Origin of the sequence: Dankookia sp. GCM10030260 (genome assembly GCF_042666655.1) — a bacterium.
GTDB lineage: Bacteria > Pseudomonadota > Alphaproteobacteria > Acetobacterales > Acetobacteraceae > Paracraurococcus.
In genome coordinates, this window is sequence record NZ_JBHTDE010000002.1 from 712,110 (window position 1) to 824,346 (window position 112,237).

At 70.5% G+C, this 112,237-nt stretch carries 95 protein-coding genes and 1 tRNA gene (1 of these 96 running past the window's edge); 40 read left to right on the forward strand and 56 right to left on the reverse strand.

What is annotated here, in order from left to right; all coding sequences use genetic code 11:
- The 3 genes from ACFQS7_RS09875 to ACFQS7_RS09885 form a co-directional block, all read right to left on the reverse strand.
- Positions 1 to 681, reverse strand: the 5' portion of a protein-coding gene (locus ACFQS7_RS09875) for a Bug family tripartite tricarboxylate transporter substrate binding protein (protein ID WP_380066874.1). 288 nt of this gene lie to the left of the window's left edge; 681 of the gene's 969 nt are visible here — the first part of the coding sequence; it begins with the start codon at positions 679 to 681; the stop codon falls past the left edge of the window.
- Positions 682 to 751: 70 nt separating this feature from the next.
- Positions 752 to 1,735: a tripartite tricarboxylate transporter substrate binding protein gene (locus tag ACFQS7_RS09880; RefSeq protein WP_380066875.1), complete on the reverse strand. Its 984-nt coding sequence runs from the start codon at positions 1,733 to 1,735 to the stop codon at positions 752 to 754.
- Positions 1,736 to 1,861: 126 nt separating this feature from the next.
- Positions 1,862 to 2,821: a Bug family tripartite tricarboxylate transporter substrate binding protein gene (locus tag ACFQS7_RS09885; RefSeq protein ID WP_380066876.1), complete on the reverse strand. Its 960-nt coding sequence runs from the start codon at positions 2,819 to 2,821 to the stop codon at positions 1,862 to 1,864.
- 263 nt (positions 2,822 to 3,084) lie between these two features.
- Between ACFQS7_RS09885 and ACFQS7_RS09890 the strand changes: the two genes are divergently transcribed.
- Entirely contained in the window at positions 3,085 to 4,485 is a 1,401-nt protein-coding gene (locus ACFQS7_RS09890) for a TIGR03013 family XrtA/PEP-CTERM system glycosyltransferase (protein WP_380066877.1), read from the forward strand.
- A gap of 3 nt (positions 4,486 to 4,488) precedes the next feature.
- On the opposite strand, the gene ACFQS7_RS09895 is transcribed toward ACFQS7_RS09890, so the two are convergent.
- The 8 genes from ACFQS7_RS09895 to ACFQS7_RS09930 form a co-directional block, all read right to left on the reverse strand.
- Complete coding sequence (locus ACFQS7_RS09895; RefSeq protein ID WP_380066878.1) at positions 4,489 to 5,133, reverse strand: trimeric intracellular cation channel family protein; 645 nt, start codon at positions 5,131 to 5,133, stop codon at positions 4,489 to 4,491.
- 1 nt (position 5,134) lies between these two features.
- A complete protein-coding gene (locus ACFQS7_RS09900; RefSeq protein ID WP_380066879.1) occupies positions 5,135 to 6,184 on the reverse strand; it encodes a PepSY-associated TM helix domain-containing protein in 1,050 nt (349 codons plus the stop codon).
- A 7-nt stretch (positions 6,185 to 6,191) separates the two neighbouring features.
- The gene (locus ACFQS7_RS09905; RefSeq protein ID WP_380066880.1) at positions 6,192 to 7,412 is read right to left on the reverse strand and encodes an MFS transporter; all 1,221 of its coding nucleotides are present in this window, start codon (positions 7,410 to 7,412) and stop codon (positions 6,192 to 6,194) included.
- Positions 7,413 to 7,507: 95 nt separating this feature from the next.
- On the reverse strand, positions 7,508 to 8,041 hold the full coding sequence (locus ACFQS7_RS09910; protein ID WP_380067240.1) for a DUF29 domain-containing protein: 534 nt from the start codon (positions 8,039 to 8,041) through the stop codon (positions 7,508 to 7,510).
- Positions 8,042 to 8,043: 2 nt separating this feature from the next.
- Positions 8,044 to 8,931 carry a LysR family transcriptional regulator gene (locus ACFQS7_RS09915; RefSeq protein ID WP_380066881.1) on the reverse strand — a complete coding sequence of 296 codons (888 nt, stop codon included), beginning with the start codon at positions 8,929 to 8,931 and terminating at the stop codon, positions 8,044 to 8,046.
- 34 nt (positions 8,932 to 8,965) lie between these two features.
- On the reverse strand, positions 8,966 to 9,739 hold the full coding sequence (locus ACFQS7_RS09920; protein ID WP_380066882.1) for a DUF2076 domain-containing protein: 774 nt from the start codon (positions 9,737 to 9,739) through the stop codon (positions 8,966 to 8,968).
- 126 nt (positions 9,740 to 9,865) lie between these two features.
- Positions 9,866 to 10,285, reverse strand: coding sequence for a CoA-binding protein (locus tag ACFQS7_RS09925; RefSeq protein ID WP_380066883.1), 420 nt, complete (start codon positions 10,283 to 10,285; stop codon positions 9,866 to 9,868).
- A gap of 42 nt (positions 10,286 to 10,327) precedes the next feature.
- Positions 10,328 to 11,074 (reverse strand): arylmalonate decarboxylase, encoded by a 747-nt coding sequence (locus ACFQS7_RS09930; RefSeq protein ID WP_380066884.1) that lies wholly within the window; start codon positions 11,072 to 11,074, stop codon positions 10,328 to 10,330.
- 651 nt (positions 11,075 to 11,725) lie between these two features.
- Here ACFQS7_RS09930 and ACFQS7_RS09935 point away from each other — a divergent pair.
- Positions 11,726 to 13,600 carry a reverse transcriptase domain-containing protein gene (locus tag ACFQS7_RS09935; RefSeq protein WP_380066885.1) on the forward strand — a complete coding sequence of 625 codons (1,875 nt, stop codon included), beginning with the start codon at positions 11,726 to 11,728 and terminating at the stop codon, positions 13,598 to 13,600.
- Between the two features lie 3 nt (positions 13,601 to 13,603).
- Positions 13,604 to 13,676 (forward strand) — tRNA-Ile (locus ACFQS7_RS09940).
- A 154-nt stretch (positions 13,677 to 13,830) separates the two neighbouring features.
- Here ACFQS7_RS09940 and ACFQS7_RS09945 read toward each other — a convergent pair.
- On the reverse strand, positions 13,831 to 14,571 hold the full coding sequence (locus ACFQS7_RS09945; protein ID WP_380066886.1) for an SDR family NAD(P)-dependent oxidoreductase: 741 nt from the start codon (positions 14,569 to 14,571) through the stop codon (positions 13,831 to 13,833).
- 4 nt (positions 14,572 to 14,575) lie between these two features.
- On the reverse strand, positions 14,576 to 15,727 hold the full coding sequence (locus tag ACFQS7_RS09950; RefSeq protein WP_380066887.1) for a CaiB/BaiF CoA transferase family protein: 1,152 nt from the start codon (positions 15,725 to 15,727) through the stop codon (positions 14,576 to 14,578).
- Between the two features lie 146 nt (positions 15,728 to 15,873).
- Here ACFQS7_RS09950 and ACFQS7_RS09955 point away from each other — a divergent pair, with 146 nt between their 5' ends.
- From ACFQS7_RS09955 to ACFQS7_RS09975, 5 genes are all read left to right on the forward strand, one after another.
- Complete coding sequence (locus ACFQS7_RS09955; RefSeq protein ID WP_380066888.1) at positions 15,874 to 17,121, forward strand: aminopeptidase; 1,248 nt, start codon at positions 15,874 to 15,876, stop codon at positions 17,119 to 17,121.
- Positions 17,122 to 17,173: 52 nt separating this feature from the next.
- Positions 17,174 to 17,872, forward strand: coding sequence for a hypothetical protein (locus ACFQS7_RS09960; RefSeq protein ID WP_380066889.1), 699 nt, complete (start codon positions 17,174 to 17,176; stop codon positions 17,870 to 17,872).
- 109 nt (positions 17,873 to 17,981) lie between these two features.
- Entirely contained in the window at positions 17,982 to 18,818 is an 837-nt protein-coding gene (locus ACFQS7_RS09965; RefSeq protein ID WP_380066890.1) for an IclR family transcriptional regulator, read from the forward strand.
- Positions 18,819 to 19,021: 203 nt separating this feature from the next.
- Positions 19,022 to 20,179, forward strand: coding sequence for a thiolase C-terminal domain-containing protein (locus ACFQS7_RS09970; protein WP_380066891.1), 1,158 nt, complete (start codon positions 19,022 to 19,024; stop codon positions 20,177 to 20,179).
- A complete protein-coding gene (locus ACFQS7_RS09975) occupies positions 20,179 to 20,604 on the forward strand; it encodes a Zn-ribbon domain-containing OB-fold protein (protein WP_380066892.1) in 426 nt (141 codons plus the stop codon). Before ACFQS7_RS09970 ends, ACFQS7_RS09975 begins: the two co-directional genes overlap by 1 nt.
- Positions 20,605 to 20,763: 159 nt before the next feature.
- Here the strand turns inward: ACFQS7_RS09975 and ACFQS7_RS09980 are convergent, their stop codons facing one another.
- Positions 20,764 to 21,858 (reverse strand): LLM class flavin-dependent oxidoreductase, encoded by a 1,095-nt coding sequence (locus ACFQS7_RS09980; protein ID WP_380066893.1) that lies wholly within the window; start codon positions 21,856 to 21,858, stop codon positions 20,764 to 20,766.
- Between the two features lie 199 nt (positions 21,859 to 22,057).
- Here ACFQS7_RS09980 and ACFQS7_RS09985 point away from each other — a divergent pair, with 199 nt between their 5' ends.
- The 4 genes from ACFQS7_RS09985 (at position 22,058) to ACFQS7_RS10000 (ending at position 27,588) form a co-directional block, all read left to right on the forward strand.
- Positions 22,058 to 22,921, forward strand: a complete 864-nt coding sequence (locus ACFQS7_RS09985; RefSeq protein WP_380066894.1) for an oxaloacetate decarboxylase — start codon at positions 22,058 to 22,060, stop codon at positions 22,919 to 22,921.
- Between the two features lie 380 nt (positions 22,922 to 23,301).
- Positions 23,302 to 24,966 carry a response regulator gene (locus ACFQS7_RS09990; RefSeq protein ID WP_380066895.1) on the forward strand — a complete coding sequence of 555 codons (1,665 nt, stop codon included), beginning with the start codon at positions 23,302 to 23,304 and terminating at the stop codon, positions 24,964 to 24,966.
- 139 nt (positions 24,967 to 25,105) lie between these two features.
- Positions 25,106 to 26,230 (forward strand): FIST signal transduction protein, encoded by a 1,125-nt coding sequence (locus ACFQS7_RS09995; RefSeq protein ID WP_380066896.1) that lies wholly within the window; start codon positions 25,106 to 25,108, stop codon positions 26,228 to 26,230.
- The gene (locus ACFQS7_RS10000) at positions 26,230 to 27,588 is read left to right on the forward strand and encodes a sensor histidine kinase (protein WP_380066897.1); all 1,359 of its coding nucleotides are present in this window, start codon (positions 26,230 to 26,232) and stop codon (positions 27,586 to 27,588) included. The genes ACFQS7_RS09995 and ACFQS7_RS10000 overlap by 1 nt, the downstream gene beginning before the upstream one ends.
- A gap of 86 nt (positions 27,589 to 27,674) precedes the next feature.
- Here ACFQS7_RS10000 and ACFQS7_RS10005 read toward each other — a convergent pair whose 3' ends face one another.
- The 9 genes from ACFQS7_RS10005 to ACFQS7_RS10045 all read right to left on the reverse strand — a co-directional run bounded on the left by ACFQS7_RS10005 (position 27,675) and on the right by ACFQS7_RS10045 (position 41,970).
- Positions 27,675 to 28,862, reverse strand: coding sequence for a fatty acid desaturase (locus ACFQS7_RS10005; protein WP_380066898.1), 1,188 nt, complete (start codon positions 28,860 to 28,862; stop codon positions 27,675 to 27,677).
- A 340-nt stretch (positions 28,863 to 29,202) separates the two neighbouring features.
- Complete coding sequence (locus tag ACFQS7_RS10010) at positions 29,203 to 30,462, reverse strand: ABC transporter ATP-binding protein (protein WP_380066899.1); 1,260 nt, start codon at positions 30,460 to 30,462, stop codon at positions 29,203 to 29,205.
- Positions 30,452 to 31,246: an ABC transporter permease gene (locus tag ACFQS7_RS10015; protein WP_380066900.1), complete on the reverse strand. Its 795-nt coding sequence runs from the start codon at positions 31,244 to 31,246 to the stop codon at positions 30,452 to 30,454. Before ACFQS7_RS10015 ends, ACFQS7_RS10010 begins: the two co-directional genes overlap by 11 nt.
- Before the next feature lie 9 nt (positions 31,247 to 31,255).
- Positions 31,256 to 32,488, reverse strand: a complete 1,233-nt coding sequence (locus tag ACFQS7_RS10020) for a hypothetical protein (protein WP_380066901.1) — start codon at positions 32,486 to 32,488, stop codon at positions 31,256 to 31,258.
- Positions 32,485 to 33,735 (reverse strand): glycosyltransferase, encoded by a 1,251-nt coding sequence (locus ACFQS7_RS10025; RefSeq protein WP_380066902.1) that lies wholly within the window; start codon positions 33,733 to 33,735, stop codon positions 32,485 to 32,487. Before ACFQS7_RS10025 ends, ACFQS7_RS10020 begins: the two co-directional genes overlap by 4 nt.
- Positions 33,732 to 35,846, reverse strand: coding sequence for an HAD family hydrolase (locus ACFQS7_RS10030; RefSeq protein WP_380066903.1), 2,115 nt, complete (start codon positions 35,844 to 35,846; stop codon positions 33,732 to 33,734). Before ACFQS7_RS10030 ends, ACFQS7_RS10025 begins: the two co-directional genes overlap by 4 nt.
- A gap of 8 nt (positions 35,847 to 35,854) precedes the next feature.
- Positions 35,855 to 39,193 carry a glycosyltransferase gene (locus ACFQS7_RS10035; protein WP_380066904.1) on the reverse strand — a complete coding sequence of 1,113 codons (3,339 nt, stop codon included), beginning with the start codon at positions 39,191 to 39,193 and terminating at the stop codon, positions 35,855 to 35,857.
- A gap of 20 nt (positions 39,194 to 39,213) precedes the next feature.
- Entirely contained in the window at positions 39,214 to 40,617 is a 1,404-nt protein-coding gene (locus ACFQS7_RS10040; RefSeq protein ID WP_380066905.1) for a class I SAM-dependent methyltransferase, read from the reverse strand.
- A 120-nt stretch (positions 40,618 to 40,737) separates the two neighbouring features.
- Complete coding sequence (locus ACFQS7_RS10045) at positions 40,738 to 41,970, reverse strand: glycosyltransferase (protein WP_380066906.1); 1,233 nt, start codon at positions 41,968 to 41,970, stop codon at positions 40,738 to 40,740.
- Between the two features lie 297 nt (positions 41,971 to 42,267).
- On the opposite strand from ACFQS7_RS10045, the gene ACFQS7_RS10050 reads away from it, so the two are divergent.
- The 3 genes from ACFQS7_RS10050 to ACFQS7_RS10060 all read left to right on the forward strand — a co-directional run bounded on the left by ACFQS7_RS10050 (position 42,268) and on the right by ACFQS7_RS10060 (position 44,890).
- Positions 42,268 to 43,245 (forward strand): Bug family tripartite tricarboxylate transporter substrate binding protein, encoded by a 978-nt coding sequence (locus ACFQS7_RS10050; RefSeq protein WP_380066907.1) that lies wholly within the window; start codon positions 42,268 to 42,270, stop codon positions 43,243 to 43,245.
- Positions 43,246 to 43,325: 80 nt separating this feature from the next.
- Positions 43,326 to 44,492 (forward strand): thiolase domain-containing protein, encoded by a 1,167-nt coding sequence (locus ACFQS7_RS10055; RefSeq protein ID WP_380066908.1) that lies wholly within the window; start codon positions 43,326 to 43,328, stop codon positions 44,490 to 44,492.
- 5 nt (positions 44,493 to 44,497) lie between these two features.
- Positions 44,498 to 44,890, forward strand: a complete 393-nt coding sequence (locus ACFQS7_RS10060) for a Zn-ribbon domain-containing OB-fold protein (protein WP_380066909.1) — start codon at positions 44,498 to 44,500, stop codon at positions 44,888 to 44,890.
- Positions 44,891 to 45,027: 137 nt separating this feature from the next.
- Here ACFQS7_RS10060 and ACFQS7_RS10065 read toward each other — a convergent pair whose 3' ends face one another.
- The 4 genes from ACFQS7_RS10065 to ACFQS7_RS10080 all read right to left on the reverse strand — a co-directional run bounded on the left by ACFQS7_RS10065 (position 45,028) and on the right by ACFQS7_RS10080 (position 49,272).
- Positions 45,028 to 46,674 (reverse strand): flavin-containing monooxygenase, encoded by a 1,647-nt coding sequence (locus ACFQS7_RS10065; RefSeq protein ID WP_380066910.1) that lies wholly within the window; start codon positions 46,672 to 46,674, stop codon positions 45,028 to 45,030.
- 90 nt (positions 46,675 to 46,764) lie between these two features.
- On the reverse strand, positions 46,765 to 47,511 hold the full coding sequence (locus ACFQS7_RS10070; RefSeq protein WP_380066911.1) for an SDR family NAD(P)-dependent oxidoreductase: 747 nt from the start codon (positions 47,509 to 47,511) through the stop codon (positions 46,765 to 46,767).
- Positions 47,508 to 48,491, reverse strand: a complete 984-nt coding sequence (locus ACFQS7_RS10075) for a Bug family tripartite tricarboxylate transporter substrate binding protein (RefSeq protein ID WP_380066912.1) — start codon at positions 48,489 to 48,491, stop codon at positions 47,508 to 47,510. The genes ACFQS7_RS10070 and ACFQS7_RS10075 overlap by 4 nt, the downstream gene beginning before the upstream one ends.
- Positions 48,484 to 49,272 carry an alpha/beta fold hydrolase gene (locus ACFQS7_RS10080; protein ID WP_380066913.1) on the reverse strand — a complete coding sequence of 263 codons (789 nt, stop codon included), beginning with the start codon at positions 49,270 to 49,272 and terminating at the stop codon, positions 48,484 to 48,486. Before ACFQS7_RS10080 ends, ACFQS7_RS10075 begins: the two co-directional genes overlap by 8 nt.
- 239 nt (positions 49,273 to 49,511) lie before the next feature.
- On the opposite strand from ACFQS7_RS10080, the gene ACFQS7_RS10085 reads away from it, so the two are divergent.
- Positions 49,512 to 50,501: an LLM class flavin-dependent oxidoreductase gene (locus ACFQS7_RS10085; RefSeq protein ID WP_380066914.1), complete on the forward strand. Its 990-nt coding sequence runs from the start codon at positions 49,512 to 49,514 to the stop codon at positions 50,499 to 50,501.
- 71 nt (positions 50,502 to 50,572) lie between these two features.
- Entirely contained in the window at positions 50,573 to 51,124 is a 552-nt protein-coding gene (locus ACFQS7_RS10090; protein WP_380066915.1) for a carboxymuconolactone decarboxylase family protein, read from the forward strand.
- 131 nt (positions 51,125 to 51,255) lie between these two features.
- On the opposite strand, the gene ACFQS7_RS10095 is transcribed toward ACFQS7_RS10090, so the two are convergent.
- Positions 51,256 to 52,137, reverse strand: coding sequence for a LysR family transcriptional regulator (locus ACFQS7_RS10095; protein WP_380066916.1), 882 nt, complete (start codon positions 52,135 to 52,137; stop codon positions 51,256 to 51,258).
- A gap of 1 nt (position 52,138) precedes the next feature.
- On the reverse strand, positions 52,139 to 53,476 hold the full coding sequence (locus ACFQS7_RS10100; protein WP_380066917.1) for an MmgE/PrpD family protein: 1,338 nt from the start codon (positions 53,474 to 53,476) through the stop codon (positions 52,139 to 52,141).
- Positions 53,477 to 53,597: 121 nt separating this feature from the next.
- Between ACFQS7_RS10100 and ACFQS7_RS10105 the strand changes: the two genes are divergently transcribed.
- Complete coding sequence (locus tag ACFQS7_RS10105; RefSeq protein ID WP_380066918.1) at positions 53,598 to 54,551, forward strand: Bug family tripartite tricarboxylate transporter substrate binding protein; 954 nt, start codon at positions 53,598 to 53,600, stop codon at positions 54,549 to 54,551.
- Between the two features lie 5 nt (positions 54,552 to 54,556).
- Positions 54,557 to 55,306 carry an SDR family oxidoreductase gene (locus ACFQS7_RS10110; RefSeq protein ID WP_380066919.1) on the forward strand — a complete coding sequence of 250 codons (750 nt, stop codon included), beginning with the start codon at positions 54,557 to 54,559 and terminating at the stop codon, positions 55,304 to 55,306.
- On the opposite strand, the gene ACFQS7_RS10115 is transcribed toward ACFQS7_RS10110, so the two are convergent.
- The 6 genes from ACFQS7_RS10115 to ACFQS7_RS10140 are packed head-to-tail and all read right to left on the reverse strand — an operon-like array spanning position 55,303 to position 62,292.
- Entirely contained in the window at positions 55,303 to 56,607 is a 1,305-nt protein-coding gene (locus ACFQS7_RS10115; RefSeq protein ID WP_380066920.1) for an LLM class flavin-dependent oxidoreductase, read from the reverse strand. The two genes, ACFQS7_RS10110 and ACFQS7_RS10115, sit on opposite strands and share 4 nt — an antisense overlap.
- A 46-nt stretch (positions 56,608 to 56,653) precedes the next feature.
- Positions 56,654 to 57,877 carry a Coenzyme F420 hydrogenase/dehydrogenase, beta subunit C-terminal domain gene (locus ACFQS7_RS10120; protein WP_380066921.1) on the reverse strand — a complete coding sequence of 408 codons (1,224 nt, stop codon included), beginning with the start codon at positions 57,875 to 57,877 and terminating at the stop codon, positions 56,654 to 56,656.
- 39 nt (positions 57,878 to 57,916) lie between these two features.
- On the reverse strand, positions 57,917 to 59,458 hold the full coding sequence (locus ACFQS7_RS10125) for an amidohydrolase family protein (RefSeq protein ID WP_380066922.1): 1,542 nt from the start codon (positions 59,456 to 59,458) through the stop codon (positions 57,917 to 57,919).
- Between the two features lie 32 nt (positions 59,459 to 59,490).
- The gene (locus tag ACFQS7_RS10130) at positions 59,491 to 60,297 is read right to left on the reverse strand and encodes an ABC transporter ATP-binding protein (protein ID WP_380066923.1); all 807 of its coding nucleotides are present in this window, start codon (positions 60,295 to 60,297) and stop codon (positions 59,491 to 59,493) included.
- A gap of 4 nt (positions 60,298 to 60,301) precedes the next feature.
- A complete protein-coding gene (locus ACFQS7_RS10135; RefSeq protein ID WP_380066924.1) occupies positions 60,302 to 61,216 on the reverse strand; it encodes an ABC transporter permease in 915 nt (304 codons plus the stop codon).
- Positions 61,217 to 61,224: 8 nt separating this feature from the next.
- Positions 61,225 to 62,292: an ABC transporter substrate-binding protein gene (locus ACFQS7_RS10140; RefSeq protein ID WP_380066925.1), complete on the reverse strand. Its 1,068-nt coding sequence runs from the start codon at positions 62,290 to 62,292 to the stop codon at positions 61,225 to 61,227.
- Positions 62,293 to 62,985: 693 nt separating this feature from the next.
- Between ACFQS7_RS10140 and ACFQS7_RS10145 the strand changes: the two genes are divergently transcribed.
- Positions 62,986 to 63,825 carry a hypothetical protein gene (locus ACFQS7_RS10145; protein WP_380066926.1) on the forward strand — a complete coding sequence of 280 codons (840 nt, stop codon included), beginning with the start codon at positions 62,986 to 62,988 and terminating at the stop codon, positions 63,823 to 63,825.
- A gap of 10 nt (positions 63,826 to 63,835) precedes the next feature.
- Here the strand turns inward: ACFQS7_RS10145 and ACFQS7_RS10150 are convergent, their stop codons facing one another.
- On the reverse strand, positions 63,836 to 65,401 hold the full coding sequence (locus ACFQS7_RS10150) for a hypothetical protein (protein WP_380066927.1): 1,566 nt from the start codon (positions 65,399 to 65,401) through the stop codon (positions 63,836 to 63,838).
- Positions 65,402 to 65,651: 250 nt separating this feature from the next.
- Positions 65,652 to 66,002 carry a hypothetical protein gene (locus ACFQS7_RS10155; protein WP_380066928.1) on the reverse strand — a complete coding sequence of 117 codons (351 nt, stop codon included), beginning with the start codon at positions 66,000 to 66,002 and terminating at the stop codon, positions 65,652 to 65,654.
- Between the two features lie 641 nt (positions 66,003 to 66,643).
- On the opposite strand from ACFQS7_RS10155, the gene ACFQS7_RS10160 reads away from it, so the two are divergent.
- The 7 genes from ACFQS7_RS10160 (at position 66,644) to ACFQS7_RS10190 (ending at position 75,952) form a co-directional block, all read left to right on the forward strand.
- Complete coding sequence (locus tag ACFQS7_RS10160) at positions 66,644 to 67,342, forward strand: sugar transferase (RefSeq protein WP_380066929.1); 699 nt, start codon at positions 66,644 to 66,646, stop codon at positions 67,340 to 67,342.
- A gap of 20 nt (positions 67,343 to 67,362) precedes the next feature.
- Positions 67,363 to 67,839: a helix-turn-helix domain-containing protein gene (locus ACFQS7_RS10165; RefSeq protein ID WP_380066930.1), complete on the forward strand. Its 477-nt coding sequence runs from the start codon at positions 67,363 to 67,365 to the stop codon at positions 67,837 to 67,839.
- A gap of 163 nt (positions 67,840 to 68,002) precedes the next feature.
- Positions 68,003 to 69,187 carry a glycosyltransferase family 2 protein gene (locus ACFQS7_RS10170; protein ID WP_380066931.1) on the forward strand — a complete coding sequence of 395 codons (1,185 nt, stop codon included), beginning with the start codon at positions 68,003 to 68,005 and terminating at the stop codon, positions 69,185 to 69,187.
- A 304-nt stretch (positions 69,188 to 69,491) separates the two neighbouring features.
- Positions 69,492 to 70,718 carry a polysaccharide biosynthesis/export family protein gene (locus tag ACFQS7_RS10175; protein WP_380066932.1) on the forward strand — a complete coding sequence of 409 codons (1,227 nt, stop codon included), beginning with the start codon at positions 69,492 to 69,494 and terminating at the stop codon, positions 70,716 to 70,718.
- Between the two features lie 231 nt (positions 70,719 to 70,949).
- Positions 70,950 to 72,635: a sensor histidine kinase gene (locus tag ACFQS7_RS10180; RefSeq protein WP_380066933.1), complete on the forward strand. Its 1,686-nt coding sequence runs from the start codon at positions 70,950 to 70,952 to the stop codon at positions 72,633 to 72,635.
- Between the two features lie 9 nt (positions 72,636 to 72,644).
- The gene (locus ACFQS7_RS10185) at positions 72,645 to 73,481 is read left to right on the forward strand and encodes a response regulator (RefSeq protein ID WP_380066934.1); all 837 of its coding nucleotides are present in this window, start codon (positions 72,645 to 72,647) and stop codon (positions 73,479 to 73,481) included.
- Entirely contained in the window at positions 73,478 to 75,952 is a 2,475-nt protein-coding gene (locus tag ACFQS7_RS10190) for a response regulator (protein ID WP_380066935.1), read from the forward strand. Before ACFQS7_RS10185 ends, ACFQS7_RS10190 begins: the two co-directional genes overlap by 4 nt.
- Here ACFQS7_RS10190 and ACFQS7_RS10195 read toward each other — a convergent pair whose 3' ends face one another.
- Together ACFQS7_RS10195 and ACFQS7_RS10200 are read right to left on the reverse strand one after the other, a co-directional pair.
- Positions 75,953 to 76,864 carry a crotonase/enoyl-CoA hydratase family protein gene (locus tag ACFQS7_RS10195; RefSeq protein ID WP_380066936.1) on the reverse strand — a complete coding sequence of 304 codons (912 nt, stop codon included), beginning with the start codon at positions 76,862 to 76,864 and terminating at the stop codon, positions 75,953 to 75,955.
- A 189-nt stretch (positions 76,865 to 77,053) separates the two neighbouring features.
- A complete protein-coding gene (locus ACFQS7_RS10200) occupies positions 77,054 to 77,383 on the reverse strand; it encodes an SCP2 sterol-binding domain-containing protein (protein WP_380066937.1) in 330 nt (109 codons plus the stop codon).
- Positions 77,384 to 77,523: 140 nt separating this feature from the next.
- Here ACFQS7_RS10200 and ACFQS7_RS10205 point away from each other — a divergent pair, with 140 nt between their 5' ends.
- Genes ACFQS7_RS10205 through ACFQS7_RS10230 form a run of 6 tightly spaced genes read left to right on the forward strand, consistent with a single transcriptional unit; the run spans position 77,524 to position 86,320 of the window.
- Entirely contained in the window at positions 77,524 to 78,858 is a 1,335-nt protein-coding gene (locus ACFQS7_RS10205; protein WP_380066938.1) for an OmpP1/FadL family transporter, read from the forward strand.
- A 26-nt stretch (positions 78,859 to 78,884) separates the two neighbouring features.
- On the forward strand, positions 78,885 to 80,585 hold the full coding sequence (locus ACFQS7_RS10210) for a long-chain fatty acid--CoA ligase (RefSeq protein ID WP_380066939.1): 1,701 nt from the start codon (positions 78,885 to 78,887) through the stop codon (positions 80,583 to 80,585).
- On the forward strand, positions 80,582 to 81,001 hold the full coding sequence (locus ACFQS7_RS10215; RefSeq protein WP_380066940.1) for a MerR family DNA-binding transcriptional regulator: 420 nt from the start codon (positions 80,582 to 80,584) through the stop codon (positions 80,999 to 81,001). The genes ACFQS7_RS10210 and ACFQS7_RS10215 overlap by 4 nt, the downstream gene beginning before the upstream one ends.
- 15 nt (positions 81,002 to 81,016) lie before the next feature.
- Positions 81,017 to 82,153 carry a thiolase family protein gene (locus ACFQS7_RS10220; protein WP_380066941.1) on the forward strand — a complete coding sequence of 379 codons (1,137 nt, stop codon included), beginning with the start codon at positions 81,017 to 81,019 and terminating at the stop codon, positions 82,151 to 82,153.
- Positions 82,153 to 84,537, forward strand: a complete 2,385-nt coding sequence (locus ACFQS7_RS10225; RefSeq protein ID WP_380066942.1) for a 3-hydroxyacyl-CoA dehydrogenase NAD-binding domain-containing protein — start codon at positions 82,153 to 82,155, stop codon at positions 84,535 to 84,537. Before ACFQS7_RS10220 ends, ACFQS7_RS10225 begins: the two co-directional genes overlap by 1 nt.
- A 10-nt stretch (positions 84,538 to 84,547) precedes the next feature.
- Positions 84,548 to 86,320, forward strand: a complete 1,773-nt coding sequence (locus ACFQS7_RS10230; RefSeq protein WP_380066943.1) for an acyl-CoA dehydrogenase C-terminal domain-containing protein — start codon at positions 84,548 to 84,550, stop codon at positions 86,318 to 86,320.
- An 18-nt stretch (positions 86,321 to 86,338) separates the two neighbouring features.
- Here the strand turns inward: ACFQS7_RS10230 and ACFQS7_RS10235 are convergent, their stop codons facing one another.
- The 6 genes from ACFQS7_RS10235 to ACFQS7_RS10260 form a co-directional block, all read right to left on the reverse strand.
- Complete coding sequence (locus ACFQS7_RS10235; RefSeq protein ID WP_380066944.1) at positions 86,339 to 87,304, reverse strand: MBL fold metallo-hydrolase; 966 nt, start codon at positions 87,302 to 87,304, stop codon at positions 86,339 to 86,341.
- Positions 87,305 to 87,315: 11 nt separating this feature from the next.
- On the reverse strand, positions 87,316 to 88,305 hold the full coding sequence (locus tag ACFQS7_RS10240; protein WP_380066945.1) for an MBL fold metallo-hydrolase: 990 nt from the start codon (positions 88,303 to 88,305) through the stop codon (positions 87,316 to 87,318).
- 73 nt (positions 88,306 to 88,378) lie between these two features.
- Positions 88,379 to 89,659 (reverse strand): class I SAM-dependent RNA methyltransferase, encoded by a 1,281-nt coding sequence (locus ACFQS7_RS10245; protein ID WP_380066946.1) that lies wholly within the window; start codon positions 89,657 to 89,659, stop codon positions 88,379 to 88,381.
- Positions 89,652 to 90,083 carry a DUF2721 domain-containing protein gene (locus ACFQS7_RS10250; protein WP_380066947.1) on the reverse strand — a complete coding sequence of 144 codons (432 nt, stop codon included), beginning with the start codon at positions 90,081 to 90,083 and terminating at the stop codon, positions 89,652 to 89,654. The genes ACFQS7_RS10245 and ACFQS7_RS10250 overlap by 8 nt, the downstream gene beginning before the upstream one ends.
- A 33-nt stretch (positions 90,084 to 90,116) precedes the next feature.
- Entirely contained in the window at positions 90,117 to 91,364 is a 1,248-nt protein-coding gene (locus ACFQS7_RS10255) for an acyl-CoA dehydrogenase (protein ID WP_380066948.1), read from the reverse strand.
- A 131-nt stretch (positions 91,365 to 91,495) separates the two neighbouring features.
- Entirely contained in the window at positions 91,496 to 93,208 is a 1,713-nt protein-coding gene (locus ACFQS7_RS10260) for a DEAD/DEAH box helicase (RefSeq protein ID WP_380067241.1), read from the reverse strand.
- A gap of 386 nt (positions 93,209 to 93,594) precedes the next feature.
- Between ACFQS7_RS10260 and ACFQS7_RS10265 the strand changes: the two genes are divergently transcribed.
- Entirely contained in the window at positions 93,595 to 94,413 is an 819-nt protein-coding gene (locus ACFQS7_RS10265; protein WP_380066949.1) for an alpha/beta fold hydrolase, read from the forward strand.
- On the opposite strand, the gene ACFQS7_RS10270 is transcribed toward ACFQS7_RS10265, so the two are convergent.
- A complete protein-coding gene (locus ACFQS7_RS10270; RefSeq protein WP_380066950.1) occupies positions 94,410 to 94,694 on the reverse strand; it encodes a hypothetical protein in 285 nt (94 codons plus the stop codon). The genes ACFQS7_RS10265 and ACFQS7_RS10270 overlap by 4 nt on opposite strands.
- 75 nt (positions 94,695 to 94,769) lie before the next feature.
- Between ACFQS7_RS10270 and ACFQS7_RS10275 the strand changes: the two genes are divergently transcribed.
- Positions 94,770 to 95,984, forward strand: a complete 1,215-nt coding sequence (locus tag ACFQS7_RS10275) for an ABC transporter substrate-binding protein (protein ID WP_380066951.1) — start codon at positions 94,770 to 94,772, stop codon at positions 95,982 to 95,984.
- A 154-nt stretch (positions 95,985 to 96,138) separates the two neighbouring features.
- Here ACFQS7_RS10275 and ACFQS7_RS10280 read toward each other — a convergent pair whose 3' ends face one another.
- Positions 96,139 to 96,270 carry a hypothetical protein gene (locus ACFQS7_RS10280; protein WP_380066952.1) on the reverse strand — a complete coding sequence of 44 codons (132 nt, stop codon included), beginning with the start codon at positions 96,268 to 96,270 and terminating at the stop codon, positions 96,139 to 96,141.
- Between the two features lie 488 nt (positions 96,271 to 96,758).
- On the opposite strand from ACFQS7_RS10280, the gene ACFQS7_RS10285 reads away from it, so the two are divergent.
- Complete coding sequence (locus ACFQS7_RS10285) at positions 96,759 to 97,304, forward strand: hypothetical protein (RefSeq protein ID WP_380066953.1); 546 nt, start codon at positions 96,759 to 96,761, stop codon at positions 97,302 to 97,304.
- Between the two features lie 3 nt (positions 97,305 to 97,307).
- On the opposite strand, the gene parE is transcribed toward ACFQS7_RS10285, so the two are convergent.
- A complete protein-coding gene (parE, locus tag ACFQS7_RS10290) occupies positions 97,308 to 99,290 on the reverse strand; it encodes a DNA topoisomerase IV subunit B (RefSeq protein WP_380066954.1) in 1,983 nt (660 codons plus the stop codon).
- Between the two features lie 112 nt (positions 99,291 to 99,402).
- Positions 99,403 to 99,906 (reverse strand): DNA starvation/stationary phase protection protein Dps, encoded by a 504-nt coding sequence (gene dps / locus ACFQS7_RS10295; RefSeq protein ID WP_380066955.1) that lies wholly within the window; start codon positions 99,904 to 99,906, stop codon positions 99,403 to 99,405.
- 316 nt (positions 99,907 to 100,222) lie between these two features.
- Between dps and ACFQS7_RS10300 the strand changes: the two genes are divergently transcribed.
- Complete coding sequence (locus ACFQS7_RS10300) at positions 100,223 to 101,596, forward strand: hypothetical protein (RefSeq protein WP_380066956.1); 1,374 nt, start codon at positions 100,223 to 100,225, stop codon at positions 101,594 to 101,596.
- Between the two features lie 136 nt (positions 101,597 to 101,732).
- Here the strand turns inward: ACFQS7_RS10300 and ACFQS7_RS10305 are convergent, their stop codons facing one another.
- On the reverse strand, positions 101,733 to 103,349 hold the full coding sequence (locus tag ACFQS7_RS10305; RefSeq protein ID WP_380066957.1) for an MFS transporter: 1,617 nt from the start codon (positions 103,347 to 103,349) through the stop codon (positions 101,733 to 101,735).
- An 88-nt stretch (positions 103,350 to 103,437) separates the two neighbouring features.
- Here ACFQS7_RS10305 and ACFQS7_RS10310 point away from each other — a divergent pair, with 88 nt between their 5' ends.
- Together ACFQS7_RS10310 and ACFQS7_RS10315 are read left to right on the forward strand one after the other, a co-directional pair.
- On the forward strand, positions 103,438 to 103,764 hold the full coding sequence (locus tag ACFQS7_RS10310) for an Mpo1-like protein (protein ID WP_380066958.1): 327 nt from the start codon (positions 103,438 to 103,440) through the stop codon (positions 103,762 to 103,764).
- 188 nt (positions 103,765 to 103,952) lie between these two features.
- On the forward strand, positions 103,953 to 104,210 hold the full coding sequence (locus ACFQS7_RS10315; RefSeq protein ID WP_380066959.1) for a hypothetical protein: 258 nt from the start codon (positions 103,953 to 103,955) through the stop codon (positions 104,208 to 104,210).
- Here ACFQS7_RS10315 and ACFQS7_RS10320 read toward each other — a convergent pair.
- The 5 genes from ACFQS7_RS10320 to ACFQS7_RS10340 all read right to left on the reverse strand — a co-directional run bounded on the left by ACFQS7_RS10320 (position 104,207) and on the right by ACFQS7_RS10340 (position 109,736).
- Entirely contained in the window at positions 104,207 to 104,863 is a 657-nt protein-coding gene (locus ACFQS7_RS10320; protein WP_380066960.1) for a polysaccharide deacetylase family protein, read from the reverse strand. The genes ACFQS7_RS10315 and ACFQS7_RS10320 overlap by 4 nt on opposite strands.
- 344 nt (positions 104,864 to 105,207) lie before the next feature.
- Positions 105,208 to 105,759: a hypothetical protein gene (locus tag ACFQS7_RS10325; protein WP_380066961.1), complete on the reverse strand. Its 552-nt coding sequence runs from the start codon at positions 105,757 to 105,759 to the stop codon at positions 105,208 to 105,210.
- Positions 105,756 to 107,597: a methanol/ethanol family PQQ-dependent dehydrogenase gene (locus ACFQS7_RS10330; protein WP_380066962.1), complete on the reverse strand. Its 1,842-nt coding sequence runs from the start codon at positions 107,595 to 107,597 to the stop codon at positions 105,756 to 105,758. Before ACFQS7_RS10330 ends, ACFQS7_RS10325 begins: the two co-directional genes overlap by 4 nt.
- 89 nt (positions 107,598 to 107,686) lie before the next feature.
- Entirely contained in the window at positions 107,687 to 108,238 is a 552-nt protein-coding gene (locus ACFQS7_RS10335; RefSeq protein ID WP_380066963.1) for a ubiquinol-cytochrome c reductase iron-sulfur subunit, read from the reverse strand.
- A gap of 277 nt (positions 108,239 to 108,515) precedes the next feature.
- Positions 108,516 to 109,736, reverse strand: a complete 1,221-nt coding sequence (locus tag ACFQS7_RS10340) for a polyhydroxyalkanoate depolymerase (protein WP_380066964.1) — start codon at positions 109,734 to 109,736, stop codon at positions 108,516 to 108,518.
- Positions 109,737 to 109,863: 127 nt separating this feature from the next.
- Here ACFQS7_RS10340 and ACFQS7_RS10345 point away from each other — a divergent pair, with 127 nt between their 5' ends.
- Entirely contained in the window at positions 109,864 to 110,583 is a 720-nt protein-coding gene (locus tag ACFQS7_RS10345; protein ID WP_380066965.1) for a glutathione S-transferase, read from the forward strand.
- 90 nt (positions 110,584 to 110,673) lie between these two features.
- Here the strand turns inward: ACFQS7_RS10345 and ACFQS7_RS10350 are convergent, their stop codons facing one another.
- Positions 110,674 to 112,146: a helicase HerA domain-containing protein gene (locus ACFQS7_RS10350; RefSeq protein ID WP_380066966.1), complete on the reverse strand. Its 1,473-nt coding sequence runs from the start codon at positions 112,144 to 112,146 to the stop codon at positions 110,674 to 110,676.
- Between the last annotated feature and the right edge of the window lie 91 nt (positions 112,147 to 112,237).

The window sequence follows — 112,237 nt, forward strand, 5'->3', positions numbered from 1 at the left end:
CGGGATGCGGCGGTCGCCGGCGGTCGCCAGTGGGCGCACCCGGCCGGCCCGCATCATCTCCCCGGCCGCGGCCATGGAATGGAAGCCGCCATGGATGGCGCCCGAGAGGATGTCCTGCAGCATCGGCGTCTCGCCGCGATAGGCGATCTGCTCGGCCTGCAGCCCGGCTTCCTCGACCAGGAGCATGCCAAACGCATGCCCTGTCGAGCCCGGGGCATAGTTGCCGAGGGACAGGTCGCGCCCCTTGGCCCAGGCGGCGAAGGCCGGCCAGGTGGTGATCCCGGCCGGCACCTTCGGCCCGACGACGAAGGTGATCGAGGTGGTGCCGAGCCGGCCGATCGGCGCGAAGTCGTTGACCGGGTCGTAAGGGAAGCGGCGCATCACCACCGGCGTCTGCACATGGGTGGTGATGGTGAACAGCAGGGTATAGCCATCGGGCGCCACCTTGGCCGCGGCCTCGGTGCCGACCAGCCCGCCGGCGCCGCCGCGGTTCTCGATGACGATGGGCTGGCCGAGTTCCGGCTGCATGCCCTCGGCGGCGATGCGGGCCCAGGTATCGGTGCCGCCGCCGGGCGGGAAGGGGACGATGAAGCGGACCGGGCGGTCGGGGTAGCCGCCCTGGGCCAGGGCCGGCGAGGCAAGCGTGGCGGCGGCAAGGCCGAGCAGGCGGCGTCGATGCATGGGCGTCTCCGTGGTGGCGGCCGTCTGCGCGGCCGGTCATGCGCCAACCTGACCGCTCGCCGTGCCCGGCTCAACCCGTCGCGTAGAGATCGAGGCTCGCCGCCAGTTCCTCCCATTGCCGCAGGGTGCGGATCACCGATTGGCGGAAGGTCGCCGGGTCCTCGTAGCCCGGCGCGGTGTCGATGGCGCGCAGCTTGTGGATCATCTCGGGGCTGGTCGCCACCGTGCGGAAGACGGCGGTCAGCCGGTCGAGGATCGGCGCCGGGACGCGGGCCGGGGCGAACAGCCCGGTGAAGCCGGTGAAGTCGAAACGGCGGGAGTAGCCAAGCTCGATCAGCGTCGGCACCTCGGCGGCCAGCGACGGCACGCGGTCCGGCCCGCCGGTCGCCAGCGGGCGGATGCGCCGCGCCCGGATCATCTCGCCCGAGGCCGGCATGCCGTGGAAGCCGCCATGGAAGCTGCCCGAGAGCAGGTCCTGCAGCATCGGCGCCTCGCCCCGATAGGCCACCTGGGTCACCCGCAGCCCGGCCTCCTGCGCCAGCAGCAGGGCATAGGCATGGCCGGTGGAGCCCTGGCCATAATTGCCGAAGGCCAGGTCGCGGTTGCGGCCCCACTCCACGAACTCGGCCAGGGTGGTGATGGCGGCCGGGACGGTCGGGCCGACGCAGAAGGTGATGGCGGTGGTGCCGAGCCGTCCCACGGGGAAGAAATCCGCCACCGGGTCGTAGGGGAAGCGGCGGAAGGTGACGGGTGCCTGCACATGGGTGGTGATGTTGTAGAGCAGGGTATAGCCGTCCGGCGCGACCTTGGCCGCGACCTCGGTGCCCACCATGCCGCCGGCGCCGGCGCGGTTCTCGATCAGGATCGGCTGGCCGAGCTCGGCCTGCATGGCTTCCGCCACCATCTGGGCCCAGACATCGGTGCCGCCGCCGGCCGGGAAGGGGACGATGAAGCGGACCGGGCGGTCGGGGTAGCGCGGGCCGGCGCGGTCCTGCGCAAGGGCCGGGGCGGCGAGAGCCTGGGCGGCAAGGCCCAGGAAGGGACGTCGGCGCATCTGGTGGTCCTCCCATGCGGCCGCTCTGCGGCGGCTGCGCAGGAGAATCTTGGATCATGCCGGGCCAGGCGGGCGCAGCGGAATCCGCTGCCGCCCCCGCTGGCTCCACGCATCGTGAGCAGGCGGTCACCCCTCGGCGGTGATCCCCAGCCGGTCCACCAGCCCCTGCCAGAATTTGAGGTAGGCCTCGACATCGGCGCGGAAGGCGGCCGGCGGCAGGTACTGGGCGATGGTGTCGGTTTCCGCCAGGCGGCGCAGCACCTCCGGCCGGGCCATGGTCTGGCGGAAGGCGTCCACCAGCGTGGCCAGGATCGGCTCCGGCACCCGCGCCGGGGCAAAGAGCCCGATGAAGCCGGAATTGCCGAAATAGTCCGGGTAGCCGAGCGAGACGAAGGTCGGCACCGCCGGCAGGCTGGGGATGCCGCCGCGGCCGAGGGTGGCCAGCGGCCGCAGCCGGCCGCTGCGGATATGCTCGCCCGCACCCGTCATGGAATGGAAGGCGCAGCTCACCCGGCCGCCCAGCATGTCCTGCAGCAGCGGCGCCTCGCCGCGGTAGTGCACCGCGGTCATGTCGAGCCCTTCCAGGTCGGAGAAAGCCTGGGCCAGGGCATGGCCGGAGGAGCCGGGCGAGTAGGTGCCGAAGGCGAGTTGCTTCCCCTTCGCCCAGGCGACGAAATCCTTCAGCGTCGTCGCCGGGCAGTCCTCCCGCACGCAGAGCGGCAGCGGCGTGGTGCCGAACTTGCCGAGGAAGGCGAAGTCGTCGAGCTGGTAGGGCCAGCGCCGCAGCACCACCGGCGTCTGCACGAAATTGGCGATGTGGAACAGGATGGTATGGCCATCCGCCGGGGCGTTCTTCACCGCCTCCGTCCCGATCAGCCCGCCGGCGCCGGCGCGGTTCTCGATCACCACCGGCTGGCCGAGGATGCCGGCCATCGGCTCGGCGACCAGCCGGGCCCAGATATCGGTGGCACCGCCGGCCGGCAGCGGCACGACCATGCGGATCGGCCGGCTGGGGTAGGGCGCCTGGGCGAGGGCCGGGCTGGCGAGCAGCCCGGCGGCAAGCGTGGTGAAGGCGCGGCGGCGCATGCGAATCCTCCCGTAATGGATTTCCCGGAATCCTAGCCGAGGCCGGCGGGCCGTGCGAGCCGGGGTGTCACGGCGCGGAATGGTCCAGCCTTCCCATAGGGTCCTGGGCCTTGGTCGAGGAAAGCACCAGCCCGACGGGGGGCGGCTGCCTTGCAATGTCTCCCGCTTTGGTTGATAAATTTACTTTCCGGAGCCACTTGCAGGCATAGGAACGTTGAAGGGGAGCAAGGCTCCCTCTTGCCATCCAGCATTTCGAGGTTCCCATGGTCACGCCCAGCCGCGCCGGTCTCGCCGCGGGCCCGGTGCTCGTGCTGCTCGACACCGCATTCGCCCTGATTGCCTGGCCCGTCGCCCTCTGGCTGGCGCTCTCCCTGCTCAGCACGGCACCCTGGCCCCGCCTGCCGGCGGCGGCGCTGCATCCGCTGGCCTGCGTCCTGATGCTCTTTGCCCTCGGCCTCTATCGCCGGGACGCCTTGCAGCAGACCCGCCGCTCGCTCGGCCGGGCGCCCTTCGCGGTGCTGCTCGGCGGCGCCGGGGCCTCGGTCCTCGCCGCTCTGCTGCCGGAGCCCTTCGGCGTCGCCCAGGCCGGGTTGCTTTTCGCCGCGGCGGTGCCCTGCTTCACCCTGACCGCCTTCGCCGCCCGCGTCCTGCTGTTCCTGCTGCGCAGGCGGGAGGCGTTCCGCCGCCGCCTGGTCATCATCGGCGCCGGGCAGCGCGCCTTCGACCTGATCCTGCTGCTGCGGCGGGAAAGCGGCACGCTCGGCTACGACGTCGGCCTGATCCGCCACCCGGTGGATGCCGCGGTCGACCCGCGGCTGGCCGAGATGCGCAGCTGCTCGGTGCTGTCGGTGGACGCCGGCATCCTCGCCGCGGTACGGGAATTCGGCACCGACCAGATCGTGGTCGCCCCCGACGACCGCCGCGGCCTGCCGATGGAGGCGCTGCTGGCCTGCCGCACCTCGGGCTACCCGGTGCACGAGTACCTGCCTTTCCTCGAGAACGAGATCGGCCGCATCGACATCAAGCGGATCGAGCTGGGCTGGCTGCTCTATGCCGACGGCTTCCATTTCCGCCCGCTCGACCTGGCACTGAAGCGGGCGCTGGATATCGGCGCGGCGGCGCTGCTGCTGCTGCTGGCCGGGCCGGTGCTGCTGGCGGCGTGCGTGGCGGTGCGGGCCGAGGATGGCGGGCCGGCGCTGTACCGCCAGTCCCGGGTGACGCGGGGCGGGCGGGTCTTCCGCATCATGAAGCTGCGCACCATGCGGATGGACGCGGAGAAATTCGGCGCGGTCTATGCCCAGGCGCGTGACCCGCGGATCACCCGGATCGGCAATTTCCTTCGCCGAACCCGGATCGACGAGCTGCCGCAATTGCTGAACGTGCTGCGCGGCGACATGAGCTTCGTCGGGCCGCGGCCGGAGCGGCCGGAATTCACCGCCGACCTCGGCAAGAAGCTGCCGCTGTACGAGGAACGACACCTGGTGCGGGCCGGGCTGACCGGCTGGGCGCAGGTCAACTACCCCTATGGCGCCTCGCTCGACGACAGCCGCTCGAAGCTCAGCTACGACCTGTACTACGTGAAGAATTTCGGCGTGCTGTTCGACATCCTGATCATCCTGCAGACGCTGCGGGTGGTGCTCTGGCCGGGCAACACGGTGCGGTAGGTCCTACCGGTCGGGATAGTCCCGGCCGGGCCGCGGCTTGTAAGCCGGCAGCGACCAGCCGCGCCGGATCGCCACCGCGCGGATGCCGAAGGCCACCGCCATGCCGGCCAGCAGGGCCGGGTCGCGCCAGACGCCGTTGACCCGCAGCAGCACGAAGGTGGCGGCGCCGGCCAGCGCGGCCAGGGCATAGATCTCCTTCCGCAGCAGCAGCGGAATCTCGTTGCAGATGACGTCGCGCACCACGCCGCCGAAGGTCGCGGTGACGACGCCGAGCAGCACCGCCGCCCAGGGCTTCGCCCCCGCCAGCAGGGCGATCTCCGCCCCCAGCACGGCATAGAGCGCGAGGCCGACGGCATCCGCCCAGACCAGCACCAGGAAGCGGCTCTGCAGCCGGTGGGCGGTGAAGAAGACCACCACGGCGACGCTGCTGGCCACCGCCAGCCAGCTCGGGTCGCGCAGCCAGAAGGGCGGGGTCCGCCCGAGCAGCAGGTCGCGCAGCGTGCCGCCGCCGAAGCCGGTGACGGCCGCGATCAGGATGAAGCCCACCGCATCCATCCGCTTGCGCGAGGCGACCAGCGCGCCGGAGGCGGCGAAGACCGCGATGCCGGCCAGGTCCAGCCAGCGCAGCAGGGCGTCGAGCGTGGTCATCTCAATCCCGCAGCGCGCGACGGGCCGACCGCGCCCGCCACCACAGCGCCAGGCCGAAATAGCCCAAGGCCAGCGGGAGCAGCCCGAGCAGCACCACGAGAATCCGGTGCGCCAGGCCGAAGGCGGTGCCGGCATGCAGCGCGGTGAACCAGGCGGCGATCCGCCCGGCGGGGTGGGGCAAAGCGACGGCCAGGGCCCCGGTCGCGGTCTCCACCGTCACCACCTGGTCCGCGCCGGGCCAGGCCTCCGGCGGCACGAAGGCCATGGTGACGCGGCCGGTATCGCCCGGCGGGTCGAGCCAGGCCAGCCGCCAGCCCGGCCGTGCGGCCTCCGCCAGGGCGAGCGCGCCGGCCAGGTCGACCGGACCGTCGCCGGGGACCGGCGGCGGCTGCGGCGTCGCGCGGGTAACCCGGTAGAGCGCCCACTGCGTGGTCTGCGGGAAGGACAGCGCCAGCCCGGTGCCGACCGCGACCAGCAGCGGCAGCAGGGCGCGCAGCCCGAGCGCGGTGTGCAGGTTGGCCAGCCGCCGCCGGCCGCGCAGCCCGGCCTTGGAGAAGACCCGCTCCCGCCAGGTGACCACCGAGGGCCAGGCGGCCAGGGCCAGCCCCGCCAGCAGCAGCCCGAGCACCGGCAGGCCGAGGAAGCCGACGAAACGCTCGCCTTTCGGGATCAGCAGGTTGCGGTGCAGGTTGTAGGCGAGGTGGATGAGCTGGCCGCCCCAGCGCACCTCGCCCAGCACGGCGCCGGTGGCAGGGTCGAGATGCAGGCTGGTGCGGCCCTGGGGCAGGCGGAAATCGGCGCGGAAGGTCTCGCCCGGCGCCATCGGCGGGTGGACGCGGAGCGGCCCGTCGGTCGCCTGCGGCAGCGCCGCCGCGGCGGCCTCGACCAGCGCGGGCAGCGGCAGGGCGGGGCCGCCGGCGGGGGCGGCGAGGTGCCGCGTCTCGATCTCCGGCATGAAGGCCATCAGCGCGCCGGTCAGGCCGAGCAGGACGAACCAGGCGCCGAAGGCCAGGCCGAGCCAGCGGTGCAGGCGACGGAGCAGCCAGGCCATGCAGCCGCTATTCGGCCGGAACCGCGGCCGGCGCCCGCGCCGCGCGGGCGGTGCCTTGGGCGCTGCCGGCGCAGAGCAGCGAGAGGCCGAGCAACCCGGCCACCACCGGCAGCACCAGGCCGGGATGGCCCATGTCGATCAGGAAGCCGAGCGGCACCGGGGTGATGGCGGAGCCCAGCGGCAGGCCGGCGGAGACGAAGCCGAAGACCTTGCCTATCTGCCCCGGCGGGCAGGCATCCTTCAGCATGACGTCGCGCGGGGTGCGCGAGGTGCCGAGCGCGAGGCCGGCGCAGACCGCGACGACCGGCAGCACGGCATCCGGCAGCGGCATCAGGCCGGGCAGCAGCAGCAGCGCCATGGCGGCCAGGGTCAGCAGCGTGACCAGGCCGAGCAGGTTGCGCTTGGATTTGTCGGCGATCCAGCCGCCGACCAGGGTGCCGCCGGTGGCGCCGATCATGTAGCCGGTGAGCGCGGCCGAGGCGACCAGCACCGGCGTGCCCCACAACTTGCCGAGCACCGTGACCAGCCAGGACTGGATCCCCGACCCGGCCATGGAGCTCAGCAGGAAGAAGGCGAAGAACAGCAGCATCGGCCGGCTGAGCAGCAGCGCGCGGCCCGCGGGCCCGTCCGCCTGCGCCTTGGCCTTGGCCTGGTCGCGCAGCACGCCGCTCTGCAGCAGGATGGCCAGCACCACCGGGATGCCGAGCAGGCCCACGGTCAGCAGCGCCATGCGCCAGTCCATGATGGTGAGCAGCAGGGCGATCACCGGCGGGGCCAGGGCGAAGCCGAGGTTCCCGGTGAAGGTGTGCAGGGCGAAGGCACGACCGAGAAAGGACTTGCTGATACTGCCGGCCATGATGGCGTAGTCGGCCGGGTGGATGACGCTGTTGCCGACGCCGGACAGCACGGCCAGCGGCAGTATCATCCAGAAGGCCGGGGCGAAGGCCATGGCCGAGACCGACAGCGCCATCAGCAGCGTGCCGCCGACCAGGAAGGGGCGGGCGCCCCAGCGGTCCACCCAGAAGCCGACCGGGGTCTGCAGCAGGGCGGTGGTCCCGCTCATCAGCGCGACGGACAGGCCCAGGGTGGCGTAGGAGGCGCCGAATTCCTGGCGCCACACCAGGAACAGCGGCGGCAGGCAGAGCATGTAGAAATGCGAGAGGAAATGGCCGGTGCCGATCAGCGCGATGATGCGGGCATCGCGGGCGGGGGGCTGCTCGGGCGGCATACCGGGCGGGGCTCCGTGGACTGCGTCGCGGCGAAACTGCGCCGCGGGCAGGGCCGGGTCAATGCCAAGCTGGCATCGCTCGCGCGGAGGTTGGATCAGCCGGCGGGCGGTTGCGGGAACCAGTCCTCGGCCAGGATTTCGCGGTCGAGATCGAAACAGGGCTCCGCCGGGTCGGGTAGCGGCGCCATTGCGGCGCGGCTGTCGAATCCATCGAGCTCCAGGTCCCGACGCAGCGAGGCCACGGCACGTGCCCAGAGGTCGGCGGCGAGCTCGTCACGAGCGGCGCGCAAGGACGGGTTCTCCGCGAAGACATCCCGGAGCTGGTCCCGGAAGCCGTTGACGTCCTTTTTCCAGCGCTGCTCCGACTGGCGGTCGGGATGCAAGCGCAGCTTCAGGAGATGCTGGATGACTTGCAGCAGCAGGCTGCGGGCAGCGCGCCGCTGGGACTTGCCCAAATCCTCGATCTCTTCCGCAAGGTGGTTGAGATCGAGAGCATTCGGCCGCAGCGCCTCAGGCCAGGCGCGCAGCAGGGCGGCCTGGTCCTGAGTCCAGGCATAGAAGTCGCGTTCATAGAGTTCGCCGACGTCCGACATGCGGAGAGAATAGGCATGCCCCACGCCGATTTCCACGCTCAAGCCGCGGCGGCCAGGTCGGCGCCGGACAGGCTCTCCCGCAGGAAGCGCATCAAGGGCTCGGCCAGGGGGTTCTGCCCGGCCGTGTCGCCGAACAGGCACATCTCGACCGTACCCAGCGGAGGCAAACCCGGCACCTCGGCCAAGCCCGGGGGCAGGCCGCCGCGGCCCAGCACGGTCAGCGCGAAGCCGGCCTGCGCCGCGGCGGCGACGCCCAGCAGGCTGGCCGAGGTATAGACCACCTCGAAGCCCAGCCCGGCCCGGGCCAGCGCCGCCAGGGCGCGGTCGCGGAACATGCAGCCGGGCGGCAGCATCGCCAGGGGCAGGGGGCGCCCGTCCGGCGCTGTCCAGTCGGGCGCGGCGACCCAGACCACGCTCTCGGTCCAGATCGGCCGGCCAGCGGTCTCGCCGTCCCGGCGCTTGCCCAACACCAGGTCGAGCGCACCCTTCTCCTGCGCCGCGCGCAATTCGTGGCTGCGGCCGACCTCGACCTCGAGCCGCACCTCGGGCCAGGTGCGGGCGAAGCGGGCGAGCAGCGGGGCTAGGTTGCGCGGGACGAAATGGTCGGCGACGCCGAGCCGGAAGCGGCCGGCCACCGGCGGCGCCACCAGCCGGCGAACCGCCTCGTCATTCAGGGCCAGGATGCGGCGGGCATAGGCCAGCAGGGTCTCGCCGTCGCGGGTGAGGGCGATGCTGCGGCTGGTGCGGTCGAAGACCCGGCGTTGCACCAGATCCTCCAGCCGCTTCACCTTCAGGCTGACGGCGGACTGGGTCAGTCCGAGCGCTTGGCCGGCCGCGGTGAAGCCACCGCGTTCCGCCACGGCGACGAAGCCGCGGAGCAGGTCGAGGTCGAGGTCGGGGATGCGCATGGCATGAGGATCACTCATGCCATACGCGATTTCAATGAGGCCGGGCTATGGGTCAGACGTCCTCGTCGTCGAACCCCCCGCCCGAGGCGTCGTCATAGCCGGCATTGCCGGTGTCGAAGCCACCGCCGGCCGCATCGTCCGGTGCCGCATAGGCGTCCTGCCCGCCGCCGCCCCAGCCCTGGTCGGCCGCTGCGGTGCCCGGGTCGGTCCAGGGGGAGGAGGTCGGCACCGCCTCCTGGCCGAAGCCGCCGCCGCCTTCGAAGCCGGCCGCCTGGGCGGCGCCGCCATGGCCGGACAGCGCGCCCATCAGCATGTTGCCCAGCACCATGCCACCGGCCACGCCGGCCGCGGTGGTCAGCGCGGTGCCGAGGAAGCCGGAGCCGCCGCGGCCCTGCTGCAGCATCCCCGGGTTGTAGCCCGGCGGGTAGACCGGCTGCGGCGGCGGCGCCATGCGCGGCTGCGGCCTGGCGCCACCGCCGAACATGCCGCCGAACAGCCCGCCGCGGGACTGCTGCGCCGATTGCGCCTGGCCCTGCGCGTTCTGCACCTCCCATTCGAGCTGGCGGATGCGGTTCTGCGCCTCGACCAGCGCGGCTTCCTGCACGAAGGCGGTTTGGGTCAGGCGGTAGCGGGCTTCCGGGTAGCGGCCGAACAGGTCGGCGATCAGCGCATCGGCGTCGCGGTCGACCGGCGGCAGGGGCGCCCGGGCCTGGGTGGCCGGCACGCTGCTGCCGCCCCAGGGGCTGGCGGAGGCGGCGGGGGCGGGCGCCGCGCCGGCGACCCGCTCCACGTATTGGGTGATGATGCGGCGCTCTTCGTCGTTCATGGGTCCTGCGTCTCCCGTCGGCCGGGCGGATCGAAGCGGATCACCGGAGGGTCCCGCCAGCCGTGCGCCCGCGACGTGGCCCGGCGCGTTCCGGCTTTCAAGCTGGTGGCAAGGTTAAAATGAATTTCAGGCAATCTTTGCCGGCAGGCCGAGCCGGCGCCACTCGATCACCGGGCAGCGGTCCTGCACGAAGCGCAGCCCGGCCGCTCGTGCCCGCTCCCCCGCCGCGTCGTCGGTGACGCCGAGCTGCAGCCAGACGGTGCGGGCGCCGAGCCGGATCGCCTCGTCCACCACGGCGCCGGCATCCTGGCTGCGGCGGAAGACGTCCACCATGTCGAGCGGCCCGGCTTCGGCCAGTGCGGCGACCACCGGGGCGCCGTGCAGCGACCGCCCGGCGATGCCGGGATTGACCGGGGTGATGCTGTAGCCGCGGTCCGCCAGGAAGCCGGCGACGCCATGGCTCGGCCGGTCCGGCCGGTCGGAGGCGCCGACCACCGCGATGCGGCGGGTGGTCAGCAGGATGTCGCGGATCTCGTCTTCGGTCATGGCGAAGGCTCCTTGCTTCGGCAGGTCAACGCGCCAGCGGGGTCAGAATTCCTCCAGCAGCCGGCCGAAGCCGGCGAGGCGGTCGGTGATGCCGTTGGCCCGCAGCGCGTGCCAGTAGGTGGCGGTGTTGATGGCGATCACCGGCTTGCCGAGGAACAGCTCCGCCGCCGCGGCCAGCCGCACCATGGACAGGTTGGTGCCGACCTGGACGATGGCATCCACGTCGTCGCTGTCCAATGCCTTGATGGCGTCTCGGCAGCGGCCGGGCGGCACCGCGGCGATCCTGGTCCAGGACGGGCATTGCAGCGCGATGTCGCGCACCATGGTGAAGCCCATGTCGCCGAAGTAGCGGCTGACCTCGGCGTTCATCACCGGCCAGTAGGGCGACAGCACGGCGACCCGCCTGACCCCGCCATGGGCGTTCAACGCGGCGGCGCAGGCATGGCTTCCGATGCTGATGCCGATCCCGGAGACCGACCCGGCCGAGCGGAGGAAGCCATCCGCCCCCTTTGCCCCGCCGAAGAAGGTGACCGCCGACATGCCCATCACCAGGTGGTCCGGCGCGCAGGTCATGACGCTGCGCACGGCCTCCAGCACGTTGCCGCCGATCACATCGATTCCGGCGCGGAAGCGCTCGTTGCTCACGGCATCGGCGTCCGGGGTGAAGATCCGGCCGTAGTGGTTGGTGACGCCGACCGGCCGCATCGAATCGTAGTCGGGCTGCACGACAGTGTTGGTGGACGGCCCCATGACGCCGAATTTCCGCCGCCAGCCCAATGTGTCGCGCATCGGCCCGCTCCCGTCGCCGGCCGGCATCCTGCCACAGGTCCGAAACCCGGCCAGGAGTGCTTGCACGCGCGCGCCGCAGCCGGCATCACACGCCCATGGGCCTGTAGCTCAATGGTCAGAGCGGACCGCTCATAAGTGCGCCATGAGAGGGCGCTCCAACGCAGTCTACGGAGGTAGACGACAGTGAAGTAGAACTGTCTAAAGCAACGGCTAACCTGAACCCGAAAGGGCAAGGGGACAACAGCATGCCGTCAAAAGGCGGGTGAGGTGTAGTCAGAGACACCAAGAGGTCCGTCAGCTAAGCCAGGTATGGTGAATGCTAAACTGCGTGAAGCCCAATCCGATGGAACTCTTCGGCCAAGTGGCGGGAAATCTGGATGACACCCGCCGCCGGATGTGTCGGGGGAACGTTATGATCCCGCGGCAATACTTCCGTCCGGCTCCGCGTACCAAGTAGGTACGTTAAAAGATGAGTGGGCCACCTAACCCTGGACGACGTTGGAGCATCAACCATGGGACCGCCTAAGGGGAGCAATCCCTACGGTGGCAGAGGGATCGTAGTACCGGACTGGCAACGCTCGCCAGATGCGCTCGGGGTAACGCCCGAGGAACGGAAAGGGTCCCAGGTGACGAGCCTTCAGGCGATGTAGGATGATCCGGATGGATTACAAAGTTCTGCAAAGGTTGGAGGCACTGCGGAAGGTCAATGCGAACCCGACGTGGGTGAACGATGACCTCTACAGGCTCATGTATAAGTCTGACTTGTATGTGACAGCCTACGAGAGGATCAAAAGCTCACCGGGAAACATGACGCCGGGAGTGGATGAAAAGACGTTGGATGGGTTCTCGATGGTCACCATCGAAAACATCATCAAGGAAATGCGGAACGAGAGTTTCGTATTCTCCCGCGCTCGACGCATTCAAATCCCGAAAGCCAATGGAGGCAAACGTCCTTTGGGGATCGCTACACCGAAGGACAAGGTGGTTCAGGAAGCCATAAGGCTAATCCTGGAATGCATCTACGAAAGCCCCCACGGCCCCACATTTCGGGGATGCAGTCATGGGTTCCGGCCACAGCGGGGCACGCATACGGCGCTGCGAACTATCCGAATAGACTGGCAGGCTATAGGTTGGATGATCGAGGGAGACATCAAAGGCTGCTTCGATAACATCGACCATGACGTGCTAATCGGAGTGCTGAGGAAGAGGATACGCGACGAGCGTTTCATCAACCTCCTGCGGAAGGCGCTGAAAGCTGGATACATGGAGTTTCACACTCCTGTAAACAGCATCGTGGGAACCCCGCAAGGCAGCATCGTCTCGCCATTGCTGGCCAATATCTACCTCCACGAACTCGATGAGTTTGTGGAGGATAAGATCAGGCGCAGCTATGAGCGCGGCGGCACCAAGCGGATGACCACCCAGCATCGAACCCTCTCCCAGCAGATCTCGAAACTGAGTAAGGCAATCGACTCAGCGGAAGGAACTGCAAGGAAGGAACTCGTCCGACGTGTCACGCAAATGCGGTCTAGGCTTAGCCGAACGCCGTCGATGCGGAATGACGAAGGGCCAATCCGTATCAGGTACATCCGATACGCTGACGACTGGATGATCGGAGTGGACGGCCCCAAGCAGACGGCAGAGGCGATCAAAAAGGACGTCGCAGACTTCCTTGATGAAAACCTGCGCCTGACGCTCAGCATGGAGAAGACCCATATCCGCCATGCCAAGACGGAAGAAGCCTTCTTCCTAGGCACCCGGATTAAGGTCGGCTCCACGTCCCGTCGTGTTGTCAATATCCGCCGCAACGGGAAAGTCTTTCCAAAGCGGGTTACGGGTTGGCAACCGCAACTCAGAGCACCGGTTGACAAAATCGTCAGACGGCTTGCGGGTCGAGGGTTCTGCGATCCGAGCGGGAGCCCATGCCATAAGGCAGATTGGGAACAACTGGACGACGACCAGCTTGTGGAACTCTACAGTTCCATTAACCGTGGGTACTTGAACTTCTACAGTTTCAGTGCCAACTATGCGGGGCTAAGCCAAATCCAGTATATACTCAAATACTCCCTGGCGAAAACTCTCGCACGGAAACACAGAACCTCAGTTGCAAAGGTATTCGCCAAGCGAGGAGACCCACCTAGGGTCTCGGCTCCGACAGCCGGAGGTAAGAACCGGACAGTGACTTTCCACCAGGAGAGAAACTGGGCGGCGGACACACTGCGGTTTCGGACAACCGACGCGGGAACCCCAAAGGACGGAATGATTAACACTCAGACCCGCCTGCGGACCCGCTCAAAGCTGGGGAAGCACTGCTGCATCTGCGGAAAGGCTGATGGCGTTGAAATGCACCACATCCGTCACGTACTGAAGATGGGGCAGAAGACGACCGGCTTTGCCCGGCTGATGGCTACCATCAACCGCAAGCAAATCCCCGTTTGCAAGGAACACCATGACGCCATACATGGTGGTCTGTACGACGGAATCGGCCTGGGGTCGCTATATGACCCCGAACTCGCAGCGGCCTAGATCGGGAGTGTAGCCAAGGGGTTAAGGCGGCCAGCTCATAACTGGCAGACCGCAGGTTCGAATCCTGCCGCTCCCATCCCCTCGCTACACGCGCGGCGTCACTGGAGAGCCTCGTGGCTTGGAAACTTGCACGCGGGGTTCGGGAAGAGGCGGTTGTGGACCAGCAATGGTTGCGGCCGCCCACTTCATCGGTTTGGTTGCAGGTTCGAGTCCTGCCGGGCCCATCGTCCTCAGTTGAACAGCATGCCGCCATTTACCTGGACGGTCTGGCCGGTCATGTAGGCATTGCCGGCGACCATCAGGACGGCCTGGGCCACTTCCTCCGGCCTGCCCAGCCGGCCCAGCGGGATGGCGCGTGCCAGATCCTTTTCCCGCCCGCGGATCATCTCGGTGACGATCAGGGAGGGCGCCACCGCGTTCACCGTCACGCCGTCCTGCACCACGCGCGCGGCGTAGCCGCGCGTCAGCCCTTCCAGCCCCGCCTTCGAGGCATTGTAATGCACCCCCATCACCCCGGCGTTGCGCGCCGCGCCGGAGGAGATGTTGACCACCCGGCCCCAGCCGCGCGCCCGCATGCCCGGCAGCACCGCCTGGGTGCAGAGCCAAGCGGATTTCAGGTTCACCGCCATGGTGCGGTCGAACTCCGCCTCGGTCAGCGCCTCGATGTCGCGCCGCAGCGCGATGCCGGCATTGTTGACCAGGATGCCGATCGGGCCGAGCTGCGCCTCGGCGCGCGCCACCATGCGGGCCACGGCCTCGGAGTCCGCGACATCCGCCGCCACGGCGAGCGCCCGCCGGCCCAGGCCGCGGATCGCCGCGGCGACGGCTTCGGCCTCCACCGTGCGGTCGCGGTAATTGACCACGACATCCGCGCCGGCTTCGGCGAGGGCCAGCGCCACCGCCCGGCCGATCCCGCGGGAGGCGCCAGTGACGAGCGCCACGCGCCCGGCGAGGTCTGGACCGATCGGCATGGTGTCAGCTCTCCTGGGCCGCGAGCCAGGCGCGGATCTCCGCGTCGTGCTCGCCAAGGTCGGGCGCGCGGTGGCGGATGCCGGCGGGCGTGCCCTCCAGCCGCACCGGCGGGGCCAGATGGGGCAGGGGGCCGCGTTCGGGATCATTGAACGACGTCACCAGGCCGCGCGCCTGGCCCTGCGGATGGGCCAGGGCCTCGTCGTAGGAGAGCACCGGCTCGGAGGGGATGCCGGCTTGGCCGAACGCCTCCAGCCAATGCGCGCTCGGCCTTTGCGCCAAGGCCTCCTGCAGGATCTCGACCAAGGCGGCATTGTTGGCGACGCGGTCGGCATTCGCGGTGAAGCGCGCATCCTCGACCAGCTCCGGCCGGCCGAGGATCCGGCAGAGCGCGCGCCAGAATTTCTCCTTCGAGGCGCCCAGCGTCAGGTAGCCGTCCTGCGTGCGGAACACCCGGTAGGGCGCCGAGCCGCGATGCAACTGCCCGAGCCGCTGCGGCCGGGTGCCATGGGCGAAGACATGCGCGGCCTCGTAGACGCCGAGCGAGACGCCGGCCTCGAACAGCGACTGGTCGATCCGCTGGCCTATGCCGGTGCGGTGCCGCGCCTGCACCGCGCCGAGCACGGCGATCGCGGCATACATCCCGGCGGTGACATCGGTGATGGCGATCGGCAGCCGGTAGGGCTCGCCCTCGGCCGGGCCGTTGCCGGCCATCAGGCCGGACATGCCCTGCGCCATCATGTCGAGCCCGCCATGCGCCGCCCAGGGTCCGGTCCGGCCGAAGCCGGAGATCGAGCACCAGATCAGCCGCGGGTTGGCGTCCTGCAGCACCTCCCAGCCCAGGCCCAGTCGGTCCAGCGTGCCGGGGCGGAAATTCTCGACCAGGATATCGGCCCGCGCCGCGAGGCGGCGGACGAAGCCGACGTCCTCCGCCCGCTTCAGGTCGGCGGTGACGCTGCGCTTGTTGCGGTTCCACACGGCGAAGGGCTGGCTGCGACCCTCCACGAAGGGCGGCATGCGGCGGGCATCGTCGCCGCCGTCCGGGCGCTCCACCTTGATGACCTCGGCGCCCATGTCGCCGAGCAGCATGGTGCAGTAGGGGCCGGAGAGGAAATTCGTCAGGTCGAGGACCACCAGCCCGTCGAGCGCCGCCTGCATGGGACCCTTCCTCGCTTTGCCGCAGGGTCGGGGCCAGGGTGTCGGGCTGTCAAGCGAGGCGGCTGCCGCCAAGGCGCCTGATCCGCCGACCCGGATGCGCTATGCTGGGACGGTCAATGCCGCCGCCGCGAAGGGACAGGATTCTGATGGACACGCACCCCGCCACGACGCTCGCCGATCCCCGGCTCGACCGCTTGGCGGAACTCGCGGTGCGGGTCGGCCTCAACCTCGCCCCAGGGCAGGAATTGGTGATGACCGCGCCGGTCGAGGCGCTCGACCTCTCCCGCCGCATTACCGAGCAGGCCTATCGGGCCGGCGCCTCGCTGGTCACCACCTTCTTCTCGGACGACCAGGCGGCGCTGTCCCGCTACCGCCACGCGCCGGATGCCAGCTTCGATGCGGCGCCGGGCTGGCTGTACGAAGGGATGGCGCAGGCCTTCGGCCGCGGCGCGGCGCGGCTGGCGATCGTCGGCGACGACCCGACCCTGCTGGCTGGCCAGGACCCCGACAAGGTGGCGCGCGCAAACCGGGCGCGGTCGCTGGCCTACCGCCCGGCGCTGGAGCTGATCACCGGCACCGCCATCAACTGGACCCTGGTCGCCGCCGCCACCCCGGCCTGGGCCGCCGCCGTCTTCCCCGACCTGCCGGCGGCCGAGGCGCTGGCGCGGCTCTGGGACGCGATCTTCGCCGCCTCCCGCGCCGACCGGCCGGACCCGGTCGCCGCCTGGGCCAGCCACAATGCCGCGCTGATGGCCCGCCGGGTCATGCTGAACCAGCGGCGCTATGCCGCGCTGCGCTTCCGTGGCCCGGGCACCGACCTGAAGGTCGGGCTGGCCGCCGGCCATGCCTGGATGGGCGGGCTGTCGACGGCCAAGAACGGCATCACCGGCAACCCCAACATCCCGACCGAGGAGGTCTTCACCACCCCCGACGCGCGGGTGACGGAAGGCATGGTCTCCGCCACCAAGCCGCTGGCCTATCAGGGTACGCTGATCCAGGACATCCGCGTCCGCTTCGAGGCCGGCCGGATCGTGGACGCCAGGGCGAGCACCGGCCAGGCGGTGCTGGACCGCATGATCTCGACCGACGAAGGCGCCCGGATGCTGGGGGAGGTGGCGCTGGTTCCGGCCTCCAACCCCATCGCCGGCAGCGGGCTGCTGTTCTTCAACACGCTGTTCGACGAGAACGCCGCCAGCCATATCGCGCTTGGCCAGTCCTATTCCCGCTGCTTCGTCGACAAGGCGCTGCCGCCCGGGGCGCTGGCCGCGGCAGGCGCCAATCGCAGCCTCATCCATGTCGACTGGATGATCGGCTCGGCCGAGACCGACGTGGACGGGCTGGACGCCGAGGGCCGGGCCGAGCCGCTGATGCGGCGCGGCGAGTGGGTGCGGTAACGACCGTACGGAAGCCCTGCGACTCGGCTCGACTCGGTGCTAGGATGAGCGAATGGACAACCCCGCCGAGTCGCCGCCCGCCCCCGCGCAGCAGATGCCGTGGGACTTCCACCCGGCCTTGACCGAGGAGCGCCTGCGGATCTGCGGCCGCATGCTGGCCAATGCGCGGCGCGACGCGCTGGCCATGGCGAGCTACGAGCTGGGCGACGATCCCTGGTCGGTCGGTTGCCGTGCCTTCGCCTTCGGCCGCCACCGGCTGAAGCGCGCCGCCCTGTCGGGCGAGTACCCCTGGCTCGAGGTGCTGGACGACAGCGCGCATTTCGTCTTCGTCATCGGCTCCAACGGCCAGGGCGTGCCGGTGCGCTTCTACCGCGGCGCCGCCGACGACCCGACCGAGCGCACCCTCAAGCGCCAGGAGATGGAGGCCGAGCAGCTCTGCCTCGCCCTCGGCGAGGAAGCCGCCGAGGGCCTGGTCTTCCGCTTCGCGGTCGAGACCGGGGAGGGCGGCAGGGTCGAGCGCGTGGTCTTCCTCGCGCTGCGCGGCGAGGACCGGGTCGAGTGCTTCTGGCCGGTGCCACTGGAACTGCCGGCCGCCGCCGGCGGCGTGGCGGAGCAGCTGCGGCTGATCGCCGATGACGGCTATGCCGGCCCAGCGCCGCATGTGCCGGGCGGCCCGCCGCCGCCTTTGCCCTCCCTGCCGCGGCGGAAGGTGTCCTCGGCCCTGCACCGACGCCAAACCGGGCTGTTCTGATCCGGCCGCCAGCCGGTCCCCCTTGATCGCTCGCGACAATGCGCCATCTGCTCCCGGCGGAACGATTGCCGGTGGCATGACGTCGGCGGAGTAGGGGAGCGTTCGAAGAATGGCGGGGAAGCCAGGCACGCCCCACGGCGTGACGCCGGGCGAGCGCGGGCTCGAGCAGTCCTTCGGCCGCGCCACGGCGATCCTCGACGCGTTGGCTGCCGGCGGCGGCGGCACCGGGCTCCGCTTCGTCGATCTCGTGCGGCGCTGCGGGCTCAGCCAGACCACGCTGCACCGGCTGGTCGCGGCCCTCCTCGCACATGGCTTCATCGAGCAGGAGGGCACCCGCTACCTTCTGGGCATGCGGCTGGCCGGCTGGGCCTTCGCCGCCGGCAACCGCTTCGGCCTGGCGGAGGTGGCGCGGCCGATCATGCATGCGCTGTCGGAGGCGACCGGGGACACGGTCTATTTGACCCTGCGCTCGGGCGACATGGCGATCTGCGTTGCCCGCATCGAGGGCAGCTATCCGGTCCGCGCCCTGGTGGTGCAACCGGGTGACCGGCGGGTGCTTGGCCTCGGCGCCGGCAGCGTCGCCCTGCTCGCCTTTCTGCGCGATCCCCTGGAGATCGAGCGGCTGCTGGCGCTGCCGGAACAGCAGGCCGGACGCGCCGCGCGCGGCGTGGCGGAGCCGCGGGTGCGGGAATGGATCGAGGCGTCGCGGCGCGACGGCTACACCTTCGTCAACAACCTGGTGCCGGGCACCAGCGGCATCGGCCTGCCGATCCTGGGCCCGGCGGGCGACCCGGTGGCCGCGCTCAGCCTGGCCGCCATCCCCAGCCGGCTGGAGCCGCCGCGGCTGGCGGAGGTGGTAGGGCTGGTCCGGTCGGCGACTGCCGAGATCGAGGGCAGGATGCATCCGATCCTCGCCGGCCGTGCCGTGATGCAGGGCAGGGCATGACGCAGGCGCTTGACCCAGCCGTAGCGGCATGCTTCTCTTGAGAGGAAGATAATTTCCGGTAAACGGAAAAATCGGTCGTGCGAAGAGCAAGCGGCCGCGTGGGGAGTGAGTATGTCCCGCCTTCGGGCAGCGGGCCGCGGTGGTTGCACCGCGGCCCGGTCTGCCTTCCCGGAAACCCTCCCGATCCAGCAGGAATCCGCGGCATGACGCTCGGCGGCAAGGCGGCCGTGACCGGCATCGGCGAGACCGACTACACCCGAGACGCCGGCGGCCGCGGCGTGCTGACCCTGCAGCTCGAAGCCTCGCTCGCCGCCATGGCCGATGCCGGGCTGCGGCCCGCCGAGATCGACGGCATCGTCATGCCGATTGGCCTCGGCGCCACCGTCGCCGAGGATTTCGTCACCAATCTCGGCATCCCCGATCTGCGCTTCTCGGCGACCACGCCGCTCGGCGGCGCCGGCGCGGTGGCGGCGGTGCAATGCGCCGCGGTGGCGGTGGCGACCGGGCTGTGCCGGCACGTGCTGCTGCCGCTCGGCCGCACCGGGCGGACCGGCAGCCGGATCGGCGCGCGCATCCACCAGATGCCGCAATTCCGCACGGTCGGGGAATTCGAGGCGCCGGTCGGGGCGCTGGCCCCGGCGCAGTACTATGCGCCGATGGCGCGGCGGCACATGGAACTGTTCGGCACCACCAGCCGGCAGCTGGCGGAGATCGCCGTCACCACGCGGCGGCACGCCATCCTCAACGGCAACGCGACGATGACCGCGCCGATGACGATCGAGGACCACCAGGCCTCCCGCATGATCGCCGACCCGCTGCGGCTGCTGGATTGCAGCCTGGAGAGCGACGGCGCTGCCGCCGTGGTTGTCAGCGCGGCGGAGGTGGCGCGCGACCTCCGCCAGCCCCGGGTGTTGCTGACCGGCCTCGCCGAGGGCCATCCGGACAGCCCCAGCACCATCACCCAGCGGCCCGACATGACCCGGCTGGGCCTGGCCAAGGCGGCGCCGCGAGCCTTCGCCACGGCGGGCGTGACGCCGACCGATATCGACGTCGCCGAGATCTACGACTGCTTCACCTATATCGTGCTCTGCCAGCTGGAGGACCTCGGCTTCTGCGGCAAGGGGGAGGGCGGGGCCTTCGTCGAGGGCGGCGCACTTGACCTCGGCGGCCGGCTGCCGGTGAACACCCATGGCGGGCTGCTGTCGCAGTCGCACATGGCGGGCATGAACCACGTGGTCGAGCTGGTGCGGCAACTGCGCGGCCAGGCCGGGCGGGCCCAGGTGGCGGATGCCGAGGTTGGGCTGGTGACTGGCTACGGCGACCTCGGCGACGGCACCATCGCCATCATGGCGAGGGCCTGATGCCTACCGCGATCCCACCCAAGCCGGTGCCCGAGCCGACGCCGGAGAGCCGCCCCTACTGGGCGGGCCTTGCCGAGGGAAGGCTGATGCTGCAGCGCTGCGCCGATTGCGGCCGGGTGCGACACTATCCGCGGCCGCTTTGCGACGCCTGCCATTCCTTCGCTGCCGACTGGGTCGAGGCGAGCGGTGCCGCGACCCTGCATAGCTGGACCGTGGCACACCACCCCTATCACCCGGCCTTCCGCGCCGAGCTTCCCTACACGCTGGTCACCGCTGACCTGGCCGAAGGGGTGCGGCTGGTGGCGCAGCTACGCGATGCAGGGCCGGACGGGTTGCGGCTCGGCCAGCCGTTGCGCGTTGGCTTCGAACCGGCAGGCGAGGGGCTGGTCCTGCCGGTGCTCCGCCCCGCCGGCGCGGGGAAGTAAAGGCAAGGCCAGGGAGGCGGTGTCCTCCCGTTGGACGCATGCGTCCAACCTTCCTTTATGCTTGGCAGTCGGCACTCGCCTCGCGGCAGGTGCCAAGCCCACGAGGAGGAAGGGTGGGGTTTGGGGAGGGAGCACTTTCCCCTCCCCAACCGTGCTGGCTCAGGCCGCCGCCCGCTTCGGCGTCGCCGGGCCCCAGGACTTCAGCACCGGCAGAACCTCCTTGGCGAAGAGCCTGAGCCCCCGCTCGGCGACTTCGAAGGGCATGCCGCCGAAGCGGAAGGCAACGTTCAGCTCGAAATCGCCGATGACGCGCCGGCGCTCCTCCAGCCCGCGCAGGATGCGGTCCGGCGTGCCCCAGCTGGCTGCCTGCATGAAGCCCTTCACCGCGCCTTCGAGCCCGGCCTGGCGGGCGATCTCGGCCTTCTGCTGGTAGGAATCGTAGCCCTTCACCGTGCGGAAATGCTCACCCAGGAATTCGTAGTGGTAGAAGTTGCTCTCGACGAATTTGCCCTGGTACCGCAGCGCCTCGGCCTCGGTCGTCGCCAGGTCAGGGCCGCAACAGACGAATTCGGTCATCATCAGGGTCGGCTGCTCGTTGCCGTGGTACTGCCGGTGCAGCTGCCGGCCGCGCTCGATCACCGGCAGTCGCATCTCCCAGGGCCGGTCGGCGAACATCACCATATGCGCGCCGAGCTTCGCGGCGGAATGGACGGAATCCTCGCTCGAGGCCACGGCATAGATGCGGCCGTCGAAGCTGCGTTCCGGCCTAGGCCGGATCTCGACCCGCGGCTGCCTGTAGTGCTTGCCATGGCCTTCCATGAAGCCGGTGCGCAACGCCTCGATGATCATCGGCGCCGCCTCGTCGAAGCGTTCGCGCGATTCATCCATGCTGATGCGGAAGGCCTCGAACTCCCGCCGCGCCAGGCCGCGCCCCAGGCCGAGCCGCAGCCGGCCGTTGCTCAGCAGGTCGAGCACCGCGGCATTCTCGGCGACGCGCAGCGGGTCGTGCCAGGGCAGGATGACTGCGGCGGTGCCGATATCGACGTTCGGGCAGACGGCCGCGAGATGCGTCATCAGCTGGATGTTGTCGGGCACGAAGGAGTAATCGGCGAAGTGGTGCTCGGCCGACCACAGGCAGTCGAAGCCGCTGTCGGCGGCGATGCGCGCGAGGCGCAATTCCTCCTGCCAGACCTGGCTGTCCTTGATGTCCTCCCAGCCATAGCTGCTGAACAGCAGCATCATGCCGACATCCATGGCGTCGCTCCCTTCCTGCTTCGGCGCGGCGGAAGTTTTGGCGGCAGCCGGCCCCTTGGACGAAGGCCTGCGGCGATCCGCGCGACGCCATTGACGGGACGCTATCCCCCTTGCCGGGGCGCTTCAACCGTCCGGCGCTGGCCGCTTCGGCAAACCGGGGTATTCTTGCCGCCAGGAAATGCCCGAGGAGAACATAGCCATGACCGCACCCGAGCGCCTGCGCGCCCTGCTGGCCGAACCAGGCTTCGTCGTGATGCCCGCAGTCTGGGACGGGCTGACCGCCAAGCTGACCGCCGCCGCCGGCTTCCGCACCGCCTTCCTTTCCGGCTCCTGCGTCGCCGCCAGCCGGCTTGGCGGGCCGGACCTCGACCTGGTCTCCTTCGGCGAGATGTTCGACAGCTACACCATGGTGCACAACGCCGCCCCCGACCTGCTGGTGCTGGCCGATGGGGACCATGGCTACGGCAACGCGATGAACGTGCAGCGCACGGTCGGCGCCTATGGGCGGGCCGGCGCCGCCGCCATCCTGATCGAGGACAAGATCACCCCGCGCGCCCTGACCAGCGCCGGCAAGCCCTGCCTGCCGCGCGAGGAGGCCCGCATGAAGATCCGTGCGGCCGTCGAAGCGGCGAAGGAGAGCGGCATCCTGGTGCTCGCCCGCACCGATTGCCGGCCGACCCAGGGGATTGACGAGGCGGTGGCGCGGATCGAGCTCTTCGCCGCCGAGGGGGCCGACATCTTCCTGCTCGACAGTCCGGCCGACGACGACGAGATGCGCCGCGCGGTGGCGGCCACCGGCGGCAAGCCGTCCTTCTCGGTGCTCTCGCCGGGCGGCGTGCGGGCGACGCCGACCTCGGCGGAGGCGGCGGCGCTCGGCTTCAAGATCGGCACCTTTCCGACGGGGATGCTGTCCCCGGCCATGGCTGGGATGCAGGCCGGCCTGGCGGCGCTGCGCGCCGGGGAGTCGGCCGCCGCCGGCGCGATGCCGCCGGCCGCGTTCCGCGACACCCTGGGCTATGGCGCCTACGACGTGTCGGCAAAGCCCTTCATCGTGGCGGGGTGAGCCAACCTCGGTCAATGCAGGGGCGCGGGCAGGGGCTTCCGCGCAGCATTGAATATCGTATGCAATTCCTTCGATGGCACATTTATCATCAATCTGGATGCAACAACTATACTCGCGCCGTCGCCGGCGACCGGTGTTGCCGACGGCGACAGGATCTGGCCCGACGCGGAAGGCGCGGGAGACGTTCGGCCCTCGTTACTTCTTGGCTGTCAAAGTTGTCGATGCTAATCTAGTTCCCTGTGTGCTCTCGTTTTGATGCGATGGCGTTCAATCCCTGCGGGCGGTGGGCACCGATGCAAGCGCAAACGCGACCTGTCGCCTGTCACGCCGATGACCAAGCGGATCCCACAGCCCGCGCGGCCGAGGCGGCGATACCGGCCGTGAGCCATGCGAGCCTGCTCAATGGGGCCGCTGATCGCCTCGCCTGCGACGCCTGTGTCGCCGACGAGGCTCCCACCCTGATCTGGGCGACGGATGCGTCCGGCGCGCTGGTCTACGCCAACCACCGCTTCGAGGAAGTTTTCGGCATCCCGGCCGGCGCGCTGCGGGGCGGCGGCTGGAAACTCATCGTGGTGGCCGAGGCGCAAGCCGGATTCCACGCGAGCCTGCACCGGTCGATCGCCGAACGGCGCCCCTTCCAGGCCGAGGTCCAGGTTCGCGTTGCCGGCCAGCAACTCCGCTGGCATCGCTGCGAGGCGACGCCGAAAACCTGTCCCCTGGGCACGCTGATCGGCTATGTCGGCTGCAACGTCGACATCACCGAGGGCAAGGAGGCCGAAGCGGCCCTGCGCGAGTTGAACGCCACGCTGGAACGCCGGGTCATCGAGCGCACCGCGCAGCTTGCCGCTGAAGCGGCGGCGCGTTCCGCGGCGCAGGATCGGCTGCGCCATACCCAAAAGCTGGAAGCGCTTGGCCAGCTGTCCGGCGGCGTGGCGCACGACTTCAACAATGCATCGGCCGCGGTGCTGGCCGGCATCGCCCTGCTGGAGAAGCGGCACGGTCCTGCACTCGCCGCGGCCGGCCCCGGCGCCTCCCGCCTGCTGTCGGGCCTGCGCGAGGCGGCCGAGCGCGGGGCCGCCATCTCCCGCCGCATGCTGGCCTTCGCCCGGCGCGAGGAATTGCGTGCCACCGAAGTCGATCCGACCGAGCTGCTGCGCAACCTGCGCGCCATCCTCGCCAATGCGATCGGACCCGTGGTGCGGGTCGCGGTCGATGCGCCGGCGGCGCTGCCGGCGCTGATGGTCGACCGGGCGCAGCTCGAGACGACGCTGATCAACCTCTCGGTCAATGCCCGGGATTCCATGCCGGATGGCGGTACGGTGACGCTCGGCGCTGCGGTCGAGGATATCGCCGGCGACCCCTCGGCCATGGCCGCGCCGCCGGTCAGCCTGATGTCGGGCCAGTATATCCGCCTCTGGGTCGCCGATACCGGCATCGGCATGGACGCCGCCACCCTGACCCGGGCCGCCGAGCCCTTCTTCACCACCAAGCCGCGCGACAAGGGCACCGGCCTCGGCTTGTCCATGGCGGATGGTTTCGCCGCGCAATCCGGCGGCACCATGCGGATCGACAGCGCGCCAGGGCTCGGCACCACCGTCTCGCTCTGGCTGCCCTGCGCGGTGGAGCACCGGGTACCGGATGCGGCACGACCCGCCGCGCGCGGCCGGGTGCTGATCGTCGACGACCAGCCGATGATGCGGCGGTTCCTCGCCGAATGCCTCGGGCACGAGGGCTGGGAGGTGCAAGAGGCCGAGGATGGCGGCCAGGCGCTGGTTTACCTGGACGCCGGCAAGCCCTGCGACCTGCTGATCTCCGACCTCACCATGCCCGGGATGGACGGCACCGCGCTGATCCAGACCGCCCGGCAGCGGCGCCCCGGGCTGATCGCCGTGCTGCTGACCGGCACCGGGCAGATGGCGGACCTCGCGCCGCTCGCCGAGCGAGGCGGCTATGCCCTGCTGCGCAAGCCGGTCTCCCCGTCCGAACTCGCCGACTGCCTGGCCGGCCTCGGCGCGCCCGTGCCGCTGGCCGAAGCGGCTCGATGAGGCGCATGCTGTCGGCAACCCTTGCCCTGCCACCACCCCAGGCCCGTCCCCGGAGGGATACCGTTTGATCAGCGTCGGCTATTCGAAGCACTCCGAGCCGGCGACCGCAGTCAGGACCTGCGTCTCCGCCCTGGGGACCGTGCGCCCGCGGCTGCTGCTGGCGTTCTGCGGCGGCAAGCATGACCCGCAGGCGGTGCGTGCCGAATTGCGCCGAGCCTTCGGCGACGTGCCGGTCTTCGGCGGTTCGGCCGCCGGCGCGATCGGCCGTGGCGGCTTCGGCTACAGCGGGTTCGAATTGGGGCTGATCGCCTTCCTGGATCCCGAGGTGACGCCGCAGGCGGTGGTGACGCGCCATCTGCTGCCGGACGAACACGCCGCGGGTGCCGAATTGGGCGCGCGGGTGGCCGAGTCCGCGCAGGATGGCAACGTGGTCATGCTGTTCTTCGACAGCGTCGCCGCCGCCACGCCGCTGCGGCTGCACCCGGCGAGTTCGATCGTCGACGGCTTCCATGCCGGCTTCGGCCCGCGCCCGGTCTGCCTGCTCGGCGGTGGCCTGCTCACCGACATGAACCTGGCCGGCGGCTGGGTCTTCGATGGCGACGGTGTGGTCAAGCATGCCGCCATCGCCCTGGTGTTCCCGCCCATCGTGCAGGCCGAGACGGTGATCATGCACGGTTGCCGGCCGGTCAGCACCTTCATGGAGATCACCCGGATCGACGGCGCCGAGGTCTACGAGCTGGACGGCAAGCCGGCGCTGACGGTGATCGAACGCATGCTGGGCCTGCCGCTCGGCGGCTCGCGTGGGCATGAGCTGACCTTGACGGCCACGCTGGGCGAGAAGCAGGGTGACCCCTTCGCGCCCTATGACGAGAACGCCTATGTCAACCGGCTGATCCTGCGCGCCAATCCGGACACCGGGTCGGTCACGCTGTTCGAGCAGGATTTCGCCCGCGGCACGCGGGTGCAGATCATGAGCCGCGACAATTCCCTGATGCTGGAGTCGGTCAGGCGTGGCGTCGCCGAGATGAACCTGGCGATCGACGGCACGCGGCCACTGCTCGGCCTGTACATCGACTGCGCCGGCCGCGGCAGCGCCCGCAGCGGCGCCCCGGTCGAGGAGGCGGCGCTGGTGCAGCGCGACTTGGCCGATTCGGTCCCGTTGCTCGGCTTCTATTCGGGTGTGGAGATCGCCCCTTTCGCCGGGGGGCTGAGCCGGCCGCTCGACTGGACCGGCGTGCTGTGCGTGCTGCGGAGGCGCAGCTGATGTCGGAAACGGCGCAAGGCCTGCTGATCGGCCAGCTCGAGCGCGAGCTGGCCTACTATCGACGGGAATGCAACGACCTTGGTGCCCGGCTGCTCCGGCTGCAGGAGGAGCAGAGCCAGACCTTCCGTGAGGCGCGTCGCAGCCGGACTGTCGCCAAGCTGATCCGCGAGGCCTATCGGCTGGCGGATGGCGACTGGACGCCGAACGACATCGGCGTGCCGATGCTGGAGATCATCATCGAGAACGCGCTGTGCGACGGCGCCGCCCTGCTGCGCGAGGACGGCGACGGCGAATGCTTCCGCGTCATCCATGCGATCGGCGCCGGGGCGGACGCGACCAAACAGCCCGTTGTGATCCCGTCCCCGCCCGAGTTCTTCTTCACAACGGCGCGGACGCCGATCGAGCCACTGGCCTACGAGCTGACCAGCATCCTGCGCCTGCCCTACCTGCTTTGGGCCTACGACAAGCCGACCGGGCGGGCGCTGATCCTCGGCAGCCGGTCCGAGAGCAATGTCAGCCGCCCGTTCGAGCTCGGCGACCAGGAATTCATCGAGGGCGCGCTCTCGGTCTATATCGACATCGTGCTGCGCAAGCAGGCCGAGGTCGAATTGCGCGCCGCCAAGGCGGTGGCGGAGCGTGCCAGTGCTGCCCGGGCGCGCTTCCTGGCGACCCTGACGCACGAATTGCGCACGCCGCTGAACGCCATCGTCGGCTATTCGGAGATGATGGTGCCCGGGTCGCGCTACGATCCGACCCCGGCCGACCGCGGCCGCTATTCCGGCCTGATCCTGGACGCCGCGCAGTACCTGCTGAAGCTGGCCGACGGCATCCTCGACTATTCCTACCTGGAACAGGCGTTGCCCTCCCTGGCGCTGGAATGGCTGGCGGCGGACCAACTGCTGGGCAGCACGGTGGCGCTCGCCTCCGGCGAAAGCCATAGCCGACAGGTGGAGATCCGGGTGATGCCGGTGGATCCGGCGCTGGAACTCTGCATCGACCCGGTGCGGTTCCGCCAGGTGCTCTACAACCTGCTGGGCAACGCGGTGAAATTCTCCTTCCCCGGCAGCCTGGTCGTGGTCACCGCGGAGCGCGCCGAGGACGGCAGCGCGGCGGTGACGGTGCGCGACACCGGGGTCGGCATGCGACCGGAGGACATTCCCCGGGCGCTGGAGCCGTTCCAGCAACTCGACCACAACGCGGTCCGCACCCTCGGCGGCGCCGGCCTCGGACTGCCCATCGCCAAGCGGCTGCTGGAAGCGCATGGCGGCGAATTGTCGATCGACAGCCTGCCCGGCGAGGGGACCACGGCGGTGGTCCGGTTGCCGCCGGAGCGGGTCCGCGAACGCCTCGACGACTGAAGCCGGGCCGCCCAGACCGGCGGCCCCGCCTGCGCGGGGCCGCCGGTCGGGCCGATGCGGAGGACATCGCGCGTGACGGCTGGGCCTCAACGGCCCAGCGCCTCGCGCGGGGTATCCGCCAGGCTGCCGAGATTGTGGTCGATCGCCGCGAACAACCCCCAATTCTCGAAATAGCCAGCCGGGAAACCGGGCGAGCCGGCATCGAGGTCCTGCTGCCGGGCATAGATGTAGTCGGCCCAGCGGCGGGTCGCCGGCTTACGGTGATGGAAGTCATGGCAGGGCGCATCGCCGACCAGGACGAAGAGCCGGACGAACAACTGCACCGTCAGCATCTCGGCCCACCAGGCGGTCCAGCGCAGCGCGCCTTCCAGCGTGGTGGCATAGAGGTCGGGCGGGGCGCTGCCCGGGAAGACGCCGGCGGTCGCGTGGCAGACGAAGTTGCGATCGCGCATGCGGATCATCTGCGGCTCGGGGAAGCGGTGCTCGCACAGGATGCGGAAGACGGTGGCGATCTGCAGCAGCACGGTCACCGGCAGCACCCAGGCGACCAGGAAGGCCGGCAGCGTGCCGGTGAGCCCGGCCAGGGCGAAGCCACCGATCCAGGCGCCGCGGCTCATCCAGTCATGCGCCCGGTCGCCGGTGACCATGCTGGCGCGCATCCGCCGCTGCAGGAAGCGCAGGTGGAAGACCGGGGAGGCGCAGTTGATGATCACCCGGCGCCACAACTCGCGTTTCGCCACACCCGGCTCCAGGCCGCACATGCCCATGACGAAGTCGGCGAACTCGTCTTCCTCGGTCAGCAGCTTGTTGGGGCTGTGGTGCATCATGTGCTCGCGCTGGTAGTCCTCGAAGCGCTTGAACAGCAGCAGGGCGGAAATCAGGCGGCCGACTCGGCGGTTGGCGGCGCGGGTCTTCAGCACCGTGCCGTGCGAGCAGTGGTGGAACACCACCACCTGGAACAGGCCGAGGCCGCAGCAGGTCGCCAGCAGGCCGATGGGCAGCAGCAGCCAGACCAGCAAGGGCGGGTTCGCCAGCGCCATCGGCAGGGCCGACAGCGCGCAACCGCCGAAGGTCCAGGCCAGGGCGCCCATGATGAAGGCGGTGGCGGAACGGCCCGGCGCAACCTCGCCCGGCGCCGGCTTGGCGGTCAGCCAGGTCAGGAAAGGCTGCACATAGCTGGGCAGCCGTGCCGCCATGCGGGTCCGGGGGTCGACCGGGGTGCCCAGGGAGACCAGGGGCGGTTCGGCAAGATTGTATGCGTTTAGTATGGTCATTTTGCATTCTCCTTCATGCAGTGGAGCGAGAAGCCTCCACCACACGAACGAGTAGCAACAAATCTCAATCGTTTGTTGCAGCCATCAGCGGCATACCGAGTCCTGAAGGGGACCTTGCCTTAGAAATCTCTCCCCCATCGCCTGGCCGATGCATGCAGATGATTGGCGAGTTGGCCAAGACCCTGACCTGAACTGCGCCAGGACGATCGCCGGCCATGTATCATTGACATGGATCGATCTCGATACGAGGCCAGTCTCCTAACCGTGCGGTTGCCGTGGGTTAGGGCAATCCCAACCGATCCGATATTGTAATTGCGGCGGTTATCCCGGGATGCCTGGCTCAGCCCTGTGGGCTGAAGTCCCAGCGCCGCTCCAGATGCACCACACCGGCCGAGCGGTACTCATCCGTCACCCGGAACGGGCAGGCCGCTTTGGCTTCCGCCAGCACCAGCAGGCCTTCCGCGTCGTTGACCGCGACCCGCCAATGATAGCGGCCGGCCAGCAACTGCAGGTCGGGGAAGGTGATCCGGACCAGCGTCGTCTGCCCTGCCGCCTGGGCGCCCAGCCCGTCCATCAGCGTCGTACTGCCGCAGACATAGGTGCCGGTGACGGAATAAAGGTTGAAGACGAAGCTGACCTGCGGCGGGATGTCCTCACCATGCCAGCGGCAGCGGAATTCCACCGTGATGGTGCTGCCATGCGGCACTACCTCGATCGTCCGGCCGGCGTCATCGAGCAGGCCGACCGATTCGATACGGCATGTCGCCGCGGTGGGCGCCTCGGGTGCCGTCTCCACTGCGACGGGCGGCGGCATCGCCGACGCTGGCGTATCCTCGGCTGGTGCCGGCTCGACCGGATCGGGCGGCAGCAGGTCGCTCATATATAGCGTCACCACCTCCGCCGCGGCGCCGAACGCCACCATGCGCCCTTGGCTGAGATACAGGCACCTTTGGCAGATCGAGCGCACCAGGTACTCGTCGTGCGCCACCATCAGGATGGTGCAGCCCTGGTCGCGGATGTCGTAGAAGCGCCGCATCGACTTGCGCTGGAAGGCGGCATCGCCGACCGAGAGGATCTCGTCCACGATCAGGATGTCCGGCTCGACATGGATGGCGACGGCGAAGGCGAGCCGGGCGTACATCCCGCTCGAATAGATCTTCACCGGCTGCTCGAGGTAGTCGCCGATATCGGCGAAGCCGGCGATGGCGTCGAATTTTGCGGCAATCTCCGGCTCGGTCATGCCCAGCAGCATGCCGTTGAAGAAGACGTTCTCGCGGCCTGTCAGCTCCGGATTGAAGCCGCTGCCAAGCTCGATCAGCGGGGCGATGCGGCCGCGGGTGCGGACCGTGCCGAAGCTCGGCTGCAGGGTGCCGGCGATGAGCTGCAGCAGGGTCGACTTGCCGGCGCCGTTGCGGCCGACGATGCCCACCGTCTCGCCGCGCCGGGCGGAGAACGTGACGTCGCGCAGCACCACGGCTTCCGAGAAGAAGCGCCGCCGGCCGCCCAGCAGGGCCTGCAACAGCCGCTGGTGCGGGTGGCGGTACTGTCTGTAGGCCTTGCCGACACCCTGCAGCTCTATGGCCGGCAGCTCAGACGACATCGGCGAAGGCCGGCTTGAGCCGCAGGAAGACGTGGAGCCCGAACAGCGCCAACCCGGCCCCGATGGCCCAGGCGACAGCGAGGCCGAGCGGATCGGGCCAGACGCCCTGGAACAGCGCGGCGCGCATCGCCTCGATGAAATAGGTCATCGGGTTGCCCTGGAGGATCGGCCGGATGGAGGCAGGGACCATCTCCAGCGGATAGAAGATCGGCGTGACGAACATCAGCGCCGGGACGACCGCCGTCACCACCTGCGCCAGGTCGCGCAGGAAAACGCCGAAGGCCGAGAGCAGCCAGGAAAGGCCGGCGACGCCGAGCAGCAGCGGCGGCCAGAGCACCAGCAGGGCGAGCGAGGCGGGCGGCGGGAGGCCGAGCATCAGCAGGTAGCCGGCCAGGAAGATACCATAGCCGATCAGCCCGCAGGTCAGCGCGGTGCCCATCACCGCGGGGCCGAGGATCTCCAGCGGGAAGACAACCTTCTTCACGTAGGAGGGATTCTCCAGCACCAGCCCGCTGGAGCGGTTCAGCACCTCGGCGACGAAGTGGAAGGGGATCAGCCCGGCATAGAGGTTCAGCGCGAATTGCCCGAACACGTCCGAAGCGCCGGGCCAGCGTGTGGTGAAGACGCTGCTGAAGACCACCGAATAGACCCCGAGGAAGAACAGCGGCGTCAGCACGTAGTGGAAAACGCCCAGCACCGTGCCGGCGACCCGGGTGCGCAGCTCGCGCCCGGTGATCCGCCGGATGGTTGTCAGCGCGTGGCGCGTCAGCAGGGTGGTGTGCATGGGGATCGGTCAGCCCGCCTGATCGCCGCGCCGCAGGATCAGTCCACCCTGGGGCACGGGGGCGAGGCTGCGAGGCGCGCCCGGCAGCCGCAGGTCGAGTCGCAGCAGGGCAGGCCGCAGCACTGGCAGCAGCCACGCCAAGTCGCGCTGCAGCAGCGCCCAGGGCCAGCCGCTGCGGGCCAGTGCGAGGCCGAGCCTATGGCGCGCCGCGCTGCCGGCCAGCGCTGCCAGCAGGTCGCCCGCGGTCAGTGCCGGGGGGCTTGCCAGCACCTGCCCGGTGCCGAAGCGCTCGTCGCGCTTGGAGCCGAAATAGAGCGCGGCGAAGTCGCGCGAGGGATGTTCGAGGAATCGCAGTGTGGCAGCCAGGGCCTGACGCGGGCCGGCGGTCGAGCGCGCGGCGGCCTCGGCCAGCGCGGCGCGGAAGGTCGCGAGCATCCCTGAGGTCCGCGGCGCCGGTGCTTCCACCGGCCGGACCTCGCCGGCCTCGCCCGCGTAGCCGATGACGCTGCCCGTCTCGTTGCCGACGGCGAGTTCGAGCGGCGCCCCGAAGCGCAGCCGCCGCGCGGTTGCCGCATCCGGCTGCAGGAAGCTCTGTCGCGTACAGCGCGGATCGGCCGCGACGAATGGGGCGAGCAGGAGGAAGTAGCAGCCATGCAGGCGTGCCTGCGGCAGCAACCGACCGAGATTGTCCTGGATCGAGCCGCGCCAGCCGATATCGGCCACCAGTGCCTCGCCCACGGTCGGGAAGCCCTGCTGTGCCAGATAGGCCAGCAGCAGGCTGCGCTGCGCCTGCCGCCGGGCTTCGATATGCCGTACCAGCGGGGCGCAGCCGAACGCCCGTCCTGCCTGATCGGTCCATGGCCGGCCGGCATCGAGCCCGAGCGACGCCAGTGCCGCGGCGGACAGGTCGAGCCCGAGGCTGCCGAGCACCGCGCCGAGGCTGGCCGCGTTGTACTGGGCCAGCATCGGCGCCAGCGCGGTCGCATCGAAGCGGTCGAGGCTGGCCAGGAAGCTGGCCTGCCGGCTGATCGCCAGGTGCCGGGCAGGCGGCAGGTCGCGGCCTTCGGGCGTCGCCGCACGGATGCGTTCATAGGTCGCGGCGAACCAGCGCCCTTCGCCGGACAGGAAGACGACGACCGGCGCCCGCCGCTGCCGTGCGGTGGCGGCGACGTCGCGTAGGTAGCCACCGAAGGCGCCGCCCAACCGGGCCGCCTCCGCCGCCAGCGCGGGGTCCAGGGTCATATCCGCGTTCGTGCCCGCGGCAGGGCACGCGCCTCGACCAGCATGGCGCGCCAGCCGAGCAGCCGGCGGACCAGGCCGGGCGAGCGGCGGACGAGGCCGTGCAGTAGTCCGCGCCCGCGCCGGGCGAGGCCGGCCCAGGGTACTGGCCGCCGTGCCGCCTGCAGCGCCTGTTCGGCGCGGACATACTGGCGGAACATCTCCTCGGTCGAGAGCCGCAGGCGGTCGCGGTCCAGCGCCGCCGGTGCGGCGGCGATCGCGTGCAGGGCGGTGGCGAAGCCGGGGCTGGTCGCGTCCCAATCGGGCCAGGCGGCGGCGGTCCGCGCGGCCGCCGCCGTCAGCCGCGGCAGCAGGCCTGGTTCGCTGTGCAGGCGGTGCAGCGCGGCCAGCACGCCGGCCTCGTCGCCGGTAGCGACCACCAACGCGTTGTCGTCATGCACGATGTATTCGTCATGGCCGGTGACGTCGTAGACGATGGCGGTGCCGCCGCAATGGAACATCTCCAGCGGCGGGCCGAACATGCCCTCCACTAGGCTGAGCTTCAGCAGCACGTCGCAGGACCGGTAGACCGCGGCGCAGTCTGCCGCGGGGACCTGTGAGAAGACCCGGGCGACACCTGGATAGGCCGCGACCGGCGAGGAGGTGAGCAGCCAGACCTCGCCGACGCCGGCGCGACGCGCCAGGGCGATGCTACGTGCAACATTTTTGAAATCGACGCCGAGCGGCCCCTCCACCAAGATCCTCAGCCGGCCGGGCGTGCGCGGCGCGATGCAGGGCCCGGCCGCGGCGTAGAGCATCTTGCTGCAGCCGTTCGGTACCAAATGGTAGTCATGGCCGAAGCGAAGGCGCAGGTGGTCGCGGATCCAGCGCGCCTCGGTGATGCCGGGCAGCGGCAGCAGGTAGGTGGCGTTCACCAGGTTCCGCACCGCGGCATCGCTGTCGGGATAGAACCAGCTTTCGATCGACTGCACGAAATAGGCGTAGCGTGCGGCATCGATACGGTGCAGCTCGTAGACCGTCTTCCACCAGGTGGCGAGCGCCAGGTCGAAGCGTACCCCGGCCACGGCATCGAAGCTGGCGAAGCCCAGCCGGGTCAACGCGCGATGCCAGGGCACCGGGCGATCCGGCAGCGGGTCGAGCGTAACGACCGTCACCTCGAAGCCGGCGTCGAGCAGATGCAGGCAATGCTCGAAGATCACATAGCTGCCGCCGCTGATATCGGCGGAGCCCATCAGCACGCAGAGCTTCATGCCTGCCGCGCCCGCCGGCGCTGCCGCCAGGCATAGGCCTCGGCCAGCAGCCGGCCGGCGCGGTGGTGGATGGTCAGCGCTGGCCAGAACGAGCTCGCCAGGTGGTGCCGTGGCCGCAGCAGCATCGCGGCGGCGTTGCGCAGCCTGGCGAGCCGGCTCGGCGTCTCGTCGCCGGTGAAGCCGGAGAGGCGGAAGACGCCGAAATTCTCGCGGTGCTTGGCCTGCAGCAGCCAGGCCGCGGCGGCATCCCAGGGGCGGAAGACCAGGGCGGCGTGACGATCCAGCACGAAAGCCTGCCAGAGCCGGTCCGCCACGACATGGCGCAGCCGCGCCCGCATCAATGCCTCGGCGGCGCCGAGAACGCGGTCGGCCATCGGCGCGACCTGGGTCCGCAGGTAGGTAGCCTCCGCCGCGGCGTCTTCCAGCCCAGGGACGACGCGGCCATCCGCCGCGCGGTCATAGCCGAGCGCGCTGCCATGGTCGGCATAGAGCAGGATCTCGAAGAGGCTGCGGTTTTCCGCCAGCACGCGGAAGCCGGGGCTGTGGCCGCCGATATCCGAGAAGAGCAGGCCCCGCTTGCCGTCCAGCGGCTGGCCGGCCGCCAGCAGGCCGAGGTAGTAGCCCTGCACCGGCACCGCGGCGCCGAGCGTCGCGGCGATGAAGTCCTGGATGGTGCCCTTCCAGCCGACATCCACCAGGGCAAGGCCTTCCCGCGCCAGGTCGATCCCGAAGCCATCGAGGTAGCTGCGCAGGTTGTCCCGCTGCGTGCTGCGCAGCGCCTCGTAGCAGGCGGCGAACCCGGGCAGGATGCGGAGCCGCGCGAAGCAGTCACTGGTCGGGAAGTCCGGCTCGACCGCATCGAGGTCCGCGCCGAGCGCGGCGGCAAACCGCGCGGCGGCATCGTCCGGGATGCGCAGGCTGGCGAGGAACTCGCCAAGCGAGATGCGGCGGTACTGGCGGAACAGTCCCGCGAAGTCCTCCTCCGGCAGCGGCTGCAGCGAGGCGACGTAGCAGGCGCGGCGGGAGGCCAGCAGGTAGTGGCCGCGGATGCGATCCGGCCCGCGCAGGCCGAGCAGGTCCTGATAGTGCTCGAAGAGGCGCAGCAGCGGCTGGCCCTCACGCGCAAGGAAGAAAAGGTCGTGCCGTCCGTCGCGCCGGGCGGCGGCATGGAGGCGTTCGATGAACAGCACCAGGCTCGGCGCCGCCAGCAGCAGGCCGCCGCCGGGCAGCGCGGCGTCCCAGGCCACGCGTGCGATGGCAGGCACGGTCACCCCGGCCTCGGCGCCGGCATAGAAGGCGTGCTGCGCGGCGGCGTCGACCAGCAGGCTGCGGCAGCCGGCCGCCAGCGCCATCGCCCCGTCCGAATGCGGGTTGTCGCCGACCATCAGCAGATCCGCGGCGGCGATGCCAAGCGCCTGCAGCACCAGGGGAAACAGCCGGCCGCTGCGCTTCGATGCCATCCGGTCGCAGGAGACGAAGAGCGGCAGGGCATCGATGGCCAAGCCACAGCCGCCAAGGAGTTGCCGCAACTGCGCCTCGGGCAGGTAGAAATCGCTGACCAGGACGACGTGCCGGCCCAACCGCCGCAGCCGGTCGAGCGCCGCCGCCGCCTCGGGCACCGGCTGCAGCACCTCGCGTTCCACCGCCATTTCGGCATCGAGGAGCGCGGCGGCGAATTCGGCCGCATCCGCCGGCAGGCCGGCGGTCCCGGCCGCCAGCAACGCCGCATGCAGCTCGCGCCCCAGCGACTCGAATTGGAACTCCAACTCGCCGTGCAGGTCGGCATTGGCGCGGCACAATTCGGCCTCTATGCGCCGGCGCAGCGCATAGAGAGCGGCGGCATCCGCGGCCGGCAGGGCCAGGCGTCGCGCCAGCCGATCAAGCGACAGGCGCTTGACGTGCTCCGGCGTGACGGTGCGGCGGAGCAGCGTGTCGAAGATGTCGAAGGCGACGACCGCGGCCGGGTCGGCGGCAAGGCGCTCGGCCAGTGCGGCGAAGGGCAACGGGGCAGCGGTCGGCGGACGCGGCGCCGCGGCGCGGCGGAGCCGGTTGCGGATGCGCCAGCCGAGGCTGATTTGGCGGCGCGGGGCCGTTGTGGGTGTGGCCAGCATGGGTGGTCCTAGACCTCTGCCGCCATGAGGGCAGGCTGGCCCTGGTCCGCGGGATAATCGTCCATCAGGCCGCGATAGGCCGGGCTGACATGCACCTGCACGCCCAGTGCCGTACCGCGCCGCAGCGCTTCCCGCAACTGCGGCACCAGCAGGTCGGGGTAGAGGACCAGGTTGTCCTCGGCCCGCACCACGTCGTCGCCGTCGATCAGGTGGATGATGTTGACGTGGCTGACCCGCAGCCCGGCCGCGAGGTCGATGAAATCGGCGATCTCGCCGACATTCAGCCGCTGCGAGACGAAGTTGAAGTAGACCTCGGGCTTCGCCGTGCCCCGCGCCGCCTTCACCGCCTGCAACTGGCGGATATTCTCCAGCACCCGGTCGAAGCGGCTGCGGCGCATGATCGCCTCGGCCGTCGCCGCGGTCGCGCCGTGCAGCGAGATCGACATCATGTCGAGCCCGGCATCGACCAGCCGTTCGGCGAAATCGCGCGACAGCGGCATGGCATTGGTGGTGATGGCGGTGAAGATGCCCCGGGCATGCGCCTGGCCGACCAGGGCGAAGATCTCCTTGTTCAGCAGCGGCTCGGCATAGGCGCCGACGAAATGCGCCGAGGTGACGTTGAGCCCGCCGGTGACCGTCTCGAATTCCTTGAGCGTCAGCCGGTAGTAGGGATCGCGCCGCTCACCCAGGTCGTCGTGCTTGATCGCAGGGGGGCACATCAGGCAGGACACGTTGCAACGGTTCAGCGTGTTGAGATCGACATAGATCGGCAGGTCCTTGCCATCGATCAGCGCCTCCGGCACCACCAGGGGCGTCCCCGGCGGCGGCGAGGGCGCCGGGTCCAGCGCCGGCAGGGGCAGGACCTGCAGACCGAGATCGGGCGCCTCGGCGCAGTATTCGGCGTAGCGCGGCGCGCGGCGCTGCAGCAGCGCGTGCAATTCCGGGCTGCGCAGGCCGGCGTCCCAGGCGTGCAGCGCAAGGTGCAGCTGGAACAGCCAGGCGGGTCCCTCGCGGCGGTATTCGCAGGCCTGGCAGTAGGGCGTCAGTGCCTCGCCGGACAGCAGGGTCCGGCGGATATGGCGGTACTTCCCGCCGCGCCAGACCGCCTCCAGCCCCTCCGCACGCGCGTTGCCCATGTTGGTCTCGGCCCGGTAGTCGAAGATGCTGGAGGCCGAGCAGAGCCGGATGCTGCCGTCGGGCTCCATGCTCGGCGTGGTGAAGGGCAGCATGCAGAGCTTGGTCTGCCGCTCGCCGAGGCCGGTGGCGCGCTGCTCCAGCATCGCGGTGAAGAAGCGGTCGAACTTCTCGGTCTTCGACCGCCAGCTCCAGTCGGCGATGCGCGCCAGGTTCTCCGCCGAGAGCCGGGCGAAGAGTGCCGGCTGGCGCAGCAGGCGGCGCAGCGCCTCGGCCAGCGCCTCGGCGCTGCGCTCGGCCAGGATGAAGGCCTGCTGCCCCGGCCCGAAGACCTCCGGCACCACGCCGACATCGGTGGTGACCACGGGCACGCCGCAGGCCATCGCCTCCAGCACCGGGTTGGGCGTGCCCTCGATCTCGGAGGTGCAGACGTAGACGTCGATCTTCGCGTAGTATTCGACCATTTGCTCATGCGGAATGAAGCCATCCTGCCGGTCGGCGAGTTCCAGGCGGATCGGCAGGCCCTCGGCGCGCAGCATCTCGATCGTCGGGATCAGGATCGAATGCACGCCCTTCTTGTCGCCGAGCGAGGCGGCCCAGCGGCTGTTGCCGACCCAGCCGACGACGATCTCGCGCTCCGCCACCGTGGCGAAACGCCCGAGCCCGATGGGGTGGAACAGCTCCGGCGAGACGCCGTCCTCGATCACCGCGGCCGGCGGCCGCAGCCCGTCGAAACCGCGGTACAGCCGGTCGAGCCGCCCGGAGGAGACGGTATAGCCGGCAGTCCAGGTGTTGAAGACCGGGCGGCGCTCGGCGATCGCCTCGGGCGTCGAATGCAGGTGGTCGTAGACGCTGGTGGTGATGCAGGCGCGCCGCACATGGTCGCGCTCGAACTCGGAGTCAGTCAGGCCGAGACGGGCAGCATACTCGGCCAGGGCGGGCGAGCCGATCAGCGTCAGGTATTCGCGCCAGAAGACATGCACCAGGTCGTAGTCGGGTGCGACCAGCAGCAGCTGGTTGATCCCCGAGCCGCCGCCGGGCACGTGGGTGCCGCTGCGGCCGCGTTCCATCCAGCGCGCCTCCTCGATCGCGCCCAGCTCGGTCATCGGGATCAGGTCGAAGTCGTACTTGTCGCCGAGGTGATGGATGATCTGCCGCGCGATGTTGGCGAAGGCCCAATTCCCGGTATCGGTCACCAGCGCGATGTGCGGCTTGCGCGGCGTGGGCTCGGCGGCGGCGATCGGGCCGGCCGCCGCTGCGCCAAGGATCTGCTGTTGCCGCTCGCGCGCGATCAGCCAATTCTCCACCTCCTCGCCCCAGACCCGGAAGCCGTGCTTGGCCTCCAGGTGCCGCGCCGCTTCGTGCAGCTTCTGGCGGGAGAAACGGGCGCGTTCGTAGCTGCGGTCGGACTCCGCTTCGGCTGCCGGATGGTCGTGCACGAAGCAGGCGAGCGCCGCGGAGCCGACCTTCATCCCGCCGCGCCAGAGCCGCAGCGAGAAGTCGATGTCCTCGAAACCGATGAACATGCCGTCGTCGAAGCCGCCCAGCGCCTGGAAGCTGTCGCGCCGCAGCAGGCTGGCGCCGCCGAACAGGAAGGAACACAGGAAGCCGTCGCCCTCGGGCCGGATCTGCTGCGCCGCCTCGACCGGTGCGCCCGGCGGCAGCACGGTGCTGATGGTCAGTCGCGGCTGGCCATCCTGGATCAGCGTCTGCAACTGCCCGCCGAAGGCATAGAAGGTCGCCAGGTCGGGATTGAGCAGCGGCACGCTGAGGAAATGGCAGCCCAGCGACGACAGGTCCCGCTGCAGCGCCGCGAAGGGGTCCGCGATCAGGAAGATGTCGTTGTCGAGCGAGAGGATCCAGTCGGTCTTGACCTCGCGGAAGGCGCGATTGCGGCCGCCGGCGACGCCGCAATTCACCCCGAAGCGGAGGATGCGCCAGCCGCAGCGCAACGAATCGCGGCAGAAGGCCTCGAGCTCCGCCAGTTCCGCCGCGTCCGAGCCGTTGTCGCCGATCAGCACCTGGCCGGCGAAATGGGGCACCTGCTCGGTCAACGAGCGCAGCAGCCGGATGGACAGCGCCGCCCGGTTCATCGACAGGAAAACAAGGGTGAGGTTGCCGCCATCGGCGCCGATATTGGCTTGGCCGGTGCGCGGCACGTCGCCGTCGAACCAATCATGGCGGGCGTCGGTGTGGAAGCCGGTCTGGTACATTGCCCTGGCGCTCCGCTGGCTCAGGCTTGCGACGCGAGGCGGCGCAGCATCGGCCCGCCGACCCGGCGCATGCCGCGGCGGATCGGCGGCGGGATCATCTGTGCCAGGCGCCAGACCGGCCGCATGCGGGCGAAGATGCGTTCGCGTTCGGCGAGGAGGAAGTCGCGCTCCTCCAGTAGGCTGGCCTGCGCGGCGCGCAGCCGCTCGGTCTCTGGATCCGGCTGCGCTGCGGATGCGGCGGCAGCCGCGAGGGCTTCGGCCTGACGTTCCAGCACCACCCGGAGCTCAGCCAGTTCGGTGGCCAGCTGCTCGCCCCGGGTCCGCTCCGCCTCCGCCGCGCCGGCCGCGGCCTGCAGCCGGGCGATCGACTCGAAGAGGATGGCGTTCTCCTTGCGCAGCGCGTGGACCTGGACGCGGCCGAGACGGAGCGCCTGCTCAGACCGCGCGGATTCCTCCGCCAGTCGGCATTCGGCGACATGCTGGTCCTGTTGCGCGCGTTGCAGCGCGGCGGCAGCGGCGGTGTTCGCCTCCGCAAGGCCGCGTTCCGCCGCTTGCTGCTGGTCGCGCAGGGCGGCATCCGCCACTTGGAGGGCCGCTTGCAGCCGCGCCCGGGCCGCTGTTTCGGTCGCCAGGGCGGCAGCCAAGTCGCCAGTGCGGACCATGTCGGCGTAGCGGTCCATGGAGACCGGAAAAACCGCTGCGCCCTGCGCCGCCGCGGCACCCGGGCCCCAGGCGCCGAGGAAATAGCTGCCGCGGTCCAGCGTCACGCCGTCTTCCGTTCCGGGACGGCACAGGAAGCCGGCCGGAGTGCGGCGCGCATCGGCATAGTCGGCGCCGGTCTGGCCGGGGAGGGCGCCATCGAGCGGGACCGCCGCGAAGCCGAAGGCCGCGGTGCCGAGGTACCAGGCATCGGCGGCACCCAGCACCTCCTCGGCCAAAGCCCGGAACTCGGCAAAGGTGTATTTGCGGACGTGATACGGGTTCTGCTCCCCCGGCCGGTAGTACCAATGGTCGTTGGGGCAGGACAGGATGATGGTGCCGCTGGAGGCGCAGCGGCGCCGAAGTGACTGCAGGAAGCCGAGCGGATCGCCCAGGTGCTCGATCGTCTCCAGCGAGACGATGAGGTCGAATTGCGCATCGCCGAGCAACCCGTCCAGCGCGCTGGCGTCGCTGGCCAGGAAACGCAGGTTGGGATGCGGGAATTGCGCGGCGCTGGCGGCAATCGCCGCCGCGCTCACGTCGACGCCGGTCACCTCGGCCGCCCCGGCCTGGGCCATGAGATAGGCGCCGTAGCCCTCGCCGCAGGCAATATCCAGAACGCGCTTGCCCGGGGAAAGCGCCACCGCGCCGGCATAGCGGCTGACATGGATCGCCGCCTCGATCGGCACGTATTGCGTGGCGTCGGAGCAGGAAAGCCGCTCCATTTTACGGGCTCCGTCCCGGTCGTGGGCAGCGCAGCTCGGTCATTGCGGTGGCTCCGGAGGAGGGCCGGGCGGTCGTTCCGGCGGCAGTTACGCGTGGGGCGAGCCCGGGGTTCAAGACGTTCATCTTTGGCCGGCCGCGGCGGGGGCCAGATCCCGGTAGAGTTGATGGTAGCTCGCGGCCATGGCGCCGACCGCATAGTCCGCCGCCAGCCCGACCCGTCGGCCGACCACTGCGCCCAGTCGCCGACCGGCCGGTGGCCCGGGCCAGGCGGCGCCGATGGCGCGTGCCAGGTCCGCCGGGTGACGGGGCATCGCCAGGCGGGCAGGATCGCCGACCAGCGGCTCGACCGAGCCGACGCGGGTGGCCACCACGGGCAGGTCGTTGGCCAGCGCCTCCACCGCCACCACCGGCATGGCCTCGCCGAAGGCGGAGCCGATCACCAGCAGGTCGAGCGCCGACAGGATCGCCGGCATGTCGCCGCGCGGGCCGAGCGGCAGGCTGCGCGAACGCAGCCCGTGCCGGTCGAGGATCGCAGCCAGCGCGGGATTGGCCGGGTGGCAGCCATCGCCGGCCAGCACCCAGACGGCATCGCGCCGGTCCAGCAGGGCGAGCGCGGTGGCGATGCCGGCATGGTCCTTTTGCGGGTCGAAGCGGCCGATGGTGCCGATGGCGACCTGGGTCTCCGCAAGGCCCCAGGCGGCGCGCAGCTTGGCGCGCGCAGTTGGATCGAAGGCAAAGGCGGCGAAGTCGACGCCGTTGCCGATCACCCCGCCGGGCCCCGGCCGGTAGCCGAGGCGCTGCTCATGCCAGGCGCGGGCACTGGGGGAGCAATAGACGATGCGGTCGGGTGCCAAACGGGACAGGGACAGCCGCGACAGCGGGCCGCCGAGCCGGGCGATCTGCCGTGTCAGCCACTTGGACCCATCGCGCGGCAGGCTGGTGTTGTGCACCGACCAGAGCAGCGGCACCCCGCGCAGCGCCATGAGGCTGCCGGCCAAGTTACCGTGGTAAAGCCAGCCATGGACGACGTCCGGTGCGAAGTCCCGCGCCGCTTCGCGGGCCCGTCGCAGCGCCGTCAGCGAAACCTCGCCACGCGCCAAGCCGAGCGGGACGATGTCGGCGGTGCCGAAATCAAAGAAGGGCGGTCCCGCCGTGAGGGTGACGATCCGATGCAGCACGTGCGGCGTGTGCCTGACAAGTTCAGCCAGGACGCGTTCCGCGCCGCCCTGGCCGATTGCGGGGACGACATGGACGATCCGCAGCGGCCGCCCCGCCGACGGCGCTGCCGGCTGGCGGAATGACCACGCCGCGCCGACATGCAGATCGGCCGCGTGCTGCACGAGCACGGTCATCCCGCTGGCAACGACGCACGCGGTGAGCCAAAGGGCTTCGCCATCATTCAACCTATCCCAGATTTTACGGGAAGATCACTCCTATTATTCACATTGCTGGTTGATGAATACTCGCTCGCAGCAATCTCTCGAAAAATTGTAATGGATTTGGGCTTAACAAGGAACAGTCACTGAAGGGTTAACTTTTGGTCGTCTGCTGCCTGACGGCCTGCTTGACGGGGCGCTTTGCCGCCCGGCAGCCTTCGCGGCCAGCCGCCCACACGAAGGCGATCCCGTCGGTTAGGGAGGAAGCCCGTCATGACCTTCCATCGTCTCGGCCGCCGCGCCGCGCTTGCGCTGCTGGCCGGCGGTGCCACGGCGCGGGCCCAGCCTGCCGCGCCCTGGCCGACGCGGCCGGTCCGCCTGGTCGTCCCCTTCGCCCCGGGCGGGCCGACCGATGTCATGGCCCGCGTGCTGGCCCCGAGGCTAAGCGCCGCGTTGGGCCAGCCGGTGGTGGTGGACAACCGTCCGGGCGGGGGCGGCAATGTCGGCGTGGCGCATGTCGCGCGCAGCGCGCCGGACGGCAACACGTTGCTGGTCACCTCGACAGGTTTCGTGGTGAACCCCAGCCTGTTCCGCAACCCGGGCTACGACCCGGTGCAGGATTTCGCGCCAATCTCCGAGCTCGGCGCCTCGCCCAACGTGATCCTGGCGCGGCCGGACAGCGGCATCGGCTCGATCGCCGAGTTGGTGGAGCGGGCCAGGACGACGCCGGGCGGGCTGAACCTGGCCAATCCCGGCACCGGGTCCACGCCGCACCTGACGGCCGAGCTGCTGCAGCTCCGCGCCGGCATCCAATTCGTGCAGATCCCGCACAACAGCGCGGCGCTGGCGGTGCAGTCGCTTTTGTCCGGAACCACCGCGGCCGGCGTCACCGCGCTGCCGCCGGCGCATGCGCAGATCAAGGCCGGCACGCTGCGCGCCCTGGCGCTGACCGGGGCGGCGCGCTGGCCCGATCTGCCGAATGTGCCGACCATGCTCGAACTGGGATGGCCTGATTTCGTCTCGGAGACCTTACAGGGTTTCCTGGCGCCAGCCGGCACCCCGGCGCCGATCGTCCAGCGCCTGGCGCAGGAGGCCGCCGCGGTGCTGGGCGATCCGGCGATCCGTGCCCGGCTGCTGGCGGCCGGGTTCGGATTGCGTGCCAACGGGCCGGCGGCGCTGGCGGCGCGCATCGCCGCCGAGGTGCCGCTCTGGCGCGGGCTGATCGAGCAGGCCGGCCTGCCGCGCGAGTGAGGCGGCGCGGCGGCATCTCGTCGCGTCGCTGGGCGCGTGCGATGCTGCGCGGCGGAGCGATCCGAAAGAAGGGGAGAGGAATGACCATCAAGGGCAAGGCCTATATCGCCGGGGCCTTCGAGCACCCGACGCGGCTGGCCAAAGACAAGAGCGTGGCGCAGCTGCATGCCGAAAGCGCGCTGGGCGCGCTGCGCGATGCCGGGCTGACCAAGCAGGATGTGGATGGCTATTTCTGCGCCGGCGACGCGCCCGGGCTCGGCCCGCTGGCCATGGCCGACTACATGAACCTGACCTTACGCCACTTGGACAGCACCGATGTCGGAGGGTGTTCGTACCTGGCGCATGTGGCGCATGCGGCCGAGGCGATCGCCGCTGGCAAGTGTTCGGTCGCGCTGATCACCCTGGCCGGCCGGCCGCGGTCAGAGGGACATTCCGGCGCGGTGCCGCGGGTGCGCGGCGCCGATGCGCCGGACACGCAGTGGGAATTCCCGACCGGCATCGCCACGGTGAATGCCTATGCCATGTGCGCCGCACGGCACATGTACGAGTTCGGCACCACCAGCGAACAGCTCGCCTGGATCAAGGTCGCCGCCAGCCACCATGCGCAGCACAACGCGCATGCCATGCTACGGGACGTGGTGACGGTGGAGCAAGTGGTGGGGAGCCCGCTGATCGCCACCCCGCTGCACCGGATGGATTGCTGCGTCGTCTCCGACGGTGGCGGCGCGCTGATCGTGACCTCGCCGGAGATCGCACGCAGCCTCAAGCGCCCGCTGATCAAGGTGATCGGCGCGGGTGAGAGCATGAAGGGCCAGATGGGCGGGGCGGTGGACCTGACCTATTCCGCCGCGGTGCGCAGCGGGCCGGCGGCATTCACCGAGGCCGGGGTGAAGCCCGCCGACATCAAGTATGCCAGCATCTACGACAGCTTCACCATCACCGTGCTGATGCAGCTCGAAGACCTCGGCTTCTGCGAGAAGGGCAAGGGTGGCGCCTTCGTCGCCGACGGCAACCTGATCTCGGGCGTCGGCAAGTTGCCCTTCAACACCGATGGCGGCGGGCTGTGCAACAACCACCCCGCCAATCGCGGCGGCATCACCAAGGTGATCGAGGCGGTGCGGCAGCTGCGCGGGGAAGCCCACCCGGCGGTGCAGGTCAAGAATTGCGACGTGGCGCTGGCGCATGGCACCGGCGGGCTGCTCGGCAGCCGGCATGGCGGCGCGACGCTGATCATGGAACGGGAGTGAGAGACATGGCGAAGGAACGCTCCATCCCCGCGCCGCTGACCAATCCGGAGACCGAGCCCTTCTGGGCCGCGGCGCGGGAGGGCAGGTTCCTCATCCGCGCCTGCACCGACTGCGGCAAGGCGCATTGGTATCCGCGCGCGATCTGCCCGCACTGCTTCAGCGAGAAGACGGAGTGGCGGGAAGGCTCCGGCCGCGGCACCATCTACAGCGTGAGCGTGATGAAGCGGGCGCCGGAGATGTACGCAGTGGCCTATGTGACGCTGGAGGAAGGGCCGACGATGATGACCAACATCGTCGACTGCGACTTCGACACGGTGGCGATCGGCCAGAAGGTGATGGTGACCTGGCGGCCGACCAAGGATGACGGGCCGCCCTATCCGCAGTTCAAGCCAATTTGAAGGAAGATTGGGGAGGGGAAAGTATTTCCTCCCCAACCCCCCTTCCTTTCCGTGGGCTTGGCATCTGCGACGCGGCGAACGCCAGACTCGGAAAAACAAAGCGAAGGCCAGGGAGGATACTTCCTCCCTGGCTTTTGCTACCTGCTCAGCGCGAAGCCCTCGTAGCCTTTGCCCGCGACCTCGTCGCAGATCTCCCGGTAGCGCGCCATGCCGCCAGCGTAGGGCATGAACACCCGTGGCTTGCCCGGCACGTTGGCGCCCAGGTACCAGGAATGCCCGGCCTGCGGCAGCAGCGTCGCATTCGCCGCGGCGTTCACCTGCTCCACCCAGCGGTCCACCGCCGCCGGCTCGGGCTCCATCCGCGCCACGCCCTTCTCGCGCAGCATGGCGATGCAGTCGGCGATCCACTCCGCATGCTGCTCGATGCAAACCGGCATGTTGCAGAGGACGGAGGGGCTGCCCGGGCCGGTGATCGTGAAGAGGTTGGGAAACCCCGCCACCTGCAGGCCGAGATAGCTGCGCGGCCCCGCCGCCCAGGCATCCTTCAGCGCCAGGCCGTCGCGGCCAGTGATGTTCAGCAGCAGCAGCGGCCCGGTCATCGCATCGAAGCCGGTGGCGAAGACGATGATGTCGAGCGCGTGGAGGGTGCCGTCGCGCAGCTGGATGCCGTCCGGCGTGATGCGCTCGATCGGGTTGGCGCGGACGTCGACCAAGGCGACGTTGTCACGGTTGAAGGTCTCGAAGTAGTCGCTGTCGATCGGCGGGCGCTTGGCGGCGTAAGGGTGGTCGATATCGGCCAGCTTCGCCGCGGTGTCGGGGTCCTTGACGATGCTGCGGATCTTGGCCTTGAGGAATTCCGCCGCGGTGTCGTTGGCCGCCTTGTCCACCAGCAGGTCGCGGAAGGTGGCGCGCAATTGCAGGCCGCCCTTTTCCCAGGCCGCCTCGTACAGCGCCGCGCGCTCCTCCTCCGTCACGTCCCAGGTGGAGCGATCGGCGATGATGAAGGGGTGGCCGTTCGGCGTTGACTGTGTCGTCGCGCGGATCTTCTCGTAGTTCTGCCGCACCCAGTCCTTGAACTCGGCATCCAGCGGGCCGTTGCGCGCCGGCACGCTGTAGTTGGCGGTGCGCTGGAAGACGGTCAGGTGCTTCGCCGCCTCGGCGATCACCGGCACCGCCTGGATGCCGGTCGAGCCGGTCCCGACCTGGCCGACCCGCATGCCGGTGAAGTCGACGCCTTCATGCGGCCACTGTCCGGTGTGGTACCAGCGTCCCTTGAAATCCTCGAGCCCGGGAATCTTCGGCACGTTGGCGGTCGAGAGGCAGCCCACCGCGGTGATGAGGTAGGTCGCGTTCAGCCTCTCGCCGGCCTCAGTGGTGACCTGCCAGCGGTTGGCGGTGTCGTCGTAGCGGGCGGCGGTGACGCGGGTGTCGAAGGCGATGTCGCGCTTCAGGTCCAGCCGGTCTGCGACCCAGTTCATGTAGCGCATGATTTCCGGCTGGCCGGGATAGCGCTCGGTCCACTCCCACTCCTTGTAGAGTTCGGGGGAGAAGGTGAAGCAGTAGGAATGGCTTTCGGAATCGCAGCGGGCGCCCGGGTAGCGGTTCCAGTACCAGGTGCCGCCGACGCCGCCGCCCTGTTCCAGCACGCGGACCGAAAGGCCAAGCCGGTCGCGCAGCAGGTGCAGCTGGTACATGCCGGAGAAGCCGGCGCCGATGATCACGGCGTCGTAAGTGCTGGTCCCCGCGCTGCCGCGGGGGGCGTCCCGGGTCATGGTGTCGGGCATCGTTACCTCCGTCGCTTCGCCGGATTTCTAGCAGCCGTCGCGCCGGCTTGCATCCCATCCGAGGCGGTCGGCCAACCTTGTTGGCCCAGGCTACTGGATGGTGTAGCCCCCATCGACGACCAAGTCGTGGCCCTGGATGAAGCTGCCCTCGGCCGTGGCGAGGAAGACGATGGCCTCGGCGACCTCGGCCGGGGTTCCGAAGCGGCCGAGCGGGACACGGGCCGTCATCTGCTCCGTCCGGCCGGGGATGCGGCCGTAGGAGACGATGTTGTAGTCCGTGGCGATCGGCCCCGGGCTGACCGAATTCACCTGGATGCCCTCCTTCGCCAGTTCGAAGGCCATGCTTTTCGTCAGCTGGATCAGCGCCGCCTTGGTCGCGCCGTAGACCGCGTTGTCCTCCGCCGCGACCCGGCCCATCTGGCTGGCGACATGGATGATCCGGCCGCCCCCTTGGGCCCGCATCGCCGGCAGCGCGGCCTGGCTGGCGAAGAAGGCGGCGGCCAGGTTGACCTCCAGCACCTGGGCGAAGTCGGCCCGGGTGAAGGTCCCGAAGGGCTTGCGGCAGCGGATGCCGGCATTGTTGACCAGCACGTCCACCCGGCCGAAGCGGGCCAGCGCCGCAGCGACCATGGCTTCGGCCGCGCCGGGCACGCCGAGGTCGAAGATCGCCTGCGCCGCATCGGGCGCACCGGCGGCGCGGCATTCGGCCGCCGCCGCGGCAAGTTCCTCGGCCGTTCCCTCGGCGACGAGGAAGAGGTGGAACTCCTTGGCCGCGAGGGCGCGCGCCGTTTCCCGGCCGATGCCGCGCGAGGCGCCGGTCAGCAACGCGACCTTCATTCCACCGTCACCCCGGTCTCCCGCACGATCTCCTGCCAATTGCGCCGATCCTCCATCCAGTAGTCGTGCATCTTCTGCGGCGGGCCGGCCAGGTTCGCATGCCCGGCCTCGTCCATCCGGCGGCCGATATCGGGGCTGGCGAGCCAGCGGTTGGCCTCGGCGTTGATCTTCTCGACGAAGCCGCGCGGCAGGCCGGCAGCGCCCCACAGGCCGAACCAGACATCCTCGACGAAGCCTGGATAGCCGACCTCGGCCAGGGTCGGGACCTCCGGCATCTGCCGCGGCCGGCTGCGGCCGGTGGCCGAAAGGCCGCGTAGCCGGCCCTCCCGCATGAAGGCGCCGGAATTGCCGATATTGTCGAAGATATAGTCGCTCTCGCCCTGCGACACCGCCAGGATCGCCGAAGGGCCGCCGCGGTAGGGGATGTGCTCCCGCCGGAAGCCGGCCCGCAGGTGGAAACGCTCCGCCATCATGTGACCCACGCTGCCGATGCCGACGCTGGCCATGTTGACGCCCTGCGGCCGGGCCTTGGCCCAGGCGACGAACTCGGCGGTGGTCTTCGCCGGGATGGCGGGGTTGATGATCAGCAGCATGGGGTAGTGGTAGAGCCCGGCGATGGCGACGAAGTCCCGCACCGGGTCATAGGGCAGGCCGCGCAGCACCAGCGGCGCCACGACGTGGGAAGTGTTCGAGGTGAACATCAGCGTCCAGCCATCGGCCGGCGCCTGGGCCACCGCCGCGGTCCCGATGGTGCCGGTGCCGCCGACCCGGTTCTCCACCACGAAGGTGCCGCCGAAGGCCCTGGTGAAATGCTCGGCCATGAGCCGGCAATAGACATCGGCCGGGCTGCCGGCCTGGCTAGGTTGGATGATCCGCACCGGGCGACTGCCCGGCCAGTCGGCCTGCGCCCGGGCGAGGGCCGGGGCGGCCAAGGTGAAGCCGGCGATCAGCGCCCGGCGGCGCATGGCCGGCTCAGCCACCGAGGAAGGCGCGGAACTGCGCCACCGCGAATTCCGGCCGTTCCCGCACCGAGGCATGGCCGGCCATCGGCACCTCGACCACGCCCTGGCTGCCGGGGATGTTGGCATGCATCCAGGCGGCGGCCTCCTTGAAGGCGGCGCGCTCCTCGGAGCCCAGCATGATGAGCGTGGGCGCAGCGATGCGCTTGGCCTGTTCCCGCGCATCGACCATGGCCAGCCATTCGCAGGCCAGGGCATAGCCCTCGCCGCTGCAGGCCTCGAAGGTCTCGCGCACATGGCGGACGTCGGGGCCGTTCTCGGCGATGCTGCCGGGGGTGAAGAACACGCCCATCAACATGGGGATCAGCGCCGCGACGCCCTTCTCCCGGGCGATGCCGGCGCGGACCGGCCAGTTGGCGCGGCTCTCCGCGTTGTACAGCGGCGTGCAGTCACAGAGGATGAGCTTGTCCACCATCTCCGGGTGGGTGCCGGCGAAATGCTGCGCCAGGCTGCCGCCCATGGAAATGCCGGCAAGATGGGCGCGGACGATGCCCTCCCGGTCCAGCAGCGCCTTGAGCTGGGCGGTGGTCTCGTCCTGGCCATACTGGCCAGCGGGCAGGGGGGTGTCGGCATGGCCGGGCAGGCTGTAGGCGACCAGCTCATAGCGGTCGGTGAGCGGCTCCAGCACGTCCCAGAAACGCCAGCTTTGGCCGAGGCAATGAATGAGGACGAGCGGTTCGCCCTTGCCGCGCCGGTGGACGATGACGTCCCCGATGCCCAGCGCCTGGGGGTTCCAATCCATGGATCATTCCTTCCCTGCGGCCCGCGCCGCCTTTGCCGGAAGGATGCGGCAGCGACGCCGGGCCGTCACCCACCCCGGCCGTGCATATGACCTGTGCCGTCCTGTCCGAAATGAAGCAGGCATCCCGGGCCAGGGGATTTCGGACCATCCGGCACGGGAGAATTGCCGATTGAAGCCTTTCCTGCCGGCCCCGGCATCCCCACCATGGCGGGCTGAAGAACGGTCCCAGGGAGCAAGAAATGCAATTCGGCCTGTTCGGGGGCGCCCGCACCAAGCGCAGCGTCGGCATCGAGGACAGCCAGGGCTACCAGAGCTTCATCGACTACGTGATGGAAGCCGACCGGCTGGGCTTCCGCCACATGTTCATGGTGGAGCACCACTCGACCGGCCAGGGCCAGGTCTCGGCGTCCATGACCCTGCTGGCCTACCTGGCGGCGAAGACCCAGCAGATCCGGCTCGGCACCGCCGTCGTGGTGCTGCCCTGGCACAACCCGGTGCTGATCGCCGAGCAGGCGGCGACGCTCGACCTGCTGACCGGCGGGCGCTTCGATTTCGGCGTCGGCAAGGGCTACCGCCGCGCCGAGTTCGATGCCTTCTGCATCCCGATCGAGGAAGCCTCCGAGCGCTTCGACGAGGCGATCGCGGTGATCCGCAAGGCCTGGACCTCGGAGGACCGCTTCAGCCACCACGGCAAGCGCTGGCATTTCGAGAACATGCTGGTCGAGCCGGCGCCGCTGCAGCAGCCGCACCCGCCGCTCTGGCTGGCCGCCGGCAGCCCGGACAGCATCCGCCGCGCGGCGCGGGAGGGCTTCAACCTGCTGCTCGACCAGCTCGCCTCGGTCGAGCAGATCGGCGAACGAATCGCGCTGTACCGCGCGGAATGCGAGGCGGTGGGCCGCGCCTACCACGCCAACATGGTCGGCACCGCCCGCGCGCTGCAGATGATCCATGCGGAGTCGGAGCGCCAGGCGGCCTTCGATACCCGCAAGCGCGTCGTCGGCGTCATCGGCGACCTGGCCCGCGGCAAGCTGGCCGACCGGGTCGAGGAAGACACCGCGCCGCTGCTTGGTACGCCGGAGGAGATCATTGCCCGGCTGAAGCAACTGGAGGCGCTGGGCGCCACCAACATCCTGCTGGTCGATCCGAACGCTTCGCCGGCGAATCTCCGCGCCTTCGCGCGCGAGGTGATGCCGGCCTTCGCACCCGGCCTGCAGGCTGCCGCCGAGTAGTCCCGCGCCTGGACAGGCGACGGCCCGCCCCGCAGGGTGCGGGTCGTTTTCAGTTGGGGAAGGAACGCCGCATGGCCCGCTTGGCACCGAAGACGCGTGAGACGCTGGATGCGGCGCAGCAGGTGGTCTGGGACCGCATCGCCTCCGGCGCCCGGGGCGGCGTCGGTGGGCCTTTCCTGCCGCTGCTGACCAGTGCCGAACTCTGCGCCCGGGTCGAGCAGGTCGGCGTCTTCATCCGCTACGAATGCAGCGTGCCGATGCGGCTGCGCGAGCTCGCCATCCTCTGCGTCGGCCAGCACTGGAAGGCGGCCTACGAGTGGTACGCGCATGCGCCGATTGCGGCGAAGCAGGGCGTGCCCGAGGCGGTGATCGCGGCGATCGGCAGCGGTGCCGAGAGCATCCCCTTCGACGCCGGGCCCGACCGCGTGGTGGCCGGCTTCGTGCGCGAATTGCTGCGCAGCGGCCAGGTTGGCGATGCGGCTTATGACGCGGCGAAGGCGCTGCTTGGCGAGAAGGGCACGGTCGAGCTGACCGGGCTGGTCGGCTACTACAGCCTGCTGGCGATGCAGCTGAACGTTTTCCAGGTCGCCCCGCCGCCGCCTTTCGTCGCGCCCTGGAGCTAAGGCCGGGGAGACGGTATTCTCCCTTGACCCCTCATCTATTTCTGCGGGTCGGCGCTCGCTTCACGGCGGGTGCCAAGCCCACGAAAAGGAAGGAAGGTTGGGGCGGGAATACTTTTCCCTCCCCAACCTTCCTACCCCGTCCGGGTGATCAGCACCAAGAAGTCGATCAGCGCCCGCAGCTTGGCCGGCACATGCCGCTGCGCCGGGTAGAGCACCGAGACCGGCGCGCCCTCCTGCGCATAGTCCTGCAGGATGGCCCGGACATCGCCGCGCTCCAGGTCCTTGCGGTAGAGCCACCAGGTCCCCTGCGCGATCCCGGTGCCGGCTACTGCCGCCTCGCGCAGCGCATCGCCGCTGTTGATCACCGCATTGCCGCGCACCCGCAGCGTGAAGGCGCGCCCGTCAGGCCCGCGAAACCCCCATTCCGGGCCGAAGCGGCTGATCAGGCAGTTGTGGTCACGCAGGCCGTCTGGCGTCGCCGGCTCGCCGTGCTTCGCAAGGTAGCACGGGGCGGCCACCGTCACCTGCGCACCGCGGGTGAGCAGCCGCGTGGTCAGGCGTGAATCGGTGATGCTGCCGGTGCGCACCGCCAGGTCATAGCCCTCGGCGATCAGGTCGACCGGCCCATCGCTGAAGTGGAGTTCCAGGCTGATCTCCGGATAGCGCTCGAAGAACGCCGGCAGCTCGGGCATTAGCGTCACCCGGCCGAAGCTCAGCGGCACCACGGCGCGAATCCGGCCGCGCGGCACGGCGCTGCCGCGGGTCAGCGTGACCTCGGCATCCTCCAGCTCGGCCAGGATCTGCACGCAGCGTTCGTAGAAGCCCTGGCCGTCATCCGTGGTACGAAGCCGCCGCGTGGTGCGGGTGAACAGCTGCGTATCCAGCTCGTCCTCCAGCCGGGCGATGGTCTTGGTCACGGCGGAGGGCGACAGGCCCAGCTTCTTCGCCGCCGCGGTGAAGCCGCCCTGCTCCACGACGCGGGCGAAGACCGTCAGCGCCATGAACTTGTCCATCTCAGGCGAGCAGCGCCATGAGGCGGGTCAGGTCCGGCGCCTCCTCCAGCGCCCAGATCGCCTCGATCTGCGCCGCGGCGCGATCGGGGCAGCCGCCGAGCGCGGCATTCTCGTGGTACTTGGCCTCCAGCTCGGCATCGGTCAGCGGCTTGGCCTCGGACCCACGCGCGGTGAAGACGGTGGTCTCCTCCCTCCGGCCATCCGCCAGGCGGACGGTCACCCTTGCCGCGCCGCGCGGCAGCATCGCGTCCAGCGCCGCGGTCACCTTGGCGCGGAAGCCGGCCAGCGCCGGGTCCTCCACCGCTGGCGTCTCGAACTCCGCCACCCCGGCCCGGCCGCGCAGCAGGCCGAGCGCCGCGCTGTGGTGGATGCTGACGCGGCTGTCGCGTGCATTCCGCACCACCCGGTCGCCGCGTGCCAGCAGCAGCGCATCGCCGGCAACGGTCACCGCTGCGATCGCCTCCGGCGGCACGTCCAGCCGGGCGCGCAGCTCCAGGCAGGCATCGATCACCGCGTGGAAGACGATGCCGGCGGGGTAGGGCTTGTAGGTATTGCGGCCGATCTCCCAGCGCGTGCCGAGCCCCTCGGTGATCGCCGCCATGTCGGCGACGTCGCCGGTGGCCCGCGCCCAGCCAAGCCTCCCCTCGATCGCCGCCGGCGCAGCATCATAGCCCTCGGCTGCGAACAACGCCGCCAGGATGCCGTGCCGCGCGGCATTGCCGACGCTGACATTCTTGGCCGCGTTCGGTAGGTTCTCCACGGTTCCCGCCGCCTCGCTGCTGGCGATGCCGATGGCATGCCCGGCCTGCTCGGCGGATAGACCCAGCAGCCGGGCGCAGCCCGCCGCCGCGCCGAAGGCGCCGCAGGTCGAGGTGATGTGCCAGCCGCGCGCGTAATGCCCGGGCGAGACGGCATTGCCGATGCGGCAGGCGACCTCCCCGCCCAGCAGGAAGGCGTGCAGCACCGCGGCGCCGCACAGGCCTCGCTGCTCGGCGAGCGCGAAGACCGGCGGCGCGACCGGCGCGGCGGGGTGGATCACCGTGTCCAGATGCGTGTCGTCGTAGTCCAGCAGGTTGGACGCGACCGCATTGACGAAGGCCGCGCCCATCGCATCCAGCCGCGTATCCTGGCCGAAGACCGTCGCTACCTGTGCACCGCCGAGCCCCCGCATCACCCGCAGCGCCGTCAGCACTGCCGGATCGCGCGCAGTGCCGAGCGCGCAGCCGACGTGGTTGAGGATGGAGCGTTTCGCCTCGTGCCGCAGCTCAGCCGGGATGTCGCGCCACTCCGAACCGGCGACGAAGCGGCCGAGTGCCTGGGTGGCGGTGGGGTCGGGCATCGGATCTGCCTCGTTGTTCCTGGACCAGGACGGCATAGCCCATCGGGCGCCAGCCGCCAGCCCTTCCCGACTGGCCGGGGGCATGGAATGAATGCAGACAATGATACGGGAGGGAATGGGGATGCGACGACGCGGGCTGCTTGCGGCGCTGGCAATGCCGGCACTGGCCAAGGCCCAGCCGGCCTGGCCCAGCCGGCCGATCCGCATGCTCATCCCCTTTCCGCCCGGCGGCACCACCGACATCCTCGGCCGCTATTTGGCGCCATCGCTCTCGGTCGCCCTCGGCCAGAATGTGGTGGTGGAGAACCGCACCGGCGGCAACGGCGCCGTCGCCATCGTCGAGACCACGCGGGCCGTGCCGGATGGCCACACCATCTGCATGAGCATCAGCACGCTGATCACCCAGGCGCTGCTGACCAAGCAGCCCTACCACCCCATCGACGATGTCACGCCGATCCTGCACCTGGCCAATGTCGGCAATATCGTCGTGGTCAACCCGGCGCTGCCGATCCACAGCCTGGCCGAGCTCGTCGCCTATGCGAAGGCGAATCCGGGCCGGCTCTCCTATGGCTCGCCCGGCATCGGCAGTTCGGTGCACCTGTCGGGCGAGCTCTTCTCCCAGGCCGCCGGCATCGAGATGGTGCACGTGCCGTATCGCGGTGGCGGGCCGGCGCTGGCCGATCTTGTCGCCGGCAACATCCAGCTGATGTTCGGCAATGCCAGCTCGACGCTGCCCTTCGTGCGCGGCGGCTCGGTGCGCCCGCTGGCGGTGACCGCGGCGACGCGGCAGGCCTATGCGCCGGACCTGCCCACCATCACAGAATCCGGCTATCCCGGCTTCGCGGTGGTCGAGTGGTACGCGATGATCGGCCCGGCCGGCATGCCGCCGGCAGTGACCGCGCGCATCAACCGCGAGATCATGGCCATCGTCGGCACGCCGGAAGGCCGCGCCAAGCTGCTCGACCTCGGCGCCGAGGTGGTGGGCGGTACGCCGGCCGAATTCGGCGCCTTCCTGCGCGCCGACCTGATCCGGACCGAGGCGCTGATCCGGGGCGCCAACATCAAGGCGGAGTAGGGGACATGGATCGCGGCCTGCGGAGCAAGGCGGCGCTGGTCAGCGGCGCCAGCAAGGGGATCGGCCGCGCCATCGTGCAGCGGCTGGTGGCGGAGGGGATGCAGGTGCTGGGCATCGCCCGCGGCGGCTGCGACGTGCCGGGTGCGATCGGGCTGAGCGTCGACCTGCGCGACCCGGCCGGGCCTGCCGCGGCGGTCGCACATGCGGTACGCGACTTCGGCCGGCTGGACCTGCTGGTGAACAGCGCCGGCGCCACGCAGCGCGGTGACTTCCTGGCGCTGGACGATGCCGCCTGGGACGACAGCTTCGCCGGCAAGTTCTTTGCCGCGGTGCGGCTGACGCGGGCTGCCTGGCCGGCGCTGCAGGCCGTCCGGGGCAGCGTTGTGCATATCGCCGGCGTCGGCGGCAAGATCGCCAGTGCCGACTTCGCCATCGGCGGGTCGGTCAACGCGGCGCTGATGAACCTGACCAAGGCATTGGCCGACCGCGGCGTGCAAGACGGCGTGCGGGTGAACTGCATCAACCCCGGCAGCATCCGCACCGACCGCCTGACCGGCCGCGTCGCCACCGTGATGCAGGAGAAGGGGCTGGACGCCGCGGCGGCAGCCACCGTTCTGGCGAAGTCCACCGGCGTCGCCCGCTTCGGCGAGCCGGAGGAGATCGCCGCCTTGGTCGCCTTCCTCGCCGGCGCCGAGGCCGGCTACATGCAGGGCGCCATCATCGACGTGGACGGCGGCTGGAACCGCGCGACCTAGAACAGCCTGCTGCGCGGCCTCGCCAGGCCGAGATGGTCGCGCAGCGTGGTGCCCGCATAATCGGTGCGGAACAGCCCGCGCCGTTGCAGGATGGGCACGACCTGATCCACGAATTCGTCGAAGGCGCCGGGGAACCAGGCGGGCAGGATGTTGAAGCCGTCCGCCGCGCGGCCCTCGAACCATTCCTGCAGGGTGTCCGCAACGTCTTCGGGCGTGCCGCAGACCACCCAATGGCCGCGCGCCGCGCCGGTCAGGTTGAACAGGTCGCGCCAGGTCATGCGGTCGCGCAGCGCCTTGGCCAGCATGGTGCGGGCGAAACCGTGCGAGCTGTCCGGCAAGGGCAAGTCCGGCACCAGCGCATCCAGCGGATACTGCGAGACGTCCTGGCCCAACCGCGAGGACAGCATCGACAGCGCGTTGCCCGGGTTGACGAAGCCCTGCAGCCTCGAAAGCTTCGCTCGCGCCTCCGCCGTGGTGCTGCCGAGCACCGGCATGACGCCGGGCAGCACCGCGATCTCGTCGCCGTGCCGGCCGAAGGCGGGCATGCGGGATTTCAGCGCGATGTACCCTTGCTGCGCCTCGGCCAGGTCCTGTACGACGGAGAAGACGACGTCGGCGGTGCGCGCAGCCAGCGCCAGGCCCGGGCCAGATGATCCCGCCTGCAGGATGACCGGCTGGCCCTGCGGCGTTCGGCTGGTGGGCAGCGGGCCCTTCACCGTGAAGAAGCGGCCCTCGTGATCCAGCGACTTGACCTTCGCCGGGTCGATGTAACGGCCGGTGTCCATCTCCCGGACGACGGCGCCGTCGTCCCAGCAATCCCATAACCCGCGCACCACATCGACGAATTCCTCGGCGATCTCATAGCGTGCGTCGTGCTCCGGATGGGTACGGCCATAGTTCAACGCCGCTTTCTCGCCGCTGCCGGTCACCGCGTTCCAGGCGGCGCGTCCACCGCTGAGATGGTCGAGTGAGGCGAACTGCCGGGCCACGGTATAGGGCTCGTTGTAGGTGGTGCTGGAGGTGGCCCCAAGGCCGACATGCGTCGTCGTCGCGGCCAGCGCAGCCAGCATGGTCAGCGGCTCGAATCGCGCAGCGAAGCTGGGGTGCATGCCCGGCTCGGTCGAGAGATTGTCGCCGAGGAAGATGAGGTCGAATTTGCCCCGCTCGGCGATGCGGGCGATCTCCTGCACCACCGACAGATCCTCGAAGCTCTGCGCCGCGCCAGGCCAGCGCCAGCCGGCGATGTGGTTGCCGGTGCCGAGGACGAAGACGCCCAGGTGCATCTGGCGTGGTGTGGGCATGCTGCGCTCTCCAAGACCGCCTGTGCGTAGCAAACGCCGTGCCCGCTCAGTCGCGTCGCTCGCCGTCCTTCGGTGCCAGGCCATAAGGCGCGACCAGCGCCCAGACGTGGGCTGGGATCATGTGCTTCATGCTGCGCGCTTCCTCCCGCCGCAGGTGCAGCACGGTCTCCACTGCCTTCATCTCGACCCGGGCGCGGGCGAATTCCAGGCCACGTGGGCCGATGCGCGGCATCAGCCAGCCGACGATTGGCCGCAGCCAGCCCGGCATGCGGCGCAGCGGCAGTCCGCCGGCCGAGCGTTCGGTATTGGCCAGGAACCCTTTGACCGCCCCGGCGCGCTTGCCGGCGCTGCCGGGCGTCGCGGTGCGCAGCTCATCGCCCAGCAGCGCGACCAGTTCCTCACCGCGGGCATTTCGCACCAGCAGCCATTGCTCACCTTGACCGCCCATGTAGCCGACCGTGATGTCGGCCAGGACGTTGGTGTAGTCGACGCAGGTGCGGCAGGTCAGTGGGAAGAAGTCCGGCGGCAGCTTCGAGATCGGCAGTTGAAGGAAGGGGATGGTGCGCGACCGGCCATCGGCGTAGCGCAACTCCACCCGGTAGTCAGCGCGGAATTCCAGGTAGGTGATGCTGGATGGATCGTCCTCCAGCAGCGCCAGGAAGTCGTGGAAGCGCTCAGTCGTGGTGTTGTCGGAACAGGGCGTGCCGATGACGTAGAGCCGCTCGAGGCCGAGTTCGCGCTCCATGACCCGCAGCGCATGAATCTGGCAGGGGATGCCGATGATGGCGAGGCGCTTGTGCCCCGCATCGCGCGCCGGTTCCAGCAGTGCAAGCAGCGGCGCATAGCCCATCCGCATGCCGCGGACCTGCGCCATGCCTTCGGGCTTCGTCACCAATACGGGCACCGGCCGCCAACGATCCGCCGGGTCCGGCGCCATAGTCAGCACCGCATCGACCGCGCCGGTCTCCAGCAGCCGTTCCGCCAGGCGCGTGGCGATGCCGGTCCATTGCGCACCCTCCCGGGCTGGGACGAGCGAGGCGCGGACCATCCGGCGGAAGGGGCCGAAATGCAGTTCGTCGGGCCGCGCCGGGTCGCGGGCGCGGCCGTGCACCGCCGTCTCCAGCGCCGGGTAGTCGGGCTGGATGAACTGGCAGGCGCGGCCACAGGCCTTCGGGTCCGCGGTGCGGGAGACGCCGCAATCGGTGCAGAGCCCGCGTGGCGCTGCCTCCCGCAACGGTGGTGCCCAGACCGCGCCGTCCTGATCATCCATGCCGCATCCCCCATTTGGGGCGCAGCCTAGACGGGCTGATCAGACGCGGGAACTGGGCCGGTAGAAGGGCTCGTGCCGCGAGGGATCGATGTAATCGGCGTAGAAGCGCTTGGCATGCGGCAGCAGCGCCTTCGACAGCTTGCGGCGTTCTACCTCGTCGTCCGACAGCGCCCTCGACAGATCGTCGTGCAACTGCTTCAGCGCGCTGTCCTTGTCCACCCGGGTGAATTTGCCATCCTGGTAGATCACCTCGCCGTCGCACATCACGGTGGTGACGGCGCTGGCCTTGGCACGCTGGATCACAGCGTCCAGGGTCGGCGTCAGCTCGTCCAGGTAGGGGTAGGCGACGCTGTCCCAGTCGACCAGCGACAGGTCGGCGCCCTTGCCGACCTCGAGCGTCCCGAGCGTTTCCCGGTACGGCGTGGTGCGGGCGCCGCCGATGGTGGCCATGCGCAGCACCTGCGCCATGCCCGGCACCTCGGCATCGCCCATGCCGGGGACGCGATGAGCCCGCAGCACCAGCCGCATCTCCTGCAGCATGTCGCGGTCGTCGTTGATCCCGGCCTCGTCGAGGCCCATGGCAGTGTTGATGCCGACGGCCTCGAACCGGTTCAGCGCGGCGACGCCCGAGCGCAGCCGGAAGTTGGAAGAGCAGTTGTGGCAGATGCAGCTGCCGCTGGCCGCCAGCTTCTCGATGTCGGACTCGTTCAGCCAGACGCCGTGGCCCAGCGTCAGGTTCGGCCCAAGCATCCCGAAGCGCTCGATATAGTCCACCGCCGTGCCGCCGCCGCGGCGCATGGCGTATTCCTTCTGATAGGCGGTTTCCACCAGATGCATGTGCATCGGCGTGTCGTAGGTCCGCGACAACTCCGACAGCGCCGTCAGCGCCTTGTCCGAGCACCAGTGCAGGTTGGCCGGCGCCAGCTGCACCTTCACCCGGCGCTTGGCATTGTGGCTGGCGTGTAGCGATTTGAAGAGGTCCAGGTTGTCGTCGAGGCTGAGCTGGAAGCGCTCGAACCAGCGCGACATCGGGCCGCGCAACTCGGCCGGCAGGCTGGCGACGAAATCCTGATCCGCCTGGTAGACCAGCCTGTTCTGGTCGCGCAGCGCGAAGCAGTAGGACACCCGCATGCCGATGTCCTCATAAGCGCGGATCAGCTCGGCGGTGCGGGCCTCGACCTCGGGCAGGGCGCCGGGCAGCCAGCCATGGATATGTTGCACCGTTGTGATGCCGGAGCCGATCATCTCAAAGGCCGAGTACAGCGTGTCGAGATAGATGTTCAAGTTGCGCGCCACCATGCGGGTGACGAACCACAGCTCCAGCGGCATGTCGGGGGAGCCGAGCTGCACCGGCGTCAGGCCGACATGGTGGTGGCCGTTGACGAAGCCGGGCAGCAGGATCTCCTTGCCGGTGCCGATCACCCGCACGGTCGGGTGCTTCCGGTGCAGGTCGTCATAGGTGCCGACCACGGTGATGATGCCGTCCTCCTGCAGGACGGCGCCGTCGGGGATCTCCTCCCATTCCGTGGCGGAGAGCGTCTTGGTGATCATGGCACGGCTGCGCACGAGCGATATGGTCATCGCCGGGTTCCTCCAAAAATGGTTGCGGGCGGTCAGCCCGGGGTCAGCGCTTCCTGCTCGGCGAAGGCGCGGTCGACCTCGCTGCGCAATTCCTCGGTCAGCTGGCGCCGCAGCGCCTCCGCCTGGGGAGAGAACAGGTCGCGCGGCCGCGGCATGTCGATCGGGATGATTGACTTGATCCGGCCGGGGCGGGCGGTGAAGACCACCACCCGGTCTGCCAATGCCACCGCCTCGTCGATATGATGGGTGACGAACAGGACGGAGGCGCCGCTGTCGCGCCAGACATCGAGCAGGAAGTCCTGCATCTTCGCGCGGGTCTGCACGTCGAGCGCGGCGAAGGGCTCGTCCATCAGCAGCACCTTCGGCCGCATCGCCAACGCGCGGGCGACCGCCACGCGCTGGCGCATGCCGCCCGAGAGCTCGTCCGGCCGCTTCTCCATCGCTTCGGCCAGGCCGACGCGTTGCAGGGCTTCCCGCGCCACCGCCCGGCGCTCGGTTTCCGGCGCGCCGCGGATCGACAGGCCGAAGGAGACGTTCTGCCAGACCGTCAGCCAGGGGAACAGCGAGGTCTCCTGGAAGATGAGCGAGCGGTCGGGGGAGGGACCTTCGACCGGGTCGCGGAAGGCGTAGATGTTGCCGGCCGTCCCACGTTCCAGCCCGGCGATCAAGTACAGCAACGTCGACTTGCCGCAGCCGGAGGGGCCGAGCAGCACGACGAACTCGCCCGGTGCTATGTCGAGGTCGATGTCGCGCAGCGCCTCATGCGCCCGCGCCGTGCCCTCCGCCCAGGTCTTGCCGACGCCGCGGCAGACCACGGCGTCCTGCGACGACCATGGCATGTGATCAGAGCCCACGCAGCACCCCCGCCGTTTCCGGCACCCAGTAGAGCACGCGCTTCTGCACGAAGCGCAGCAGCCAGTCGGACAGGAACCCCAGCAACCCGATCAGCGCGATGGTGAAGAAGACCAGCGAGGGGTTGAAGGTGTTTCGTGCCATCATGATCACCTGGCCAAGCCCGAAGCCGACGCCGGTGCTCTCCGCCACCAGCACCACCATCCAGGCACCGAAGAGGTTCAGCCGCAGCACGATCAGCAATTGCGGCAGGATCGCCGGGATGATCACCCGCGTGTAGACCTGCCGCTTGCTCGCCCCCATGGTGCGGGCAACGTTGATGAAGTTGCGGTTGACATTGTCGATCTGGCTGATGGTGGACAGCACCATGTGGAAGAACAGTGCCACCACCACCATGAAGATCGCCGGCGCATTGCCGATGCCGAAGATGAAGATCGCCACCGGCAGCCAGGCGATCGGCGAGACCGGCGACAGCAACGTGATGGTCGGCAGCACCAGCTTCTCCAGGATGCCGACATACCGGATCAGCACGCCGACAGTGACCGACAGCGTCGCTGCGATCAGCAGCCCGACGAACACCCGCATGCCGGTGGCGCCGATGGTGATGAACACGGCCTCATACGGGGAGGGGCCGCTGTTCGGGTCGACGCCGATCTGCCAGCGCGTCGCGGTGTTGAAGAAGCGCGCCTGGTCGGGAATGTTGCCGAGGAAGATGTGCGGCGGCGGCAGCAGCTTCTCGTCGGCGACGCCCACCGCCCAGAGGAACTCCCAAAGCCCGGCGAACATCCCGACCGAGAGCAGCGCCCAGCCGAAACGGGCGAGCGCCGCCTGCATCGTCGGCGATACGGCGGTGCCGCGGACCGCCGGGCGCGGCACCACCGCCGCGCCCGCCACATCGGTGCTCATCGCCGGCCTCAGGCCGACTTGTGCTTGAGCTGGGCGTAGAGCGCCGCGTTCTCGGCGATCACCAGCTCCAGCAGGCTCCAATCGATCGCGTCGCGGCCCGGCTTGGTCTTGATGTAGCCCATCTCCATCAGGCTGTCGGTGCGGTTCAGGATGAAGTCGGTCTGGCTGCGCGCATCGACCACCGCGGGCTGCTTCGACATGGCGATCTGGCCATTGGCCATCGAGGTCTTGTAGTAGGTGCCGATCAGGCGCTTGAGGGTCTCCTCCTGCTTGGTCTCGGCCATCAGCTGGGCCTTCATCATGCCCTTGATCACCGCCTTCAGCGCTGCCGGGTTCTCCTTGATCAGGCTGGCGCGCGTCGCAAGCACGCAATCGGTGTAGCCGGCGCCGTAGATGTCGCGGCCGTCCGACAGCATGGTCGCGCCGGGTACGTCGTTCACCAGCGCCGTCGCATAGGGCTCGATGGTGCAGATCCAGTCGATCGCGCCGGCCTTGAAGGCCTCCACCGCTTCGGGCGTATTGCCCATGTAGCGGACCTTGACGTCCTTGAAGCTGATGCCGTGCTTCTTCAGGTAATCGTAGGGCATGACCTCCAGCGTATCGAGCTGGAAGGTGCCGAGCGTCCTGCCCTTCAGGCTGGCCGGCGTGGTGAGGCCGGGGCGGGAGACGATGGCGCAGCCCTCGATCCCGCCGCCGGCGATGATCTTGACCGGCGCGCCGGCATTATGCAGCGCGACGAAGGAAGTATACGGCATCAGGCCCAGGTCCACCTGGCCCATGCCGAGGAAGGTCACCTGCTCGGCGAAGGTGGGCGTGTTGATGAACTGGATCTCCAGCCCATCCTCCTTCGCCATCTGCAGCGAATGCGCGAGGAAGAGGTTGAGGTTGCAGAAGCCGGTGCCGTGCGTCGACTTCAGGCTGCCCTTGGCCTGGGCATGGGCCGCGCCGCTGAAGCCGGCGGCGAAGGTCAGCACGCTGGCCGCGGTCGCCTTCATCACGCCACGACGGGTCGCCGTCGCAGCGCGGCCGATGGCGGCATAGTCGGGAAGGATCGAGGCCCCATAACGGTCACACATCGCTTGTCCCCTCCGGGGCGGGCGATGTGGCATGGCCCACCCCCCCTGATCTGGATGACGATGGCACGCCTACCGGAGCTGCCGTGGTAGCGGCGCTGCGCTGGGCTCCTCGCAGCAAACCGCATGCCACGCACTGTCGGGTGTCGCTGCAGCCTGGCGTCGCGCGCCTTTGCCACAACGGCGGGCAACCACTGGCGCAGTTCGCGCCAGCCAACCTCGCCGGCGGTGCGGGGTCTTCGCGTATTGCGCAAGCAATAGGACGGGATATGCACGGTTTCGATGTGGTGTGGCGAGGCCGCCACGCGGCGATTTTCCGCTGACATTCAGCAGCCTTCCGCACGCGGCGTGTTGCATGCCGCAACAAGGGGGAGGTAGCGTCCATGCCGAAGGTCCCGCACGAGCGGGCGAAAGAGGGAACGTCGCGCGCCGGAGCTCCGGTACGCGCCGCTGGTCATCGTCCAGCAGGATGCCGGATGCGCCGCGGCGCAAGCTGGCGACCGGCACGCCGATCCCTGCCGAGAGAGCCGAACTGCCGCCCGCGCGACGGCAGCCGGACCATGGAGGGGATGATGGCTCACGCTGCTCGCCGCACGGCCGCCGACCTCCGCCCGCTGCCGGGACATCGGGCTGCGGGCGCATACGCTTTCCCGCGTCGCCGTCCGGCCTGCTGATCGCGCCGGGGGAAGGCGCGCAATGCCCAACGACCTCGGGACCCAGGCCCGCCAGCAGGACAAGCGCTGGACCCGCGCGGCGGATCGCGGCAAGGGCGGCCTGCACGGCAATCCGGCGCTGGAAGCGGTGGTGCGGCGCTCGGTCGTGCCCGGTCTCGCCCGGCTGCACCGCCCGGCCGCTTCGCTGCCCGATATCGGCTCCGTCCAGCGGGCCTGGCTGGCCGAGGCGGCGGCGCTGTCGCGCGCTCTGCCTGGGCTCGACCTGGCGGAAGCGGCGCGGGCGTTGCGCGCGCTCAACCCCGGCGGCACGCGGTTTGAGGCGGTCTGCCACGACGTGCTGCTGCCGGCGGCAGCCTGGCTGCGCCGGCAGCGCGCCGGCGAACCGGCCGACGAGGCCGGCTACCTCATGGGCGTCTGGCGCCTGCGCATGCTGCTGATCGGGCTGGACGACGACGGCCTGGCCACCGCGGCGCGGCCGCGTGGCGGCGCTTCCGCCCTGCTCGTCGCCGGCAGCGCGCTGGCGCCGAGCCTCGAACATGCGGTGGTGCTGCGGCTGTTCGAGCGGGCAGGCTGGTCGGTGCGGAGCTGCGGCCGCCTTGCCGAGGAGGACCCCAGCACCATCGCCGGGCATGACCGCTTCGACCTCGCCTGGTTCAGCATCGACGACGCCACCGATCTCGGCCGGCTCGCGGTGCTGGTGGCCGAGATGCGCCGCGCCTCCTGCAACCACGGTATCCGCGTGGTCTCCGGCTGGCTGCTGCCGGCGCCACCACCGGCGGCGGCATCGCTTGGTGCCGATGCGGTGACGCCGGACGCCACCAGGGCGGTCGCCCTGGCCGGGCAGGTGCTCGGACCGGACTAGGCGCGGCGGGTCAGCGGATCGGCCGGCCGCGGCAGCGTTCCCAGCCTGCCAGCAGGGCGGCGAGCTGGTCCTCCTGCGGCACCTTGTCGCGCCGCAGCCTTTGCAGTTGCCGGCGCAGCACCAGGATGGGGTGGCCGGCGGCCAGCTCCGCCCCAGTCTCCAGCGCGCGCAGGAATTCCGCGGCGCGGGCCGGGTCGGACCGCTCGATGACATAGGCGCCGTACCCCATCACCGAGGCGCGCCCATGGTCGATCATCTTGCGGCCGAAGCTGCGCAGTTCCAGCAGCCGCGGATGCTCGGCGACGATGCTTCGGATCTCGGCGGCGGTCGCCTTGGCGTGGCGCGCCCCGGGTTGCCGCAGCTCCCGTCGCCAGAGCAGATTGGCCATGGCGGCGACCAGGGCGCGGTCGCCGAAGCTTTCCAGAGCCGGGCCGAATTCGGGCGGACGCTTGGCTTGCAGGTCGTAGGTCGCTTGCGCCGCGTCCGGCAGGCCGCGGATCACCGGCACCTCGATGACGCCGTCGGCCAGGATGACTGCCATCAGCCGGTGCTGGCCATTCAGCAATTGGCCGTCCGCAGCGAAGCAGATCGGCTGGGCATTCAGCATCCACCGCCCGGCGACGATGTCGCGGGCGATCGCGGTGACATGCGGCTGCATGACCCGCCGGTTGCGGAGATTGTGCCGCAGATAGGCCTCGGCCCGTGCCGGGTCGATCGTCTCGATACGGGCGTCGATCGCCGCCGGCGCCGCAGCCGGGATGGACGACGGCGGGATCGCCTTAGGCCCCGCTTCGCCGAGCCCGCCATAGCCTTCCAGCCGTGGAAAGGCAGCATCCCCGGCCCAGGCCAGCCGGCGCAGCGGCGTGCCCTGCCGCGTGGCATTCAACGCAAGGATCGCCAAGGCGAGCAGCCGGGTCGGCGAGGGGCGGGCCAGGCGGTCCTCCCGCCCGCGGTCGAGCTCATGCCGCAGCAGCACCCCCGGCTCGGTGACCGGGTGGCGGTCGGCATTGGCGACGACTGCCAGCAGGTGGGCCATCGCGGCCGGGTCCGCCCGCCGCCCCATGAAGAGCAGCGGCGTCCGCACCGGCTCGGGCAGGGTGGTGTCGATCCCGCTCAGGCTCGCTGCCACCGCGACCTCCAGGTCGGGGTTGCCGGCAAGGGCGCGATCTATGCGGGCCCAGGTGGGCGCGCCGGCGCTCCGGCCAAGCAGCCCATCGTCATAGTGCAGCAACCTGACGAGCGCCGCCTGCACCGCATGCGCATGGCGGATGCCGCGCGCCTCCAGCACCCCGGCGAAGGACCGGCGCCGCTGCTGGTCGATCGTGTGCAGAACGTCGTCGCCGACATTCTCGGCCAGGAAGGTGGGGAAGGGGATACCGGCCTCTCGGCAGGCTTCCAGCCGCTGCAACCCGTCCAGCAGGCTGCCTTGGCGGGACAGGATGACCGGCATACCGTTGATTATCCAGCGGCCGTCCCGCATCGCGTCGGCATAGCTGCGGACCGCCGTCGGGTTGGCCTGCGCCGCGGGCCGCCGCCGGGCCAGCAGCGAGGTGGCATAGGCCGGCGTCACGGTCACGAGGCGCAGTGCAAGGCCGGTTGCGTCCGGCCGCGCGGTGCCCGCGGTCGTGGACGATACGCGTGCGGGAAGGCGATGCGGCGGCATGAAGCTGGAGCATCTCCGGGGTCGCTCGCCGCTGTCAGGGCAAGGTCCCCCGCGCGGGTCGGATCGGCTGGCCTCCGGGGCCCGCCTTGCCAACGGCGAATGCTTGCCAGGAATGAGCGGTCTTTGCCAGCCGCAAACGAACGGTGCGGTGGTCGGCCGGATCTCAGTCGTAGTGCACGGCCCAGGGCGGCGGCGTCGGGGTCCATTCCAACATCGCGCCGCGCGCCAATCGGGCGGTATCGGCCGCAGCCACGGCCTGGGCCAGCAGCCCGAGCACGCAGGCGGCCTGCTCGGCAGCGCGGTTGGCTTCGCCTGGATCCTTCGGCAGGGCGGTTTGGCGCGCATAGGCGGTCCAGACCGAGCCATCCCGGCGATGCACCTCGATCGTCTGGCGCAGGCGGCAGCCTTCGCGCAGCTGCCGCCGCTCGACCTGCCCGCCCGGGATCATGGCGACGCCGACCGTGGTGGCGCCGGTGAGCGTCCAGCCGGTGACGCTGGAATCCGCACAGGGCAAGCCCGCACGCGTGTGATCGCCGAAATCATCCATCGTCGTGTGCCGAAACCCGCATCGTCGCCAGTGCCCCGTCACCGGTCCGGCCGTGGCGGCCGCGGTGGCAAGGATGCCGATACGAAGTTTCTAATCAGCAATCATGGCCAAGGCAGGGCGAAGTGCGGGACGCCGCATGGCGTCCCGGCACATCCAGGGGATGCCGGGCGTCGCTCCATCCTTGGCCAAGTTTCGCCTGACGGATCTCGCCGCGCGGCATGGCCTGTTTCGCGCCTGCGAAATCACAATTTAGTGTTTCTTCCGTTTGGTGCGGCGCAACCAAAGGTTGTTTTTCTCAACGGTCGCTTCCGTTCCGGGACCCGCACGGCTGCCCGGGATCAGGGCTCATCAAAAGATCTTGCGCCACAACCGGCATCATGGGGCGGGTCCCGCCAACTGAGACAATGCTCGGCTTACATCAGGGAGTTGCATTCTGCGCAACCTGCCGACGCTGCGGCGACACACGCACTGGTGATTTTTCGCAAACCAGATGCGCGAAAATCTTGCCTAATCATTTACCTTGATAGAATGTGCGTGAGGTTAGCGACCTGAAGCGACCATCGGTTGGTTGCCACGGGACGCCGCAGCATCGGACGACGGGGCTAGGCATGTCAGACATCTACTTCTCGGGTCGGGCATCGTCTTCCACCCATGGTTTTGTCGCGCTGCGCGGTAGGGACCGCCGGGCTGGCCTTGAGAGCCACCTCAAACGAGGCCTGGACCTGCTCGGCGCCGGGACGCTCCTCGCTCTCGCCCTGCCGCTGATGCTGCTCATCGCCCTGATCGTCCGCGGCGATGGCGGTCCCATCCTCTTCCGCCACCCCCGGGTCGGCCGCGGTGGTCGCGCTTTCCCCTGCCTGAAGTTTCGCTCGATGGTGACCGATGCGGACAAGCGCCTGGCGGCCCTGCTGGCCACCGACCCGGTGGCCGCCGAGGAATGGGCGACCCGCCGCAAGCTTCCGCGCGACCCCCGCATCACCCGGATCGGCGGTTTCCTGCGCCGTACCAGCCTCGACGAGCTGCCCCAGCTCCTCAACGTGTTGCGCGGCGAGATGAGCCTGGTCGGTCCCCGCCCGGTGGTCCGCGAGGAACTCGACCTCCACTACAGCCCCGCCGCCGCCGCCGCCTATTGCGAGATGCGGCCGGGCATCACCGGGCTCTGGCAGATCAGCGGTCGCAGCGACACGACCTATGCGGAGCGGGTCGGCCTCGACAGCCGCTATGTCCGCGACTGGGCCATCGGCCTCGACATCGCCATCCTGCTGAAGACCATACCGGCGGTGCTCAGGCGCCGCGGCGCGGTCTGAGTGGCGCGGCGGGCCAGGCCATGGCGTTGATCCTGTCGGCCAGCCCCGTGGCAGCGGCCCAGCCGCAGGCACGGCCGATCACCCCGAAGGGGGAGGCTACGGCGCCGGCCCGCCAGACCCGGGCGCCGACCGCCGCCGATGTCGCAGTCGGGCTGCGGATCCGGGCGCTGCGCCGCGCCGCCGGGCGAACCCAGAAGCAGCTCGCCAGCCATGTCGGCGTCACCAATGCGCAACTCCACCGCTACGAGGCCGGCATCTCCCGGGTGGCGACCAGCCGCCTTGTGGCGATCGCCAAGGCGCTCGAGGTCCGCGTCGAGGACCTGCTGAACGAAGCCACCGCGCGTGCCGAGCCGGGCATGCCCCATCCAGAGGAGTTCGCCAGCCTGGCGCGGGCCTTCGCCGCCATCACCGATCAGGCGCACCGGGCCGCCCTCCTCTCGCTGGCCAATACCATGTCCGGCGCCGTCGCCGTCCCGCCCGGCAAGGCCCGGCCGTGATCGGCCTGCGATCCGCAGGGTGCGGCCCGGCCATGCCTGCGCACCTGTCCGGCCCGACCCGGCCCGGCCGAGCCCTTCCCCCGCTGCGCGCCCCCTGGCCCCGCAGCTGCCCGGCGCGAGGGCCGGCGGCGTCCGGCGCCCGACCGACGAAGAGAGGCATTGCATGACCGACTCCACCGGGACCCTCCTCCGGGATGCCGGCGTCGCCGCCGTGGGTCCGGCGCCGCAGCCGCCGCTCGAGTTCGTCGCCGGCGGCGCCGCCGCGCACCCTTTCGTCACGGTCGTCGTGCCATCCTTGAACGAGGCGGGCTATATCGAGACCTGTCTGGCCAGTCTGGTGAAGCAGTGGCCTGCGGCGGCCTGCGAGATCATCGTCATGGACGGCGGCAGCCAGGACGCCACGGTGACGCTGGTCGAGGCCTTCGCCGCGCGCCATCCAGGCCCGGATTTCCCCACCATCCGCGTCCTGCCGAACCCGCGGCGGATCCAGTCGGCGGCGGTAAACCTCGCGGCCCGCGTCGCGTCGCCGCGCGCCACCATCCTGGTCCGCGCCGATGCGCATGCGCAGTACCCGGCCGGCTTCATCCGCCGCTGCGTCGGCGACCTGCTGCGCACCGGCGCGACCTCGGTCGTGGTGCCGATGTGCAACCGGTCGCAGCCCGGCCACGGGCTCCAGCGCGCCATCGCCGCGGCGCAGTCCAGCCGGCTCGGCAACGGCGGCTCGGCGCACCGCGCGAAGCCGCGCTCCGGCTTCGTCGACCATGGCCACCATGCTGCCTTCGACCGCGCCTTCTTCCTCTCGGTCGGCGGCTACGACGAGAGCTTCACCCATAACGAGGATGCCGAACTCGACCACCGCGCACAGCTGGCCGGTGGCCGCGTCTGGATGTGCGCCGACGAGCCGGTGACCTACTTCCCGCGCAAGCGGCTGGGGGCGCTGGCCCGGCAGTATTTCCGCCACGGTGCAGGCCGGGCGCGGACGTTGCTGAAGCACCGGTTGAAGCCACGGCCGCGGCAGATGGCGCCAGTGATCGCCCTTGGCCTGTGCCTGGCCGGTCTGCTTGCCCTGCCGGTGTTGCCGCTGCTGTCGGTGCTGGCGCTGGTCTACCCGCTGGGCTGCCTGGCCTGGGGCGCGGCGCAGGCGGCGGCCCGGCGCGATCCCTGGTTGCTGGCGGCCGGGCCGGCGCTGGTGACGATGCATCTGAGCTGGGCGGCGGGCTTCTTGCGCAGCGTCGCCGGCGGCGGCCGTGCCGCGACGCCGGCGATTCCGCCTGCCGCCGAGACGGCCAGCGTCTCTGCCGCACAGCCCCTCGCGGGGCCGGTGCGGCAGGACGAAATGGTTGGCTGAGTGTGGAACGCGGCCAGGCACATCTTTTCTGTCGGTTGGAATACCTTATGGTTGAACTCTCGGACCGGTGAAGATAGTTTGCGTTGAACGCATTTTTTCTTTTCAGCGAACGCGCCGCGGCGCCCGCACCGAGCCTATCGGCACCCAATGCCAGGTTTTGCCCTGGCGGGTTCCCCACCTGGCGGCTGGTGCGGTGTCGGTCGCCTCGCGCCAGTGCCGGACCGATCCGCGGGTATCCGCCGACCGGGCCGTTGCCGGCACGGGCGCCGTCCGGCGGTGTGCATCGCCTCCATAGGGATAGCTGATGTCAGCCTCGGACATTATCAGGCCCCTCGCGCGGCGCCGACTGCTTCGTGCCGGTGCCACCACAGCGGTTCTGGCCACCGCCGCCTGCAACGACTTCATCCCGAGCAGCGGGCCGCGCATCGCCGGCATCATGAAGCCGGCGACGGTACAGGCCGGCGATCCCGGTCCGGCTTCCGACCCCGCGATGAACTACGCCGTGGTGACGCTCGACAGCGGGGTGGTCGCGCGGGCCGAGGGCGACACGCCGCTCAACCTGTTCAGCGCCGGGATGCGATCCCGCGCCGCCGCCGAGAGCCGCTTCGGCATCGGCGACATCCTCAGCATCACGGTGTTCGAGACCCAGTCGGGCGGGCTTTTCATCCCGGCCGATTCGGGCGCCAGGCCGGGCAATTTCGTCACCCTGCCGCAGCAGCAGGTCGGCCGGGCAGGGCTGGTCACCATCCCCTTCGCCGGCGAGATCAGGGCCGCTGGCCGCACGGCCGGCGAACTGGAGAAGGCGATCGCTGGCCGGCTGCGCCAGCGGGCGCTGGAGCCGCAGGTGATCGTCACTCTGGTGGAGCGCCGCTCCGCCGTCATCTCGGTGATCGGCGACGTGTCGCAGTCGCTGCGCTTCTCGCTCGACCCGGGCGGCGAGCGATTGCTAGGCGCCATCGCCCGGGCCGGCGGCACCCGTTTCGCGCCGCATGAGACGCTGGTCACCCTGCAGCGCGGCGGCGTCTCCGAGTCCGCCATCCTGGCCGATGTGGTGGAAGACCCGCAGCTGAACGTACAATTGGCCGCGGACGACACCATCATCGTCGCCCGGCAGCAGCGCTACTTCCTGGCCTTGGGCGCGGTGGGCCAGACCGCCAGCATCACCCAGCTCAACCGGCGCTTCCCCTTCGAGGACCGGCGACTCAGCCTCGGCGACGCGATCGCCCGGGCCGGCGGCCTGCAGGACGACCGCGCCAACCCGAGCGCGGTCTTCCTGTTCCGCTTCGAGCGCCGCGCGGCGCTGGCGCGGCTGGGTATCGCCACCGCGGCGTTCGCGGGCGAGGAGGTGCCGACCGTCTACCGGGCGGACCTGCTCAACCCGACCTCGATGTTCCTGGTGCAGCGCTTTCCGATGCGGCACAACGACCTGATCTTCGTCTCCAACGCGCCCAGTACCGACCTGCTGAAGTTCATGCAGATCATCCTGCCGTTCGCGCAGACCGGGGCGCTTTCGGCCACCATGGCGCAGTAGCCACGGGCGCCACCGACCGTCCCGGCGACGGCGCCAAGTCGGACCCGCAAACCGAAACGGTACCGTTATCGTTCACGGGGTCGGTGGTTTCGTGATTGAGTATCGTACACAACCATGCGATGCTGAGCCCATTCGCACCGACCCGGCGGGCCGTCTGCGACAGGCGTGGTCCCGGAGGGGGCGAGGTCGGTCCTGACCAGCGCCGGCACGAACGCCACATCCGGAGGCCCTATGCCCAGCCCCTGGCGCGCAGGTGGACGCCGCGGCGTCCTCAGGGCCTGCCTGTCCCTGTCGCCGACCGAGGCCGGGACGGCGCCCACGATCATCGCCGCCTGCGGCGTCGCCCTGGCGCTAGGGCTGGCGCTGCTGCTGTTCGCCCCGCCGGCCGCGCGGGCAGAATCGGCGCCGATGCTGCCCAGGCTTCCGTTGCTCTGGCTGGGCCTCGGTGCTGCCCTGCCGGTGCTGCTCGGCACCGGCATCCTGCTCCGTGCCCGGCAGCGGGTGACGGCGCTGCGGGAGGATAAGGCGGCGCTCGAGGAACGGCTGCACATGGTCGCCGAGCTCAGCCATGCCTTCGAGGTCAGTGCCGTCATCCTGCGCGACGCTGACGGCACCATCCGCCACTGGTCGACCGGCTGCGAGCGGCTGTTCGGCTTCACCGCCGAGGAAGCGATCGGTCAGCGTGCGCATGAACTGCTCGGCACCCGCTTCCCCGATGGCGGCCGGCGGTCGGTGCAGGACAGCCTGGCCAGCGCCGGCGAATGGCAGGGCGAGTTGCGCCACCGCCGCCGCGGCGGCGCGCCGGTGGTGGTCGCCGCGCACTGGATACAGCGGCACGGCGGCGCCACCGGCGCGGTGGTCGAGGTGCACGCCGACGCCACCGCGCTGAAGGCGGCGGAAGCGGCCTTGCGGGCCGGCGAGGCGCGGCTGCGGCTGGCCCAGGAAGTCGCCGGCATCGGCACCTGGGAATGGGACCCGGAGGGGGACAGGTTCCTCTGGTCGCCGGAACACTCGGCACTGTTCGGCGGTGCCGCCAGCGCCGCGGCGCCGGTGACGCTCGAGGGTTTCCTTGGCCTGGTCCATGCCGACGACCGCGCTGCGGTAAGGGCCGGCGCCTGGCGGGCGCTGGAAAGCGGCGAATACGAGGCCGAATTCCGCATCCTCCGCCCTGGCCGCGACGGCGGCGAGGAATGCCGCTGGCTGCTGGGCCGCGGCCGCCGCATGCCGGGCCCGGCCGGCCGTGTCGGCCCCATCCTCGGCGTGCACATGGACTTCACCGCCCGCAAGGAAGCCGAGGAGCGACAGGCCCTGCTGATGCGCGAGGTCGACCACCGCGCGAAGAACGCGTTGGCCGTTGTCCAGGCGGTGCTGCGGCTGACCAAGGCGGCGACCGCGCAGGAGTTCGGCCGGGCTATCGAAGGCCGCGTCGCTGCCCTGGCCCGGGCGCAGACCCTGCTGACCGAGAGCCGCTGGATGGGCGCCGATCTCAATGCCATGCTGCATGGCGAGCTCGACCCTTTCCTCGGCAACGCCGGGAGCACCCGGGTGAGCTTCGACGGGCCAGCCCTGACCGTTGCGCCGATGGCGGCACAGCCGCTGTCCATGACTTTGCATGAGTTGGCAACCAATGCCGCGAAATACGGCAGTCTCTCTGCACCCGGAGGCGCGCTCGACCTCAAATGGAGCATCGACCAGCTCAACGACAGGTTACGATTGCGCTGGACAGAGACCGGCGGGCCGCGGATCGCCGCGCCGCCGACCGGCCGCGGCTTCGGCTCCCGCGTCATCCGCACCACCATCCATGACCAGCTCGGCGGCGAGGTTGCTTTCGAGTGGCAACCGGACGGACTTGTTTGCCTCATGGACCTGCCGCTCGGGCGAGTCGTGGCCCGGACGGATCGCCGCCTCCGGAGCTGAGGGACCGTCATGGCGATGATCCTGATCCTCGACGACCGCGCCACCAACCGCAGCATCTTCGCCCGGCTGGCCTCGGTCATTGAAGACAACGTCTCGGTCGAGGTCTTCGGCGATCCCTTCGACGCCCTTGAATGGCTGGAGGGCAACCGGGTCGACCTGGTGATCACCGACTTCAAGATGCCGGGGATGGACGGCGCCGAATTCACCCGCCGGTTCCGTGCCCTGCCGGGCGGCAGCCCAGGGGGCGTGCCTACGCCGGTGCTGGTGGTGACGGCGCACGACGACCGTAGCTTCAGGGTTCGTGCGCTGGATGCCGGCGCCACCGATTTCCTGCAGAGCCCGATCGACCATTTCGAGCTGGTGACGCGGGCCCGCAACCTGCTTGCGCTCGGCCGGCGCGGCGCCGTCGTGCCCGAACCGCCGGCGGCGTCCGGCCCGCCGCCGCCCGGGTCCCTGCCGGTGCGGGGGGCCGAGGAATTGGCCCGTATCCTCGACAGCCTGCCGGCCCAGGTCAGTGCCACCGACCGTGACGGCCGCTGCATCTACGCCAATGTCGCGCTGGCCTCCGCGCTCGGCACCCACCCGGCCGAGCTGGTCGGGGCCGGTCCGGCTTTGCTGTTCGGCGCCGGTCGGGCCGAGCGCAGCCGCGCCGCCGACCTCGCGGTGCTGGCCACCGGTGCCTCGTTGCCGCCCTACCGGGAGGCAGGCGCCGGCGGCGAGCTGCTCACCACCAAGGCGCCGCTGCGCGATGCCAGCGGTGAGGTCACCGCCGTCATCACCACCTCCATCCCCCTGACGGCCATCCCCGGGAGCTCGATCCCTTCGGGACCGGAGCCGGATCGGTGATCCCGCCGGCCGCGCGGCGCCGTCCAGGCTTCGGCGGCCTGCGCGGCCAAGTCGGCACCGAACAGGAGATGAGCTTCAATCGGCTGATCTTCGCCGCGGTCTTCGCCGTCTACCTGCCGACCTTCGGCGCGCCGATCCTGCCCGTCGCCTTGCCGATGCTCGCCTTCTGGGGCGCCTGCGCGCTCGGCATCTTCCTGCATATCCGCCACGCCCCGGGCCTGAGCACGCCGCGCCGCAGCTTCGCCCTGCTGGTCGATACCGGCTTCCTGTCCGGCTTCCTGCATGTCGGCGGCGCCTGGGCGGCGCCGTTCTTCCCGGTCTATCTCTGGGTCGCGCTGGGCAACGGCTTCCGGTTCGGCACCCGCTGGCTGCTGGCCGGCATGGCCGCCTTCGTCGTCGGCTTCGGCACGGTGGCACTGACCACGGCCTATTGGCGGGCGCTGCCGGAACTCGCCACCGGCCTGCTGGTCGGCCCGGTCATCCTGGCGCTTTACGCCGCGACGCTGATCCGCAAGCTGTCCCAGGCGCGCCGGGCGGCGGAGCAGGCGAGCGAGGCGAAGACCCGCTTCCTGGCCGGCGTCAGCCATGAGTTGCGCACCCCGCTGAATGCCATCATCGGCATGGGCGGGCTGCTGCGCACCACGCCGCTCGATGCCGAGCAGCAGGAGATGGCGCAGACCGTCGACGTCGCGGCCCGCGGCCTGCTTCAACAGATCAACGGTCTGCTCGACATCTCGCGGATCGAGGCCGGAGCGACGGTGATGCGGTCGGAAAGCGTGGACCTGGCGGCCCTGCTGGCGGAGACCCGGGGCCTGCTGCTCGCCCAGGCGCGCGAGAAGCATCTGCTGCTGCGGCTGCACGCAACACCGCGCACCCCGCCGCGCATCCTGGCCGACCGCACGGCGCTGCGCGACATCCTGTTGAACCTCGGGGGCAATGCGGTGAAGTTCACCGCCGCCGGCAGCGTCACCATCGCGGTGGATGCCGAGCCGGGGGAGGGCGACGCCCTGCTGCTGCGGCTGGAGGTGAGCGACACCGGCATCGGCATCGACGCGGCCTCGCAGTCGCGCATCTTCGAACGGTTCGCCCAGGCCGACGACAGCATCGCCGGCCGCTTCGGCGGCACCGGGCTCGGCCTTGCCCTCTGCAAGGGGCTGGTGGGGCTGGCCGGCGGCCAGCTCGGGCTGCGCAGCGCCCCGGGGGAGGGCAGCTGCTTCCATGTCCTGCTGCCGGTGCGGCGCGACGCGACCGAGGTTGCGCTTGGCGTGCCGCCGCAGGCGCTGCTGCTGGCGACCGATCCGGACGCCGCTGCGCCGGTCGTGGCGCTGCTCGCATCGCTCGGCATGACGGTGTCGCCGCGGATTGTGCCGGCGGCGAGCCAGGCTGCGCTGTGGGGGCCGCAGGCCGCGCCGCCGGCGCTGCTGCTGGTCTGCGCCGGGGCCGGCGCCCTGCCGGCGACCGAGGCGGTCGCCGCCGCGCTGCGCGGCGCCGGGACGGCGGCGGAGTTGCCCATCCTGGCCATCGGCGCCGGGGCCGGCCCCGGCCTGCCGGCGGAGCCGCTGCGCCGCCGCGTCGGCGCGTTGCTGCCGGCCGATGCCACGCCCGCGGACTGGGCCATGCCGCTGGCCCTTGCCGCCGCGCTGCTGCCACGCGCCGCGCTGCCCGCCGCCGCTGTCCGGGCGGTGCCGCCGATGCGGATCCTGGTGGCCGACGACAACCGGGTGAACCGGCTGGTGGTGCAGAAGATCCTGGAACGGGAAGGGCATGTCATCCGGCTGGCCGAGGATGGAGAGGCGGCGCTCGACGCGCTGGAGGCCGAGGACTTCGACCTGGTGCTGATGGACCTGAACATGCCGGGGACCGACGGCGCCACCGCGACCAAGCTCTATCGCTTCGGGGCGCTGGGCCGGCGGCATGTGCCGATCCTCGGGCTGACCGCGGACGCGACGCCGGAGGCGGCCGAGCGCTGCCGCGAGGCGGGGATGGACGGCTGCCTGGTCAAGCCGATCGAGCCAGCGCAGCTCGCCGCGGCGGTGGCGGCGCATGTGCCGGCGCGCGTCGCGCCGGCGGTGACGCCGATCGACTCCCATCCGCGCTTTCGCCCGGTGCCGCCCTCGGCGCCGCCGGCGCTGGACCCGACGGTGACGGCGGACCTCGTCGCCCTTGGCGGCCGGCGCTTCGCGGCCGAGCTGGTGCGGGATTTCCTGGCCGATGCGGCGGAGGTGATGCGATCGCTCGAGGCGGCGGTGGCCCAGGCCGATGTGGCGCGGTTCCGCGCGGCGGCGCATGCGCTGCGCAGCAGCGCGGCCAATCTCGGCGCCCGCGGAGTCTTCGCCCTGGCCAGCGCGGCCGAGGCGCTGCCGGCGCAGGCGCTGACCGTGGCGGGGCCGCGCCATGCGGCGCTGCTGGCGGAGGAGCTGGAGCGGGTGCGCGCGGCCGGGCAGGACGACAGCGCGGACGGCGCCGCCTGATCACCCCGCGCCGGCGATCCGCCGGTCCTGCGCCCCGGTCAGCCGCGCCATGCGGCGCAGGTCCTGCTCCGACAGCCGCAGCGCCGCCTCGGCCCAGACCTCGACCACCTCACGCAGCTCGTGCAGCGTCACCGGGTCCACCTTGCGGCGGGCGCGGTACATGGCCTGATGCGCGTTGTGGAAGCGGCCGCTGCGGTCGAGATGCGCCAGCAATGCCGCCTCTCCCTCGCCATCCTCGGCCAGCACGTCGACCAGCCCCATCGCCTGCATCTCCGTGGCGGTATGGACCTTGCCCGAGAGGATGAGGTTTTCCGCCGCGGCGCGGCCGATACGGCGGGACAGGAAGCTGTAGGCGCCCATGCCGGGGAACAGGTTGAACAGCACCTCCGGCAGGCCGAATTTGGCGCTGCGCTCGGCGACGATGAGGTCGTGGGCGAGCGCACATTCGAAGCCGCCGCCCAATGCATCGCCCTGAACCAGCGCCACGGTGATCATCGGCAGGTCGAGCGCGGTGTGGTTGCGATGGATCGCCGCCACTGCCGCATGACCGTAGCGCACCAGGGCGTCGCGGTCGCCGGCGGCGATCAGGTCACGGAACAGGCCGAGGTCGCCACCGAGGTTGAAGATGCCCGGGATGGCCGAGCCGCAGACGAACCAGCGCGGCGCCGGCAGCGGCGCATCGGCGGCGAAGAGTTCGGGGATCGCCGCGTGCATGGACGCGATGTCGCGCAGCAATTCAGGGCTGAAGCAGGGCCGGCCGGTCGGCCGCAGCCGGCACCAGTAGATGCCGCGGTCAGCGTCATAGGCGGTGTCGAGCGTCTCATGCGTCGCCACCGGGCGGACGGGCTGGGTGCTGCTGACCAGGGCCTGGTTCTGGTAACCGGCGGCCATCGGGCTGCGAACAAAGGTCATGGCGGGAGCCTCGTCGGGAAACGCGGTGGCGCCGGGAATGGCGGCCTCGGCGGCTACCCTAGGGCCTCACGAATATGTTATACAATAGGCCATAAACGTAGAGGTTGCTTTTAACAGGCAAAGGCAAAGCCACTGATGCGCCTCCGCCACAGTTGCATCGTCTAATGGAATGCACCAACCGCAACTGGTTCAGTCGCCGTCCAGCAACCCCGCGAGCTTCATCGCGACGCCCTTCGATCCCTCAATCCTCAGCCTGCCCGTAGAGAAAGCCAGCACCGGGCTCAACTTTCCCGCCATGAGCCTGCCCAGGTTCTCCGCCGTGAGGCGCAGCACCGTATCCGCCTCGGTCGTCTCGTCCGCCGGGCCGATCGCCACCCCCGGCCCGGTGGCGTCGAGCAGCACGCTCTCGCCGATATCGGTCAGGTCGAATCGCATGCGGTAGCCAAGCTGCTGCAACAACTCAGCCTTCTCCTGCATCGCCGCCATCAAGCTTGCCGAATCCATCGCATCCTCCTGCACCGGCCATGATGTCGCATAGAGACATGCGTTGACCTATACGTCACCCATCGTTAGCTTAGTTTTCGCGGCCAATCCTCCAGCAAGGCGGGCGGTCGCGTCCGGGCCATCCTAAGGCCGGACCACCAAGAAGGGGGAAGCACATGGGACGTCCATTCCTGCGCGCCGCCGGCATCGGGATCGGCACGCTCGCTTTGGCCGGGCAGGCCGGTGCCACCGGATACGAGTTGCGCGAGCACAGCGCGGTCGGCCAGGGCGCCTCCTTCGCCGGCGCCGCGGCGCGCGACGATGATCCCAGCATGATGTTCTTCAACCCCGCCGCCATGTCCTCGCTGCCCGGCGTGCAGGGCGCGATCGTCGGCTCCGGCATCTTCCCCTCGGCCGAATCGACCTCCGGCAACGCCACGCGCAACGCGGCGCTCGGCGGCTCGCGCATCACCGGCTCGACCGGCGGCGATATCGGCCTCGATGCTTTCGTCCCAGCCATGCATACGACGCTGCAGCTGGCGCCCGACTGGCATTTCGGCCTCTCGGTCACAGCGCCCTGGGGGCTGGTGACCAAGCAGGCGGAGGACAGCATCGCGCGCTACCACGCGCTCACTTCCTCGCTGAAGACGGTGAACATCACCCCGGCGGTCTCCTGGCAGGTGCTGCCCAGCCTCTCGATCGGCGCCGGCCTGCAAATCCAGTATGCCAGCGCCCGGCTGTCGAACGCGGTCGACTTCGGCGCCATCGGCGCGGCACAGCGCATCCCGGGCTTCGTGCCAGGGGCACGCGACGGGCGCTCCACCGTCACCGGCGACAACACCGCGGTCGGCCTCACCCTCGGCGCACAGTGGCAGCCGCTGACCAATACCCGGGTCGGCCTCGCCTTCCGTTCCGCCATGTTCCACACGCTGGAGGGCGACGCGCAATTCCAGGCGGTACCCTTCCCGATCTCGCTCTCGCCGAGCTTCGCCAATACCCTGGCCCAGGCCAAATTGGTGACGCCGGAGACGGTGACCTTCGGCCTGCGGCAGCGGATCGACGACCGCTGGACCGCGCTGGCCGGTCTCGAATGGACCAACTGGTCCCGCTTCCGCGACCTGACCGTCACCTTCGACAATGGCCGCGCGCCTTCGGTGACCGAGGAACGCTGGCGCGATACCGTCTTCGCCTCGCTCGGCGGCGAGTACCGCTGGAACGAGGACCTGACCCTGCGGGCCGGCGTCGCCTACGACCAGACGCCGGTGCGCGATGCCGACCGCACCCCGCGCATCCCGGACAACGACCGGTACTGGCTCTCGGCCGGCGCCAGCTACCAGATGAACCGCAACATCACGCTGAGCGCGGCCTACACGCATATCTTCGCGGCTGACGCGAGCGTGAACCTGAAGGACCCGGGGCCGAACAACACGAACCTGTTTCGTGGCAACCTGGCCTCCACCTACTCAGCGTCGGTCGACATCGTGACCGCGCAGCTTCGCTTCGCCTTCTGAGCAGAAGAGTGACGGGCGGCATGGACATGCACATCCCAGGCGAATCCCCCGATACGGCACCGCCCTGGCTGCGCGCCTATCCGGCGGGCATCGCCTGGGACATGCCCCTGCCGCCCATGACGCTGGTCGAACTCTTCGAGGCGTCGGTCGCGCGCTTCGGCGCGCGGCCCTGCCTCGACTTCATGGGCCGGGGTTGGAGCTATGCCGAGGTCGGCGCCCTGGTGGCGCGCGCCGCGGCAGGGTTTCGCGCGCTCGGCGCCGGGCCGGGCACGCGGATCGGACTCTGCCTGCCGAACGGGCCGCATTATGTCGTGGCCTACTTCGCCGCGCTGCGCTGCGGCGCGACGGTGGTGAATTTCAACCCGCTGTACGTGCCGGCCGAATTGACCGCGCAGGCGCGGGATTCCGGCACCGAGATCATGGTCGCGCCCGACCTGGAGCCGGTGCTGGGCCGAGTGCTCGGGTTGCTGGCGGATGGCCCGGTGCGCCAAGTGGTCGCCTGTCCCTTCGCCGCGGCGCTGCCCTTCCCGAAGGACTGGCTGTTCCGCCTGGCGAAGCGCAAGGCGATCGGCCGCATCCCCCGGGGCGACCCACGCGTGCTGCGCTGGGAGCGGCTGCTGGAGGCAGCGCCGGTCGCGCAGCCGACGCCGCGGCCGGACGACATCGCGGTGCTGCAGTATACCGGCGGCACCACCGGCACGCCGAAGGGTGCGATGCTGACCCATGCCAACCTGGCGGCGAACCTGCGCCAGGTCATGGCCTGGTCGCCGCAATGCCGCCCCGGCGAGGAGCGCATGCTGGCGGTGCTGCCCTTCTTCCATGTCTTCGCGCTGACCGCGGTGCTGGGGGCGGCGATCGGCCAGGGGGCGCAGCTGATCCTGCTGCCGCGCTTCGAGCCGGCGATGCTGGTCGCCGCGCTCCGCCGCACCCGGCCGACCATCTTCCACGGCGTGCCGACCCTGCTGAAGGCGGTGATCGACCACGGCGCGACGACGGCGGACCTGGCTTCGGTGAAGATCTGCATCTCCGGCGGCGCGCCCTTGCCGCTCGAGATCAAGCACGCTTTCGAGGCGCGCAGCGGCTGCCGCGTGGTCGAGGGCTACGGGCTGACCGAGGCCTCCCCGGTCTGCTTCTGCAACCCGGTCGAGGGCACGCTGCAGGAGGGCGGCATCGGCCTGCCGCTGCCGGGCATCCGCGCCGAGATCCGCGCGCTGGACGATCCCGGCCGGGTGCTGCCGCATGGCGAGCGGGGCGAGCTTTGCGTCGCCGGGCCCAATGTCATGGCAGGCTACTGGAACCGTCCCGAGGAGACCGCGGCGGCAATCGGCGCGGACGGGTTCCTCCGCACCGGCGATGTCGGGATCATGGCCGAGGACGGCAGCGTGACGCTGGTCGACCGCATCAAGGACCTCATCCTCTGCAGCGGCTACAACGTCTATCCGCGGATGATCGAGGAGGCGCTGTACCAGCATCCGGAGGTGGTGGCGGCAACCGTGGTCGGCCAGGCGGATGCCTATCGCGGCGAGAGCCCGGCGGCCTTCGTGCAGCTGCAGCCCGGCAGCACGACGACGCCCGAGGCGCTGCGGGACTTCCTCAAGACTCGGCTCTCAGCGATCGAATTGCCGAAACTCGTCGAGCTCCGCGCCGAGCTGCCGCGCACGGCGGTGGGCAAGCTGTCGAAGAAGGAGCTGAAGGCGGAACTTGACGCGCGGGGCCGGACGGGATGACGCAGCTCTTCACGGTCAACCAGCTCGCCGAAGAATTCGGCGTCACGCCGCGCGCCATCCGCTTCTACGAGGTGAAAGGGCTGATCGCGCCGCGCCGCGCCGGCACCACGCGGGTCTTCGACCGGCGCGACCGGGCCCGGCTGCTGCTGGTGCTGCGCGGCAAGCGGCTCGGCTTCTCGCTCGCCGAGATCCGCGAATTCCTCGACCTGTATGACGCCGACCATACCCAGCACAGCCAGATCAGCCTGCTGCTGGGGCGGGTGCGGCAGCGGATCGAGGAGCTGGAACGGCAGCGGCGCGACCTGGACCAGACGCTCGGCGAGCTGCGGCTGGTGGAGAGCGAGGCGCGCGCCGCCATGGCGGGACGGCCGGAGACGGATACGGAGGCGGCCGACGCGACGCGCGCCGCCGAATGAACGAGGAGATGCGGCATGACTGACGTGGTGATCGCGGCCTATCGCCGCTCCCCCTTCCATCTCGCGCACAAGGGCGCGCTGGTGAAGCTGCGGCCGGACGAGATGGCGGCGCAGGTGGTCCGCGCCCTGGTGGCGGAGGCCGGCATCGACCCCGCGACCATCGAGGACCTGGTGCTGGGCTGCGCCTTCCCCGAGGGCGAGCAGGGGCTGAACGCGGCCAAGCTGATCGCCTTCATCGCCGGCCTGCCGGAAGGGGTGGCGGGCACCACGGTGAACCGCTTCTGCGGCTCGTCCATGCAGGCGGTCCACCAGGCGGCGGGTGCCATCAAGATGGGCGCGGGCGAGGCCTTCCTCTGCGCCGGGGTCGAGAGCATGACCCGGGTTCCGATGATGGGCTTCAACCCCATGCCGCATCCCGGCCTCGCGCAGGAATTCCCGCAGGCCTACATCTCGATGGGCGAGACGGCGGAGAATGTCGCCCGCCGCCACCAGGTCACCCGCGGCGAGCAGGAGGCCTTCGCCGTCCGCAGCCAGCGGAAGGCCGCCGCGGCGCAGGCGGAGGGCCGGCTGGAAGCGGAGATCGTCGCCGTCGAGGCGGCGGGCAAGCAAGTGGCGCAGGATGGCTGCATCCGTGCCGAGACCACCGCCGAGACCTTGGCCGGGCTGAAGCCGGCCTTCCGCCAGGATGGCACGGTCACCGCAGGCACCTCGTCCCCGCTGACCGATGGCGCGGTGGCGCTGCTGGTCTGCTCGGCCGAGTATGCGCGACGCAACGGGCTGACGCCGCTGGCCCGAGTGGCGTCGGTCGCGGTCGATGGCTGCGCGCCGGATGTCATGGGGCTGGGGCCGATCGGCGCCTCGCGCAAGGCGCTGGCGCGGGCGGGGATCGCGGCGAAGGATCTCGACGTGGTCGAGCTGAACGAGGCCTTCGCGTCGCAGGCGCTGGCCTGCATGCGCGAGCTCGGCATCGACGAGGCCCGCGTGAACCTCGATGGCGGGGCAATCGCGCTCGGCCATCCGCTTGGGGCGACCGGGGCGCGGATCACCGGCAAGGCGGCACAGCTGCTGCAGCGCCAGGGTGGCCGCTATGCGCTGGCGACGCAGTGCATCGGCGGCGGACAGGGCATCGCCACGGTGCTGGAGGCGGTGTGATGTCGCTGACCACGGGCGCCACGATGGTGGAGACGGAACTGCGCGCCGCGGCGGGGCCGGCCGCGCAGGCGCAACCGGCGGCGACGCCGATCCGCAAGGTCGGCGTGATCGGCGCCGGCGTCATGGGTGCCGGGATCGCCGCGCAGGTGGCCAATGCCGGGGTGCCGGTGGTGCTGCTGGACATCGTCCCGGGCGGCGCCGCCAAGGCCATCGAGCGGATGCTGAAGACCGACCCGGCGCCCTTCATGCAGAAGAGCGCGGCGCGGCTGGTCACGCCGGGCGACATCGAGGGCGGGCTGCCGCTGCTGGCCGATTGCGACTGGATCGTCGAGGCGATCGTCGAGCGGCCGGACGCCAAGCGCGCGCTCTATACGAAGCTCGAGGCGGTGCGGAAGCCGGGCTCGATCGTCTCCTCCAACACCTCCACCATCCCGCTCTCCGCGCTGACCGAGGGTCTGGGGGAGGGCTTCGCCGCCGACTTTCTCATCACACACTTCTTCAACCCGCCGCGCTACATGCGCCTGCTGGAAGTTGTGCGCGGCCCGGCGACGCGGCCTGATGCGCTCGCGGCCATCGCCGGATTCGGCGACCGCGTGCTCGGCAAGACCGTCATCCCCTGCAAGGACCGCCCAGGCTTCATCGCCAACCGCATCGGCGGGATGTGGATGCAGTCCGCCATCAACCGCGCCTTCGACCTCGGCCTGACGGTGGAGGAGGCGGATGCGGTGATGGGCCGGCCGCTGGGCGTGCCGAAGACCGGCGTCTTCGGCCTGCTGGACCTCGTTGGCATCGACCTGATGCCGCATGTCGCCGCCAGCATGAAGGCGACGCTGCCGGAGACCGACGCCTATGTGCTGGGGCTGCGCGACAACACGCTGATCACCCGCATGATCGCCGAGGGTAGGACCGGCCGGAAGGGCAAGGGCGGCTTCTACACGCGGGAGAAGGGCGCAGGCGGGGAGAGCCTGAAGCGCGCGCTCGACCTCACCACCGGCGATTACCGTGCGAGCGACAAGCCGCAGCTCGAAAGCCTTTCCCTGCGCGACCTGCGGGCGCTGGCCGAGCACCCCGATCGCGGCGGGCGCTATGCCCGCGCCGTGCTGCTCGACACGCTGGGCTATGCCGCGGCGCTGGTGCCGGAGATCGCCGACAGCGTCGCCGATGTCGATGCCGCGATGCGGCTCGGCTACAACTGGCAATACGGGCCTTTCGAGCTGATCGACAAGCTGGGCGCGGCTTGGCTGGCGAAGGCACTGGCCCAGGATGGCCGCCCGGTGCCGCCGCTGCTGGCGCAGGTCGGGGAAGGGGCCTTCTACCGCGTGCAGGACAGCACCCTCGAATACCTCGGCACCGATGGCGGCTACCACGCCGTGCCGCGGCCGGCGGGCGTGCTGCTGCTGGCCGACATCAAGCGCCGCACGCAGCCCTTGGCGAAGAACGGCAGCGCCTCGCTCTGGGATGTCGGCGACGGGGTCGCCTGCCTCGAATTCCACAGCAAGATGAACGCGCTCGATCCCGGCACCGTGGAGATGATCGGCAAGGCGGTCGCCATGGGCAGGAAGGGCGGCTTCAAGGCACTGGTCATCCACAACGAGGGCGAGCAGTTCAGCGTCGGCGCCAATATCGGCCTTGCCCTGTTCGCCGCCAACATCGCCGCCTGGGGCGAGATCGAGGGGCTGATCGAGCAGGGACAGAAGGCCATGCGCAGCTTGCGCGACGCGCCCTTCCCGGTGGTCGGCGCGCCGTCCGGCATGGCGCTCGGCGGCGGCTGCGAGATCCTGCTGCATTGCGACGCGGTGCAGGCGCATGCCGAGACCTATATTGGCTTGGTTGAAGTGGGCGTCGGCCTGATCCCCGGCTGGGGCGGCTGCACCACCATGCTGCGCCGCTGGGCGGAGAATCCGAAGGCGCCGCGCGGCCCGATGCCGCCCGTCGCCAAGGCCTTCGAGATGATCTCGACCGCGCAGGTGGCGAAATCGGCCTTCGAGGCGAAGGAGATGCTGCTGCTGCGCCCGGCCGACGGCATCACCTTCAACCGCGACCGGCTGCTGGCCGATGCAAAGGCGCGCGCCCTCTCGCTGGTGGAAGGCTATGCCCCGGCCGAGGTGAAGCCGGTGCGACTGCCCGGCGCTTCCGGCCGTGCCGCCCTGGCCATGGCGGTGCAGCAGCAGGTCGCCCTGGGCCGCGCCACGCCGCATGACGTGGTGGTCTGCGAATACCTGGCGGAGACGCTGACCGGCGGCCGCCGCGACCATACCGAGGACACCACCGAGGCGGAGCTGCATGCGCTGGAGCGCCGCAGCTTCATGGCCCTGCTGAGGACGCCGGCGACCCTGGCCCGGGTTGAGCACATGCTCGAAACCGGCCGGCCGCTGCGGAACTAGGGATCGCCCGATGCCGACCTACACCGCCCCGCTGCGCGACATGCGTTTCGTCCTCACCGAGCTTGCCGGCACCGACCGCCTGCGCGCCTTGCCGGGCTGCGAGGAGATCGGCCCCGACCTGGTCGACCCGGTGCTGGAGGAGGCCGCGAAATTCTGCGCCGAAGTTCTGCTGCCGCTCAACCGCAGCGGCGACGAGGAAGGCTGCACGCTGGAGAACGGCGTGGTCCGCACCCCGCAGGGGTTTCCGGAAGCCTACCGCGCCTTCCGCGAGGCCGGCTGGACCTCGCTCGGCGCCGATCCGGACTATGGCGGGCAGGGCCTGCCGAAGTCGGTCGGCATGCTGGTGGAGGAGATGATCTGCTCCGCCAACCTGTCTTTCGGCATGTACCCCGGCCTGTCGCACGGCGCCTACATGGCGATTTCGAAGCACGGCACGCCCGAGCAGAAATCGCTGTACTTGCCGAAGCTCACCAGCGGCGAGTGGTCCGGCACCATGTGCCTGACCGAGCCCCATTGCGGCACCGATCTCGGCCTGATCCGCACCAGGGCGGTGCCCGCCGACGACGGCAGCCACCGCATCACCGGCACCAAGATCTTCATCAGCGCCGGCGAGCATGACCTGACCGACAACATCATCCACTTGGTGCTGGCGAAGCTGCCCGACGCGCCGCCGGGTACCCGCGGCATCAGCCTGTTCGTCGTGCCGAAATTCCTGCCGACGGAGGATGGTCGCCCTGGCCCGCGCAATGCCGTCACCTGCACCGGCCTCGAGCACAAGATGGGCATCAAGGCGAGCTCGACCTGCGCGATGGCCTTCGACGAGGCGAAGGGCTGGCTGGTCGGCCGGCCGCACAAGGGCCTGTCGGCGATGTTCACCATGATGAACGAGGCCCGCCTCGGCGTCGGCGTCCAGGGCCTCGGCATCGCCGAGATCGCCTACCAGAACGCCGTCTCGTACGCCCGGGAACGCATCCAGGGCCGCGGGTTACAGGGCACCCAGGCGCCAGAGAAGGCTGCGGATCCCATCCTGGTCCATCCCGACGTGCGGCGCATGCTGCTGACCATGCGGGCGATGACCGAGGGCTGCCGCGCGCTGTCCGCGCTGGCGGCGCTGGAGCACGACGTCTCCGTCCGCCACCCGGATGCCGCGGTGCGGCAGCAGGCCGACGACTTCGTCCAGCTGATGACGCCGATCATCAAGGCGGTCTTCACCGATACCGGCTGGGACGCGGCGACGCTGGGGATGCAGGTCTGGGGCGGGCACGGCTATGTCCGCGACAACGGCATGGAGCAGTTCGCCCGCGACGCCCGCATCACCCAGATCTACGAGGGCACCAACGGCATCCAGGCCCTCGACCTGGTCGGTCGCAAGCTCGGCGCGCATGGCGGGCGCTACCTGCGCAGCTTCTTCCATCCCGTCCTCGCCTTCATCGAGGCGCAGCAGGACGTCGCGGCGATGGAGGAGTTCATCCTGCCGCTGGCCAAGGCCTTCGGCCGGCTGCAGCAGGTGACCGGGGAAGTCGCCCAGCGCGGCCTGAAGAATCCCTTCGAAGCAGGCGCCGCGGCGACCGACTACCTTCGCCTGTTCGGCCTCACCGCCATGGCCTTCGCCTGGGCACGCATGGCGGAGATCGCGCTGGAGAAGGACGACGCCTTCTACCGGGCGAAGCTGGCGACGGCGCGCTTCTTCATGCAGCGGATATTGCCGGAGACGAGTTCCCTGTCGGCGAAGGTGCTTGCCGGCGGCGAGTCGCTGCGGGCCTTCGAGGACGCGGCCTTCTGACCGCGCCCCAGGCCTGATTCAGACCGTGCTGGACCAGTCCGCCGGCACGAAGCGGAAACCCTCGCCCCAGTGCGCCACATAGCCGTTGGCGGGGAAGGGGAAGTGGTAGGCGGTGATGCGGGCGCGGTCGGCCGCCACCCGCCCGAACAGCTTGCGCCGGCTCTCGCTCGCCATCGGTCCGTCGATGTCGAAGCCGGAGAACCAGCCGGGATGGCGCAGGAACAGCTCCGGCCGGCTGGAGGTGTCGGCCATGACGAACAGCTGCTCCGACCCGTCGGTCACCTGGAAGACCGTATGCCCCGGCGTATGGCCTGGCGCCGCCAGCGCGCGGACCCCTGGCACCACTTCCGTCCCCCAGGCGAATTGCCGAACCTTGCCCTGGTAGGGGCCGAAGCGCCGGCGGACATTGGCGAAGGTGCCGCGCTGGAATTCGGGCACGCGGCCGGCGTTGCTCTCATCCGTCCAGAAGGCCCATTCCGGCGCCGGCACCGCCAGCTCGGCATTCGGGAAGACCGCCACGTTGTCCTTGGTGGTCAGGCCGGTGATATGGTCGGCATGGAAATGGCTGAACACCACCTGGGTGACCTGCTCGGGCTCGATCCCGGCGGCCTCCAGGTTGTGCTCCAGCAGCCCCGAGGTCGCCGAGAGCTGCCCGCCGCCGGTGCCGGTATCGAAGGCGATGATCTGGCGGCCGGTGTCGAGGAAGGTGACGGTGAAGGGGTTGTCCAGCCGCGCCGTGGACAGCAGCGCGTCCTTCAAGGCCTGCTCCACCGCCTCCGGCGCCTGGTTCGCCACCATGCCGGTGCGGGCCGGATTGGTGCGTGGGGTGAAGCCGTCGAACACGGTGGTCACGGTGAAGCCGCCGACCTTGAAGCGGTAGAAGCCCGGCGCCTGCGCCATCTCCGTCGCGTGGTGCGCGACTGCGGGCAGGGCCGCGAGCGCCGGCGCCGCCGCGGCGGCGCCCAGGAATCCTCTGCGGTTCATCGTCGTCTCCCTCAGACCGCGCTCGACCAATCGGCCGGCACGAAGCGGTAGCCATCGCCTTCCTTCACCATGTAGCCGTTGGCGGGGAAGGGGAAATGGTAGCCGGTGATGCGGATGCGGTCGGCCGCGACGCGGTCGTAGACCCGCCGGCGGGATGCCTCGGCCAGCGCCGCGTCGAAGTCGAAGACGATGTGGAAATCGGGCCGCCGCGCCAGCAATTCCGGCCGGTTGGTCAGGTCGGCGATGAACATCGCCTCCTGCCCGCCATCGGCGATGTGGTAGCAGGTATGGCCCGGGGTATGGCCATAGGCCGGCACGCCGCGGATGCCCGGCGCGACCTCGGCGCCCTCGGCCGCCTGGCGGATCTTCCCCTGGTAGGGGCCGAAGCGCCGCGCGCTGTTGGCGAAATTCGGCCGCTGACCCTCCGGCGAGCGGGTCTCGTTGCCGGTGTCGCTCCACCAGGCCCATTCGACGGCGGGGACGATGATCTCGGCATTCGGGAAGGCGGCGCCGCCGGCGGCGTTCAGCAGGCCGTTCACGTGGTCGCCGTGGAAATGGCTCTGGATAACCTTGGTGACCTTGGCAGGGTCGAGCCCGGCGGCGGCCATGTTGGCGATCATCCGCCCGCGCGTGTCGCCGGCGGCGGTCGCCCCGTTGCCGGCGTCGAACACCACCAGCCCGGCTGGCGTCTCGACGAAGGTGACGGTGAAGGGGATGCGCAGCGTGTCGGTCGGCAGGAAGCTTTCGGCCAGGACCTTCTGCACCTCCACCAGCGGCGCGTTGCGCACGAAACCGGCGACCGGGCGCTCGAAGAAGCCGTCATGCACGGTGGTGACGGTGAAGCCGCCGACCTTGAAGCGGTAGAAGCCTGGGGCCTGCGGCGCGGCGGAGGCAGCAGCGGCCGGTGCCGTCTGCGCCGCGGCGCCGCGCAGGACGGCCGGGGCGGCCAGCAGCGCCGGCAGCCCAGCCAGCGCCAGGCGGCGGTTCATTCGTGCGGTCATGGAACGTCCGTCCCTGAAGAAGCTGCCCCATTGAATGGTCGGCGGCGGCCTGGGATCAACCCGTTCCGTGGAGCTATCGGGTGAAGACCACCACGCTTTCCAGGTGCGGCGACCAGAGGAATTGGTCCACCGGCGTCGCCGCCAGCACCTTGAAGCCGGCCTGGGCCAGCACCTGGGCGTCGCGCGCCAGGGCGGCAGGGTTGCAGGACACGTAGATGACCCTGGGTACCACCGACCTCGCCAGCAGCGGCATCTGCGCCGCGGCGCCGTTGAGGGGCGGATCGAGCACCACCGCCGCATAACTCTGTAACTCTTTCGCGATCAAGGGCTGGCGGTCGAGGTCGCGCCGCACCGCCTGCACCCGGGCGCCTGCATTGCCCGCCCCGGCGGCCAGCGCGGTGACCGATTCCGCCATACCTTCGAAAGCCACCACCCGGGCGCGGGTCGCCAGCGGGAAGCTCAGCGTGCCCAGCCCGGCGAACAGATCGGCGATCGCGGCGCGCGGCGGCAGCTTCGCCGGCAGCCCGGCCAGGACGGCCGCGACGATCGCCGCCTCTCCGGCCGGGCTGGCCTGCAGGAAGGCGCCGGCCGGCGGCGCGACCGCCGTGCCGCCGAGCGCGATGCCGACCCGGCCGAGCTGCGCCGCGGTCTCCGGCAGTTTGGTGCCCTGCGCCCAGGCGATGCGCGGGATGCCGTGCGCGGCGGCAAAGGCGGCCAGCAGGCCGCGCGCCGGCGCGTCCAGCGCGCCATCGGTGCGCAGCAGCAGGTCGGGCCCGGTGTCCAGCAGGTTCACCACCGCCGAGCCGTCGCGCTTCAGCGCCGCCAGCCGCTTGAAGAGGACGCGCAGCGGTTCGAACAGCGCGACGATGCGCGGGTCGAGCACGGCGCAGGTCGCGAGGTCTGTCACCGCATCGGTGCCGCGGCCGTGGAAGCCGAGCAGCACGCCACCCCCCGGGCCGCGCCGCAGCGCCAGGTCCGCGCGCCGCCGCGTGTTCGGCGGCGTGCGTTCCAGCGCGCCGACCGGTGCATCGGGAAAGCCGGCGCGGGCCAGCGCATCGACCAGCTTGGCCCGCTTCCATTCGGCATAGGGCACATCGGCCAGATGCTGGATGGCGCAGCCGCCGCACTGGGAGAAATGCGGGCAGGGCGGCGCGACGCGGTCGGGGGAGGCGGCCAGCACTGCCGCCGCCTCGGCGGCCAGGGCCTCGCCACGCTTGCCCATCAGGCGGGCGTGCACCGTCTCCCCCGGCAGCGTGCCGGGGAGGAAGACCGTCCTGCCGTCGCGCCGGGCGATGCCGTCGCCGGCGGCGCCCAGGGCTTCGATCCGCAGGGTCTCGAGAGTCAGGTCATTCATCAGGGGGCAGCGGCAAGTGACGGAAGGCCAGGCCGATCTCGGCGAGCAGCAGCAGCAGCGCGACCATCAGCGCCAGCATCGCCGCGACCAGCAGCGCCGCCAGCACCCAGGCGACATCCAACTGCAGCAGGATGCCGGCGAAGGCCATGACGATCAGCAGGCAGAGCAGGATCGCCGCCAGCACGCAGGCGCCGATGGCCCGGTGAGCCTGCCGGGCGCGACGGACGATGGTGCGCTGCTCGCCAGGCAGCGGCTGCGCCAAGCCGGTGCGCACCGCCCGCTCGCGGTCGATCATCCGCGCCAGCCGGTTGGCCAGGATGGTGACCAGGCTGAAGATGCCGGTCAGCAGGAAGGCTGGCGCGATCGCCAATTGGATCGCGCGCTCGATCTCCGCCACGTCGGTCAGGCCCGGCAGGCTGCCCATCGCGTCGGCCGCCGTCGCCGGGCCTGGATCGGCTCACCCGCCGAAGGCGTTCAGCCCGGTCTGCGCCCGGCCGAGGATCAGTGCGTGGACGTCATGCGTGCCCTCGTAGGTATTGACCGTCTCGAGGTTCATGACGTGGCGGATCACGTGGTACTCGTCGACGATGCCGTTGCCGCCGTGCATGTCGCGGGCGACGCGGGCGATGTCGAGCGACTTGCCGCAGTTGTTGCGCTTGACCAGGGAGATCATCTCCGGCGCCGCGCGGTCCTCGTCGAACAGCCGGCCGACCCGCAGCACGGCGTGCAGGCCGAGGGTGATCTCGGTCTGCATGTCGGCCAGCTTCTTCTGCACCAGCTGGGTCTGCGCCAGCGGCCGGCCGAACATCTTGCGCTGCAGGGTGTATTCGCGGGCGCGGTGCCAGCAATCCTCGGCGGCGCCGAGGGCACCCCAGGCGATGCCGTAGCGGGCGCGGTTGAGGCAGGAGAAGGGGCCGGCCAGGGACTTCACGCCGGGCAGGCGGTTCTCCTCAGGCACGAAGACGTCGTCCAGCATGATCATGCCGGTGACGCTGGCGCGCAGGCTGAACTTGCCCTCGATCTTCGGGGTGGTGAAGCCCTTCATGCCGCGCTCGACCAGGAAGCCGCGCAGGATGCCTTCGTCGTCCTTGGCCCAGACCACGGCGACGTCGGCGATCGGCGAGTTGGTGATCCAGGTCTTCGAGCCGTTGAGGATGTAGCCGCCATCGACCTTCTTCGCCCGCGTCCGCATGGAGGACGGGTCGGAGCCGGCATCGGGCTCGGTCAGGCCGAAGCAGCCGACGAACTCGCCGGTGCGCAGCTTGGGCAGGAACTTCTCCTTCTGCGCGTCCGACCCGAAGGCGTAGATCGGGTACATCACCAGGCTGGACTGCACGGAGAAGGCGCTGCGGTAGCCGCTGTCGACGCGCTCCACCTCGCGCGCCATCAGCCCGTAGGAGACGTAGTTGATCCCGGCGCAGCCATAGCCGTGCAGCGTGGCGCCGAGGAAGCCCATCTCGCCGAACTCGTTCATGATCTCGCGGTCGAAGGTTTCCTTGCGGAAGGCCTCCTGCACGCGCGGCAGCAGCTTCTCCTGGCAGAACTGGTGCGCGGCGTCGCGGATCATCCGCTCATCCTCGGAGAGCGCGCCCTCCAGCAGCAGCGGGTCCTCCCAGACAAAGGCGGGCTGCCCGCGACGCGGGGCGACGACCGCGGTATCGGAGGCGCCCGAGGAGGGGATGGCGACGGCGTTGGCGACGTTCATGGATGGTCTCCTCGAGACGTGACGATGGCCGCAACTTGGCGCGGGGCCGGGGGTCCCGCAACGGGCGGCGGATACGAAAACGGCCAGGGATGCCCTGGCCGCGTTCACCACCGGAGGCAGGCGCGAGCGGCTCAGGCCGCTTCCTGCTCCTGCTCCGCCGCGGGGTCGCGGCGGAAGCGGGGGATGGGGATCAGCATGAAGGCCGGGACGGCATCGCCGAAACCGCGGACCGATGGGCCGAGATCGTCCCGGTCGCGGTCGCGGCGGCGATGGTCGTCGCGGTCGCGACCGCGCGCCATCGGCGCCCGGTCGCGGTCGAAATCACGCGCCGGCGGGGCGGCGCGGTCGCGCTCGAACCGGTCGGGACGCTCGGCCTCGACACGCTCGGGCGCGCGATCGCCCCGCTCGCGGTCGGGTCCACGCTCGGGCCGGTCCCGGCCGCTCCGCTCGGGCCGCGCGCCACGCGGGGCACGGTCGCGCTCGCGCGGCGGGCCGCTGCGGTCGCGCTCGGGCCGGGCGGGGCGCTCGGCCACCACCTCGGCGACCGGCGCGGTCTCCGCGGCGATCTCGCGCTCGGGACGGGCGGGACGCCGGTCACGGCCGCCGCGGCCGGCGTCGCGGCTGCTGCTGCCGCCGCTGCGGCCGCCACGCGCGGGCACGCCGCCACGGCCACGGCCCTTCGGCCGCGCCGCCGCCTCGGCGATCTCCTCGTTGCTGACCGGGTCCAGGCCTTCGATCTCGATGCGCGGGATAGGCCGCCCGGTCAGCTTCTCGATCGCCGCGACGTTGCGGGCGTCATCCGCCGTGGCCAGGGTGAAGGCGGCGCCCTGCTTGCCGGCACGGCCGGTGCGGCCGATGCGGTGGACGTAGTCCTCGTCGCGGAAGGGCACGTCGAAGTTGAAGACGTGGGAGAGGCCGCCGATGTCGATGCCGCGTGCCGCGACATCCGAGCAGACCAGCAGCTGCAGCTCGTTCGCCTTGAACTTGTTCAGCGTGGCAAAGCGGGTCGGCTGGTCCATGTCGCCATGCAGCGCGCCGACCGAGAAGCCGTGCCGCTTGAGCGACTTGTAGAGGATGTCGACCTCGGTCTTCCGGTTGCAGAAGATCAGCGCGTTCTGCACCTGCTCGCGGCGGATCAGGCGGCGCAGCGCCTCCCGCTTGTCGAGCTCGCGCGTCCAGAGCAGGCCGGCGACGATGGTGCTCGCCACGCTGGCCGGCGCCGAGACGCTGATCTCCTTCGGGTTCTGCAGGAAGGCATCGGCCAGCTTGCGGATCTCGGGCGCCATGGTGGCCGAGAAGAACAGGGTCTGCCGCATCGGCGGCAGCATGGACACGATCCGCTCCACGTCCGGGATGAAGCCCATGTCCAGCATGCGGTCGGCCTCGTCGATGACGAGCACCTTGCAGTCCGCCAGCAGGATGCGGCCACGGTCGAACAGGTCGAGCAGCCGACCCGGCGTGGCGATCAGGACGTCGACGCCCTTCTCGAGCACCGCGCGCTGGTCGTTCATGCTCTCGCCGCCGATCAGCAGGGCATGCACCAGGTTGAGGTGCTTGCCGTACTTGACGAAATTCTCGGCGACCTGCAGCGCCAGCTCGCGCGTCGGCTCCAGGATCAGGGAGCGCGGCATGCGCGCCTTGGCCCGGCCGCTGGCCAGGATGTCGAGCATCGGCAGGGTGAAGCCGGCGGTCTTGCCGGTGCCGGTCTGGGCGCAGCCCAGCACGTCGCGGCCCATCAGCACGATCGGGATGGCGGCTTCCTGGATCGGCGTCGGCGTGACGTAGCCGGCTTCGGTCACGGCGCGCAGGATGGGCTCGGACAGGCCAAGATCGGCGAAGGTCACCCGCGGGGCGGCGTCGTCCGCCTCCTGCTCGTTGTATTCGTCCTCGTCGTCCGAATAGCTCTCGCGCGGGGCAGATTCGTCCGCCTCCTCCAGAGCTTCGGCGGTCGCCACGAGGGGCTCCGCTGCCGCCTCCAGCGGTGCGACGTCGGACTCCACGGGCTCGGCGGTCGCTTCGGCGACGGGCGCGTCGGCCTCGGCAGGCGCGTCGCTTGCCTCGACCTGGACGACGACGGGCTCCGCCGCTTCGGTGGCGTGGTGCGGGAGGTCGGCAGCCATCTCGGCAGGCCGGTCGGGAGTATCGTTCAAGTGCGGTCGGTTCCTTCGCCGGGACAGCGGCGGCATGGCGGCCGGTTGCAGAGGGCAAGGGCCGAAAACCGACGCGCGGCGTGCCGAGAGATCAGGCCGCCGTTCCAGATCAGGGCGGCATATGCGCTTCTATGGCCAGGAAATCAAGCTTTGCAGGAGATTGTAAGCCGCGTCCGCTGCGATTATGGGGCATGGGCGCCATGCCTGAAACGCTTCCTCTTCTGCTGCTGCCCGGCCTGCTCTGCGACGAACGCCTGTGGCGCGACCAGGTCGCGGGGCTGTGCGAGGATGCGGCCTGCCTGATCGCCGACACCACGCGCGACGACAGCCTGGCCGCGATGGCGGCGCGGGCGCTCGCCGCGGCACCGCCGCGTTTCGCCCTCGCCGGCCTGTCGATGGGCGGCTACCTCGCCTTCGAGATCCTGCGCCAGGCGCCCGGGCGGGTGACTCGGCTGGCGCTGTTCGACACCTCCGCCCGGCCCGACTCGCCGGAGCAGGCGCGCCGCCGCCGCGGGCTGATGGCCCTGACCCGCACCGGCCTGTTCAAGGGGGTGACGCCGCGGCTGCTGCCGCAACTCGTGCACCCCGACAACTTGGCCGGGCCGGTCGGCCAGGCAGTGATCGGCATGGCCGAGCGGGTCGGCCGCGACGCCTTCCTGCGGCAGCAGGCGGCGATCCTTGGCCGGCCGGACAGCCGCCCGGAGCTGCCCGGCATCCGCCTGCCCACCCTGGTCGCGGTGGGGGAGGCGGATGCGCTGACCCCGCCCGCCCTGGCCGCGGAGATCGCCGCCGGCATCCCCGGCGCGGTGCTGCACCACATCCCTGGCTGCGGCCACCTGCCGCCGATGGAGGCGCCGGCGGTGACCACCGCGCTGCTGCGGGACTGGCTGCGGGCCTAGTCGGGGACGCAGCGGACCGCTTCGGGGCGCGCCCGTGCCTCGGCCGCGCGGGTGCCCTCCGGGCAGGCCGCTTGGCGATGCGCCGGCGGCGGCAGCCCGCGGTCCCACCCGCGCGCCGAGCCTTCGCCCGCCGCCGCCCGGCAGCGACCGCCCTGGCCGCGGACCGGCGTGCCGCCATTGGGGCAAAGGAAGCGCCGCGCCGCCTCCAGCGAGGCCGCATCCGGCCGGGCCTCGGCCGGCATGGCGAACAGCAGGGCGACGAGGAGGAGGATCGGGCGCATGGCCGGCGCATCCTGCCACGGCGGTTTGAGTCCGGCGCGGGTTCGAGGCATCGTTGCGGCAGGGAGAACAGAACCATGTCCAAGATCGAACGCCGCGCCCTCCTCGCCGGGATGGCCACGCTGCCGCTGGCCGCACCCGGGCTGCTGCAAGCCCAGTCGCGCCCGGTGCAGATCGGCCTGCTCAGCGACATGAGCGGGCCCTTCCGCGATGTCGGCGGCCCCGGCAACCGGGTCGCGGCCGAGCTCGCCATCCAGGATTTCGGTGGGACCGTGCTGGGCAGGCCAGTCACCACGCGGCAGGCGGACGGCCAGAATCGCGCTGATGTGTCGGCCGGGCTGGCGCGGGAATGGATCGACAATCTCGGCGTCGACGTGCTGGTGGACGGCGCGGCCAGTTCCTCCGGCCTGGCGATCCAGGAGGTGTGCCGGGAGAAGAAGCGCATCTACCTGATCACCGGACCGGCGACCTCCGACATGACGGGAGCCAAATGCTCGCCCTACGGGATGCATTTCGGCTTCGACACCTACGCGCTGGCGCATGGCACCGGCACGGCGTTGACCAAGGCGGGCGGCGATTCCTGGTACTTCATCACCGCCGACTATGCCTTCGGCCATGCGCTGGAACGCGACACCATGGCCGCCGTCCGCGGCGCCGGCGGCAAGGTGCTGGGCGCGGTACGGGCGCCGCTGAACAACGCGGATTTCTCCTCCTTCCTGATCCAGGCGAAGGCCTCTGGCGCCAAGGTGATCGGCTTCGCCTTGGCCGGGACCGACCTGCAGAACTGCATCAAGCAGGCCGCCGAATTCGGCCTGACCCGCGGCGGCGCGCGGATCGCCACGCTGCTGGTGCAGGTCACCGACCTAGTCGCGTTGGGGCAGAGGACCTGCGAGGGGATGGTGCTGACCGACAGCTTCTACTGGGACCAGTCGGAGCCGGCCCGCATCTGGTCGCGGCGCTACATGGCGAAGATGACCACGCCGCCCGGGCTGCAGCATGCCGCGGTCTACACCGGGGTGACGCATTGGCTGAAATCGGCGCAGGCGGTCGGCAGCACGGATGCCGATGCGGTGGCGGCGCGGATGAAGGCGACGCCGGTGAACGACATGTACAATGCCGATGTCCGCATCCGCGAGGACGGCCGCACCCTGCACGTGATGCATCTGTGGGAGGTGAAGCGGGAGGCCGAGGCGAAGCACAAATACGACTTCTGCAAGCTGATCACCGACATTCCGCCCGACCAGGCCTGGCGGCCGCTGAGCGAGGGGGGGTGCCCGCTGGTCAAGGCCTGAGCCGAGGCGCCCGACGCGATTCCGGCGGCGGGCCGCTGCTGGCCGTCCCGGCGCGCCGGGACGGCCATGCCGCAGGGCGTGCGGCGTCGGGCGATCGTCCAGGCGGTGCCCGGGTTGACGAGCGAGGCGGTGACCGTGACGGCACAGCCGCCCATCAGCCAAAGCGAAACCTCCCCATCGGCTCCTGCCAGGGGATGGCGGACCTGCCATCGGCGTCGTGGTCGCCGACCGCTGCGATATCCCAGCCGGCGCCGCCGTCCAGCCCATCGACTCCGTCGCCGGTCATGATCAGGTCCTCGCCGCGGCCGGTGGTGAGGGTGAGGTTCTCGACGCCCTGGAAGATCCTCGCGGTGCTGACCTGGTCGGCGGCGTGCCCGACATAGCCTGCGCCGGCCCTGACGGTGTCGATGCCGCCGCGGATGGCGATAGGGTCGGCGCCGGGGCCGCCGGATCTCGTACGTCACCAGGTCGGCTGTCCAGGTCCAGCGGAACCTTGCCATCGAACCGATTTCGGGTCGAGACGACCGCTGCCGGCAGGGCCGGGAGCCATGGCCGCCGCGGCGCGTTTGCCTCGGCTTGGCCAGCATTCGGCCATGCCGGAGAGACCATGATGAATGGGATGGATCTGCAGCGGCGCGTGGGCTGGTCTGCCGCCGAAATCAAGGCCGCGCCGCGGATTGCCGTGCTGTGGCGCCGACAGCCCGGACAGGCGCCGGCCACCGCCGCCGATTGCGTGAAGTTGGGGCGGGAGCCGGTTCGGCGGTGGGAACCGCTGTGGCGCGGCCAGGGGGCAAGGCGCTAGCCCTGCGCGCGACGGCCGGCCTCGTCCTGCTCCTGCTGCTTTCCACGCCGTCCTCGGCGCAGCCAGGTTGCGAGGCACTGCGCGAGACGAAGGTGCTGGCCTACCGGAACCCGGGCTGGGGCTTCGGCATGGATTACCCGGCCAGCTTCGTCCTCGATCCCGACAGCGTGCCGGAGAACGGCGACAGCGCCCGCTTCTGGGCCGTCGGGGGCCGGGCGACCGCGGTCCTGACCGGCCTCCGCAACGGCCAGCGCCAGTCGCTGGCGGCGGTGCTGGCCGAGGCGGAGCGGGACATCCGCGACAACGGCCGCGGCAGCGTCACCTATCGCCGGGTCACCCCGGACTGGTTCGTGCTGACCGGCTACCTCGCCGACCGCATCTACTACCGGCGCAGTTTCCTGGCGCACGGCGGGGCAGTGATCGCCACGCTCTGGATCGAATTCCCGCCCGCGCTGAAACCCTGCCTGGAACTGGCCGTGGCGAAGATGTCGCTGTCCTTCCGGCCACTGGGGCCGTGAGGCTCAGACGTCCACCTCCTCCACGTCAAGCTTCGCCGCATTGTCCTGGATGAACTTGAAGCGCAGCTCGGGCCTGCGGCCCATCAGCGCCTCCATCAGCTCGGCGGTCGAGGCCCGGTCTTCCGGCGGCAGCACCACCCGCAGCAGGGTGCGCCGCTTCGGGTCCATCGTGGTTTCCTTCAGCGTCGCCGGAGGCATCTCGCCGAGCCCCTTGAAGCGGCTGACCTCAACCTTCTGGTTCGGCTTGAACTCGCGCTTCTGGATCCGCTCGCGGTCGCGGTCGTCCATGGCATAGACCGACTTCCCGGCGGCCTGCAGCCGGTAGAGCGGCGGCTGGGCCAGGAAGACCCGGCCCTGGCTGACCAGCTCGCGCAGTTCCTTGTAGAAGAAGGTCATCAGCAGGGCGGCGATATGCGCGCCGTCCACGTCGGCATCGGTCATGATGACGATGCGGCCGTAGCGCAGCCGCGCCAGGTCGAAGCGGTCGCCGGCGCCGCAGCCCAGCGCCTCGATCAGGTCCTTCAGCTCCTGGTTCTGCCGCAGCTTGTCGGCGCTGGCGCTGGCGACGTTCAGGATCTTGCCGCGCAGCGGGAGGACTGCCTGGGTCTCGCGGTCGCGCGCCTGCTTGGCCGACCCGCCGGCGGAATCGCCCTCCACCAGGAACAGCTCGGTGCCGTCGATGCCTTCCCGGCTGCAATCGGCCAGCTTGCCGGGCAGCCGCAGCTTGCGGGTCGCCGACTTGCGCGGCGTCTCCTTCTGCTCGCGCCGTCGGATCCGGTCCTCGGCGCGTTCGATCGCCCAGGCCATCAGGTTGTCGGCGGTCTGCGGGTCGCCGGCCAGCCAATGGTCGAAATGGTCGCGCAGCGCGGCCTCGACCAGCCGCTGCGCTTCCGGGCTGGTCAGCTTCTCCTTGGTCTGGCCCTGGAATTGCGGCTCGCGGACGAAGACGCTCAGCATCCCGGCCATGCCGCCGAACAGGTCCTCGGCGGTGACCGACGCCGCGCGCTTGTCCTTCTTCAACTCGCCATAGGCGCGCAGGCCCTTGACCAGGGCACCGCGCAGCCCGGCCTCATGCGTACCGCCCTGGCTGGTCGGGATGGTGTTGGCATAGGTCGAGAGGAAGCCCTCGCCCTGGTCGAGCCAGGTGATGGCCCACTCGCACCGGCCGGCGCCGTCGGGGAAGGCGGCCTCGCCGACATAGGGCGCGGCGACGACCTGGCCGCGGCCCTCGATCGCCCCGGCCAGGTAGTCGGCCAGGCCGCCGGGGAAGTGCAGGGTGGCCTGGGCCGGCGTCTCGTCCTTCGCCAAGGCCAGGTCGCAGGCCCAGCGGATCTCGACCCCCCGGTACAGGTAGGCCTTGGAGCGGCAGAGCCGGTACAGCCGGGCCGCCGAGAACTGCAGGGCGCCGAAGATCTCCGGGTCCGGCCGGAAGCGGATGGAGGTGCCGCGGCGGTTGTGGATGGCGCCGGCATTCTTCAGCTTGCCGAGCGGCTTGCCGCGCGAATAGGCCTGGGTGAAGAGCGTCCGGTCGCGTGCGACCTCGACCTCCATCGTCTCCGACAGCGCGTTGACCACGGAAGACCCCACGCCGTGCAGACCGCCCGAGGTCTCATAGGCCTTGCCGGAGAATTTGCCGCCCGAATGCAGCGTGGTGAAGATGACCTCGAGCGCGCTCAGCTTCGGGAATTTCGGGTGCGGGTCGGTCGGGATCCCCCGCCCGTTGTCGCGCACCAGCAGCCAGTTTCCCGCCTCCAGCGTCACCTCGATCCGGTCGGCATGGCCGGCCACCGCCTCGTCCATCGCGTTGTCGAGGATCTCGGCCGCCAAATGGTGCAGGGCGTTCTCGTCGGTGCCGCCGATATACATCCCGGGCCGGCGCCGGACCGGCTCCAGCCCCTCCAGGACCTCGATATCACGGGCAGTGTAGGAGGCGGGCTCGGCGGTCCCGCCCTTCGGAGGCCGCTTGCCACCGAACAGGTCGTTCATGTCTTGTTCCCCTGATCCCGCCACGATAGCCGCCTCGCCGCCTCGATACAATGCGAAGCGCGAGTCGGCGGACGGGTATGGGGAAGGGGGGCCCGCAGGCCCCCCGCCGCCGCTAGCGCTCGGTGTCGCCGCCCAGATGCGCCTCGATCATCCAGAGCATCTTGTCGATGGCGCGGGACTGCTCGGTCAGCAGGTCGGCGGTGTCGGCATCGCCGGCCTCGTCGGTCTCGTCGATCCCCTCGCGCAGCGTCTTCGCCACCAGGGCGTAACGGTCGGCCAGCGCCCGCACATGGTCCATGCCGGCATGCAGGTCGGTCGGGTAGGGCGGCAGGCGGGTGGACTTGGCCAGGACCTGGGTGGTGCCGACGGCGGTGCCGCCGAGCTGGACGATGCGCTCGGCCAGGTCGTCGGTGCTGAGCTGCAGCGCGTTGTAGAATTCCTCGAACAGCTTGTGCAGCGAGCCGAAATGCGGGCCCTTGACGTTCCAATGGGCCTGCCGCGTCGCGTTGTAAAGGTCGATGCCGTCGACGAGGCACCCCTGCAGCGTGCCGATCGAGACCTGCTTCGCATTCGTCTTGACGTCGTTGCGGGTCTCTAGGGTCTGGGCTTTCGCCATGGTCTCTCTCCTCGGGTCTCGTTCCGGCACGGATGTGGGGGCTGCGGCACGCGCGGCCAGTCCCTTCCGGCCGTGATGCCAGCGATACGGGAGCGCACGACCGGGCCTCGGGAGGCATGACAACGCCGTGTGCCGACAGACAGACAGCGAGCAGAAGGTTTGATCAAACCAGTTTAGTTTCGTTTTTGATTTCACAAAATAGTGTAAAGAACACAGTTTTTTGCAAATAGCATTGCAGTTAGTCGGGTAGAGCTGCTCGATTTTGTGACGTTGCATACAAAAAGCAGCGCCCAATCCGTGTCAATGGAGCACTGGAATGATCATATTGGGTAGTAATGCCAGCGAAACACTGATCGGAACCGCGGGCGACGACGCCATCACCGGTTTTGGCGGCAACGACGAACTGCGCGGCGGAGATGGCAACGATATCTATGTCGTCTCGGGCGCCTTCGGCCGCGACACCGTCACCAACGACGTCAGCGGCATCGACCAGATCCAGTTCGGTGCGGATTACCGCCCTGCAGAATTCAGGCTGGTGCGATCGGCCTTCGGTGGCGACCTGATCATCCAGCAACTCGGTGGCGACAACTCCGTCACGCTCAACCAGTATTTCAATGCCTCGGGCGTCTCCAGGGGGCTGGTGGAGAGCGTACTCTTCACGGCCACCGGCACGGTCTGGACCCTGGCGGACGGATCCGCCTTCGCGAATGTCGGCTTCACCGGCACCGCCGCGGCGGAAACGATCACCGCCACCACCGGAAACGACCGCATCATCGGTTACGGCGGCAATGACGACCTTCGGGGCGGCGACGGCAACGACCTTTATTTCTTCTCCGGCGCCTTCGGCCGAGACGTGATCAACGAGACCTCCGGCGTTGATCGGGTGGTGATCGGTGCCGACTGGACCGAGGCCTATTTCCAACCCATCCGCAGCAGCTTCGGCGGCGACCTGACCCTGCAGACCGCGGGCGGCTCGAACGCCATCATCTTCAACGGCTACTTCAACGCCAATTCGCAGAAGGTGGAGACGGTCTACTTCCAGGCAACCGGGACGACCTGGGACCTGTCGACCGGGTCGGTGACCGTCCGCACCGGCCCGTTCGATTATGCCGGCTACAACGCTGCCTATCCGGAAATTGCCCGGGCCGGGCTGGACGCCTACGCGCACTACCTGAACTACGGCTGGAAGGAGGGCCGCGACCCCTCGGCCAGCTTCGACACCACGCTCTATCTTCTGCAGAACCCGGACGTGGCGCGGGCTGGGCTGAACCCGCTGGTGCATTACCTGGACTATGGCCAGGCCGAAGGGCGGCCGGCGCATCCGGCGGTCGGCTTCGGCATCAATGGCGGCTTCGACGCCGCCTACTACCTGCTGACCAACCCGGCAGTCGGCGCCGCCGGTATCGACGCTTACGCGCATTGGCAGGCCTATGGCTGGCGGGCAGGGGTGAACCCGAACTACCTCTTCGACACCCAATACTACCTGGCGCAGAATCCCGGCGTCGCCGCGGCGGGGATCGACCCGCTGCTGCACTACGACCTCTATGGCTGGAAGGCCGGGGTAGACCCGGGACCAAATTTCCGCACCAACGCCTACCTGGCGGCGAATCCCGATGTCGCGGCGGCCGGGCTCGACCCGCTGCAACACTACCTGCAATACGGAGTCTACGAAGGACGGCCGCTAGGGTAGTACGGCGCGGAGGGAGAGACGTCATCCCTGCCGGACCACTCATGCGGCTTCGTGGGTCGATACCTACCGATCGGCAGGTACCAACCCAGGGGAAGGCGGGAGCGCGAGGGACTACGCTTCCCTCCCCCAACCTGCCTCACGGCACCACGTTGAGGAACCGCGCCGCCTCCGGCGGCTCGGCCCCCTGGTGCAGCGCCGCCGCCCGGGCCAGGGCGGCGCGGTCCCAGTCCGTCCGCCGCGCCTCCTCGCGCAGGTGCTCGGTCCAGCTCTCCACCGTCCAGAGCTCCACCCAGCGCTCCGGATGCGCCACGTCCTCGTACAGCCGCCAGGTCGCCGCGCCGGAGCGCAGCCTTACCCGCCGCACCTCCTGCATCGCCGCCAGGAAGGCGTCGCGCCGGGCCGGGTCGACCGCATAGCGGACCACTTCCAGCACCCGGCCGGAATCCTCGCCCAGCAGGGCACGCAGCGCCGGGTCGGGGGCCTCGGGCGTGGGTTCGGGCGCCGGGGCGGCGGTGGCCGGGCCGGGCGCCAGCGCCACGCTGTCGATCCGCCAGCCGCGCACCGCGACCGCGGCGACGGCGCCGAGGCCCGCCGCAGCGCCGAGCGCCAGCGGCACGCCGAACCGCCCGCCGACCCAGCCGGCCAGGGCCGAGCCCAGCGCCATGACGCCGAAGAAGCTGAGCTGGTAGATAGCGATCGCCCGCGCCCGGACCCAGCCGGGCGCCGCCAGCTGGGCCGAGGCGCCGAGGGTGCTGCCGGCGGCGATCCAGGAGGCGCCGTAGATCAGCATTCCCAGCGCCGCCGGCGCCCAGTGGTTGGAGGCCGCCAGGATGCCCATCGCGGCACAGATGCCGATCGAGGCCCAGAACACCGTGGCGCTGCGGTCCAGCCGGCCACGCAGCGCCGGCAGGGCGAAGCCGGCGGCGACCGCCGACAGCCCCATCACCCCCAGCATCAGTCCGAAGGCCTGCGGCCCCAGCCCCAGTTGCTGCCGCACGAACAGCGGCAGCAGTCCCCAGACCGCGGCGCTGAACAGGAAGAAGGTGCAGGCCCGCAGGATCGCCGCCCGCATCGCCGGGCTGGCCGAGACGAAGCGCAGCCCGGCCCGCATGGCGGAGACCAGGTGCTCCTTCGGCATCCGGCCGCGCGGCTCGGGCGGGCGGCGCCAGAAGACCAGGGCGACGATCAGCACCAGGAAGGCGACGGCATTCAGCGCGAAGGCCGCCTGCGGCCCGGCCGCGGCGATGGCGAAGCCGCCCAGCGCCGGGCCGAGCGCGCGCGCCAGGTTGAAGCCGATGCCGTTCAGCGCGATGGCGCCGACCAGGTCCTCGCGCGGGACGAGTTCATTGGTGGTGGCGGCCCAGGCCGGGAAGTTCATCGCGCTGCCGGCGCCGATTGCAAAGGTCAGCGCCAGCAGCCCCCAGGGTCCCAGCATGTCGGCCGCGGTGAGCGCGGCCAGGATCAGCGCCATCGCCAGCACCCAGGCCTGGGCGCCGATCAGGAAGATGCGCCGGTCGATGATGTCGGCCAGGGCGCCCGCCGGCAGCGCCAGCAGGAAGACCGGCAGCATCGAGGCGGCCTGGACGAGGGAGACCATCATCGGCGCCGGGTCGAGGCTGGTCATCAGCCACCCCGCGCCGGTGTTCTGCACCCACATGCCGATATTGCTGGCGAGCGTCGCCAGCCAGAGCGTGCGGAAGACGGCGTGGCGCAGCGGCAGGAAGGCGCGCGGCATGGGCAGGCGGAAGGGCATCGGCGCAGATAGGCATGCGCGTGCCGGCTTCGGAAGCGAAACCCCTGCGACCTTGCCGTGACCGCGGCGCCATCCCAACATGGAGGTCATGGCCGAGCCCTTCCCCAGCTTCGCCGCCTTCTGGCCGCACTACCTGCGGGAACATGCCCGGCCGGCGACGCGCGCCGTCCATGTCGGCGGCACCTGGGCCGCGGCGGCGCTGTTGCTGGCCGCCATCCTGTTCGGCGCCTGGTGGATGGCGCTGCTCGCCCCGGTGGTGGGCTACGGCTGTGCCTGGATCTCCCACCTGCTGATCGAACGCAACCGGCCGGCGACCTTCACCTACCCGGCCTGGTCACTGCGCGGCGACCTGCGCCTCGCATGGCTGGCCGCCACCGGCCGGCTCGGCGCCGAGCTGCGCCGGCATGGACTGTAGCCCGCTGGAAGGCAGGGTGCCGGCGCCGAAGCCTTGGAGGCCGTTTTGACCGGCAGGGATCGGCTCTCCTCGGTCCCGGCACGCATGGTGGGCCTCGGGGACGGCATGATGTCCCCACGCCAGCTGTGCCGCCTGCCGACCGTGCCGCGGCCCGTCGAACAGCCGGCCCGGCCCGCTGTCGCAGCACCATGCGCGGCCGGGACCGGCGCCACGACGACAACGGCCAGGGCCGCGTCAAGGACCCCGGCCGCGACGGGCGGCGGAAGGCCAACCGCGAGGGCGGCCTCCCGCTAGGCGCCCCCTACGGGCGGGCGGGTTCCGAGCCGACCGACAAGGGCAAGGTGGCGAAGCCGGCGCGGGACGGCCGGCTGAAGGCCAATCGGCGCCGATCCGCGCCGTCCGGGCGCACGCGCCGCGCCGCCGGGCCTGCCGTGGCGGCGCCCTAGGCCGGCGGGTCCTCGGTGACGTAGTCGGCCAGGTTCGCCGCGGCGATGCCCTGGCGGATGGGCACGCAGGACTCGGGCGGCTCGGCCAGGAAGGCGACGCCGGCATCCTGCCAACCGCCCAGCACCCGGTCCAGATGCCGTATCGCGCCGTTCGGCAGGTCGTGCAGCACCATCAGCACCGGTGCCGCCGCCGCGGCATGCATGGCCCGGGCGCGGTCCGGCCAGCCGTCCGGGTCGTCGAAGTCGCGCGGGATGGCATTCCACAGCACCACGGTATGGCCGCCCGCCTGCAGGTGCCGTGCGGCGGCGGCGTTCAGCAAATGCGGCCCCAGCGCGCCACCGCCGCCATTCGGGCGGAACAGCCTCCAGGGCTCTCGCAGCCCGCCGAGCAGCGCGTCGCAGGCGGTGATCTCGGCGACCGCCTCCGCCCCGCCGCGGCGGCCGAGCGGCGCGCCATGGGTCAGGGTGTGGTTGCCGACCCGGTGGCCCTCGGCCCGGGCCCGCTCGGCCAGTGCCAGGGCGGCCGGGTCGCGCAACTTCTCGCCGACCAGGAAGAAGGTCGCCGGGATGCCGCGGCGCGCCAGGATGGCGAGGACGCCGGGGGTGACCTCGGGCTCCGGCCCGTTGTCGAAGGTGAGGCAGAGGGGCTGCATGGCGGCAGGCTACACCCATTGCCCGAGGCGTCGATGGGGGCGCGCGTCGGTCGCCGCCGCGACCCCGCGCAGGGTCCGGCCGGATACGACGCGGCGCGGTTGAAAACGCTCAATTCGGCTCAATCCGCCTCAATCCGCCTGAGAATGTTTGAGGCCGCTCCGGCCCCGATCCGGCCCGGCCAAGGCTGACCGGCGCTTTGCGCTTGAGCCGCGTTGAGGATTTTCGGATTTGAGGAATTGATCGGCTGCCCCAGGCTCCCTTCGACGCGCCCAGACAGGTGGGCCTTGACCATATTCCTATATCGCAATTCCATTGCGAAATCCAGCCAAATGGGCCGCCCCGCCTAGTGGCCGAAGGGCGGTGCCACCTGCTCGTAGTCGAAGGTCAGGGTGACCTGCACCGCCCCGTGCCGGCCCTCGTAGCGGCGCGGCCGGCCATCCGGACTGCCGACCCAGAGCCGGCCCGGCGCCTCGGAGATGCCCTCGCCGCCCTGCCCGGGCAGGACCTGGCGGAAGCTGTAGACCCGCGCCGCCACCCCGGCGGTCTCGGCCATGCCCTCGTCGCGGCAATCCTGCGGCGGGTAGGCGACCAGCCCGGCGCCGAGGGCCTGCCGCTCGGCCGCGGTCATCGGCAGCTTCACCCAGCGGCCCGACGCCGGCGAGTTGGCATAGACCACCTCGCCGAGGACGAACCGCTCCTCCTCCACCGGCCGGCGCCGCCCGGGCGTGCGGGCGACCAGCCTGGTGTGGAACCGCTCGGCCGCGCCGAGCGCCGCCATTGCCTCGGTGATGGCGGCGCAGCCCGGCTCGGCCGGCGACGCGGCCGGCGCCGGGCCAAGGCCCAGCGCCAGCAGCGCCGCGGCGCCGGCCAGGACGACCGGCGCGCGGGACCTCACTGCATCGCCTGCTGGTTCACGCGCTGGCGCAGGGCGAAGACCCAGACCACCCCGCCCTGCGGCACGTCGGCCTTGAACCGCACGGGGTCGATCTCCACCAGCTTGTCCTGCATGCGGGTCGCATCCACGCCCCAGCCCGACTGCACCGCGATATACTGCGTGCCGTCGACCTCGAAGGAGCTCGGCACGCCGGTGACGCCCGAGTTGGTGCGCATCTGCCAGAGCGTCTTGCCGGTCTTGGCGTCGAAGGCGCGGAAGGCCCGGTCATTGGTCCCGCCCATGAAGACCAGCCCGCCGCCGGTGGTCAGCACCGGGCCCCAGAGCTGCGAATCCTTGAACGGATGCGACCAGACCTTCTTGTTGGTCGTCAGGTCCCAGGCCTGCAGCTCGCCGATATGGTCGGCGCCCGGCCGCAGGCTCATACCGATATCCTCGAGCCCGGCGCCGAGGAAGAGCTGGCCCGGGACGTGGTCCATCCGGTGCCCGGTCAGCGCGCCGCAGAGATTCTCGTTCGCCGGGATGTACAGCAGCTTGGTCTGCGGGTTGTAGGCCGCCGGCGGCCAGTCCTTGCCGCCCCAGAGCGAGGGGCAGAACTCCGCCTTCTTGTCGAGCCCGGGCTTGCGCGCCTCGTTGTAGGTCGGCCGGCCGGTCTCGGGGTCGAGCTTGGCGAAGACGTCCTGCTGCACGAAAGGCACGCCGGAGACGAAGCGGATGCTGTCGGCCTTGCGCTCGAGCTGCCAGAGATAGCCGTTGCGGCCCGGATGCACGAGCGACGGGATGGTCCGGCCTTCGCGCTCGATGTCGATCAGCAGCGGCGTCGAGACCTCGTCCCAGTCCCAGCTGTCGTTCCAGTGGTACTGGTGGTGCGCCTTGAACTTGCCGTCCTCCGGGTTCAGCGCCACGACCGAGGTGGTGTAGAGGTTGTCGCCCGGCCGGCTGTCGCCCATCCAGGGCGCCGCGTTGCCGGTGCCCCAATAGGCCAGGTTGAGCTTCGGATCGTAGTGGCCGGTGAGCCAGACCGAGCCGCCGCCGGTCTGCCAGCCGCCCTTCGTCCAGGTCTCGTTGCCGGGCTCGCCGGCAGCCGGGATGGTGAAGCTGCGCCAGGCCTCCTTGCCGGAGGCGGCGTCGTAGCCGGCGATGAAGCCGCGCACGCCGAACTCGCCGCCCGAGCCGCCGACCATGACCTTGCCGCGGGCGATCAGCGGCGCCAGCGTCATGTAGTGGCCCTTCTGGTAGTCCTCGACCTTGGCGGTCCAGACCTCCTTGCCGGTCTTGGCGTCGAGCGCGACCAGGAAGCAGTCGACGGTGGCGACATAGACCTTGTCGCCATAGAGCGCGACGCCGCGGTTGGTCGGGTGCAGCTGGGTCAGGTCGTCGGGCAGCTGCCGGCGGTAGCGCCAGAGCACGTCGCCGGTCTTGGCGTCGAGCGCGATGACCTGGGCCTGCGGCGTGGTGACGTACATCACCCCGTCGTTGACGATCGGCGGCGCCTGGTGGCCCTCGATCACCCCGGTCGAGAAGCTCCAGGCCGGGGTGAGTTCGGCGACGTTGCCGGCATTGATCTGGTCGAGCGGGCTGAAGCCCTGGCCGTCATAGGTGCGGCGGTACATCAGCCAGTTGCGCGGTTCGGGATTGGCCAGGCGCTGGTCGGTGACCGGGGTGAAGCTCGGCACCGCGCGCTCCTGCGAGGTGCCGGCGGCGCGCGCCGCCGGCGGCGTGGTCGGCGCGACGGGCGTGGCGCCGCCCGTCGAAGGTGCCTGCTGGGCCATGGCGGTCGCGGCAATCGCGCCCGATGCGACGGCGGCCAGCAGCAGGGTCCTGAATGATGTCTTGGCCATTGTCTTGTTTCCCTCCGGTTCTCTCGGCTTGGCCAGGGCGGCCGCCACTTTGGCGTGGCGTGCCGCCCCGGATTCCCTTGGGGCCGGCGTCAGCCCGGCTGTGGCGCCCCGACGCGGCCGATGAAGCGGCCGCCGACGACGAGCAGGTCGCCCTCGACCCGCACCGGCAGGGCGGCGAGCGGGCGCAGCGCCGGCCCGCCGACCACGCGGCCCGCATGGCGCGGGTCGAATTCCGAGCCGTGGCAGGGGCAGTGCAGCGCGTTCCGCTCCGGCATCCATTCGGACACAGGGCATTGCTGGTGGGTGCAGATGGCGGAATAGGCGACCACGCCTTCGGCCGAGCGCTTGCGGGTCGCCTCGTCCATCTCGCCGGGGTCGAGCCGCACGAGCAGGATCTGGTTGAGCCGCGAGCCGCTGCGCACCATGCCGTTGTCCGGCCGCATCGCCCAGGCCAGCAGCGGCCGGCCGCCGACCTCGACGTCGCTCAGCCTGATCGGCGTGGTGTCGTTCTCGCCGGCGGCCAGGACCAGCCGGTCACCCGGCTCCGGCCGGGCACGGGCGGCCGCATCGGCGGCCTGCGCCGCGGCATCGGCGGCAGGCAGGCCACCGACGGCAAGCGCGGCGCTACCGAGCAGCGCCATGCGGCGCCCGGGCGAAAAATATGCGTCGCCGGAACGGCAACACCCCGCCGGCGACAGGGTCTCCGGGGCGTCTTCATCGACAGGCAATTGTTGTGTTTTTTTGGACGTTTCCAGACGCATCGGCGACCCATGCTTGGTGGTGGCGGTTGGTTGCGTGCGACCCTATTGCTTAGGGCTGCTAAATCATGTGCACGCATCCGCCGGACCGTGTTTCACGATCCTGTGGGTCACCGCCGAATGGTCGATCAGCGGGCGCCGCTTCGCCCTGCTAAGCGGGTCAGCCCTCGTTGGTCTGGATCATGTCCCGCACCCGGGGATAGACCTGCTGGGCCCAGCGCCGGCCGCTGAAGACGCCGTAATGCCCGACTCCGGTCTGCAGGTGGTGCCGCTTCATGGTCACCGGCAGGCCGCGGCAGAGGTCGAGCGCGGCCATGGTCTGGCCGATGGCGCAGATGTCGTCCTTCTCGCCCTCGACCGTCAGCATGGCGGTGCGGCGGATCGCCTCCGGCCGCACCGGCCGGCCGCGGTGGGTCAGCTTGCCGAGCGGCAGGGCGTGTTCCTGGAACACGGTCCTCACCGTCTCCAGGTAGAAGTCCGCCGGCAGGTCCATGACGGCGAAATACTCGTCGTAGAAGCGCCGGTGCATCTCGGCCTGCCGCGTGTCGCCGTCGTGCAGGTTCCAGAACTGGGTGTGGTGCGCCCTGATGTGGCGCTCGAGGTTCATCGCCATGAAGGCGCTGACCTGCACCGCGCCGGGATAGACCCGGCGGCCGCCGCCCTGGTGACGCCAGGGCACCTTGGCGATCAGGTTTTCCTCGAACCACGCGATCGGCTTGGACTGCGCCAGCTCGTTCACCTTGGTCGGCATGACGCGGGTGTCGATGGGACCGGCCAGCAGCGACATGCTGCGCGGCGAGAAGGGGTTGCGGTCCTCCGCCATGATCGCCACCGCGGCGAGGACGGCCACGACCGGCTGGCAGACAGCCAGCACATGCGCGCCGCGGCCGATCGCCTGCAGGAACTGCATGACGTGGTCGGTGAACTCGTCGAGCCCGAAGACCCCGGCGGAAAGCGGCACGTCGCGCGCATTGTGCCAGTCGGTGATGTAGACGTCGTGGTCCTGCAGCAGGACCTGCACGGTGTGGCGCAGCAGGGTGGCGAAGTGACCCGACATCGGCGCCACCACCAGCACCCGCGGCAGCCGGATGTCCACGTCCTTCCTGAAATGCAACAGGCTGGCGAAGGGGGTGGCGGCGACGACCTCCTCCTCGACCTCGACCAGGCGGTTGCCGACGCGGACCGGGCCGATGGCGAAGGCGGGCCGCCGATGGGTGATGCCGGCATGGCCGAACACCTCCATCGCCGCCCGCATGTGGCGGAACGGGAAGAAGGCGGGATGGTCGATGTCGAGGTTGGCGAGGATGCCGCCGCCGCCGCGGGCCATCCGCCGCATCGGGCCAAGCACGTCCTGGCCGGCCTGGAGCATACTGTAGATCATGCCGAACGCGGTCCCCCTGCCGGGCATGCGGCGCAGCCTCGGCGGCCATCGTGCCAGCGCGGCACCTTTTCGCAACTGCGAAAGCGCTGCTAAGTTGCCGATTCATCCTTCGTCCGAGGAGAGCGTGATGGCCGTGCCGACCCGCCGCAGGACCGCCGCCAGCGCCACCGAGGCCCGCGGCAGCGACCCCGCCGTGCTGCGGATCAGCAGCCGCAACTACTCGTCCTGGTCGATGCGCGGCTGGCTGCTCTGCCGCATGGCCGGGATCGCCTTCGAGGAGGAGGTGGTCTCGGTCGACGATGTCGGCTCCCGCGCCGAGCTGCTGCTGCAATCCTCCTCGATCCTGATCCCCGCGCTGCGGCATGACGGCGCCGAGCTGTGGGACACGCTGGCGATCGCCGAATACCTGGCCGAGCTGGTGCCGGAGGCGCGGATGCTGCCGGAGGACCGGCTGGCGCGCGCCCGCTGCCGCTCGATCAGCGGCGAGATGCATGCCGGCTTCGCCGCGCTGCGCTCCACCCTGCCGATGAACCTGCGGGCGACGGTGCCGAATTTCACCCTGTGGTCGGGCGCGCGCGCGGACATCGCGCGCATCCTGTGGATCTGGCGCGACTGTCTGGGCCGCTGGGGCGGGCCCTGGCTGCTGGGCGCGGAGAAGAGCATCGCCGATGCGATGTATGCCCCCGTCGTCACCCGGTTCCGCACCTACGACGTGAAGCTGGATGCGGTGTGCGAGGCCTATGCGCAGACCATCCTCGGCTGGCCCGACGTGGCCGAGTGGATCGAGGCCGGCAAGCGCGAGCCGGAGACCCACATCAGCGAGCTGGACCTCGAAGCCGAGTTCTGACGGCCGGCCGTCGCCGCGCGGCAGGTGCCGACCCACGGAAACGGATGAGGGGCGCCGGAGGAGAATACCTTCTCCCCCGGCCTGCCTGGCTCACGCTGCGGCCGCCTCCGGATCGCCCGGCGCCGTCTCCCAGCCCGGGCCGATGATCGTGACGATCCGCCGCGCCGCCGCGTCGGGTCGGCAGGCGATCGCCCCCTGCTTCTCGATGAATTCCAGCGCCGACCGCCCTCGCCCGCGCGAGACGCTGCCGAGCACCCGGGCGATCGCCAGGTCGGACGGGCAGGGGGCATTCTCGATCGCCGCCCGGGCCAGCAGCAGGTAGGCGCCCTGGCGGTCCTCCGGCAGGGAAGCGGCGTGGTCGAGTGCGAGTGGCCATTCGGGCCGCGCCTCCAGCGCCTCGGTGACGCCGGCGAGCACCATGGTCAGCAGCCGGCGGAAGGCCGGCAGGTCGAGCGGGCGGCCGGGCAGCATCTCGATCCGGCAGCGCAGCAGGTAGTCCTGGTGCAGCGCCAGCACCGGCCGGAAGGCGGCCTGCCCGTCCGCCATGATGGCCCGCACCACCGCCAGTTGCGCGCGGCGGCGGCCGGCTTCCTCCTCGGCCGTGGCGGGAGGCAGGGCGGCGGGCGCGGCCGGGCGGGCGGCGGCGAGCTGGGCCAACAGGTCGGGCGGCGGTGCGGCCGGCACCCGGCGCGGCCGCGGTGCCTCGGCCGGGGCCGGCTGCAGGATCAGGGCATGCGCCGCCTCCCGCGGGGTTTCCGGCATCGGCATCAGGCCGGGGCCGGCGCCGCGGCTCTCGGTCTCGACCGCGCCGACCCGCAGCGCCACCGGCCGCCGGGCCAGGGCCGGGCCGAGCGCCATGAACCGCCCGCGCTCCAGGTCGCGGAACATCTCCGCCTGGCGCTTCTCCATCCCCAGCAGGTCGGCGGCGCGGGCCATGTCGATGTCGAGGAAGGTGCGGCCCATCAGGAAGTTGGAGGCTTCGGCCGCGACGTTCTTGGCCAGCTTGGCCAGGCGCTGGGTGGCGATGATGCCGGCCAGGCCGCGCTTGCGGCCGCGGCACATCAGGTCGGTCATGGCGGCCAGGGAGCTGCGGCGTGCCTCCTCCGCCACCTCGACCCCGCCGCCGGGGGCGAAGAGCTGGGCCTCGTCGACCACCACCAGCATCGGCGTCCAGAAGGCGCGCTCGACCGCGAAGATGCCGTCGAGGAAGGCGGCGGCGCGTCGCATCTGCCCCTCGACGTCGACGCCTTCCAGGTTGAGCACGACGGAGACCCGGTGCTGCCGCACCCGCTCCCCGGCCAGGACCAGGCCCTGCTCGGTCTGCGCGGCGGCGTCGATCACCAGGTGGCCGAAGCGGTCGGCGAGCGAGGTGAAGTCGCCCTCGGGGTCGATCACCGCCTGCTGCACGAAGGGGGCGCTGCGTTCCAGCAGCCGGCGCAGCAGGTGCGACTTGCCGCAGCCGGAATTGCCCTGGACCAGCAGGCGGGTGGCCAGCAGCTCCTCCAGGTCCAGCAGGGCCGGCTGGCCGTTGTCGCGCAACCCGAGATCGATGCTGACCGCCATGCCGCCCCGGCTTCCGTGGAGCGCTGGTCCTAGAGCAGCCGGCCCGGCCACTCAATCAGCCGCGCGCATTCATCGGGGCGAAAGGAGACGC

What these genes read in the sequence shown, in the direction of transcription:
- ACFQS7_RS09925 (WP_380066883.1), bottom strand. Translation starts at nt 10,285, where the DNA reads ATGACCGAAGACGAGATCCGCGACATCCTGCTGACCACCCGCCGCATC.
- ACFQS7_RS10070 (WP_380066911.1), bottom strand. Translation starts at nt 47,511, where the DNA reads ATGAAGGTCGCGTTGCTGACCGGCGCCTCGCGCGGCATCGGCCGGGAA.
- ACFQS7_RS09885 (WP_380066876.1), bottom strand. Translation starts at nt 2,821, where the DNA reads ATGCGCCGCCGCGCCTTCACCACGCTTGCCGCCGGGCTGCTCGCCAGC.
- ACFQS7_RS09975 (WP_380066892.1), top strand. Translation starts at nt 20,179, where the DNA reads ATGCCTACCGCGATCCCACCCAAGCCGGTGCCCGAGCCGACGCCGGAG.
- ACFQS7_RS10230 (WP_380066943.1), top strand. Translation starts at nt 84,548, where the DNA reads ATGCCGACCTACACCGCCCCGCTGCGCGACATGCGTTTCGTCCTCACC.
- ACFQS7_RS10010 (WP_380066899.1), bottom strand. Translation starts at nt 30,462, where the DNA reads ATGTCGTCTGAGCTGCCGGCCATAGAGCTGCAGGGTGTCGGCAAGGCC.
- ACFQS7_RS10220 (WP_380066941.1), top strand. Translation starts at nt 81,017, where the DNA reads ATGACTGACGTGGTGATCGCGGCCTATCGCCGCTCCCCCTTCCATCTC.
- ACFQS7_RS10160 (WP_380066929.1), top strand. Translation starts at nt 66,644, where the DNA reads ATGTCAGACATCTACTTCTCGGGTCGGGCATCGTCTTCCACCCATGGT.
- ACFQS7_RS10040 (WP_380066905.1), bottom strand. Translation starts at nt 40,617, where the DNA reads ATGGAGCGGCTTTCCTGCTCCGACGCCACGCAATACGTGCCGATCGAG.
- dps (WP_380066955.1), bottom strand. Translation starts at nt 99,906, where the DNA reads ATGGCGAAAGCCCAGACCCTAGAGACCCGCAACGACGTCAAGACGAAT.
- ACFQS7_RS10300 (WP_380066956.1), top strand. Translation starts at nt 100,223, where the DNA reads ATGATCATATTGGGTAGTAATGCCAGCGAAACACTGATCGGAACCGCG.
- ACFQS7_RS10175 (WP_380066932.1), top strand. Translation starts at nt 69,492, where the DNA reads ATGTCAGCCTCGGACATTATCAGGCCCCTCGCGCGGCGCCGACTGCTT.
- ACFQS7_RS10280 (WP_380066952.1), bottom strand. Translation starts at nt 96,270, where the DNA reads ATGACCGGCGACGGAGTCGATGGGCTGGACGGCGGCGCCGGCTGGGAT.
- ACFQS7_RS09935 (WP_380066885.1), top strand. Translation starts at nt 11,726, where the DNA reads ATGATCCGGATGGATTACAAAGTTCTGCAAAGGTTGGAGGCACTGCGG.
- ACFQS7_RS09955 (WP_380066888.1), top strand. Translation starts at nt 15,874, where the DNA reads ATGGACACGCACCCCGCCACGACGCTCGCCGATCCCCGGCTCGACCGC.
- ACFQS7_RS10250 (WP_380066947.1), bottom strand. Translation starts at nt 90,083, where the DNA reads ATGGGCAGCCTGCCGGGCCTGACCGACGTGGCGGAGATCGAGCGCGCG.
- ACFQS7_RS10080 (WP_380066913.1), bottom strand. Translation starts at nt 49,272, where the DNA reads ATGGATTGGAACCCCCAGGCGCTGGGCATCGGGGACGTCATCGTCCAC.
- ACFQS7_RS10105 (WP_380066918.1), top strand. Translation starts at nt 53,598, where the DNA reads ATGCGACGACGCGGGCTGCTTGCGGCGCTGGCAATGCCGGCACTGGCC.
- ACFQS7_RS10025 (WP_380066902.1), bottom strand. Translation starts at nt 33,735, where the DNA reads ATGAAGCTCTGCGTGCTGATGGGCTCCGCCGATATCAGCGGCGGCAGC.
- ACFQS7_RS09900 (WP_380066879.1), bottom strand. Translation starts at nt 6,184, where the DNA reads ATGGCCTGGCTGCTCCGTCGCCTGCACCGCTGGCTCGGCCTGGCCTTC.
- ACFQS7_RS10215 (WP_380066940.1), top strand. Translation starts at nt 80,582, where the DNA reads ATGACGCAGCTCTTCACGGTCAACCAGCTCGCCGAAGAATTCGGCGTC.
- ACFQS7_RS10005 (WP_380066898.1), bottom strand. Translation starts at nt 28,862, where the DNA reads ATGACCATACTAAACGCATACAATCTTGCCGAACCGCCCCTGGTCTCC.
- ACFQS7_RS10195 (WP_380066936.1), bottom strand. Translation starts at nt 76,864, where the DNA reads ATGACCTTTGTTCGCAGCCCGATGGCCGCCGGTTACCAGAACCAGGCC.
- ACFQS7_RS10165 (WP_380066930.1), top strand. Translation starts at nt 67,363, where the DNA reads ATGGCGTTGATCCTGTCGGCCAGCCCCGTGGCAGCGGCCCAGCCGCAG.
- ACFQS7_RS10060 (WP_380066909.1), top strand. Translation starts at nt 44,498, where the DNA reads ATGGCGAAGGAACGCTCCATCCCCGCGCCGCTGACCAATCCGGAGACC.
- ACFQS7_RS10065 (WP_380066910.1), bottom strand. Translation starts at nt 46,674, where the DNA reads ATGCCCGACACCATGACCCGGGACGCCCCCCGCGGCAGCGCGGGGACC.
- ACFQS7_RS10100 (WP_380066917.1), bottom strand. Translation starts at nt 53,476, where the DNA reads ATGCCCGACCCCACCGCCACCCAGGCACTCGGCCGCTTCGTCGCCGGT.
- ACFQS7_RS10135 (WP_380066924.1), bottom strand. Translation starts at nt 61,216, where the DNA reads ATGAGCACCGATGTGGCGGGCGCGGCGGTGGTGCCGCGCCCGGCGGTC.
- ACFQS7_RS10315 (WP_380066959.1), top strand. Translation starts at nt 103,953, where the DNA reads ATGCGCGGCCGGGACCGGCGCCACGACGACAACGGCCAGGGCCGCGTC.
- ACFQS7_RS10170 (WP_380066931.1), top strand. Translation starts at nt 68,003, where the DNA reads ATGACCGACTCCACCGGGACCCTCCTCCGGGATGCCGGCGTCGCCGCC.
- ACFQS7_RS09920 (WP_380066882.1), bottom strand. Translation starts at nt 9,739, where the DNA reads ATGAACGACGAAGAGCGCCGCATCATCACCCAATACGTGGAGCGGGTC.
- ACFQS7_RS10330 (WP_380066962.1), bottom strand. Translation starts at nt 107,597, where the DNA reads ATGGCCAAGACATCATTCAGGACCCTGCTGCTGGCCGCCGTCGCATCG.
- ACFQS7_RS10015 (WP_380066900.1), bottom strand. Translation starts at nt 31,246, where the DNA reads ATGCACACCACCCTGCTGACGCGCCACGCGCTGACAACCATCCGGCGG.
- ACFQS7_RS10035 (WP_380066904.1), bottom strand. Translation starts at nt 39,193, where the DNA reads ATGTACCAGACCGGCTTCCACACCGACGCCCGCCATGATTGGTTCGAC.
- ACFQS7_RS10235 (WP_380066944.1), bottom strand. Translation starts at nt 87,304, where the DNA reads ATGAACCGCAGAGGATTCCTGGGCGCCGCCGCGGCGGCGCCGGCGCTC.
- ACFQS7_RS10270 (WP_380066950.1), bottom strand. Translation starts at nt 94,694, where the DNA reads ATGCGCCCGATCCTCCTCCTCGTCGCCCTGCTGTTCGCCATGCCGGCC.
- ACFQS7_RS10275 (WP_380066951.1), top strand. Translation starts at nt 94,770, where the DNA reads ATGTCCAAGATCGAACGCCGCGCCCTCCTCGCCGGGATGGCCACGCTG.
- ACFQS7_RS10045 (WP_380066906.1), bottom strand. Translation starts at nt 41,970, where the DNA reads ATGACCGTGCTCGTGCAGCACGCGGCCGATCTGCATGTCGGCGCGGCG.
- ACFQS7_RS10205 (WP_380066938.1), top strand. Translation starts at nt 77,524, where the DNA reads ATGGGACGTCCATTCCTGCGCGCCGCCGGCATCGGGATCGGCACGCTC.
- ACFQS7_RS10095 (WP_380066916.1), bottom strand. Translation starts at nt 52,137, where the DNA reads ATGGACAAGTTCATGGCGCTGACGGTCTTCGCCCGCGTCGTGGAGCAG.
- ACFQS7_RS10130 (WP_380066923.1), bottom strand. Translation starts at nt 60,297, where the DNA reads ATGCCATGGTCGTCGCAGGACGCCGTGGTCTGCCGCGGCGTCGGCAAG.
- ACFQS7_RS09945 (WP_380066886.1), bottom strand. Translation starts at nt 14,571, where the DNA reads ATGCCGATCGGTCCAGACCTCGCCGGGCGCGTGGCGCTCGTCACTGGC.
- ACFQS7_RS09985 (WP_380066894.1), top strand. Translation starts at nt 22,058, where the DNA reads ATGACCGCACCCGAGCGCCTGCGCGCCCTGCTGGCCGAACCAGGCTTC.
- ACFQS7_RS09930 (WP_380066884.1), bottom strand. Translation starts at nt 11,074, where the DNA reads ATGCGCGACACATTGGGCTGGCGGCGGAAATTCGGCGTCATGGGGCCG.
- ACFQS7_RS10020 (WP_380066901.1), bottom strand. Translation starts at nt 32,488, where the DNA reads ATGACCCTGGACCCCGCGCTGGCGGCGGAGGCGGCCCGGTTGGGCGGC.
- parE (WP_380066954.1), bottom strand. Translation starts at nt 99,290, where the DNA reads ATGAACGACCTGTTCGGTGGCAAGCGGCCTCCGAAGGGCGGGACCGCC.
- ACFQS7_RS10115 (WP_380066920.1), bottom strand. Translation starts at nt 56,607, where the DNA reads ATGCCCACACCACGCCAGATGCACCTGGGCGTCTTCGTCCTCGGCACC.
- ACFQS7_RS10030 (WP_380066903.1), bottom strand. Translation starts at nt 35,846, where the DNA reads ATGCTGGCCACACCCACAACGGCCCCGCGCCGCCAAATCAGCCTCGGC.
- ACFQS7_RS10240 (WP_380066945.1), bottom strand. Translation starts at nt 88,305, where the DNA reads ATGACCGCACGAATGAACCGCCGCCTGGCGCTGGCTGGGCTGCCGGCG.
- ACFQS7_RS10345 (WP_380066965.1), top strand. Translation starts at nt 109,864, where the DNA reads ATGGCCGTGCCGACCCGCCGCAGGACCGCCGCCAGCGCCACCGAGGCC.
- ACFQS7_RS10310 (WP_380066958.1), top strand. Translation starts at nt 103,438, where the DNA reads ATGGCCGAGCCCTTCCCCAGCTTCGCCGCCTTCTGGCCGCACTACCTG.
- ACFQS7_RS09970 (WP_380066891.1), top strand. Translation starts at nt 19,022, where the DNA reads ATGACGCTCGGCGGCAAGGCGGCCGTGACCGGCATCGGCGAGACCGAC.
- ACFQS7_RS10110 (WP_380066919.1), top strand. Translation starts at nt 54,557, where the DNA reads ATGGATCGCGGCCTGCGGAGCAAGGCGGCGCTGGTCAGCGGCGCCAGC.
- ACFQS7_RS09890 (WP_380066877.1), top strand. Translation starts at nt 3,085, where the DNA reads ATGGTCACGCCCAGCCGCGCCGGTCTCGCCGCGGGCCCGGTGCTCGTG.
- ACFQS7_RS10350 (WP_380066966.1), bottom strand. Translation starts at nt 112,146, where the DNA reads ATGGCGGTCAGCATCGATCTCGGGTTGCGCGACAACGGCCAGCCGGCC.
- ACFQS7_RS09960 (WP_380066889.1), top strand. Translation starts at nt 17,174, where the DNA reads ATGGACAACCCCGCCGAGTCGCCGCCCGCCCCCGCGCAGCAGATGCCG.
- ACFQS7_RS09980 (WP_380066893.1), bottom strand. Translation starts at nt 21,858, where the DNA reads ATGGATGTCGGCATGATGCTGCTGTTCAGCAGCTATGGCTGGGAGGAC.
- ACFQS7_RS10140 (WP_380066925.1), bottom strand. Translation starts at nt 62,292, where the DNA reads ATGTGTGACCGTTATGGGGCCTCGATCCTTCCCGACTATGCCGCCATC.
- ACFQS7_RS10225 (WP_380066942.1), top strand. Translation starts at nt 82,153, where the DNA reads ATGTCGCTGACCACGGGCGCCACGATGGTGGAGACGGAACTGCGCGCC.
- ACFQS7_RS10055 (WP_380066908.1), top strand. Translation starts at nt 43,326, where the DNA reads ATGACCATCAAGGGCAAGGCCTATATCGCCGGGGCCTTCGAGCACCCG.
- ACFQS7_RS09880 (WP_380066875.1), bottom strand. Translation starts at nt 1,735, where the DNA reads ATGCGCCGACGTCCCTTCCTGGGCCTTGCCGCCCAGGCTCTCGCCGCC.
- ACFQS7_RS10320 (WP_380066960.1), bottom strand. Translation starts at nt 104,863, where the DNA reads ATGCAGCCCCTCTGCCTCACCTTCGACAACGGGCCGGAGCCCGAGGTC.
- ACFQS7_RS10180 (WP_380066933.1), top strand. Translation starts at nt 70,950, where the DNA reads ATGCCCAGCCCCTGGCGCGCAGGTGGACGCCGCGGCGTCCTCAGGGCC.
- ACFQS7_RS09895 (WP_380066878.1), bottom strand. Translation starts at nt 5,133, where the DNA reads ATGACCACGCTCGACGCCCTGCTGCGCTGGCTGGACCTGGCCGGCATC.
- ACFQS7_RS09905 (WP_380066880.1), bottom strand. Translation starts at nt 7,412, where the DNA reads ATGCCGCCCGAGCAGCCCCCCGCCCGCGATGCCCGCATCATCGCGCTG.
- ACFQS7_RS10255 (WP_380066948.1), bottom strand. Translation starts at nt 91,364, where the DNA reads ATGAACGTCGCCAACGCCGTCGCCATCCCCTCCTCGGGCGCCTCCGAT.
- ACFQS7_RS10335 (WP_380066963.1), bottom strand. Translation starts at nt 108,238, where the DNA reads ATGGCGCTGCTCGGTAGCGCCGCGCTTGCCGTCGGTGGCCTGCCTGCC.
- ACFQS7_RS10050 (WP_380066907.1), top strand. Translation starts at nt 42,268, where the DNA reads ATGACCTTCCATCGTCTCGGCCGCCGCGCCGCGCTTGCGCTGCTGGCC.
- ACFQS7_RS09950 (WP_380066887.1), bottom strand. Translation starts at nt 15,727, where the DNA reads ATGCAGGCGGCGCTCGACGGGCTGGTGGTCCTCGACCTGACGAATTTC.
- ACFQS7_RS09915 (WP_380066881.1), bottom strand. Translation starts at nt 8,931, where the DNA reads ATGAGTGATCCTCATGCCATGCGCATCCCCGACCTCGACCTCGACCTG.
- ACFQS7_RS10340 (WP_380066964.1), bottom strand. Translation starts at nt 109,736, where the DNA reads ATGATCTACAGTATGCTCCAGGCCGGCCAGGACGTGCTTGGCCCGATG.
- ACFQS7_RS10245 (WP_380066946.1), bottom strand. Translation starts at nt 89,659, where the DNA reads ATGAATGACCTGACTCTCGAGACCCTGCGGATCGAAGCCCTGGGCGCC.
- ACFQS7_RS10090 (WP_380066915.1), top strand. Translation starts at nt 50,573, where the DNA reads ATGGCCCGCTTGGCACCGAAGACGCGTGAGACGCTGGATGCGGCGCAG.
- ACFQS7_RS10145 (WP_380066926.1), top strand. Translation starts at nt 62,986, where the DNA reads ATGCCCAACGACCTCGGGACCCAGGCCCGCCAGCAGGACAAGCGCTGG.
- ACFQS7_RS10085 (WP_380066914.1), top strand. Translation starts at nt 49,512, where the DNA reads ATGCAATTCGGCCTGTTCGGGGGCGCCCGCACCAAGCGCAGCGTCGGC.
- ACFQS7_RS09965 (WP_380066890.1), top strand. Translation starts at nt 17,982, where the DNA reads ATGGCGGGGAAGCCAGGCACGCCCCACGGCGTGACGCCGGGCGAGCGC.
- ACFQS7_RS10000 (WP_380066897.1), top strand. Translation starts at nt 26,230, where the DNA reads ATGTCGGAAACGGCGCAAGGCCTGCTGATCGGCCAGCTCGAGCGCGAG.
- ACFQS7_RS10120 (WP_380066921.1), bottom strand. Translation starts at nt 57,877, where the DNA reads ATGGATGATCAGGACGGCGCGGTCTGGGCACCACCGTTGCGGGAGGCA.
- ACFQS7_RS10185 (WP_380066934.1), top strand. Translation starts at nt 72,645, where the DNA reads ATGGCGATGATCCTGATCCTCGACGACCGCGCCACCAACCGCAGCATC.
- ACFQS7_RS10125 (WP_380066922.1), bottom strand. Translation starts at nt 59,458, where the DNA reads ATGACCATATCGCTCGTGCGCAGCCGTGCCATGATCACCAAGACGCTC.
- ACFQS7_RS10210 (WP_380066939.1), top strand. Translation starts at nt 78,885, where the DNA reads ATGCACATCCCAGGCGAATCCCCCGATACGGCACCGCCCTGGCTGCGC.
- ACFQS7_RS10305 (WP_380066957.1), bottom strand. Translation starts at nt 103,349, where the DNA reads ATGCCCTTCCGCCTGCCCATGCCGCGCGCCTTCCTGCCGCTGCGCCAC.